The sequence below is a fragment of the Paenibacillus sp. Y412MC10 genome (assembly GCF_000024685.1).
GTDB lineage: Bacteria > Bacillota > Bacilli > Paenibacillales > Paenibacillaceae > Paenibacillus_AQ > Paenibacillus_AQ lautus_A.
Genome location: NC_013406.1, coordinates 2243700 through 2359042, shown reverse-complemented (window position 1 = coordinate 2359042; position 115343 = coordinate 2243700). Strand labels below are relative to the sequence as shown.

Below are 115343 nucleotides of genomic sequence, written 5' to 3'. Positions count from 1 at the left end.
CATGCGGATCCGACAACCGCTCGCCCAGCATTTGATATCCTCCGCAGATGCCAACCAGCTGCACATCCCGCGTCTGCGTCAACCTTAATATCGCATCCGCCAGGCCCCGATCCCGGATGAACCCCAAATCGCTGATCGTATCCTTCGTACCGGGCAAAATGATGACGTCCGGCGTGCCGAGCTCATCCACCGATTGGACGAAGCGAACGACGACATCCCGCTCCCAGCGAAGCGCATCAAAATCCGTAAAATTCGAAATGCGCGGATACCGGATAACGACAATATCAAGGTCGCGTTTTTCCTGTCTTTGATATTGAAGCTCATCCAGCACTACGGAATCCTCGGCCTCGATTCGCATGTCCTGAATGTAAGGAAGGACGCCAAGCACCGGTATGCCTGTCCGTTCTTCAAGCCAGTCCAGTCCCGGCTTCAACAGCGCCAAATCCCCGCGGAATTTGTTGATGATGAACCCTTTGACCCTGGCCGCCTCATGGGGCTCCAGGAGTTCGAGCGTTCCTACAATCGAGGCGAACACGCCACCGCGGTCGATATCCGCAACCAAAATGACCGGAGAATCCGCCCATCCTGCCAAATTCATGTTCACGATATCCCGATCCTTGAGATTGATCTCTGCCGGACTTCCCGCGCCTTCCATGACCACGATATCGTACTTCTCCCGGAGCCGGTCCAGCGCATCCAATACGATCCCCTTGGCCTTCGGCAGAAACTGCGTCCGGTAATCCATCGCGCTCATCTGCATTTCGGGCACGCCGTGGATCACGATTTGGGAATGCATATCTTTAATCGGCTTGATCAGGATCGGATTCATGTCCGTTGTTGCGGCTATGCCGCAGGCTTCGGCCTGCACGCCCTGCGCTCTGCCGATCTCCTTGCCATCGAGCGTCACGTAGGAGTTAAGCGCCATATTTTGCGACTTGTATGGAGCCGTGCGATAACCATCCTGCAGAAAAATACGGCACAGCGCGGTCGTTACGATGCTCTTGCCTACATCCGAAGCCGTGCCCTGCAGCATGAGCACCGCTCCTTGTCCTTTCCCGTTCTTCGCGGGTGTTTCCCTTATGTATTCCGTTTCATTCATCTTCTTCACCCTTTTCCCTTACTTAAGCCGTTTACTCCCATCATTATAGCAAACCGTTTGATGAAGGAGTTCGACCTCATGAAATCAGAGAAACCCCCTTGAACTTTATCAATCTGAAAATGCTAGCTGTATATTGAATAGTTGCATAACAAACAAGCCGATCCGGTAGGATCGGCTTGTTTGTTATGCCTGTAAAATCAGACGCTGCCCAGGTATGCTCGCTAAGGGATAATATTATCATTATCAGGGATATATTCATCCACCAATATACTTTTTTAGTTAAATATGTATTATCTTGGTTAGGTGACTAGAGTTGGTTAAGGGAGGAACTTATTGAATGGTAATGCATTTCTCCAAGATTAGCAACATCTATATTCATGTCAAATGGTTCACGGACAATTTCGAATGGGTCCCTCTGCCCTTTCCCCGTATCGTTACGCTGACGTTCCTATTTTGGTTAGCGTTTACATTGCTGATCTTGTTGCTCACATGCGCATTACACGATCCCTTGGGAAAGATGCGGCCCGTCGTGCGAATCCACGGATGGCTGCACAGGCTTGGGCCCCACACCGAGGTGATTCTGCGTATTGGGCTGGCAATCGGGCTTGTGCTGCAGCTTCTGAGCGGCTCGTACCTCGCCCCCGAATTCCGAACCAATTCCATGTGGATCATCCTCGGCCTGTCCGCAGCCGCAGCGTGCCTTCTCTATAAACGCACCTTGCCGGTGAGCGGCGCCATCCTATTCCTGCTCTATATTCAGGCGTCCTTATCCTACGGTCTTTTTCATTCCATCGATTATTTGCTTTATCTCGGCATTGTTTATTACCTGTTTGTGTGCGGCACTCCCATCAAAAGATCGGCAGCCCCGGTCTTGTATATATGCACAGGCATGTCCCTCGCTTGGCTTGCCATGGAAAAGCTGACCATTCCCGAGCTCGCTTGCACGGTTATGGGCAGCTATGGACTTCCTACCTTCGGTTTTACCATTGAGCATTTTGTCATGATTAGCGCTTTTGTTGAAATCGGACTGGCATGGGCATTCATCGTAGGCATCATGAACCGGTTCACGGCACTGCTGGTATCCGGCATTTTTATTATGACAAGCCTTGTATTCGGTTACAAAGAAGTGATCGGCCATATGATCATTCACACGGTGCTGATCCTGTTCCTGATCGAAGGCACGGGGGAACTGCGTACCCCTTTTCAGTTCCATCGCTCGCCCGTTAAACGCGGATTGTTTGTGGGCGTTAACTTCTGCCTGTTTCTGTTCAGTTTGATGGCGCTCTATATTTGGATGGGCAAGACGTTATGACAAACTCTGAATCCGTTGGCCGATGGATTTGCCCAGCTCAACCACCGTTTTGGTCTCGCTTGACCTGACGACTGCATCCAGCACTTCTTGATTCCGGTAGCCGTCCATGAACCCGGGCACTCCGTCGGCAGGCGCTCCCCGCAATATCGCGGCAAAATCGGCATACTGCTTGACTTTGCAATGCTGCGGCACTTCCATTGCCGTTCTGGCGAGCTGCCCGGGCTCTTCTTCGCGAATCCACACCACCCGCTCCGGATCCAATGTGCTCGCGTGGACCGTGCCGTGGTCGCCATAAATGGACACTTCATGCTGATTGCCTGAACCGAATGCATTGCGTGACGTCTGGAATACGCCCATAATATCACCCTCCATCCGGGCCTGGAAGCTGGCAAAATCATCGACCTCGATCTTGGCCATGGCTCCCGTCACCGGGTCCCGGCGTTCCGGGATGATGGTATGTAGCTGGGCCGTGATTTCTTCGAACTCTCCAAACAGAAAACGGGCCATATCAATCATATGCGAACCGAGATCTCCCAGCGTTCCCGTCCCCGTGATGGCTTTGTTGTATCTCCACATGTAGGGAACCTGCTGGTTCGGCACGCCAAACCCCTGCAAATACTGAATGGAGAAATGACGGATCGTACCCAGCTTGCCCGTACGGATAAGTTCCCTGGCATAACGAAAAGCGGGCGTATATCGGTACGTAAATCCGATCATGGCGGGAACGGGCTGTTTCTCATACAGCTCCAGCAAGGAGATGGCTTCTTCGAAGACTCGCGTGAATGGTTTTTCCGCCAAAAAAGGCTTGCCGGCTTGCAAGCATGCGCTGATGATATCAGCGTGCACGTTGTTGGGCGTGACCGAAATGACGGCATCGACGTCAGGATCATCAATTAAATCCTTGAAATCCGCATAGCGTTTCCCGTCCTCGATCCCCAGCTGATCGCCTACTCTGGCCACCGCTTCCCCGTTGACGTCGCTCACGGCCACAAACTGATAGACTTTCTCTGCATTCATCCAGCGGATGTGCTCCTGCGCCATCCCGCCCAAACCGATTAAGCCGATTCGAAATTTATTCATCGTTAGAACACTCCTCATATTAGGTCTCTCATTAGGATTGTGCGACAGGAGCGATGGGCGCCACCCGCCCGTAAGCCGTTTTAGCTCCTTCAACTGGAGCGGCCCAGAACACGCCATTGGTAATCACCTGCAGAATTTCGGGCTGGTGGTAGACCGGAAACATTTCGTGGCCCGGACGAAAATAAAACAGCTTCCCTCTGCCGCGCCTGTAACAACACCCGCTTCGAAACACTTCGCCGCCTTCAAACCAGGAGACGAACACAAGCTCATCCGGCGCCGGAATTTCGAACCGCTCTCCATACATTTCTTCCCGCGGAATCTCGATATATTCACTCAGCCCACGTGCAATCGGATGGCTCGGTTCAACGATCCATAAACGCTCGATCTCGCCGTCGTCGCGCCACTTCAGCATCCCGGTGTTCGTGCCAAGGAGCCTGGAGAAGATTTTGGATCCGTGACCGGAATGCAGAACGATCAATCCCATGCCGTCCAGCACCCGCTGCCGAACCTTCTCGACGATGTCGTCGCGGACCTCGTCATGTGCCAGATGGCCCCACCACAGCAGTACATCCGTGTTCGCCAATCGCTCATCGGTCAATCCGTGATCCGGCTCATCCAGTACGGCGGTGGCTACTTCCAAACCTTCCACCTGTTCGAGATGATCCGCTATCGCACGATGAATCCCATTCGGATATATGCCGGCTACCTGTTCATTATGTCTCTCATGCCGGTATTCATTCCATACCGTGACTTTGATGTTTCCCATGATTGCTGCCTCCTGAGTTCCCTAGAAGTCGATTCAATAAAAGCTTAATCATCACTTCGAATGCGGATCATACTTACGATCCCTGTTGCCCCCAGATTTTTTTGCGCTTTGTTATATGGTAAAAATCCGGGGACAAAGGGGACCGCTTCGCTTCTCCAATATGATTCCGCCTTCTCCGTTGAAGTCTGATACATGAATACTGATCACAATCCTTTTTCATCCCATGTCAAAATCACGCTGCCCCGCAGCATTTCGATCTGCGGGGCAGCTCATGACGCTTGCCGTCAATCCTTATTTGACGCTGATATACCGCTGATAGGCTTCCTTGCGGATCTGTACCAGCCGCTCCAGTCCCATATCGTTCAGCTTCTTGACGTACGCGTCCCATTCCGCATCGATATTGCCTTCGGATATCCATTTTGCGCGGGTCGTGCCGACAAAGCCATCGATATCCGTAGTCAACGTAGGCAGCTCCTGGAATTCTTCGGCGCTGTACATGACGTTCGGGAACGGCGTCGTCACGTAATCGCTGCCCAGCTTGTCGATGACCAGCTTCAACCCGTCGCCCGTGGTCTCATCCAATATGATGTTTTTCTCGAAGCTCGGGCTTACGTACTTGGGACCGAAATCCCTTACGGATTGCTCCCAGTACCAGGCATCCGCACTCGTTCCCTCCGGCGGACTCATGAGCGTAAACGTGCCGTCGTCGTTCTTCTGAATCACCGTGCCGATAGCTCCCCAGAAATTCTGGATGCTTGCTTCATTGGTGTAGAACTGATCCGCCCAGCGGGCCGAAATTTCCGGATGCTTGTTCGACGTGGTGATGAGAAACTCGTTTCTGCGCAGGCTCATGCCCTCAGGCTCGCCGCCCTGGTACCGTTTTCCGTCAGGACCGGCAATGGATGGAATCGCGATGTATTGATCCTTCCATTTTCCGAATACCGCGTCCGGTACCCATTGGTTGGAGAACCCGATCAGCGCCGCATCCGGGTTCTGATGTTTTGCCGTGGACATGGTGCTGTCCTGCGTGAAGATCTCTTGGTCTATGAGGCCTTCGGCGTACAGCTTATGGGCCCACTTGATCGCTTCTTTGTAGTTCTCCGTCACCGGATAGAACACGGGCTCGTTATCGATGACCATCATGCTGTTTCCGTTGATGTCGGTGATGCCGAACGGATTCAGCAAATCGATGCTGATGTTCCCCGATCCGCTGACCGGAATTTCGTCGGCCTTGCCGTTGCCGTTCGGATCCCCTTCTTTAAACGCCTTGAACACCTCATACAGCTCGTCTGTGTTGTCCGGGACGTCCAATCCGAGTGCATCGAGCCAGGTTTTGTTAATGATCGGCTGGATCGACGCTTTCGGCCTTGACGGCAGCCGCGCCGGCAAGGAATAGATTTTCCCGTCCGGGAAGGTGCTCATCTTTTTCATTTCGGGCGTTTCTTCCAGCGCCGCCTTCAGGTTCGGCATGTATTGATCGATGTAGTCGTCGAGCGGACGGAAATACGACAGGTTGTTGACGATGTCGGAATCGCTGAATACGATATCCCCGAAAATGATATCCGGCAGCGTACCGCTCGCCAGCATGATCGATTTTTGCTCGCCCCAATCATTGGAGGACATGATCTGCCAATTGATTTTGACGTTGGTCTCCTTCTCCAAATCCTTGAGCCACTGGTTCTGGAGGAACGTATCCCCCATGTTGCCCCAGCGAACGGTCAGCACGTCCAGCGTAATCGGTTCATTCACGATCGGCAGGCCTTCTTTGTTAAAAGCGGCTTCGGCATCCGACTTGGCGTCCTCCTTCTTGCCGCCGCTGCAGCCCGCCAGGTTCAACAGCAGGATTGCGGCCAACATGATGACGGCAGCCACCTTGAGGCGATGTCTCCTCTTTGCATGGTTTGTTCCCATTCCACCATTCCCCCAATACTTATTTTTCATCAATTCATCGCGGTGTTACGACTTGACGGCTCCGATCATCACCCCCTGATTGAAATACTTTTGCACAAACGGGTAGATGCACATGATCGGCACCGTGGCGACGATAATGACCGCATAACGCATAATATTGGCCAGACGCAGCGCAATGGCCGCGGCTTCCCCGGTACCCATGGCGGACTGCATCTGGTTGGTGACCAGAATATTGCGCAGTATGAGCTGCAGCGGGTACAGATTCGAATCTTTTAAATAGATCAGGGCGTTGAAATAAGAATTCCAATGACCCACGGCCGTCCATAAGGCGATGACCGAGATGACCGCTTTCGAAAGCGGAATCACGATGGTCACGAAATACCTGAGATTTCCGCAGCCATCCAGCTGTGCCGCCTCCCATAAATCCTCCGGGATGCTGCTCTGGAAAAAAGTCCGCGCCACGATGATGTTGAAGGCGGCAACCGAGAACGGCAGCACCATAACAAGAAACGTATCGTACAGCTGAAAATCGCGGATCGTCATAAAGGTCGGAATCAAACCGCCATTAAAAAACATCGTAAAAATAAAGAGGAGCGATATATACTTGCGGCCTACGAGGTCTTTTCGCGAGAGCGCGTAAGCTGCAGATATGTTAACCACCAAGCCGATGGCGGTACCCACGATCGTATACACAATCGTATTTCGGTACCCAATCCATATATTAGAGTGCTTCAGCAATTCTTGATAGCCTGCCAGCGTAAAATCCTTGGGCCACAGCCATACCTGTCCATTCGCGACCGCGGCCGGCTCGCTGAACGAAGCAATGATGATGAAGTACAGCGGGTAAATCAGCACGATCAGCATCAAGACAGCGAATACATACAGGCCGATCTCCAGCACTCTGTCGGAAGATCGGGTATTCCTCTGCCTTGGCGCTGTCTTCTCTCTTATTTCCACAACGCCCATAGAACCCTTCCTCTCTTGTGTTACCACAAACTGTTTTCGCTGTATTTTTTCGAAATCTGGTTAACCAGAATCAACAGAACAAAATTAATGATTGTATTAAACAGATTAATCGCCGACGAGAAGCTGTATTGGCTGCTCAGCATCCCGATTTTGTACACATAGGTGGAGATGACCTCGCTGGAGGTAATATTGAGACTGTTTTGCATAAGGTAAACCTTCTCGAAGCCGACGCCAAGCAAGCTGCCGATCCGCAGTATAAGCAAGGTCACGACCGTAGGCATCAGCATCGGGATATCGATAAACCGGATTTTTTGCCACCGGCTTGCCCCGTCCATTGTAGCCGCTTCGTACAAGCTGGGGCTCACCGCAGATAATGCCGCGATATAGATAATGCTGTCCCAGCCCGTATGCTGCCACACATCCGACCATACATACACGCTGCTGAACAAGCCGGCCGAGCCCATCAGGTTCGGCGCTTCGGCGCCGAAGAGCCGGAAGATATTCCCGATCAATCCCGAGCCCGGCGAGAACAGAATCAGCATGAGTCCCACCATCACGACCGTCGATATAAAATGCGGCATGTAGGTTACGGTCTGGAAGAAGCGCTTGAACCAATTCTGGCGCATTTGATTGACCATCAAGGCCAGCATGATCGGAATCGGGAACGTCGCAACGCTGTATAAGCTGATGACCAGCGTATTCGTTATGGTGGTCGAGAATTGATAGGAGTTAAAAAACTTCTCGAAATACTTCAGGCCGGCCCAGGGGCTGTCCATAATCCCGAGAGCGGGACTGTAGTCCTTGAATGCGATCAAAATGCCGTACATCGGCACGTAAGAAAACAACAAAACCAGCACTACCGCAGGCAGCAGCAGCAAATACAGGCCCCAATTCTTTCTGATCCGCCCGAGGGTTGGATGTGTGGTTCTATTCAGTTGGCCTGCTTTCAAATCGATTCCCCTTTCTGTTCGCGTCGTCGTGAATCCGGTATGTCACGTAAGCAATTTCAGTATACTGCGATCCGGCGTCATGATTTGGACCTCATGATGCGCTATCCGGACCTTTGCCTTGTCCATTTCGCCGCCGTCCCCGCGTCCTCCGCTCAAACATGCCGGTATTCGGACTTTCCGATGTGTTATCCGGACTTTATGGAAAATGCCCGAGCGTTCGCTCCTGTTTTTTTCGACGTTTCCATTTATAATATCCTTACCGATATAAAAACGCTTTCATAATATAAGCGAACTGAAAGGAATCACGGCATCCCTATGGTTAAAGCACTGAATAACAAGCCTTATCCCATCCGTCACTATGTGAAAATCATGCTCTTCATATCGATCTTTGCCCTGGTGGTGGATCTGGTGATCAGCTTCGCCTCCATCTTCATCGTGAAGCAGCAATCCACCCGCTATTTGCAGGATACGGCGAATCTGTACATCCGGCAGATCAATCATGACTTCTCGTATATCAACCATTATATGGGCTGGACGCTCGCGAACGACGAAAGCGTCAAGATCATGGATACCCCCGGCACCGATTACGTGGATTACATTAAGTCGAGCGAAAGAGTGCATAAACGGTTTAATGAGCTTCAAAAAAACTATGGGCAAGAATACAACTTCTTCTTCTATTTAAAAGATCAGGATTTCTTCCAGAACTATGCCCCCATGTCCCTGTCGTATACGGAGTTCCAGGAACTGAAGGAACAGATCGTCTCCCTCACGGATTCCAAAAACGTATACGAAACGTTCTACTCGAACTGGAACCCGATCCTTGTGCAGGACACGCACTACGTCATCAACATCGTGCCCTACCACAACCGTTACTTGATCTGCCTCATCTCTGCAGACGACCTGGTCCGGCCGCTCCAGGAACTGGATTTGGGCGAGGACGGGTTCGTCTCTCTGGTGGATGCCCAAGGAGCAGCCCTTACGAGCCCAGGTGCCGGCGAAGCGGGAGCCAAGCCGCTCGAAGGAGCCAAGGCTTCCTTGTTCAGCCTGTCACAGCCGCGGACTACGGTCACTGAGGGATTCTCGAATGCCTCCTTCAACGTGCAGCTGGTCATCCAGTTCGGCGTGTTCGAGACCATCATGATCGCCCAGCTGCTCATTATGCTGCTGTTCGTGCTGCTCACTTGCACGCTCAGCGTGGTCATGCTGTATTTCAAGAAGAAGGTGTTAAAGCCGATTCAGAATTTCTCGGAAAACGTAAGGCGCATCCACGAGGATAGCGAAAATCTGGATTTCATGAGCAGCGAGATCATCGAGCTCGAGCAGGTGAACTCCCAATTCAAACACCTGATCGAACAGATCAAGAAATTTAAAATCGATATTTACGAGCAGGAGCTCGAAAAGCAAAGAATCCAGCTCGATTATATGAAGCTGCAGATCAACCCCCATTTTTTCCTGAACTGCTTGACGAACATCTACAGCATGGCGCAAATGCAAATGTTTAAGGAAATCGAATATATGTCGCTGTCCACATCCAAATATTTTCGTTACATTTTTCAGAGCGGCGATAACCTCGTGCGGCTTGAGGACGAAATCGAGCACGTCCGGATTTATCTGGAGATTCAGAAGCACCGCTACCGCGATGCCTTTTCTTATCATATCGGGTATGAACAAGAGCTTGCCGGCCTCACGATTCCCCCCCTGGTGCTCCAGACCTTTATTGAAAACGCGGTGAAATACGCCGTATCCAGAGATCAGGTGCTGCAAATTCGCTTGACCGTCAGTTTGCGGGTGGAGGATGATAAGCCTTATGCGGTCATCCGGATCTCCGATACCGGTCCCGGCTTTCCGGAAGACGTATTGGATAAGCTGGCAAACGGCAAGCCGCTGGATCAAAGCGAAGGGAAACACATTGGGATCATGAACACCCTTCAGCGGCTGGAGCTGCTCTACCATCATCGGGCGCAGGTGGAATTTTCGAACCCGGAAGGCGGCGGTGCCAGCGTCGCACTAACGCTTCCCCAGCCATTGCAGGAAAGGAGAGGAGACATTCGATGAATGTATTGCTGGTTGATGACGATTATTTTGTCGTGGCCGCGCTGGAAAAGAAGATTGATTGGAAGGCACTCTTGATCGAACAAGTCCATACCGCATACAGCGTGGCGCAGGCAAGGGAGATTCTGCAGAGTCATTCCGTTCAGATCCTCATTTGCGACATCGAAATGCCGCAGGGCAGCGGACTGGAGCTTCTCGCCTGGATACGCGAGGAACAATACGGCATACAGACGATTTTCCTGACCAATTACGCCGATTTCAACTATGCGCAGAAAGCGATTGAGCTGCAAAGCTTCGACTATTTCCTGAAGCCGATTGAATTCGATAAGCTCAGCCTCATCATCTCCAAGGCCGTGTACAAAGCTAAGGAACAGCAAAGCGATCAGGAGGCGATACAGGACGGGCAGCTGTGGAAGAAAAACCAAAAAAAGCTGCAAGAGCACTTCTGGAGCAAGCTGATCAAGGAAAAAAAAGCTTCGTCGGACCGGGTGGCCATCGCCGGGTATATCGCGGAGCAGAATCTGTCCTATGCGTTGTCGGATCTGTTTCTCCCCCTGCTGATCACGATCTTTCCGTATGATCAAAGCTTGGGCAAAGAAGACAAGGACCTGTTTGATTACGCGTTTCTCAACGTGCTGTCCGAATTGTTCCAGGATCCGCTCTTTACGGTCGAGACCGTCATGGAGTATAGGGATTACGAATGGATGGTCGTGCTCAAATGGAATCATCCTCCGGATACCGCAGTCATTGAATCCATCTGCACGTCCTTCATCGAGAAAGCCAACCGGTTCCTTCGGAGCGATGCGTGCTGCAACGTATCGGTTTCGGCGGCTTTGGAGGGGATCAACAAATCCATACGGGACCTGCTGCAAATGAACGAGGACATGATCAAGAAGCGCAACCAGATCATGTTTCTGGAACGGCATTCGCTGCAAGAAGCCGCGTATACCCCTCCCCCGCTTCAAGACTGGGAGGCGCTGCTTGCCGAAAACAACCCGGCCGCCTTTCTCGAAGAAACTCGCCGGTACCTGCAGAATTTGGCCAAGAGCGGCGTCCACAGCGCTTCGGTGCTGCGTTTATTCCGCTTGGATATGGTGCAGCTCGTGTACTCCTACCTGAAGGGCAAAGAGATTCAGGCTCATAAGCTATATACCGGCAAAACCAATGATCAGTTATTTCTGCAGTCGTTAAACTCGATAGAAGACATGGAAAAATACATGGCGTATCTCGTCCGCACGGCAGCCGAATATCACGCTTACGCCGGCCATTCCCATACCGTGGTGGAGGAAATCAAGCATTATATCGGGTGCCATTACGGGGAGGAGCTGACGCGAACGACCCTGGCGGAAATCGTCTTTCTGAACCCGGATTATTTGGCCCGCGTCTTTAAGAAAGAAACGGGCGTATCTTTAGGCACTTATATCATTCAGGCCCGCATCCGGGCGGCCAAACATCTGTTGGAGTCGACTCCGTTGTCCGTGTATCAGATTGCGGCGAAGGTCGGATACGCCAATTATTCCTACTTCTCGAAGCTGTTCAAGCAGGATACGGGATGGGCGCCCAGCGACTATAGGCGGGTGCTGCAAGGCGGAGGCAGCGGGAAGGTGGATCACGCCAAATGACCGCAGCATGCACTGGCAATCCATGAAGAATGGGCGAATCAACGACGTCAACATAAAAAGTACCGCAGCCTCAAGCATAATCGCTTGGCGGCTGCGGTACTTTCTTTACGATATTCAATAAGTGCTGTCCTTCGTCAGGTCATGCAGGGTAAATGTCGAAATCCTTCAGCGTTTCGCCCGTTCTGGCCGATTCAAACACCGCTTCGATCAGGTTCAGGACGCGCAGCACTTCCTCGTTCTTGACGATCGGTTCTGCCTCGCCCCGGGTCACGGCCGCAAAGTTATCGAAGAAGCTGCTGGATTGACGGTATGGCTCCGGCAGGGCACCCGTAATGGTAGCTTCTTCGGAAGGAGGGGCCATCGTTTTGGTCAAGCCTACCCCGGCTTGAATCGGCTTCGGCTCCACTTTCGCGGCATCCTGGTTCCGGGTAACGACTCTTCCGTTTAACGACCAGTCCTCAATAATGCCGGTTCCCTCGGTTCCTTTGACGTACCAGCGTGGAAGCGTAATGAAATTCGTCGTTCCCACTTCGATCAGTACCGATACGCCGTTCTCGAATTCGATGACCGATTCAAAGCCGTCATCCACCTCATCGCCCAAAATAAAGCTCAAGCGGCTGCTCAGGCTGGTCATCCGGCTGTCCACCATGAACAGGATCTGGTCCAGCAAATGCACGCCCCAGTCCAGCAGCATGCCGCCGCCGTGGGCTTCCAGATGGCGCCAGTCGCCCGGAATGCCGTTCGCCCCGTGCACCCTGGATTCGATACGGAACAAATCGCCAATCGTCTTTTCGTTGTACATTTGCTTAATCGTCAGGAAGTCCTCGTCCCAGCGGCGGTTCTGGTGAACCATCAGCACCCGTCCGGCCGCATCGGCAGCGGAGACCATGTCCTTAAAGTCGCTTACGGACAAGGTTACCGGCTTCTCGCAGATGACATGCTTGCCGGCTTCAAAAGCCTGAAGCGCCAGCTCCTTATGCACGTCGTTCGGCGTGGCAATGAGCACCACGTCAACCGCGGCATCATTCAATACCTGCTCGTAGCTCTCGTAGGCAGAATACCCGTCCTCCCGGGACGCCTTCCGGCGCTCTTCCAGAATATCGTAGGTTCCGGTCACCTCAAGAAACGCGTTGTCCTTAATCAGCTTGGCATGGTAGCTGCCCATTCCGCCGTAGCCCACGATCACGATCGCTTGTTTTCTTATTTCCGTCGTCATAGATACATAGCTCCTTTTTTACATCTAAGCAGTAAACGCATACACAACCATTATACTATCATATGCGAAATAACTGTTCTCTTTTACGATATTGTATTCCTGCTGCCATCGCAAGGCTGTGAGTTACATCGCAGTCCGTAATGGAATGAACAGGATGGCAAAAAAAAGCGTTACCCTGCTGCTATCGCAGGGTAACGCTTCTTGATTTTCGCGAATTATTCCTTCACGACCAGCTTCAGCGGTGCCGCGATATTCGCTTCCACCTCTTTGCCCTGCAGCACGTCCTTGGCTGCGCCGACGGCGAGCTGACCGATCAGTTCGGGCTGCTGGGCTACCGTTGCCGTCAGATTGCCGGCTTCGATGGACTTCAGCGCATCGTCGTTGCCGTCAAAGCCGATGACCATGATGTCTTTGCCCGAGCTTTGAATCGCTTCGATTGCGCCCAGGGCCATTTCGTCATTGTGGGCAAATATCGCTTTGGCGTCCGGATTGCCCTGCAGCAGATTTTCCGTCACGGTAAGACCTTTGGTCCGGTCAAAATCCGCCGCTTGCTTCGCGACCACGTTCAGCTGCTCATCCGCAATATCATGGAAGCCCTTGCCCCGTTCGCGGGTCGCGGAAGCGCCCGGAACGCCTTCGAGTTCAATGACCTTCGTATCTTTGCCCAACTGCTCCACGATATATTCGGCCGCCATTTGTCCGCCCTTCACGTTATCCGAGGCGACCAGCGCAGCGACCTCGCCTTGATCCGCCGAACGGTCCAAAGTGATGACCGGTATGCCCAAACTGTTTGCCGTTTGAACCACGGTCGAGATCGCGGACGAATCCGTCGGGTTAATCAGCAGTGCATTGACGCCCTGCTGAATCAGGTCGTCGACGTCATTGCTCTGCTTGGCAGAGTCGTTCTGCGCGTCAACGACAACGACCTCCATTCCCTGCTTCGCCGCTTCGGCGACGACGCCATCCTTCAAGGAGACGAAGAACGGGTTATTCAAGGTGGAGATGGAAAGACCGATCTTGATGTCTTTGACGTCTCCGCCGGTTTTGGGCTTCGCCCATTCCGGCGGCTCCAAGGAACAGCCCGTGATGAAGATCAGCATGAGTGATACGAGCAGCAAAGTTGTTTTTTTCATCGTTCATTCTCCCCCTTAAGCCGATTTTCTACGGTCGAGCAGTACGGCAATCGCAATTACGACACCTTTGACAACCATTTGATAGAATGAGTTCACGCCGAGCAGGTTGAGCCCGTTGTTCAGAATTCCGATAATCAGCACCCCGATCAGCGTGCCGACAATCCGGCCGCGTCCCCCGGTCAGGCTTGTGCCGCCCAGCACGACGGCTGCGATGGCATCCAATTCATAGGAGGTACCCGCTGTCGGCTGCGCGGAATTCAAACGGGAGGTCAGAATCGCGCCTGCCAGCGCGGACAGCATCCCTGCCAAGGAGTAGATCATAATCTTCACGCGCGGTACCTTAATGCCGGATACAAGCGATGCTTTTTCGTTACCGCCGATGGCATACGTTTTGCGGCCAAACGACGTTTTATGCAGAATGACCCACAGCACGGCAAACGTGATGATCATCGTAATGGCCGGCACGGGAATGCCCAGCAAGTATCCGCGGCCGAACAATTGGAATACAAGGCTGTCGCCAAGCCCGGTAATCGGATTACCGTTCGTATAAACCAGCGTAAGTCCCCGGAATATCGTCATGGTAGCCAAGGTGGCGATAAACGGCGCCATTTTCCCCTTGGTGATCATGAGACCGTTGATCATGCCCATCACGCCGCCAAGCGCAACGCCGATGATGATCGAGAGAATCGGGTCAAAGCCGGCCACCATCATATTGGCGACAAATGCGCTGGATAGCGCGAGAATCGAACCGACCGACAGGTCAATGCCGCCCGTCAGGATAACAAACGTCATACCAAAGGCAATCAGTGCGTTAATCGATACCTGACGCAGCAGGTTCAGAATGTTAAGCGGTTCCAAGAAGCTTGGATTCAGGACGGAAACGATGACGATCAGAATGATCAGTCCGAGCAGCGGACCGAGCTTTTGCGTCAAACCTGAGACCTTGAACCCTTTTCCCGCCTTGGCATCGTTAATAGTTGTCATATTACTGTCCCCCTGTAGCTAGAGTCATGATGTGTTCCTGCGTGGCTTGTTCGCGGTCCAGTTCACCGGAAATCCTGCCCTCGTGAACGACGAGAATCCGGTCGCTCATCCCGAGGACCTCCGGCAGCTCCGACGAGACCATCAGAATCGCCACGCCGCGTTCGGTCAGCTCATTCATCAGCTGGTAAATTTCGCGCTTCGCCCCTACGTCCACGCCCCGGGTCGGCTCGTCCAGGATGAGCACGCTCGGCCCAATGCCGATCCATTTGGCGATAACCACCTTCTGCTGGTTACCCCCCGACAGATTGCGGGCGTGCGTTTCGGATGAATGGGTCTTGATCTGCAGCCGCTTCGTCAAGGTATCCACGAAATCCTGCTCCTTCTTCCCGGAGATGAATCCTCTGGAAGAGAAGCTGAACAGGTTGGGCAGCGCCATATTTTCACGGACCGAGAAATCCAGCACCAGTCCTTCATCCTTGCGGTCCTCCGTTATGAATCCAATGCCGTGTTTCACGGCATCATCCGGCTTCTTGATATGAACCTTCTTGCCGCGCACCCAGATTTCCCCGCTATCCAGCGGGTCCAGCCCGAAGATCGCTCGCATCATCTCGGTGCGCCCCGCGCCCATCAAACCGGATACGCCTACGATCTCGCCGGCTCGGACCGAGAAGCTCACATTCTCGAACCGGCCCTTGCCGGTAATATTTTTAACTTCCAGCACCGGTTCGCCCGGAGACGGATGCCGTGTGGGATATCGCTCGGTCAGCTCCCGGCCGACCATCTTTTTGACGACTTCGTCAAAGTTGGTTTCGGGAATCGGCTTGGTGTCCACGGATTTGCCATCCCTCATAACCGTGATCCGGTCGCAGATCGTGAAGATCTCCTCCATGCGGTGGGAAATGTAAACGATGGATACGCCCTGCTTTTTCAACGAGCGGATGACGCCGAACAGCTTCTCGATTTCCCTTTCGGTCAGTGCCGCCGTGGGCTCGTCCATAATGATGACTTTTGCTTTGGTCATGAGCGCCTTGGCGATTTCAATCATCTGCTGCTGGCCGACGGAGCATTCCCCCGCCTCCTGCGTCAACGGTATCGTCACTGCCAATTTGTCGAACTGTTCCTTCGCAAGCGCCTTCATTTGTTTCATGTTGAGGAATCCCAGTCCGGATGTCATCTCCTTGCCGATAAACAAGTTATCCAGAACCGTCATCTCCGGCCAGATATTAAGCTCCTGGTGGATGAAGGCAACGCCTCTCTCTTCGGCTTCCTTCGGGTTCGCGAAATAGGTTTCCTGACCGTCGATCAAGATCTTGCCTTCATCCCGGCTGTGAAGGCCGGTTAAAATATTCATCAGCGTCGATTTGCCCGCGCCGTTCTCTCCCATCAGGGCATGAACCTCTCCTTCCCGGAGATCAAAGTCCACGCCCGCCAGCACCCGGTTCGTGCCAAAGGATTTATGGATATTCGTCATCTCAATGTTCATGATGCTTCCTCCTCTTTAACCGAAATGAACGCCGGCCTGCAAAATGCAGTTCGCATAGGGCTTGGCTTCGCCTGTACGGATAACCGCCTTGGCGTTTTTCGTCCGTTCCTTGAACTGCTCGTGAGAGCAAGCCTCGATCTCGCAATCCTGAAATTGTTCCTCTATATAATGCAGTGTTTCCTTATTCTCCCGCTTCATTTCTTCAGCAATGACGATTTTTTCAACGACCATATCGTCGGCAATCGCCTCCACCACCTCCATAAAGCTCGGCGTCCCCAGCGTTAGCGCCAGGTCGATCTTCGGAACGCCTGGAGGAACCGGAAGGCCAACGTCCCCGACCACGATGGTATCGGTGTGCCCCAGATCCGCCAGCACTTTCGCGATGTGGCTGTTCAGCATGCCGTTCTTCTTCATGGTCAAAGGCTCCCTTCCACTTCGAGGCGCGACGGCATTCCGCCCTGCGCTCCGAACTTCATGACCGACAAGGAAGCGGCGCGATTCGCGAATCTGAGGCTGGCGGTCAGGCTCATCCCCTCGGCCAGCGCCACGGCGAATGCGCCGTTGAATGTATCGCCGGCACCCGTCGTATCCACGGCTTCAACCTTGTAGCCGGGAACCACGATCTCTTGCATACCATCAAAATAACGAACGCCCTTTTTCCCTTCCGTTACGATGAGTTTATTCGGATACCGGCGCAGCACGTCGCCCAGCGGCTCGTCATTGAACAGGATAGCGGCTTCATGTTCGTTTGGCGTAATGTATGCCGCCCGTTCAATAACGACGCTCGGCACCGGACGGGCAGGAGCGGGGTTCAGCATCAATGGCACCTGATACTTGGCGCATATCGCACTCACGTGCACCACCGTTTCTTCCGGAATCTCCTGCTGAATCAACACGATATCCGCCGCCTGGATTACCTTTTCCGCCTGATCTACGTATTCCGGAGTGATCCGATCATTAGCAGCCTTCACCACCACGATGCTGTTGTCTCCCTCTGCCAAAATGATGTGCGCCGTGCCGCTTTCCATACCTGTAACCGGTTCCACATAATCCGTAATAACACCATTCGACTGCAAATTGCTCAAAATCGTTTCGCCGAAGGAATCATCACCGACGCAGCCAACCATCGTCACCTCTGCACCCAGCCTTGCCGCCGCGACGGCCTGGTTGGCTCCCTTCCCTCCTGGCACCGTCTTAAAGCTGTCGCCCAGCACTGTCTCTCCCGCGCCGGGGCGCTTGGCGGAGGTCACCACCAAGTCCATCGACGCGCTTCCGATTACCACGATTTTTGCCATCACGATTCCACCTTTCTCGTTGTCTGCCGCTCTATGAATTCTACCGAGAATTCGATATTGCTTTTCTCTATGCGCTGCCCTTCGATAAGCCCGATAAGCAATCTGGCCGCTTCCCGGCCCATTTCGTACGCCGGCTGATGTATCGTTGACAGCGGCGGGGCCAGCAGCCTGCTGAGCAGAATATCGTCAAATCCAATAATTTGTACGTCTTCCGGCACCCTTTTCCCCAGCCGAAACGCTTCCTTCACCACGGCGGATGCCATAATATCGTTACTCGCGATTACGCCATCCGTGTCCGGATACTCGCTGAACACTTTCTGGGCGAATTCTTCGGCATCGGTTAAAGAAAACGATGTCGTCTTCAGCACTTGATACGCAGCCGCCTGCTGCTCCAGAACCTCGACGGCTCCTTCAAAACGTTCCTGAGCAGGCCGCACATCCGCCGGACCTTGAATGACCGTTACGGCTTTACTCCCTCGCCGCACGATTTCCTGGGCCGCTATTCTTCCTCCCTGACGGCCATCCGCATACACGGAAGGGCGGTCCGACGAGGTACGGTCCAGAAACACGACGGGAATGTTCAGTCCCGTATACATGTCGGCATCCGGATCGTTGGTCGATGATATGACGCCAACCACATTATTCTGGACAAACGTCTGAATGTACTCCATTTCCTTCTTCTTGCTCTCGTCGCTGTTTCCGAAGATCAATCGGTAATCATTCTCCTGCATCTCGTCCTCTACCCCGCGGGCAAGCTGCGGGAAATAGGGGTTCATGATGTCGGGAAGCAAAAGTCCTATCAATTTGGATTTCCTCTTGTATAAAGAACGCGCCACTTCATTCGGCGTGTAATTCAGCTCTCGAATGCTCTGTTCCACCTTGGACCTGGTGTCCTCATGCACGTAACCGTTTCCATTTAAAACCCGCGAAACCGTGGCTACGGATACGCCCGCCTGATTCGCCACATCCTTGATCGTTGCCATACCGTCATCACCTCATTCATGTGTAACCGGTTACAGGTATAAGATATCACATCTCTTTTCAACGTGCAAGCTTTTAGGGAATGGAATATTCTTGTACCGGCACTGGCAAGCTCGCCTTCAGCAACTGCCATGTCCGGCAATAAATTACGGTATTCTTACAAAACCCCTTACTGGATTTTACATCCGGCTCCTATACTCAATGCTGTAAGGCCAAGCTGGAAAGTGAGGTAAAACATGATGATGGAAAAAGAATTCACGCTTCCTTCTCCGGGGCACTCTCTATCGCCGAACGTCAACGAGCCGGAGGTATCAACCGCGGCGAAACCCGTCTCGATCAAGAGAACAAGGCGCAGAGAAATTCTGCTCGCTTATGCATGTTTAGCGCCTTCGCTGCTCATTTTCGGCCTGTTCTTATTCTACCCGCTGCTCAAGTCGGTTTATCTTAGCCTGTTCCTGACCGATCCGCAAGGCCGGGTAGCGGAATTCGTAGGATTCGACAACTTCAGGGAAATATTGGCCTCCGACATGTTCTATACAAGCTTTGGCAATACCCTGCTGTTCATCGTGCTGACGGTTCCGACCGGCATGGCGGCTGCGATTCTGCTGGCTGCCCTGACGCACAACAAACTCAAGGGCATGAAAATATTCCGCTTTATCTTCTCGCTGCCGATGGCCGTGTCCGTCGGTACCGGCTCGATGATCTGGATGATTCTATACCATCCGACCTTAGGCATACTGAATTATTTCCTGTCGCTGCTCGGCACGCAGCCCGTCCAATGGCTGACCGATCCGAAATGGGCCATGATCTCCGTCGCGCTTATGACTGTCTGGATGAATCTTGGATTCAACTATATCCTGATGCTGAGCGGCATGCAGGGCGTGTCCGAAGATATCTATGACAGCACCAAGATTGACGGCTCCGGTCCGCTGAGAACGTTCTTTCGGATTACGATGCCGCTGATCTCCCCTACGTTATTCTTCACGTCCGTTGTGTCGGTTATCGGTGCCTTCCAAGCATTCGGGCAAATCAACATCCTCACCAAAGGCGGTCCGATGAACAGCACCAACGTCATGGTATTCAACATCTACCAGGATGCCTTCGTCAATTTTCGCTTCGGCATCGGCAGCGCGCAGGCCCTCATCCTGTTTGCCATCATTCTGCTGCTGACCGTCTTTCAATTTAAATTCGTCGAGAAGAAGGTGCATTACCAATGAACATGCGCCTCATGCCAAAAAGCTTCATCTACACCGCGCTGCTTCTCGGTTCGTTGGTCGTTCTTTTCCCGCTCCTATATACCTTGTCGACATCGCTGATGAGCGAGGCCGAATCGGCCGTCTATCCGCCGCCTCTGCTTCCCGAAGCCGTCAATCTGTCCAACTTCGCCAAGGTGATCGATACGATTCCTGTCCTTACCTTTATCGGAAACAGCCTGGTTGTCTCCATTGCCATCATGCTCGGACAGATCGTGACCGCGAGTCTGGCAGCATACGCTTTCGCCTTCCTGCGATTCCCGGGAAAAACGCTGCTGTTCAGCCTCTTTCTCGCGACGATGATGATCCCGTGGGAGGTGATCATGATTCCGAATTACTTGACGGTCAAAAGCCTGAACTGGCTGGACACCTATCAAGGGCTCATCATTCCATTTCTGGCCACGGCCTTCGGAACCTTCCTGCTCAGGCAGACCTTCCTGCAGCTGCCGAAGGAGCTGTTTGAAGCGGCCCGCGTGGACGGCTGCGGACATGTCCGCATTTTCCTGAGCATGGTGCTGCCGTTATCCATCCCCGGAATCGCCACGCTGGGCGTGTACTCGTTCCTGAATAATTGGAACATGTACCTGTGGCCGCTTCTGACAACCAACCGGGTCGAGATGCGAACCGTCCAAATCGGGATCGGCATGCTGCAGTTCGAAGAGATGAACTCATGGAATCTGATACTCTCCGGCGTGCTCCTCCTGCTGCTGCCTTCCCTGCTGCTGCTTGCGCTCGGGTTGAAACCCCTTGTACGCGGCATCACCGCAGGTGCTTTGAAGGGCTAATGGACACGATGCCGACCCAGTAGACCATATTGGATCAGCCTTGCGTGCCGGTTATCGATATAAAACGGGCCCACGCAATTTCTGATAGATCAAACCATACTTTATTTTCAAAAACTATTTTCAAAAACTATTTTCAAAAAGGGAGAGATTAACCGATCATGAAACGTTTTGGTAAAAGGTCCTTCGCGCTGCTCCTGCTTTCCTGCTTCATGCTGATCAGCGCCGCTTGCAGCAATACGCCAGCCGCCGGAGAAACGACCGTTGCCGCCGGCAGCGAACCGGCCAAGGAACCTGTTAAGGTCGTTTGGTGGCATTCCATGAGCGGTGAGCTCGGAACCGTTGCGGACAAGCTGATTTCCGATTTTAACGCAGCCCACCAGGATATTCAGGTAGAGGGCGTGTTTCAAGGCACGTACGATGAAAGCTTGAACAAGCTGAAGGCTTCATTGGGATCGAACAGCGGACCGACCATGATTCAGGTGTACGAAATCGGCAGCCGTTTCATGATGGACACCAAGGCGATCCGTCCGGTTCAAGACTTCATGGATGCTGAAGCATACGACATTTCCTCCTTGGAACCGAATATCAAAAATTATTATACATTCGACAACAAATTGTATTCGATGCCGTTCAACTCCTCCAACCCGATCCTTTACTACAACAAAGATGCCTTTAAAGCGGCAGGTCTGGATCCGGAAAATCCTCCAAAAACCTACGAAGAGGTAGCGGAAGCGGCTAAAGCGCTAACGAAAGGCGGCCAAACCGGCGCATCCTTCGCAATTTACGGCTGGTTCATGGAGCAGTTCCTTGCGAACCAAGGCGTTGAGCTGCTGAACAACGGCAACGGCCGCACTTCTCCGGCAACCGCTTCGCATGTCAACAATGCCGCTGCCGTGAAAACGCTGGAATGGTGGAAGCAAATGCTGGACGATAAAGTCCTGCTGAACCTGGGACGTAAAACGGATGACACCAAAAAAGCCTTTGCAGCCGGCCAAGTCGCCATGACGCTGGACTCCACGGCTTCGCTCCGCGGTATCGTCAGCGCAGCGGAAGGCAAATTCGAAGTCGGCACGGCATTCCTGCCCAAACCGGCTGACGGCGGCGAAGGCGGCGTGATCATCGGCGGTGCAAGCCTGTGGCTGATGAACAACAAATCGGAAGAAGAGCAGCAGGCCGCCTGGGAATTCATGAAGTATTTGGCCGAGCCGCAAACCCAAGCCTACTGGCATGTCAACACGGGTTACTTCCCGGTCACGACCAAAGCTTACGAAGAGTCCCTGGTAAAGGAAAACCTGGAGAAATATCCTCAATTCCAGACCGCGGTGGATCAACTGCATCAAACGACCGCCAACCTGGCAACGCAGGGCGCTGTCATGGGCGTGTTCCCTGAGGCCCGCCAGCTGACGGAAACGGCCATCGAGGAAGTGCTGAACGGTCAGAAAACACCGCAGGAAGCATTGGATAAAGCTGCTCAGGAGATCAGCTCCAAGATCGAGACCTATAATAAAACGGTAAAATAAACGTCGTGCATGCCGCGTAAGCATGCGATGAAACCTAATTCGAATTGCACATCATTAACACCCTTCATGCTGTCTCATGGGGCTCTCTGCAGTCATTCCATGAATCATGCATAAAGGGTGTTTTTCTTTTTCTCGTTCAACCCAAAACCTTCCATATTTGCTCAGCTTGTATAGGGCTTTGCCCAAGTCACTCAGCCCGGCTCCGGAATACACTGTTACAAAGTGGAGGTGAGCAAAGTGATGAACAATCTTCCGTCCACCGTATCGATCATCCCGGTGCCCTTCGACCGGGGAGCTACCCGCCGCGGCGCCGGACAGGGACCGGACGCCATATTCGGAGCCGGTCTGAAACGCAAGCTTAACGCGCTCGGTGTAACCTACCAGGTCGATGATTTTGCTGCGCTCCCCGAGCGCAAGGATGAAGCGCACCATCCCCGATTAAAACATTTGACAGAAGTCGTGACGATGAACGAGCAGCTGGCAGCGCGCGTATCCGCCCTGGCAGTAGCGGGCACCTTCCCTCTTGTGCTCGGCGGCGACCATAGCATAGCAATCGGCACGCTCGCCGGACTTACCCGGCATTACCGCAACTTGGGCGTCATCTGGATCGATGCCCATTCCGATCTCAATACGCCGGATACTACCCCGACCGGCAATATCCATGGCATGTCCCTGGCTGTCAGCTTGGGAAAAGGCGACCGGCGGCTAACCTCGATCGGCGGCGTTAAATCAACCATTAAGCCGGAGCATGTCGTGCTCATCGGCGCGCGCTCACTTGATCAGGGCGAGCGGGACTTCATCCGCCGGGAAGGCATCGCCTGCTTCACGATGCAGGATATCGACCGCATGGGCATGTTCCGGGTCATGGAGGAAGCCATCCGCATATCGTCAGCGGGAACGGATGGCGTTCACCTCTCCTTTGATATCGACAGTGTCGACCCGAAGATCGCGCCGGGAACAGGAACGCCGGTTCAAGGCGGGCTCAGCTACCGGGAAGCGCACCTGGCCATGGAGATGCTGTCGGAATCCGGTATTCTGACGTCAGCCGAATTCGTGGAGAACAACCCGCTGCTGGACCGCGGACAGAAGACGTCCCGGCTGCTTGTCGGTTTAATCGCCTCCATGCTGGGCGAAAGCATCTTATGACATTTTAATGTCATGGCATCATGCTTGATTATGAGAAGCCTCTTGCGCGGGCATGCTGTATTTTCCGCGTTGCGGTTTCTTTAGACTCCCAAGGAGGTTACGCCATGGCCCCTTCCAATCCTCATATCGAGAAAGCCGAAAGGTACGGCGCAAAAAACTACCACCCTCTTCCCATCGTCATCGCTTCAGCTGAAGGCATTCATGTGACGGATACAGATGGCAAACGGTATATCGATATGTTAAGCGCCTACTCGGCGCTAAACGCAGGTCATTGTCATCCCCGCATCATCCGGGCCTTAAAGGAACAGGCGGATCGGGTGACCCTGACCTCGCGCGCATTTCATCATGATCACCTGGGCGATTTTTACGAGAAGCTGTCCGCTTTAACCGGCAAAGGGATGATTCTTCCCATGAATACGGGAGCCGAGGCGGTTGAGACCGCGCTTAAGGCAGCGCGTCGCTATGCTTACCGGAAGAAAGGCATCCCGGCAGATCAGGCCGAAATCATCGTCTGCGAGGGCAATTTCCACGGCCGAACGATCACGGTTACCTCCTTCTCCTCGTCCCGCGAATACCGCGAGGACTTCGGTCCGTTTACGCCGGGATTCAAAGTCATTCCCTATGGCGACCTTGAGGCGCTGGAGCAGGCGATATCACCGAATACGGCCGCTTTTCTCGTGGAGCCGATCCAAGGCGAATCCGGCATCGTCATTCCGCCTGACGGATACCTGAGCGGGGCACTGGAGCTGTGCAGGCAGCACAGCGTCCTCATGCTAGCGGACGAAATCCAGAGCGGCTTCGGCAGGACGGGCAAACGCTTTGCCTGCGACTGGGAGGACGTCGAGCCGGATATGTACATTCTTGGAAAAGCGCTGGGCGGCGGCGTCTTTCCCGTCTCCGCCGTGGCGGCGGACGCGGATATTCTGGATGTATTCGAGCCGGGTTCCCACGGCTCCACCTTCGGCGGAAATCCGCTCGGGTGCGCGGTGGCCATCGCCTCCATGGACGTGTTCATTGAGGAAGGGCTGGAGGTTCGCTCCCTGGAGCTCGGCGAATATTTTCTCCGGCTGCTTCGATCCATCCCGCATCCCGATATCCAGGAGGTGCGCGGCAGAGGTCTATTCATCGGCATGGAGCTCAAGGTCCCGGCCAGATCCTATTGCGAGAAACTGAAAGATCTCGGCCTGCTATGCAAAGAAACCCATGAAGCCATTATCCGCTTCGCCCCTCCGCTCATCATCACCAAAGTAGAACTGGACCAGGCTGCGGCGATCGTAAGGCAGGCGTTTGAGTGATAAATCGATACCGGTTTGCACTGCGCAAAAAACAGTTTGTTCACCCCTGGCTCCAAGGCATGGGGTGCGGCAAACTGTTTTTTTCGGTTTCTTTCCGCTCCTAACCAGGCAGAAGCTGAAGCGTTGACTGAAATATCATATAGCGGTGCCATGCCGCATTTCCTGTATAATGGGTTGTATAATATTGGATTTACGATTCTGACAAGAAACGTATCGTTATTCCCTTCTCGGCTCATTTCAGCGTATGACGGGTAATGATTCCCAGCCATGTTTTATCGGGGTTGATGATAACTTAACAAGGAGGTTCACTCATGAGAATAGCCATCTGCGGGGGTACCGGCTTCATTGGCCAAGCATTGTGCAAGCGCTGGCTGCGCGACGGACATGACATGATCATCGTCACCAGGTCAAAGCCGGAGATCCCCGCTGTGCAGCAGAACGGGTCATTATCCTACTTAACCTGGGATGAGATGAAATCCCATCCGGAGCGGTTCGAGGGCTTGGACGCACTCGTTAACCTTGCCGGCTCCTCCCTGAGCCAGCGCTGGACGCAAGCAGGCAAGACGAGAATTCTTCAGTCCCGGCAACGAACCGTAACTGCCGCAGCGGACTTGATGCGGCGCCTGGAGCACAAACCTCCGGTCATTCTTCAAGCATCGGCAATGGCCATATATGGTACATCCGAGTTTGAAGCGTTTGATGAGGACAGTCCGGCCACGATCATGGATTTCCCGTCCGAGGTTGTGCAGCAATGGGAGCAGGCAGCCGATTGCATCCCGGTCGACCGGTTAATCAAGCTGCGCATCAGCGTCGTGCTGGGCGATCAAGGCGGTGCCCTCCCCAAAATGCTGCTGCCGTATAAATTAGGGGTCGGCGGCAACATCGGCAGCGGCAAGCAATGGCTCTCCTGGATCCATATCGACGACATCGTGGAATTAATCGATTATTGCATCCGGCACGAAGACATTTCCGGAGCCGTGAACGCCGCTTCCCCGCACGCGGTCACGAACGAGGAATTTGGCCGTAGCGTCTCCAAGGTCTATCGCCGTCCGCATTGGCTGCCCCTGCCTGCATTCATGCTCCAAGCCATCCTGGGCGAAATGTCGCTTATTCTGTTAAAGGGCCAGCGGATCCTTCCGGCCAAAGCCCAGCGCCACGGCTTCAAGTTCCGGTATCCGGAAGTGACGGCCGCCTTGCAGCAGATCAAAGGAAGCTGAATCACCTTCCTTGAGCATAAAAAAACAATCGCTCTCTTGATCTCAAGGGAGCGATTGTTTTATTCGATGAACGTTATTGGACCGGAGATAACTCACTCTCCGTGACCCATTTGTGGTTCTTGACTTCCTCTCCGGATGTTGACGTGAAGTCCACCATATAGACCGTCGTTTGCTCGGCGGAATCGATAACGGCCGTCGCACCGTTCATCCCCTCCATATGATCCGCATTCACGACGGCTTTCGCTCCCGGCTCCAGGGGCTCCTTGCCCGCATCCTTCAGCTCTTCATGAATGACCCATTTATGATCCTTCACTTCGGGCCCGCCGTTCGTCGGCGTATACGATATCGTGTACACTGTCGTATCGTAAGCTCCGACTATCGTTGCTTGGGCCCCCTTCATCCCGGGCATGTGGTCGGATTCGATGATCGCTTGGGTCCCGGCCGCATAGGCCGGATTGTCCGCAGTCTTCAACCCTTCCGGAACCTCGCCCGATCCGGAATGGTTCATGCTGCCGTGATCCATGCCTTCCATGCCGCCGGTGGTATCCACGCTCTCCGCTTGATCCGGATTCGCGCCATCGGTATTTCCGCAGGCGCCCAGCACGAGGATGAGGGATGCAAAGGCAACCAGAATAAGCGGCTTTAATCGTTTTTTTGCTGACATATGACGAACTCCTCTCTTATATTGAATATTCATAGCATAACAGCGACTTGTGAAGAACTTATGTAGCTGTCTATGCATTACATCACTATACCCATTTTTTCTTTATATCTTATCTTGTGATATATAATAGAGAGACAATCCAAGATACATCCAACCTATATTAAAGGCAGGTGACATTGCCTTATGAACGAAGGAGAACCATCTCCCATGCATATCGATGACGATGCTTTCATCCCGTTATTCAAGCGGGCCAATTCCATATTAAATCGTACCTTGAGCCGTATTGAACAACAGGAGCTGAGCATCCGGATCCATTACTGGGGGTTCATGCCGCGCCACTACGACAATACGGAGCACAAGCATTCTTTTTTTGAAGCTTGTTACGTGTTAACAGGCAACGGAACCTATATCGAAGGCGAAAGAGAGTTTCATCTCTATCCGGGCACGCTGTTTCTCTCACGGCCGGGCGTCCAGCATCAAATAAGAAGCAAGGATGGCTTGGCCTTATGCTATGTCGCCTTTGAACCGGAAGAAACGGCAACCGGCGAGTTTTATGCGGCCGCGTTCCGGTTGCTGGCCAAACAAGGCAATCCGGTGGTTACAGAAGGTGCCCGGCAGGCGTCCGGATTATTGTGGCTTTCGCTGTTATCGCTGTTTCATACGGGTTCCGGCAAACAGCACCCGCCGCAAATGCTGAACAGTTTGGCCGCATCACTGATAGTATCCTTTCTGACCGTCCATGGCCCGGGCTTCCACCATGAGCCTTCCGGCGCCGAAGCAAACGATGAAGGAACCTCCATGTTTCATCAGGCCGAACTGTTTATCAAGGACAACCTCAACGAACCGCTCTCGCTGGAGCGCGTGGCGGGCCATCTCCACATCACGACCCGTCATTTAACCCGGCTGTTTCGCAAATACGGCCATCAATCCTTTGTCCATTATGTACAGGAGCAGCGCGTGCAGCAGGCAAAGCATATGCTCCTCCATACGGATCGGCAGATCAAGGAGATTGCCGTCTGCTGCGGATTCGAGTCCGTGCATTACTTCACCAGGGTATTTACGTCCAAACTTGGCGTAACCCCGGCCCGCTTCCGGCACTCGCAGTTTTCGGAAGGACGCTACGACTCCGAGGTTTAGCGTTAAGGGCTGCCGATGTCCTGATCGTACAAAAACACTTCCTCTTTTTATAAAGACGTATCCTCCCTTGCCTTCTACAATGAAGTCGTAACAGACATTCCGGAAGGGAGGATATATCCAATCCATGAAACCTGCAACTGCCTTTCAATCATATCCGATCAATCCTGTGGATTTTCGCCACGAGCCCTTGTTCATGAATCAGGGGATCGACTCCTGGTGCTCGTTCATCATGTCGACCCACAAACAAAAATCGCATCTTCATCCCCCCGAAAAGCGAGGCGTCTACATTACGCTTGACGGAACGCACGGTGCCGATTTCAATAAACTGCTGATCCAGCTTCAGCAAACCTGCGAACAAGAGGGCATCGCCTTCTTAAGCGATTCGACGTCCCATTACGTAAAACCCGAAGCCGAGCTCCGGGCCGAGATGGCTCCTTATCTGACCGATAACCGGGCATTCGGCTATAAAGCCTCGGATGTCCGTCCCATTCAATATTTTCTGCCGGACGCAAAGGCTGCCTTGCAAAAAAGCGCGCGTCAATTTGACGCGATGTGCGGCATTCACGTGCTGCACGGCCCGGGTGCATCGCTGCTGGAAGGCAGAACCCCCGATCTTCGCTTCTACGCCGATTACTCCCGCGAAAACCAGCAGCGGCGCCATGCCGAGCGTATGGGCAGCTTCGGCCTCGGCATCTCGAGCGATAAGGTTGAGACCTACAAGAACTGCCTGTTTCTCGAATGGCCCGTCTGGGAGACTTACCGCCGGGACTGGCTGGACCATCATGTCCAGCATTCGGTCAACCAAGCGTACTATATGGATTTGAATCGTTCGGAAGCTCCCGTCTGGCTGCCTGCAGCGAAATTGGCAAGCGTGCTGCATCAAGCGGCCCGGCAGCCGTTTCGGGTCAAGCCGTTTTTTGCCCCGGGGATATGGGGAGGGCAATACCTTAAGGAATTATGCGGCCTGCCCGAAGAATGGCCGAACTGCGCCTGGAGCTTTGAACCCATCGCTCCCGAGAACACGCTGCTGCTGCGCGTGCAGAATGTCACCTTCGAGGTTCCATTCACTTTGTTGATGGAGGCAGCCCCACAGGAAATTATGGGAACGCGTAATTTCGAGCTGTTCGGCGATTATTTTCCGATCCGGTTTGACTATCTGGATACGATGCAGGGCGGCGAGCTGTCGCTTCAGGTGCATCCGCTGCAGGAATATGCAGAGGCGCAGTTCAATGAACATATGACACAGCAAGAGTCGTACTACATCATGCGTAATGTCCCGGGAGCCAAAGTGTATTTGGGACTGAAGGAAGGGATCACCGGCGGACGGCTCCTTGAAGCCGTCGAGAATGCCCATCTTCAGGAAGAGCCGCTTGAGCTTTCCGACTACGTTAACGAGTACCACTCGCAAACAGGGGATCTCTACCTTATTCCACCGGGTACGGTCCACTGCTCCGGAAGGGATAATCTCGTGCTGGAAATCTCCTCGACCACTTGGTGGTTTACATTCAAGATTTATGATTATCTGCGGCTGGACGCCGATGGCAAGCCACGCCCGATGAACCCCGAGCATGCGCGCCACAATATCAATGACGCCATGAATACGCCGGTGGTAGAGGACGGGCTTATCGCCAGGCCAACCGTCGTAAGCCGTCAAGGCGGCAGCACGGAGGAACTGCTGGGGCAACGGGAAGATCTTCTGTTCCAGGTCAGAAGGCTGAATCTGCAGGATACGTGGAAAGCGGATACCCAAGGAGAGTTCGTTATGTACAATCTCGTGGAAGGCGACCGCGTCCGCCTTGTACCGGCAGCGAACGAGGGTGGGGCCGTTGAATGGGGCTACGCGGAATCCTACATCGTTCCGGCATGTATAGGCGAATACCGTTTGGAGAACCTGTCCGGATCCCCATGCACCTTGATTGCGGCCAGGGTCAATCCGGAATGGAATCTCCCGCTGCTTCCGCCTTCCCGGAGAGCGGCAAGCGGAGAGTTTTCATGAACCGCCCTGATTGGGACGATCCGGGAAGCCCGTCTCCCCCTGCCCCCATCACCATAACGCTTGATGCCGGGGGAACCGCTTTGAAGGGGGCGCTGCTCGTGAACGGGCAGCTTGTCCCCGGCTCGTTCCTCATCCGGCCTTCGGCATCGCAAGGAACGGCGGAGGAAGCGATCGCCAGCTTCGCCGGCGCCTGCCATGATTTGTTAAGCTTTTACGCCTCGGCCTTCCGGCCGGTGGACTATCGCGATTCGATCCGGATCGGCTTTGCCTTTCCGGGGCCCTTCGATTACGCAAAAGGCATTGCCCTTCTTCAAGGCATCGGCAAATATGATGGGCTGTACAAACTGTCGGTTCGGGATCTGCTCCGTTCGAAGTTCCAGAGCCTCAAACCATCCTTTCCGGGTGCCATGATGAATCGTTTGACCGCTGCCGATATCCGGTTCGGGAACGACGCCTTCATGTTCGGGCTTGGCGCCTCCATCCGGTTCAGGGCGGAACGTCTCGTATGCCTGACGCTCGGTACGGGCCTCGGTTCCGCCTTCGTGGAGAATGGCCGGATCGTAGCCGGCAAGGACGGTATCCCTGGCAGCGGCATGCTGTATGCGGAGCCTTACCGGGACCACATCGTGGACAGCTATTTCGGGAGAAGAGGCATTCTGAGGATGGCCTCGGAGCGGGGACTCCTGACGGACGGAATCGACGTAGCCGATCTGGCCGAAGCGGCAACGCGAGGTAATGGGCAGGCCCGCGATTTATTCCGGGAATACGGCAGCAATCTGGGAGGAATGCTGCGGCCCTACCTATCCGGATTCCGGCCGGACCGCTTGGTGCTGGGCGGACAGATCTCGGGCAGCTTGCCCTTATGGGAAAGGGATATGCAGCTGGCCTTGGGTACGCACAGCGTTCCAATCGACTGTCTCGAGGACGGTACGTCCGCTGTGTTTTACGGCATTGAGAAGCTGTTTGACGATACGGCGAACGATCGATCCGCTCCATATTATCATTAGGAGGTCCTATCATATGAACAAGAACATATCACGCCAAGGAAGCCATAGACCCGCCCGTCCCTGGACGATCTATGCCATCCATCATTCTCACACGGATATCGGTTACACCGAGCGCCAGGAGCGGATCGAGCAGTACCATGTCGATTTTATCCGCCAGGCTCTGGACATTACGGATGCCGCACACCGCGGAGAACGTCCGGAATGGAAATCGTTCCGCTGGACTTGCGAAACATTCTGGGCGGTTGAGAAATTCCTCGAATCGGCCACAACGGAAGAAAAGGAGGCTTTTCAGCAAGCGGTAATCCGCGGTGATATCGAACTGTCCGGAACCTATCTCAACATGACGGAGCTTCCGGACTTCGACCTCCTTCTGCGCAATCACGGCAAGGCGCAAAGGTATGCAAACACTTTCGGACATCGGATCGACAGCGCCATGACCGCCGACATCAACGGGTACAGCTGGGGTTATGCGGAAAGCCTGCTGCAAAATAACATCGAGCATCTGTTTTCCTGCATCCATACGCACCACGGCATGTATCCGCTGGGCCGCAAACAAACCCCGTTCTGGTGGGAAAGCCACAGCGGCGGCAGGCTGCTCGTATGGAACGGCGAGCATTACATGTTCGGCAACGAGCTCGGGTTCTGCCCTGACGCACTCGGCAAATACATCATCAAGGATGAGCTTCAGCATAATCTGATGGAGCCCGAAGAGCGGCACAACGACATTGCTGCCCTGCGGATTAACCGGTATTTATGGAATCTTGAGCAGGAGTCCTACCCGTATTCCTTCGTTCCCGTCATGGTCTCCGGCCTGGGCACGGACAATGCGTCCCCGAATGCCGACATTGCGGAGTGGATAAGCGCATGGAATGAACAATACGGCGACCAAATCACCATTAAAATGGCCACGCTCTCCGAATTTTTTGCCGTCTTGAAGCAGGAGGATCTGTCCGCGCTTCCGGTGCACCGCGGGGATTGGCCGGACTGGTGGACCGATGGGGTCGCCTCCACGGCGATGCATACCCAGATTTACCGGGATGCCCAGCGCACGCTTCGCAAAGTCAAGCGTCTCGATCCGGGCCATGCAGCGGCGAGCCTGGCCGAGATCGAGGAGGCCTCGCAGGCGCTGACCATGTACGCCGAGCATACCTGGGGCTACCATTCCTCCGTGTATGAGCCTTGGCATCCGCAGGTGCAGATGCTGGAGGTGCGAAAGCAAGCCTATGCGGCGGAAGCCAGCAAGCTGGCTTACCGGGCGCTGGATAAAACGCTCGTTGCCCGTCAGGGCGCACTGCTTGCCCCCCATCGTTCCTTACGCTACGAGGTGATCAACACGGAACCGGCCGCAGCTACGCTGCAGGTTGCCATACCGCTGGATGGCTGGGAACACGTGACCCTGAAGAAAAGGTTCGAGCTCATCGACGAAACGACCGGGAAGCCTCTACCGTACCAATTGACACATACGGGGGCACTCGTTACGGAGCTCGCGCTTGAACCGGGAGAATCCCGGATATTGTTTATTCATGCGCCCGAATCGTCAGATGTTCTCGCCGCTTCCGGGAATATGGCGACCGCGCGGAATACCGAACCGATTGCGTGCGAAGGCATCGCCGACATCTGGACCCAGTCCTTGACTCCCTATCCGATCGTGGTGGGCAAGAGTTCGCTCGAATCCGACTTCTTCCGGATCGAATGGGAAATGAACAAAGGCATTACGGCCTGGATCGATAAGACACGCTCGGCGGACCTGCTGGACGGCGAACGCGAGCACGGGGCATTCACTCCTGTCTACGAGGTAACGCCGGCACAGGATGAGTTTAATCCATCCGAAATATGCTCGACCCGCCGCCGCATGGGACGCAACCGGAAGGGCACCAACGTCCAGCGGGATGCCGGGCGCATAACCCGCGCGACCGTGCTGGACAACGGACCGCTGTTTGCCCTGGTCGAGCTGGTGTTCGACGTGAAGGGACTCAGCTACTATGCCCTCCACATCAAGATGTTTGCCAACCAGCCTCGTGTCGAGGTGTCCGTCCGCTTCCACAAGGACAGCGTTTGGCTGCCGGAAAATGTCTATGTTGCACTGCCGTTCTCGCTCGGGACGGAAGCCGAGTTATACGCCGAAAAAGCCGGATGCCATGTCCGGCCTTGGAAGGATCAAATTCCTGGAAGCTGCCTCGATTACACCAGCGTTCAGGAGGGAATATTCTGGCACTCGGCTAAAGACCGGGAAGCGTTGACCCTGTCCATGACAGACACGCCGCTCGTACAGCTCGGAACGCTGGAGCACGGGCCGCGCCAGCTTCACACCATGCAGCCGGCGGACAGCCGTCCTTCCACGTATGCCTGGATATTGACGAACTACTGGGAGACCAATTTCAAGGCTACGCTCGGCGGCTTCTACGAGTTCCGCTATGCGGTAGAACGCCATCGCCAGCTGGACCCCCAGCAAACGGCGAAGACGCTGCACGCCTCAACCGGACAATTCACGGTCCATCGGATCCATTGATTCATATGAAGAACAGCTGTCCTGGTAACCAGGGCAGCTGTTCTCATTATTACAAGGAGAACGGCCTGTCGATCCGGCCTCTCCCGTCTTTTGATTATTCGGTTATAGCGGGATTACGTCCATGCCCACATGAATCCGTCACGATCCCAAGCGATCCGTCCGCCATGCAGTTTGCGAAATGCCTTCTTCACGTCCTTGGAGAGCGAAGCATTTCCATTCTCGTTCACGAAAACAAATTCCTCCCCAAAGTTCTCGCGTACATAACGGATGGCCTCCGTCTGATACAAGTTACCCGTAAACCGGATTTCCTCCACCATCCATTCAGCCACCTGCTGCGCTGTATATGTCATATAAACATCGTTCCCTTCTGTATGCCTTCACTTATTATAACAGAATGGACGATGGAATCGATTTTTATGAAAACGGCAGACTACATCAACATCATGGACAGCAATAAAAACTGGACGGAACCTACAATCTCGATGATCCCGACCTTCATCGGTTTCATTGCTTTTCCGGAATACAGTAACGTCTTAATGAACGGAAATACGAATGGCAGACACATCCACGGATTCCCGAAGATGATCGGCAGAACCAACATAACGGCATGATATATTCTTGCGTATGTCGTCCAGCGCCTGTTTTTCCGCTCGCGGAAGACCGATTTCACAAAGAACACGGTGCCCGTGAAATAAAGGAAGTTATACACAATAACGGCGGCAAGCATCGGATCGAAACCACCGCCCCCCAGCATGTATGCAGCGGCGCCTCCGGTACAGAACAGCAGGATCGCACAAATATCGTTCAGCAGCGCACGCTCCGCTTTGCGGAGGACATGCCAGACATTAACCATGATCAGCACGAGGAGGACCGGCGCAAACCAGAGCATCGACGGCTTGAAGACAAGTACGGGAACCAGAAACACAGCGGCAACAAGGGCATAAACGGTCCCCCAGGATATCCAGGTTTTGCGTTTGGCCGGGGTCTTTAAGGATTGCAGAAACGGATAGGACGCCATATATAGAAACAACCACGCCAAAAACAGCGGAAGGTGCATAAGGGCCGGCTTGGCAGCCACCATTCCGATGAAATAAGGTACAGAGACCATGGCCCAGCCTCCATGCTCCCGCGGAATCACAATCCTCGTCTTTTTCATGCCTCTCTCCCTCTCCATCCATCAGCTCGCACCGACAACGATTCATCTCTTGTCAGCCACTCGAAGCATTGCCGGACGAATGGTATGTAATATCGCTAAAGGTACCCACATAATGAATGATGTCGCCGGATTCGTCCCTTACGGCATTAATGGTCAACAGCTCCAAATATTCCTCCCCGTTTTTCCTGCGGTTCCAAATCTCCCCCTGCCAGCTTCCGCGTTCCATGATTTCAGACCACATCGCGCGGTAAAACGCCGGCGATTGCCTTCCGGACTTCAGCACGCTCGGATTTTTGCCGAGCACTTCCTCCTCCGAGTATCCCGTTAACTTCGTGAATGCGGGATTGACCGCACTGATCCTTCCGCTTGGATCCGTTACCAGAATCCCTTGGCCGGTGGAGTTAAACACCTCGGATTGCACGGCAAGTTTGTCCTGGTAGTACATCCATACCACAACGACGAAGCTCGCAAGCGCAACCTGCGACAAAGCCATGAAGCCGATGGAATACTGCCCCGTAACCGAATGGATAAAGGAAAGCATCAGCGGCGGAAAGAAACCGCCAAGACCGCCCATCATGGACACGATGCCATTCACGATGCCGGCCTGCTTGTTGAAATAAAGGGGCACGAGTTTGAAAATGACCCCGTTTCCGAGACCCGCACCAACGGCTATGGTTAAGCAGCCGGCCGTATACAAGACGATGGACGGGGAGAATGCCAACAGGATAGCCGCAGCCGTCAGCCCCAGGAATACGCCCATTAATAAGAACAGCGGTTTAAATCGATCTGCAAGCCAGCCGCCGACGGGACGCAAAAAAGTCGCAATCATGATGAACCCGGCCGTCCGCATCCCGGCATCCACCTTGGCCAGCTCAAAATGAGAAACCAGGAAGTTCGGCAAGTACACCGTAAAGGCTACGAACGAACCGAAGGTAATGAAATAAAAAAGCGAGAAAAACCACAGTTTTTCATTCTTATATACACCCTTGATCTGTTCCATGACCGGTGTTTTCACCTTGATTTCTTTGCGGTCGCCTAAAAAAACATTGAATAATGCAAATATCAGCAGCAGGATCAAATACAGCTGGACGGTTTTGGACCATCCGATCTCCGTCGCGATGACCGGTGCCGCAAACGTCGTAATGGCTGTACCGATGTTGCCCATCCCGTAGATCCCATTGACCAGTCCCAGCTTCTCTTTTGCATAGTATTTCGGCAATGAGGTCACACCCACCGAGAACACGGCCCCACCGATCCCAAGGAACAAGCCGCCGATGACCAGATGCGTAAAGGATGAAGCCGAGCTGATAAAATAGACCGGAAACAGCAGCAGGATGAAGCTGGATATAAAAACAATTCGTGCTCCGACCACGTTGGCGTAATAGCCGAGCGGTATCCGCAGAACCGAGCCCAGGACCACCGGAATGGCCGTCAGAATGGCGATCCGGTCTGCCGGAATGGAGATATCTTCTCTTATGAATGGCAGCAGCGCGGAGATGATGACCCATACCATAAAACCAAGCACCAGATTCATTGTTTGCAGCGGAAGCTGCAGCTTTTTGATCATTCCCATCACCTTTTCCAAAGCGTAATGAATGGCATATTGATCCCCAGCTCCTATTGTACGTGCACCTATTCACAATGCGAATAGGGAAGTTCCCTGAATCTCTCCGGGGAACTTCCCTATTCCTTACCGCAATCACCCTGCTTATGCGTCACAATTAAAAATCCAGCAGTTTTTTCTTCAGCGCATATTCCACTAACTCCGGGCGGCTCTTCAATTTCAGCTTTTCCATGATTTTGGCCTTGTGCGCTTCCACCGTTTTGACCGATACAAATAGTTTTTCCGCGATTTCCTTGTTGCCATAGCCCTTCGCGATCAGCGGCAGGATTTCAATCTCCCGTTGGGACAGACTGTTGAACGGATCCTGCTCCGCACTCTCGCTGTCTTTCTTGATAAATTCCCGGACCAGGGACGTGGCCATCTGGGGGTGGATGTAGGTTCCTCCCTTATGGACCATGCGGATGGCCGAAATCAATTCATCATCCGGCGCATTTTTGAGCACGTAACCCGAAGCGCCGTTCTTCAAAACATGGAACAGGTAATCGTCATCGTCATACATGGTCAGGATCAAAATTTTCGTTTCCGGAAATTCGCTGCTGATCTTGCCTGTCGCAATCAATCCGCTCTCGCCGGGAGGCATGCTTAAATCCATCAACAGCACATGCGGCCGGTGCTTGGCCACCATGGCGTATGCCTCGATGCCGTCTGCCGCCGTAGCGACGACCTCCATATCCTCTTGGTAATTCAGAATCATGGAAAATCCGCTGCGGACCACGGCATGATCATCCGCGATCACAATTTTCATGTTCCCCTCACCTCCGCCTTGCCGCTGCTCGTAAGCGGGATCTTCAGTTGAACCGTCGCCCCCTCGCCGGGAGCGGAAACCAAAGTAAACTGGCCACCGACGAGCTCTGCGCGTTCGCGCATTCCGTACAGCCCGAGTCCGGTTCCCTTGGCTTCGTCAATGATCATGTTAAACCCGACGCCATCGTCCCGGACGGTTAACTGAAGGCAGCCGTTCTCCTCGCATAATCGGACATGAACCTCGTCCGTTCCCGAATATTTCAAGGCATTTAACACCGCTTCCTGGCAAACCCGGTACACCACCGTTTCAATCTCGCTGCCATAGCGGGCCGCCGCTAACTCGGCAGAGAATTCAACCAGCATGCCGTAATTCTTCCCGATCCATTTGAAATGGGAGCGGAAGGCAGCCTCGAGCCCCAAATCATCGAGGGAAGCGGGCCGGAGCTCGACCGACAAATGCCGGATATCATCCAGCAGCCTCGTTAAAGACGCCTCGGTCTGGTGCAGCTTCTTGAGCACATCCTCGCCCACATTCATATATTTAACGACGCGCAGGTCGACCAGCGAGCTTAAGAGCTCCTGAGCCACGCTATCGTGCAGCTCGCGCGAGATCCGCTTGCGCTCGTCCTCCTGTGCCTTGATGACGTATTTCAGCATATTCGTCCGCTGCAGCATTTCCTGCGTTTTCTGCTGCTTCGTCAGATCGAGGAGCATCATCACCCGGATGCCGCGGGCTTCATCGATGGTATGGTAACTGGCCGCATAAGGAACAATTCCTTCGGACCGCGTCTTCAGATAGACTTGGAACGACGAGAATTCTCCATCCGGATAATCCAGATAGCATTTGGAGCAGGAGATGAGATCCTGTTCGTCGGTGTACCCTTCGCAGGTCTGGCAGAAGGACCCGTCCAGTCCGGAGTGCATCCTCTCGATCACTTCAATGTCAAGGATATTCTCCGCAGCCGGATTCATCGCGACCACGCTGCCGTCCTCGTCCATAAAAAAAATGGCTTCCATGCTATTCTGATACATGTTTCTCAGCAATTCGCTCAGATGCTCATCCGTCATTTGAATCACGGCCGTGATACCTCCTTGGCATAAAAAGCGCCAAATTCCGTTCCTATACCTTCCTGAAAAGACGCAAAGGCCTTGTGATCCAGCATGTTCTCCTTACGATATCCCACAAGCAAAACCCCCATGACGCGCGTGCCTTCCCACAGCGGTATGGCACCGAGGCTCTTCAGCTGCTCTGCAACGATAATCGGATAATTATACAAGTCCCTTGATTCAATATCCGCATTCACATTCGGGATCAGCATCGGTTTCCCGGTCTTAAACACCATGCCGGCGATGCCCTTGCCGGAATGCAGCACGATGCGCTTGTACCTCTCGTTGATGTTTCCCGAGGCATATTGCCAGGTCAATACAAATCGGTCTTCAGCCGGCTGCACCAATGCCATGGACACGAAATCGAAATGAAACCGGGTCCGAAGCTTATCCATTTCACGTTGGTAATCATAGATCGGCTGATTCTTCATCCCCATTACTCCTCTGACGTAGAAAAGAAGGCTAAAGAAGCCTTCTCTCGTCCTACGACTCAAATTTGCGGTGCTTTCTATACAGGATATATCTTCTGCCCACATAATTCAACGGAACACTCCACACATGGACCAGACGGGTAAACGGCCACAAACCGAAAATACCAAATCCCGCAAGAATGTGAATTTTGAACGACAGCGGCACATCCTCCATCAGCGAAGCCTCCGGTCGGAACATAAACAGTCCGCGGAACCAGACCGAGACCGTTTCCCGATAATTGAATTCCGGCTGCACCGCGTTTGTGACCAGCGTGCCGTACATCCCCATGAAGACGATAAACAGCAGGAGGACATTGACCACCATATCGGAAGCGGTGCTGAGTTTTCGGACATTTCGGATGGCAAACCGTCTGGCGGTTAACAAGATCATTCCTCCCAGCGTTAAAAAGCCGAACGCGCTTCCGATATACACCGCGCCGATATGGTACATATGGTCGCTGACGCCGAGCGACTCCATCCAGGATTGGGGGATGGCCAGGCCGGCCACGTGTCCCAAGGTAACCGGAATGATGCCAAGATGGAACATGAGGCTGCCCAGCTTGAGATGTTTTTTCTCGATAAACTCGCTGGATTTTGCCGTCCAGTTAAACTGGTCCGTACGATAACGGTAAATATGACCGACGATAAATACAACGATGCATACATAGGGGAAAATGACCCACAAAAATTGATCAATCATGTTCATGAGCGGCAGCCTCCTGACTGAGACACGCCTTGAACGTGTCGCGGAGCCCTTGAACGAGATAAGCATACGGGCTGTTATACTTCTCCAAGGCTTTCAGCAGATGATAGGTGCCGTCTTCCATGACGGCCATCATCAAATTCAGGCTCTCCGCGGCTTCCTTCTCGCGGCCCTGCCAGGGCGCCGCGTACAAAAACTCGCACATCAGCGGAAGATAATCCGACAATTCCGAGCCTTCGATGCCAAGGCCAAACATCTCGTACGTCTCCTTAAGCCTGGCGAGCATCTGCCCGCGTTCCCGGCCGTCCTCGAATTTGTAATAGGTCATATACAACGTGGATTTCGCCTGAAAGTCGAAGGTCTGGACATACAGCTCTTCAATCTCCTCCATGCTGTATTCATGCATGATCGTCCAATACGTTCTGACGGATTCATAGGCCGGATCGGCGGAGTCAAGCAGCTCCTCCATGACGGACGGATGGAAATCCAGCTTTTCCGGATACGTGAGCTGCTGAGCAAAAAAACCGAAAACATGTTTACAATCATGCAGCTTTCCGAGATTAATCACGCCAGATCCCTCCATAGAAATTTTCTTCGTACAGCTCCTTGCCGGTTTTGCCCTGCAGGCCTTCCGGACCGCAGCCGCCGCAGCTCGCGCCGAATCCTTCAGAGCCCTGGGAACGGTAGACATCCATATGGCTTTCTTTATGGGAAGTCGGAACAACGAACCGGTCATCGTATTTTGCGATGGCAAGCAGCCGGTACATCTGCTTCATTTGATGGGCAGTCAGGCCGACCCGTGCCAGACGCGTCTCATCAAACTCGGCCCCCGACGATTGTGCGCGCATATAAGAACGCATCATCGCCATTCTTTGCAGGGCTTCCTTCACCGTGACCGTGTCGCCTGCCGTGAGCAGATTCGCGAGGTACTGGATCGGCGTGCGCATCTCCTCGATCGCCGGGAAAATCATGTCCGGATTCTCGATGGAATCCCTGCCTTCAAAATAGTTCATGATCGGGCTGAGCGGCGGCACGTACCATACCATCGGCAGCGTCCGGTACTCCGGATGAAGCGGGAAGGCCAGCTTGTATTCGATCGCAAGCTTATAGACCGGCGAGTTCTGGGCAGCTTCGATCCATTCTTCCGACAAGCCGTCTTTGCGCGCCTGCTCGATGACCCCAGGATCGTTAGGATCCAGGAACAGATCGAGCTGCGCCTGATACAGATCCTTCTCATCCGGCGTGGAGGCTGCTTCCTGTACGCGGTCCGCGTCATAGAGCAGCACGCCCAAGTAACGGATACGTCCTGTGCAGGTTTCGGAGCATACCGTTGGCAGCCCTGCTTCGATTCTCGGGAAACAGAAGGTGCATTTCTCGGCCTTGTTCGTTTTCCAGTTGAAGTACACCTTTTTGTAAGGACAGCCGGTCATGCAGTACCGCCAGCCGCGGCAGGCCTCCTGGTCCACCAGCACGATGCCGTCCTCGTCCCGCTTATACATGGCACCGGAGGGGCAGGAGGCGACGCAGCTCGGGTTCAGGCAGTGCTCACACAGGCGGGGCAAATACATCATGAACGCCTGCTCAAAGTTGAATTTGATCTCTTCCTCGATCTTTTCGATATTCGGATCCTTCGGACCGGTCACGTGGGCGCCCGCCAGATCGTCTTCCCAGTTCGGGCCCCATTCCAGATTCATCGTTTCGCCGGTCACGGCCGATTTCGGACGGGCCACCGGCTGATGTTTCTTCTCCCCGGCATTCGTCAGATGTTCATAGTTATACGTCCAGGGCTCATAGTAATCTTTCATTTCCGGCATATCCGGATTGTAGAAAATTTTGCCGAGCGCGATTTTGGACAGCTTACTGCCGGATTTCAGCTGCAGCTTGCCCTTTTTCAGCGTCCAGCCTCCCTTGTATTTCTCCTGGTCTTCCCAGCGGATCGGGTAGCCGACGCCCGGCTTCGTTTCCACGTTGTTGAACCACATGTATTCCGCGCCCGGCCGGTTCGTCCAGGTGCTCTTGCAGGTGACGCTGCACGTATGGCAGCCGATGCATTTATCCAAATTCATGACCATGGCGACCTGCGCTTTAATCTTCAAGCCAATCCACCTCTTTCATTTTGCGGACAGCCACGTACACATCCCGCTGGTTGCCGATCGGTCCGTAGTAGTTGAATCCATAGCTGAGCTGGGCGTAGCCCCCGACCATCTGGGTCGGCTTCACATGGATTCTCGTCGGCGCGTTGTGGCTGCCACCGCGATCCTTCGTGATTTCCGAGCCCGGCACGTTGATGTGTTTGTCCTGCGCGTGATACATGTACATCGTGCCTTTCGGCATCCGGTGGCTGACGACGGCGCGGGCGGTGACGACCCCGTTGCGGTTGTATACTTCCAGCCAGTCGTTGTCCTGGATGTCGTTTGCCGCCGCGTCGTCATTGTTGATCCATACCGTCGGGCCGCCGCGGAACAGCGTCAGCATGTGCAGGTTATCCTGATACGTGCTGTGAATGTTCCATTTGCCGTGCGGAGTCAAATAGCGGAGCACCAGCGTATCCTTGCCCCCTGTAATCTGCTTGTCGCGCGGGCCGAACACCATCGGCGGAAGCGTCGGTTTATACACCGGCAGCGCTTCGCCGAACTGCAGGAAGATTTCGTGGTCGATATAAAAATGCTGCCTGCCGGTCAGCGTGCGGAACGGCACGAGCCGCTCGATGTTCGTCGTGAACGGGGAGTATCTTCTTCCCATTTTGTTCGAGCCGCTGAACACCGGCGTCGGAATGACTTCCCGCGGCTGGGCCGTGATGCTCTGGAACGTGATGCGCTCCGCCGCGCGGTCCGCGGAAATATCCTTCAGCTGCACGCCGGTATCCTGCTCCGCCGATTCCCATGCCCGCTGCGCTACTCTTCCATTCGTAGCCGAAGACAGATTCAGAATGGCATCCGCCGCATGTCTTGCGGTATGAAGCTTCGGCAGGCCATTTTTGATGGAGTCGTCATAATAAGTTCCGTTCAAGCGCTTCAGCTCTTCATACTCCTCGGCGACCGAGAAGCTGACGCCGTGCGCTCCGACTTTGCCTGTGGCCAGATTCGGCCCGAGCGTCACATATTTATCGTAAATTTTCGTATAATCGCGTTCGACCACCGTCAGGTTCGGCATCGTTTTGCCCGGAACCGCTTCGACCTCGCCCTTGCGCCAATCCTTCACCTCACCGTACGGCTGGGCGATCTCGCTTGCCGAGTCATGGGCCAGCGGGCTTGTCACAAGATCCTTGTATACGCCGGGCAGATGCGTTTTGGCCATGTCCGAGAAGACTTCAGCGATCGTTCTGTAAATATCCCAGTCCGAACGCGATTCCCAGAGCGGATCCACCGCCGGGTTGAACGGATGGACGAAGGGGTGCATGTCGGTGGAGGATAAGTCGGTTTTCTCGTACCAGGTCGCTGCCGGCAGCACCACATCGGCATACATCGGCGTCGAGGTCATCCGGAAATCGAGCGCGACCAGCAGATCCAGCTTACCTTCCACGTCCTCGCGCCACACCATTTCCTCCGGCTTATCCTCTTCGTTCGGCGTCGAGAGCAGGCTGTCCGAAGCGCCAAGCAAATGCTTCATGAAGTATTCCTGCCCTTTGGCCGAGCTCGAGATCAGGTTCGAGCGCCATACGAACAGCGATCGCGGGAAGTTTTCCGGCGCACCCGGATCTTCGGCCGCAAATTTGGTATCCCCTGACACGATTTGTTCAAGCGTGTGCTTCACGATGTCTTCATTGCTCGTTTTCCCCTGCAGCGCCGCTTCCTCCGCAAACGTCAGGCTGTTCTTGTTGAACTGCGGATAGGACGGAAGCCAGCCGAGCCTGGCGGCAAGAACGTTGTAATCTGCCGGATGCCGGTACCGGATCTCCCCGCCCGTCGGCGATTTCAGGGAATCGGCCCCCATTTCTTCGTATTTCCACTGGTCGGTCGCAAAATAGAAGAATGAAGTGGCATTTTGCTGCCGCGGCGGTCCCTGCCAGTCTTTGGCGAAGGCAACCGTGGACCAGCCCTCGATCGGACGGCATTTCTCCTGCCCCACGTAATGTGCCCAGCCGCCGCCGTTCACGCCCTGGGAGGCCGTCAGAATGACCAGGTTCAGAATGGAGCGGTAGATCGTGTCGCTGTTGAACCAGTGGTTAATGCCCGCACCCATGATGATCATGGAGCGGCCGCCGGTATCCAGCGAATTCTGCGCGAATTCTCGGGCGATTTGAACGACGACCGAAGCCTTCACGCCGGTAATGTTCTCCTGCCAGGCCGGGGTGTAATCGAATTCGGCATCTTCATACCCTGAAGCCGCAAGCCCGCTCTCCGCTTGCCCTATCCCATATTGGCTCAGCATCAGATCGTATACCGTTGCGGCGAGACGCTCGGTTCCGTCGGCCAGCTGAATTTTCTTCGCCGGAATTTGGCGTTTGAAGGTGCCGTTGGCCCGGTTATCAAAGAACGGGAAACGGATCGTCTGCCGCTCCGCTCCCTGGGACTCCACGGAAAGCGCCGGTGCAATGACCGACCCGTCTTCGCGTTCCAGAATCAGGTTCCATTTCTTGTCCTGCTCCCAGCGCTGGCCCATCGTACCGTTCGGAACGATGATTTCATTCGTGTTCTCGTCGATAATCACCGGCTTCCACTCGGCATGCTGCGAGGCATCGCCCAAATCGCTTGCCCGCAGGAAGCGGCCGGCCTTGTACCCCCCCTCATACTCATCCAGGAGAATCAGGAAAGGCATATCCGTATATTGTTTCGCATAATTCAGGAACATCGGCTCCTGACGCTCATGATAGAACTCCTTCAAAATGACATGCGTCATGGCCTGTGCAATCGCCGCATCGGTCCCGGGGTTCGGGGCCAGCCAGTTGTCGGCGAATTTGACATTCTCGGCGTAGTCCGGCGCGACCGACACGACCTTGGTCCCTTTGTATCGCACTTCCGTCATGAAATGGGCGTCCGGCGTACGCGTTAACGGCACGTTCGAGCCCCACATGATCAGGTAGCCCGCATTGTACCAGTCGCTCGATTCCGGCACGTCGGTCTGCTCTCCCCAAATTTGCGGGGAAGCCGGCGGCAGGTCGGCATACCAGTCGTAAAAACTCAGCATTTCGCCGCCCAGCAGGGAGATGAACCTTGCCCCCGAAGCGTAGCTGATCATGGACATCGCTGGAATCGGCGTGAAGCCGGCGATGCGGTCCGGGCCGTATTTGCGGATCGTATAGATTAACTGGGCGGCGATCAGCTTCGTGGCTTCCTGCCAAGATACACGAACGTGACCGCCCTTTCCCCGTGCTTGTTTATAGGATTTGGATTTCGCCGGATCTTCGACGATGCTGGCCCAAGCGGCGATCGGATCGCCGTGCTCGTTCAACGCCTCTTTCCACATATGCCACAGCCGGCCGCGCATATAAGGGTATTTCACCCGCAGCGGACTGTATTCATACCAGGAGAATGACGCCCCGCGCGGACATCCCCGCGGTTCGAATTCCGGCATATCCGGCCCGCAGGACGGATAATCGATCTGCTGGTTTTCCCAGGTGATGATCCCGTTCTTTACGAACACCTTCCAGCTGCAGGAGCCTGTACAGTTCACGCCGTGAGTGGTCCGCACCACTTTGTCGTGCGACCAGCGCTTGCGGTACATATCCTCCCATTCCCTGCTTTTTTCCTCCAGAACGGACCAATTGCCAGAGTAGCTTTCCATCCTCTTGAAGAACTTCAGCCCCGACTTTCGTCTCATAGGACACTTCAACTCCTTCTGCTTGAATGACAATGATTGGGGAATCAATGTGCCGTTCTTCGTATAGCTTCATTATGAGCGGCCTCACCCTCGGTTCCTATTAGGGAAACTCCTATATTCCTTCGAGAATTCCCTTGGTTAACGTCAGGCGGCGATTCGCGCATGGATCGTCTTGCGAAACGAAAAAAAAGGTGTCCCGCAAGATCTGATGATCTTGCGGGACACCTTGGGATTCTGTTGCGACCACTGGATGTTTAGGATCATTCCCCGATCTTCACCGGGACCCCCGTTTCGGCCGACTGCAAAGCAGCAAAGGTAATTTCCATGGTTTTAAACGCATCCTCGTAGGAGGATAAGATTCCGGAGGCATCGCCGGTGCGAACCGCGTGGATGAACGCTTCACTCTCCCGAAGATACGGATTAGCCCTATTCCGGTATTCCGTCGTTCGTCCTTTTTCCTTGACGATGAGTTTATCGGATTGAATGCCGATGATCCCCTGCTCCGTATAAATATCCAAGCCAGCCCGATCCGACTCTGGCAGCATGCAGGTATTGGAGATCGTTGCCACGGCGCCGGATTTTAATTTCAGCGTCGCAGTGCCCACGTCGTGTACCGTTACCCCCTCATGAACATCCTTCATCGCGCGATGGGCAAAAGCCGCATACACTTCATCCGCTTCACCCAGCAGGCAGCGAAGCAGGTCAACCATATGGGTGGTTTGCTCAATGAATTGCCCTCCCGAGCCTTCCTGCTGTCTCCACCAGTACACCTGCGGCATGTCTCCCAACCAGTAGCCAAGCGCCATCCCGATCTTCCGGCCTTCCAGCAGCTCGGCAGCCTTGATGGCCGCATCCGTATAACGGAAATGATACCCTGCAGACGTAATTAAACCGGCCTTCTTCACCTCATGCAGAATCTGCCGTGGCGTATCCAGGTTCGTGCCCAGCGGCTTCTCGACCAGAAAAGGAATGCCCCGCTCCGCCACCTGGGCTTCGATCTCTCCATGCGCAAACGGCGGAACGAGGATATAAACCGCATCGGGCTTGGTTGCATCCAGCATCTGCTCAACGTTGCTGTACGCCTTGGCGCCAGCATAGCCCCGCACCGCTTGTTCCGCTTTTTCCTGACTCGTCCCGACAAAGGCGGCAACGTTCACTCCGTCCATGTTGGACAAAATATCTGCATGCACTCTGCTGAACCAGCCTGTACCGATCATGCCTATGTTGAATGCCATCTGATCCTAAAACCTCCCCTTCCATTAGAGACGATGCCCTTTTCTTCTTCGTTATCATAGTACCGGAAAAGCCCGGCAAGCATCATGTTTCGTCGGCCTTGTCCTCAATTCCTTTATTTGAATAAAAAAAGCCCGCTCTTCGGTCATGGACCGGGAGCGAACTCAGCCTATCTGAAAATCATCCATATCACAATAAACGCTATTAACGAAACAAGATAAATGATGAGCAGCTTCGTGAGATTGGTTCTCGTTTTCCGCTCATAGTTCGGGTTTGCCTTCTTATTCTCCTGAGATAATCCTACTAGAAGCGTTGATATTCCTCCAATTAATGCCAGCGCGATGACGATAATATACATAACCAACCACAAACAACCCCATTCGATTATTCATTATATACAATCTATTATAGAACCTGAGGCTTCAGGATCAACCTATATCATCATGAAATGGTCGTTTCTGCCTCATTATAATGAACAATCGGCCGATGTACACCATCCAATTGCGCGACAGTTGTGACCATCCAATTGGATGGCGGGTCACCCTCCATTTCGGCTTTCAACCTTCGCGCGCCGTCCATTGATGCAGCCGTTCCAGTGCCTCTTCGGCTTCAGGCATCGGAAACAGGGGCCACACATGCATCATGTTCTCGTATTCCCAGTACTCGGTATCGACGCCTTCCCGGGCCATCTTATCGCGCAGCAGGCGAGCATCCGGCAGCAGGGAGTCGTCGGTTCCTGCGAGAATGACCGTGCGGGGAAGGCTTCCCATCTCGCCAAACAAAGGACTGACCGCAGGATCGTCCATCGGAAGGCCTCCTGCATACATCCTTCCTACCGCTCCGAGCCCGGCGGGCTGGAGAAAGACGTCGCGCTGCGGGATGCCGAGCGCGGATATCTGCGGATTGTCCGTGGCTGCATCCACCCATGGCGAGATCAGAATCAGCCCCTGTGCCTGCATCGGCGTCTCCTTGACCGACTGGGCCATGTCGAGAGCCAGCGCGCCGCCGGCCGAATCGCCCATAAGAAGTACCGGGCTCCCGGCCTGGGCACATACGTGCACGTAAAACTCGCGCATCAGCCCCGTCAGCTTTTTCGCATCGGCAGCCGGAACGGTGGGGTAATTGGGTAGGATGACGGTGAAACCGGTTCGTTTCGTCCACTGTCTGGCAAACGCGAAGTGGGGCGGCAGAATCTCTTCGATATAGGCTCCGCCGTGCAAATAAACGACAGTCCCCCGTTCCTTCGTGCCATGCGATACATAATAATTCATGCTTACGCCCGATCCGCTATGGAAACGGCGGGTCTCAAACCCTTCCTGTTCCTCGGACAACGCAGGATATGGAGGCAATGTTTCGATATACTGCCGAATCGTTCCGGCATGTTCCCATTTATGATGAAATCCCTCGGCGGTCAGCTGCTCTTTTACAGCCGTACTCTCTTTACTCGGCATATGGTTTTCTCCCCTTTGCTGGACGTTATCGATATAGGGCAGGCTGGTGTATGTCCTGCTTCAATATATCACCGCACGCGGCACGACCGCTGTGGCAATTGATACAGAAGCGTTAACCAATGGGGTTGTCCGAGACTAAGCTGCTTTAGGCTCTGAGCCGGCAAAACGATGATATCTTATGTAAAAGCCCCGCATTCTACCGGGCTGAATCGCTCAGTAATTGATCCGCGCTGCGCTGCAGAAGAAGGCAGAAGGACCGGTTATGTCCGATAAAAAACGACGATACGTCATAGCGATGACGGGCTGGCTCATAAGTAATCAGAGCCCGATGCTTCATATTTTCGATAAGTATGTCAGCGAACCGCTCTGCAGGACCCTTTGCGAAAAAGGTTAGGTAGGCGTACAGGGAATGATCCACGGGCTCATCGAGAGGGCTTACGCCCGCGCAGGAAAACTCGGTCTCCAAGCCCGCCTGCTGCAGCGAAATCAATATCGGATACAATTGCTCGTCGACAGGGGCATTGCCGAACAGCCGCGTGCGTTTGGGCTGTTTGCGTACCTTGGGTCTGTTGATCCACTCGTTTAGCTCCTGCCTTCTCCGTCTCCACTGTTCCGGGGTATGTGCGCTCAGGAGCATCTCTCCGCCGGAATCCTGTCGTTCCTGGTTCATCCCGTCCATCCCCCTCATTGACATGGTCTCTTGCTGTTACTTTTAGTGTAGTCCCATTTCGTTTGAAGTCAAATAAGCCGGACGGCTGGTCCGGCTTGCGTTAAAGCATGCGCTAACGGGTTTCCCGATGCAGCGTCACCCGCTTCAAACGCGGACAATATTTGCGCAATTCCATCCGCTCCGGGTGATTTCGTTTATTTTTGGTCGTTGTATAGTTACGGTCCCCTGTTTCCGTGCATGCCAATGTTATGGTCACTCGCATATTCAGCACCTCCTGCCTTTTGTTTAAATCGTAATAATTACGATTAACTAAAATATACTTTATTCCCGTTTTTATGTTTTGTCAAGAAATCGGAGCGACTTACAGCCGCATTTCGGGAAGTCGGTCATGTTGCCCCCGTCCAACTCGCAGTCCGATATCCCGTCCATATTGAAGGGATGGCTCAAGATTTGTCATCGTAATGATGAAATTATGAAAAGCCTTTATTTATGCTAAATGATATGATTAAGGTTACAGACAGAAACCACCTGAATATGTCACGAAAGGATGAGGAAGGTGTGGAAGCCGGATCGTAACAGCACACGACCTCTATATCAGCAAATTGCCGATGATCTGGAGCAAAGAATATCTTATGGTGAGTTTCCACCGGGCAGCTTACTCCCATCCGAACGAAAGCTCGCGGAGCAGTTAGGGGTTAATCGAAGCACCGTGGTTCTGGCTTACTCGGAGCTTCGGGCGCTTGGAATCATAGAGAGCCGTTCCGGAAGCGGAACGCGGGTCAGCAACTCCAAATGGGGAGCCACGCCCAAGCATACGCCGAACTGGCGCCGCTATGCGGAGGGAGGGAATTTCCTGCCGAATCTCCCTTTTCTTCGCCGGATTCGGGAAGCGCTGGCGCATGATCCCTCATTGATCGATTTTGCCAGCGGAGAGCTTGCCGGCGATTTGGCGCCGATCCAAGAAATGAATACGTTAATGAGTCAAAAATCGAACACGTCCTATTTCGGATATGACAACCCGCAGGGATATGGTCCGCTCCGGCAGGCTTTGGTTACGTATCTGAAAAAATATCGGGGGATCCAGACCACCGAATCCTCCATATTGATCACGTCGGGGTCTCAGCAGTCGCTGTATCTCATTACGCAGTGCTTGTTGTCGCCAGGCGATGCGGTGGCCATTGAAGATCCGTCGTACTGCTATTCGCTGCCGATGTTTCAATCGGCCGGCCTTCGCCTGTTCAGACTCCCTGTCGATGAACGAGGGGTGCGGCCGGAGGACATCCGCTCCCTGTACAAGAAACACCGGATCAAGATGATCTTCATTAATCCGAATTTTCAGAATCCGACCGGCACCGTCATGGCTCAGGAGCGAAGGTCGCAGCTGCTGGATGCAGCCAGTGAACTTGGACTTCCCATCGTGGAGGACGATCCCTTCAGTTTGACCGCCTACCAGTGCCCGCCGCCGGCTCCTTTGAAATCCGTGGATTCCATCGGGTCGGTGCTTTACATCGGGTCACTCTCGAAAATAGCCGCGTCCGGCCTTCGCGTAGGCTGGATGGTCGCCCCGAATTCCATCGTGGAGCGGCTCGCAGACGCCAGGCAGCAGATGGATTTCGGGCTGAGCGTGGTGCCCCAAAGCCTTGCCGTCCAGTTTATCGACTCTTCCTATTTTGCTCCCCACCTGGACAGGCTGCGAGCGAGCTTGCTGTACAAGCGGGATTTACTGATCGAAGCCCTGCAGAAAGAGCTGCAAGGCCTGGTTCATTTCCATGTGCCGAAGGGCGGCCTGCATCTCTGGTGCAAGATCGTGCCGGAAGTGAATGACAGCAAGCTGCTGGAGGCCGCCATTCAAAAAGGCGTTATTTTCGCGCCGGGAAGCGTGTACGGTTCGGCTTCCGGATACGTGCGATTCACTTACGCCCGTGCCAGGGCCGAGGATATCCCTTCCGGAATCTCCAAGTTCGCCCAAGCCCTGCACGCCGCCATTTAATAGGGCAGCACCGGGAGCGGTGCCCCCTGCCCTTTAGCAGGAAAAAGGTTAGCTTTCGGAAAGCTAACCTTTTTTCATGTTTTCTTCCTAATGAAAAAAAGCCGGGAATGCTCCCGGCTGTAACGATTTGTATTATTCGCCGGTTTTGGCGAATTGTTGGATGCGCTCCCCGATTTGGTCGCGAACGCGCTGGAAAACCGCCCATTTCTCCTCGTCGGTTCCCTGAGCCTTGGCAGGATCGTCAAATCCCCAGTGTTCACGGCGAACATGCGGAGGCGTCATGGGGCAACGATCAGCAGCATCGCCGCACAAGGTGACCACCAGGTCGGATTGATTTAACAACGTCGGATCTATGATATCCGACGTTTGCTTCGAAATATCGATGCCCGCTTCGTTCATAGCTTTGACCGCATTCGGGTTTAGGCCATGAGCTTCGATCCCGGCGCTGTAGACATTCCAATCATCACCCAGATGCTTTTTAGCCCATCCTTCAGCCATCTGGCTGCGGCAAGAGTTGCCTGTGCACAAGAAGTATAGCGTCTTTTTCCCCATCTTCGTCCTCTCCTCTTATCCTGATCATTTACAATATGGTCAACCAGATATATAAACCCAAGAGGGTTATGAATAACGTCGGGATGGTCAATATGATCCCTGTTTTGAAATAGGTTCCCCAGCTGATTTTCACGCCCTTGGCAGAAAGGACATGCAGCCAAAGCAAGGTTGCCAGCGAGCCGATCGGCGTAATTTTGGGACCTAAATCGGAACCGATCACGTTCGCATAAATTAAGGCCTCTTTAATGGCTGCCGACGTATGGGTTGCATCGATTGCGAGTGCATCGATCATCACCGTCGGCAAATTGTTCATAATGGACGAAATCATGGCGGCAATAAAACCCATGGCCATGGTAGCGGCAAACAACCCTTGATCCGCTGCGCTCTGTATGACGCCGGCCAGAAGATCCGTAAGGCCTGCATTGCGCAAGCCATATACGACGACATACATGCCAATCGAGAAAAACACGATCGCCCATGGCGCCCCTTTAAGCACTTCCTTGGTTTGCACAGCTGGACTTTTTCTCGCCATCAGCAGGAACAATATCGCGATAACGCCGGCGACGATCGATACGGGTATAGCTGCAAATTCACACACAAAGTAACCAATCAGCAGCATGCTCAATACGATCCATGATAAACGGAACATGGCAGGATCCTGAATTGCCGTGGATGGCTGCTTCAGCTGGGTACCGTCATAATTCCGCGGGATGCTTTTGCGGAAAAACAAGTAAAGCACCAGAACGCTAGCTGCCAAAGAAAACAGATTCGGAACCAGCATGCGACTGGCGTATTCGATGAACGTGATGCCGAAGAAATCGGCAGATACGATGTTCACCAGATTGCTGACGACAAGCGGAAGCGAGGTGGTGTCCGCAATAAAGCCGCTTGCGATAATAAACGGAAATACCTTTCGTTCATCGAAATTCAGTGCCCGTACCATGGCAAGTACGATCGGTGTCAAGATGAGAGCCGCTCCGTCATTCGCGAAGAATGCGGAAACAACCGCTCCAAGCAAGGAGACGTACACAAACATCCGGATGCCGTTTCCCCGGGCGGCATTGGCCATATGCAGCGCAGCCCATTCGAATAACCCGATTTTATCCAATATCAACGAAATAATGATGATTGCAACAAACGCGAGCGTTGCGTTCCATACGATCAAGGTGACGTCCCACACATCCTGGAAGTCCACGACTCCAACGAGAAGCGCCAGCAAAGCGCCTCCGCAAGCCGACCATCCAATGGATAGATTTTTAGGCTGCCAAATGACAAAAATTAATGTGACAATAAATATGATGCTGGCCAGGACAACAGAAACCAATGTTCAAACCTCCAATGACGTGTTGAGCCGGAATACAATTATGTTTCACGGTGAATCAATATATAACTATATCCTTATATAATGAACAACAATCCTACTTTATGCGAATGCCGGCTGACTCTCGGTTAGTTACAAGTACAGTTAACCTCCTTATTCATGGATGACAATACTTCTTGCGAGCCTGGCATCTCATTTAATACGGCTTGGATATACGGCTTGTCATCCACATTCAATGAATAATAAACCCATTGCCCTCGCCTGGCTTCATTGACGATTCCCTGAGACTTCAGCTTTCTCAGATGCTGGCTGATCGCCGGCTGCGACATATCGAAAATATCCACGAACTCGCAAACGCACCATTCTCTTTCCTTAAGGAGCGTCAACATCGTAAGCCTTGTTTTATCCCCAAGCAATTTGAGTTTCTCGGCTATTTCGTTCATGGGCTCCATTAAGATTCATCCCTTTCCTCCGGCATAAAATGACGATTCTGTCCCATATAAGTCAATGCTTATATGTTAATGGAAAGTGTGCCTGATTTCAATCGTTTAGGCGATTTATTTGCAGCCCGAAGCAGATGAGGCCGGCAAACAGCAATCGTTGGCATTCGGTGCGCTGCTGATGCCACATACGCCGGTCTCCGGCAGCTCCAACTCAACCTTTAACGCCGCCTCCAGATCGCCGTCCAAATAGGCTGCAATGGATCTGACCTGCTCATACCCTGTAGCCATGAGGAAAGTCGGAGCCCGGCCATAACTCTTCATCCCGACAAGATAAAAGTTCTTATCCAAATGACGAAGTTCCTTCTCGCCATGAGGTCTTACGGTGCCGCAGCTGTGTACATTCGGATCAATTAGCGGAGCCAGCGCCTCGACGCTCTCCGTGGCAGGATCCATGCTAAGTCTGATCTCGCTCAGAAATGAAAAATCAGGTCGGCTCCCTGTATTCACGATTACTTCATCAATACCTTGGATTTCCTTGCCTTCGCCATTGGCAGTCCCCTTGATGCCAATCTTCCCATCTTGTTGGGAAACCCCCTCAATCATCAATGGAGTAACCACTTGGATTTGGCCTGCATCAATCAACTGGTGAATACGGCTTCCAAGCGCCCCGCGAGCCTCGAGTTGATCGTTCTCTTCCCCGCCATAGGCTTCTTGCACCGATTTCTTTCTCATCACCCAAATAATTTCCGTATTCGAATCCGTTTCTTTGAGCTGGGCCAGATCCAATAGAGTGTTGATCGCCGAGTGTCCGCCTCCTACCACTGCAACGCGTTTCCCTGCGTATTTCTGCCTTTGTTCTGCTGATAAATCCGGAATCCCATAATAAATACGATCTTTCAAATCACGCTCTTCCCGTGTCCATATTCCGTCAGCATGCAGCGGATTCGGATGTCCCCAGGTTCCGGACGCATCGATCACGGCCCTAGCTTCAAAACGTTGCGTGGAGTTATTTGTATCAACATAAAGCACGAATGGTGCAGCTTCGCGATGAGCCGATTTCATTTTATCTGTATTCTTTTTCGATATGGAGACTACTCTGGAATTTAACATGATATTGGGCGCAAGTTCAGGCAACTGCGCTAAAGGTTTTAAATATTGATGGACAATCTCTTGACCGAAAGGCAGTTCCGTTAATACAGGAGGCTTCCATCCTTGTTTGCGCAAAAGACGCTCGGCGGCTTTATCAATGTTGTACTGCCATGGCGAGAATAGTCGTACATGTCCCCATTGGAGGATGTTTTGACCAATGCTGGATCCGGCTTCAAAAAGGATGAAATTTTGTCCTCTCTCTGCCAAGTGCGCTGCTGCTGCCAAACCGATCGGTCCGGCACCGATTATCGCCACGGGCAGGTTATCGTTATAGGAAGCATACTCCTCCTTGACGGTTTCCTTGGTGTTTGACGGTACTCGGGGTGTGCAGCAGGAAGATGAGGTTACCTTAAACTCAATGTTTTTCATAGGGAAATCCTCCTTATTTTTAAATGCATCAATTTTTTTTGATGCATCGATCAAAAAAATTATGCTTTGGAATTCGGATAAAACACGCAGCACAGCTTCTCGGATAGCAGTCCCTTGACTTCATCATCGTTAAGCTCGTAATAGTTCCATTTTCCGATGCGCTCCATCAAAATAATGTTTGCATCCAGCAGCATTTTCAGATGGTAAGACAGTTTCGATTGAGGGAGATCCAGCATGTCCGTTAGGTCACATACGCATACTTTACCTCGTTGGTTCAATTCATAAATGATTCTCAACCGATTCTTATCGGACAATGCTTTGAATTTCTGTTCATACAGGCTTAATACGTCTTCATGTATGGTAGAGACCTTCATGTTGTCACCTCATTTTCCATCAAATTATTTTGATGTGATGATTGTAGCAATCGATCCGCAGCACGTCAAGCATCAATTTTTTTTGATTTGTATAGGAGTGTGCTCGGAATTACACCCCTATATACAAAAAAAGATATCCGGTTCACCAAAGCGGCCAGGATGTCTCTCATGCCGATAATCCCGCCGCCACCGTGCGGTTGCGTCCTTCCCCCTTCGCCCGGTACAACGCCATATCCGCCGCTTGAAATACATCCTCCCGGTTTCCCCCGTGCTCCGGATACAACGATACGCCGATCGATACGGTGAGCGTTCCGGAATAAGGGGTCGGGGAAACCAGGATCGCCCTGCGTATCCGTTCAGCCATACGGTATGCCGTATCCAGGCTGCGTTCGCGAAGAAGAATGACAAACTCTTCCCCGCCAAAACGGGAGCATACCGCATCCGCGGGAGCGCAATGCACCATGACGGCCGCCACGAGCTTCAGGATCTGATCGCCGGTTTGGTGGCCGTATGTATCGTTTATCGCTTTGAAATGGTCGATGTCCAGGAGAATAACGGCATACGGCTCCCCGAGCGCATCCCAAGACTCCAGGCAGCGTTCCAGCTCCCGGCGATTGGACAGCCCCGTCAATGGATCCGTGATCGCTTCCTGCTGCAGCGACTGGGTCTGCTTGGCCATCGTTTCCGCGGCGGCTCCCATGATCCGGTTCAACTGGCCGGCTTCCCGGTTCCAATGCGGCCGGAATTCCTGGGAAGACACCGTTTGGCCGGCTGCTACCGATTTCGTTAATTTATAGAGCCGGGTAAACGGGGCGGCAATTCTTGCGGCCGTATATACGGCAATGAACAGCATGAGCGCAATGGGAAAGAGCATGCTTCTCAGCTGGTCCTGCAAATTTCGATTGACATCGGCCAGGATGGAGCTTACCGACGTCTGCATGACGATCCCCCAGCCATTCATCGTCACGCTGGCATAACCCGTCAAGTAATCGTCGCCCTGCGTATTCGTCACGCGTTGCATGCCGCTCTCGCCATCCATGAGCCGTCTCACGACCACGTTAGAACTCACGTCCTCCCCGACCCGGCTTTCCTCCAGATGATAGAGCACCTTCCCGCCGGAATCCACGATATAAGAATAGGAGTCCTCTTCATTTCCAGCACCGGATCCGAAGATCCGATGCAATATATTGTTTTCTTCCAGATAAATCGTGCCTGCTATCATGCCGCAGTACTTGCCGGATCCGTCAAAAATCGGCTCGCTCGCAAACACGATCCAGCGGCCGGTCGGACTCCTATACGGTACCGAAAGATAGGATTTTCTCTCGTTTAATGCTTGAATGGCCCCCTCCGTTATTAATCGGGCATGGTTTGCCTGATTTCCCGCAGGAGAGACGACCCGAATGCTCCCCCTTTCGTCGGCCCATAATACGGAATTGAAGTAAGGGCTGCTCTGGAGCATAAGATCAAAGATAACCTGCAGCTCCTTTTCGTCGGATGCCGCTCTTGCCTCAATGGCCGGGTTGCTTGCGGCGGCGCGCAGACTTTGGCGCATCCCCGAGAAAAGCGCTTCTATGGTAACCGCCATTTTTTGCGCGGATGATAAATTCAGCGACATGGTCGTGTCGTACAGGGATCGTTTCTCGTTTTTATACTGGATGTAGACCATGATCGACATCGTCATCAGGATGGATAATGAAACCAATGCAGGCATGACCATCGCAAGACTGATTTTGAGGCGTCGTTTGGGTATGTTCATGGAGGCTGTACCCCTACTCTTATGAAATTTTTTCCGGATGAATACACGATCTTTTCATATTACTTCACAAACGTTTTGGAGTCCATATATGGAATGCCGCATCATGCTCTGTATTTACCAGTTGCATAACGAACGTATGTTCGTTATATAATAGTGAGGAGCATATGAAGAACGATGAGGAGGCATCAGGTATGTCTGCGTCTCCGCTGCAAACCGAGGAAGAGCTGCTGTCCGTCAAGGACTGCGTCATTCTGCCGATTTTGCTGGACGTGCTGGAACGGGATATCCGCAGCATGAAGCATACCGGCATTAGCGACTATTACGTGTTCCATCTGCAGACCATTCAGAAGTTGACGTTCGCGAAGCTCGCCGAGCTCAAGAGAAGCTGCCGCACACGCGGCATCGCCATTCTGGAAACCCGGCGCCAGAAGCACTCCGTCACCATCCGCTACCGATGTCGCGGCTACCAGCATGACATGGAGCTGATGTGGGATTTTGTGAGGGCCGATATTCAAATGCGTCTGGCTGAAACATTTCACATTCGTCTCGAATAGGAGGAATCATCATGCATAAACGCAAGCAGCGCGTCGTTTTTCTGGCGGACTGCCAGTCCTTTTATGCCTCTGTTGAAAAAGCGGCGAATCCCGCATACCAACACAGACCCCTGGTCGTCTCCGGCGACCCTGCCCGGCGAAGCGGCATCATTCTCGCGGCATGCCCGCTTGCGAAGGATCACGGGGTCACCACGGCGGAGCCCCTGTGGCAGGCCCAGCAGAAATGCCCCGATCTGGTCGTGATGAAACCGCGCATGAGCGCCTATATCCGGGTATCCCTGCAGATCATGAGCATTCTCGAATCCTATTCCGATCTCGTGGAGCCGTTCAGCATTGATGAGCAATTCATCGATGTGACGGCAAGCTTGGCGCACTTTGGCTGCACGCCGAAGGAGCTCGCCCGGCATATTCAGATGCGGGTGCGGCGCGAGACCGGCGTTTATACCCGAGTCGGCATTGGGCGCAACAAGGTTCTTGCCAAGCTGGCCTGCGACAATTTCGCCAAGAAGAATGAGGACGGCATCTTTGAGCTGAACGAGGCCACCATGGATGCGCTCTGGGCCTGCCCCACCCATAAAATGTTCGGCGTGGGCTCGCGGACCACGAAGCATCTGGCACGGCTCGGCATCCAGACCATCGGGGAGCTGGCCCATACGCCGCTTCCCGATCTCAAATTCAAAATGAAGCGCTACATGAAAAAAAACTGCGACATCTGGAGCGAAGTGCTGTGGCGAACCGCCAATGGTTATGATGATTCCCCAGTGACGCCCGATGCATTCGACGGGCAAAAAGGAATCGGCCGGCAGACCACGCTTCCCGTCGATTATCATGACCAGCAGGACATCGATGTCGTGCTGAACGAGCTCTCCATGCTCATCTGCCAGCGGGCGCGGGCCAAAGGCTACATGGGCAACGTGGTCCACGCCGGCGCCCAGGGCGCCGATTTCGACCGGCCGGTGGGGTTCTCCCGCCAAATGAAGATTGCCGAGCCCACGCATCTGTCCCGCGAAGTGTATGCGGCTGCCAAGGAGCTGTTCCGCAAGCACTGGGACGGCGGCCCTGTCCGCAAAATCTGGGTCTCCCTCGGAGAACTGCAGAGTGACGCCGTTTACCAGCTGTCTCTCTTCGGCGACCGGGAGCGGCTCATGTATTTGGAACATACCATGGACGATATCAACAACCAATATGGTCCCTCCTCCGTTTACTTCGGCTCATCGCTAACCAAAACCAGCCAGCTGAAATTTCTGAACGCCAAGATCGGAGGACACTACAAATGAAAAAACTAACGGGAAACGGTCTATGGGAATCCAGCCGCATGATGCTGTTTGAGCATCGCGACGCCATTTTGGAGAAGCAGGGCGAGAAGCATAAGCAGACCCACCCTCTTCTGGATGAGCAGCAGATGCAGTGGATTATAGAAAAGATCAGCACGGCTTACCGGAGCAAGGAAACCATACAGCTGCAAGTATACGGGGAGTACGGAAATTACGCGGTAAACGGAAGGATCTCCCGAATCAATACCCTGAACGAGCGGTTGCTTGTCGGGGATACATGGATTAATCTGGTAGATATACTGGAGGTTGAAACGGCGGAGACGTGTGATTGACTGCCGCGCGCATCCATATCCGCGCCGTGGCCGCGCCGCCGTCTTGCCCATGCCGGATCCCCTGCCTGCTGCCATCTCGGATCATCGGAGCCAGGGGATACGGCCAATTCGCTACATTATGGATCAAGGAGGGGATCACGTTTGAACAACAATATGCACGCTGAACAAGACCTGCAGTCCATCGGACAAAAAAACGCAAGCTCCGGCCAGTCCGGCCAGCTTCTGCAATCGCTGCTATGGAACCGGCACGATCTTCCTTCGCTGGAGCATGGCCGGCTCTATCGGCATGACGATGGATTTACGCTCACCGGAACGGTCGTAGCCAGCCTGGAAGGCCGGACTCTCCACTGTTCCTACGAGGTCGAAACCACAAGCAGCTGGGAGACCCGGAAGGTCCGGATTACGCTCTCAAGCGGCACGGAAGAACAGTCCCTTCACCTGGAACGGGATGATGAGGGCTGCTGGTGGAACGGCGATACCGAGCTCACGGCCTTTGCCGGCATGACCGACATCGATCTCGGGATCACCCCGTCCACCAACACGCTCCCGATCCGCCGCCTGCAGCTGGAGCCCGGGGAGAGCGCAACCATGACGGCCGTATGGATTCAATTCCCGAGTCTAACCGTCGCTCCCCTCCCCCAACGATACACGCGGACGGGCGAATTCGCCTACTGTTACGAGAGCAACCACGGAGCGTATCAAGCGGATTTGGAGGTTGACGAACACGGCCTTGTCACAACGTACGCGGACGTATGGAGCCGGACTCGCTGAGCCCCGTCCATCCCCCCGCTGTCAGTGTTCCCCTTGCTGCGGCAGCATCAGCCGGGAAACCGTTATAATGTCGCCTGATCCGCAACAAGGGATCCACCCGCCATACGGTCGTCCGCCATGCCAAAAAATCCCCTGCCGGGTCTGCTCTAAAGACCTTGCAGGGGATTTCCGCGCTCCTTATCAATGCGGAACAAAGACGAGCTGCAGCACGAACAGCACGGCAAAAATATACATCAGCGGGTGAACCGCCTTCCACTTGCCCTTCACGATTTTCATGAGCGGGTATGAAATAAAACCGAGCGCAATCCCAGTTGCGATGCTGGACGTAAGCGGCATGGTCAAAATCACGAGAAACGCAGGGAACGCTTCATCAAAATCATTCCACCGGATGTGCTGAACGTTGCTCAGCATCAGACAGCCCACCACGATAAGCGAAGGTGCCGTGATGGCGGACAATCCGGCCACCGCCCCGATCAGCGGGCTAAAGAAGGCCGCAACCACGAACAGCCCGGCAACGACCACCGAGGTTAAGCCTGTGCGGCCGCCTGCGCCGACACCGGCTGCGGATTCGATATACGCCGTGGTCGGGCTTGTGCCGACCATGGAACCGGCCACGGTTGCCACCGAATCGGAGAACATGGCACGTTCCGCGCGGGGCAGCTTGTTATCCTTCATCAGCCCCGCCTGCTCTGCCACGCCAACGACCGTGCCCGTGGTATCGAACAGCGTGACAAGCAGGAACGAGAACACCACGGCATAGAGCCCGTGCCTGATTACATCCGAGGCGGCGGTAATCGGGTTCCATACCAGAATGCCTTCCGGCAGCGTGGGAACGGACATAATCCCGCCGGTAAAGGACAGCATATCGGCAAAATAAGCGATAATGCCGGTGAAAATCATGCCGATGAACAAGGCGCCCTTCACATCGTGGGACAGTAGCACGAGCGTAACCGCCAAGCCCACCAAGGCGAGCACGACCGATGGTTGGTGCAGATCGCCGAGCGCTACCAGATTATCCGGATGCGCGGTGATAATGCCGCTCATCCGCAGGCCGATAAAAGCAATGAACAGGCCGATCCCGACCGTGATCGCATGCTTCAGGTTCGCCGGGATCATCTCAATCAACCTGCGCCGCAGGGAAGTCATCGATAACAGCAGAAACAGAATACCGGCGATAAAAACGGCGGAAAAGGCTTCAATATAACCAAGTCCGGCATGCCCTTGGACAACGGAATACGTAAAATAAGCATTCAGCCCCATCCCCGGCGCCACGGCAATCGGGTAACGGGCTACGAGCCCCATGAGCAGCGTACCGATGACGGCGGCAATAATCGTAGCCGTGAAGCTTTGTTCAAACGGCACGCCCGCTTGCGACAGTATCAGCGGATTCACCACGGTCACATAAGCCATCGTAAAAAATGTCGTGGTCCCGGCAACAACTTCGGTCTTGACCGAGGTGCCGTTAGCTTTTAAATCAAACACGAAAAATCCTCCATTCATGATGCTCGACCCGGCTGAGCGCCGGACCCTTTTGGTAAGTTGTGCAATATTTGATATACTCAAACACAAACGAGCCGTCATCCTTATATGGCCATTCCGTCGGGAATGCCAGCATAAGTCGATGTTCTGATCTAAAGCGGCTCGAATGAGAGGAGGCCTTGAAACGATGTGCGGACGTTTTACGCTCACCGTTACTTGGGAAGAGCTGATGACCAGGTATCTCATTGATCCCGAATCGGTCTCTCCCTTTCACGTTCCCAGGTACAACATCGCGCCTACGCAGATGGTCACGGCCATTATCCATGACGGGAGCACCAACCGGATCGGGCAGCTGCAATGGGGGCTTGTCCCTTCCTGGGCCAAAGATTCCTCGGGCGGAGCCAAAATGATCAATGCCCGCAGTGAAACGCTGGAAGACAAGCCTGCCTATAGGATGCCCTTTTATCGGAAAAGATGCCTAATTCCTGCAGACGGTTTTTACGAATGGCAGAAAAGCGGCAATGGCAAGCAGCCCTTTCGCATTGGATTGAAGAACGGCGAAATATTCAGCATGGCCGGCCTGTACGACACCTGGATCACCCCAGGGGGCGAGAAGCTGAGCACCTGTACCGTCATTACGACCGAGCCCAACAGGCTCATGGAGCCGATCCATAACCGGATGCCGGTCATTCTAAGACCCGCTGACGAAGCGCTATGGCTTGAACGGCAGCCGTCCTCCCATACCCATGGGAACCACCCTTCCCACCTGCAATCGCTCAAAGAGCTGTTGAGACCCTATCCTGCGGAAGAAATGCAGGCAGTGCCGGTAAGCACAACCGTAAACTCCGTCAAGAACGACACGGAAGATTGCATCCGCTCCATTACGGGCAGCTAGATATTCCGAAAAAGTTGGGATTTCTCTTCAACTGTCGCGCTTTTTCACAGCATACCGGCTTCGCCGCTGCCGGTTAGACCACAATAGCGAGGGACTCCTCTAAACGGGAATCCGCCTAAGATCGCCTCATCCCTGTTCAAGCCATGTCAAAAGCCCCTGCTCATTAGGAGAAAACACTCCCGAGAGGGGCTTCTTCTATGCTTGTCATTCCTTGATGTCATCCAGTTGTTAACGAAACATTCCCCACAGCTTGATCAAATGGAAGGTGTTGTTCGGATCGATGCGCTGTGCAAGCACGAATTGAACCATTTGCTGCTCCTGTGCGGAGCTCAGCTTTTCATTCAAGATGCCGCTGGCCGTCCGGATCAATTGATGTACTTTTGCGCTATTTTGAAGATCCGCTTTGGTCAAGCCCTGAGTCAGTCCCTTGATTCTTTCCTTGATGGCCGGGTTTTTCATTTTCAGCTTGATACGCTCCACCAGCTGCGGACTAATGCCATACTGCTGATAACCCAATGTTGAAGCACCTCCAGTCATAAATGCTGCTACCCTTTTTGAGTATATGACGAAGGTCTGTCCATTGTGCCAACCAATTCATGCCATTAATCCATGATATCGCCCTGGAAGATCTTCTCCTGCTGCAAAAAGTCGCGCAGCGGCTCATATTCCGGCGACGTCCAGAAGGAGCTGTCGCTAACGAGAGCGGCCGCGTCGCCCCGGGCCTCTTCGACTACCTTGAAATCGGCGACCATGTCGGCCAGCCGGAACTCCGGCAGCCCGCTCTGCTTCGTACCGAAAAAGTCGCCCGGTCCCCGAAGCTCCAGATCCCGCCGGGATACCTCGAAGCCGTCTTCGGTTTCCGTCATGACCTGCATCCGCTCCTGACCCACTTCCGACTTCGGATCAGCCACCAGGACACAATAGGAAGCATGCTGTCCACGGCCTACTCGGCCCCGAAGCTGGTGCAGCTGGGACAGGCCGAAGCGATCGGCGTCCATAATGATCATCAGGGTTGCGTTCGGCACGTCAACGCCAACCTCAACAACCGTCGTGGAGATCAGCAGCTGAACCTCATTGCTGTAGAATTGGCGCATGACCTCATCCTTCTCGGCCGGCGTCATGCGGCCGTGCAGAAGTCCGACGGAATATGCGGGGAACGCCTGCTGCATCTGAACATGCAGGTCAATCGCATTCTGGACGTCCAGCTTGTCCGATTCCTCAATCAACGGGGCGATCAGATATGCCTGGCGTCCCTGATTTACTTCCCGGGAAATAAATCCGAGCACGCGGTCCATCAGTTCATGTTTGACCCAATAGGTCGTAATGGGAATACGCCCTTTCGGACGCTCCGACAGCGTGGACACGTCCATGTCGCCGAAGGCGGTAATGGCCAGCGTCCGCGGGATCGGCGTCGCCGTCATCGTGAGCACGTCCGGGTTATACCCTTTACGCCTTAGAACGCTTCGCTGATTCACGCCAAAGCGGTGCTGCTCGTCCGTCACGACGAGCCCCAGTTCCCGGAAGTAGACGTCATCCTGGATAAGGGCATGGGTGCCCACAACGATGTCCGTCAGTCCCATCTGCAAGGAAGCCAGCAGGTCCTTCCGCTTCTTCCCCGTTACGCTGCCTGTCAGCAATCCGACCGTAATGCCGAAGGGTTCAAACAGCTTCTGCAGGGAACGCATATGCTGTTCGGCAAGAATCTCCGTCGGCACCATCAATGCGCCTTGGAAGCCCGAGCGGACCGTCGTAAACAACGCGATGGCGGCAACAATCGTTTTACCCGAGCCGACATCCCCTTGCAGCAAACGGTTCATGCAGTAAGGGGATCGCATATCATGCAAAATCTCCAGCTCCACCTTCTTCTGCGCATCGGTAAGCTCAAACGGGAAGCTGCGCACGAACTCCCGGATGGTTGCATTGTCGGCCGTATGTACCACCCCGTCCATCCGTCCCCGGTTCAGTGCCCGGAATGCCTGCATTTTTAACTGGAACAGGAAGAGCTCCTCGTACACCATGCGGCGCCGCCCTTCCTGACCTTCCCTGGAGTCGACAGGCTGATGGATCGTCATAATCGCCGCTTTACGGGGCATCAGATCATATTTTCGGAGCAGGGATTGCGGCAAAATCTCGGGAATCATCTCCCCGTATTGCTCCAATGCCTGTCCCATCGTTTTTCGGATCCAGGATTGCGTAATCTTTCCGCCGATGGAATACACCGGCTGCAGCGTTCCGCTGCGGAAGGTTCCTTTATCCGGGAATTCGGATTCAGACACCGTAAGCTGCATTCTGCGCTGGTCCCACTTGCCCGTCAGCACGATCTCCCGCCCAGCCGTAAGCTGGTCCTTCAGAAAATGCCGGTTAAACCAAGTCGCGGTGAACATCCAGTTTTCGGCCAGCATTTTGCAGGTTAATCGGGATTTGCGCCCGTAACGCTGCAGAACCGGCACGCTCGCAATCTTGGCTTGAATGGTGATTTTGTCCCCGTCCTTAACTTCGCTTAAGGACCGAAGCCGGTAATCCTCGTACCGGAAAGGGTAATACTCCAAAAGATCCTTGACCGTAGAGACGCCAAAGGCGTGAAGCTCCCCCTCTTTCAGGGCGCTCACGCCGTTGATCTGTCTGACGGATATTTGATCGAGTTTGAGACTCATATCATCTACCTCACTTAAGCAGGCCATATATATGCTGCAATGGTTCCCGGTCCGACGTGCGTACCGATAACCGGACCGATCTCGGAGAACACGGTTTCCTCGATCGTGAACACAGCGGACAGCTGCTGCAGAAAATCCTCAACCAGAGCAGGGTCAGCTGTATGACCCACAGCCACTTTAATATTTTTCACGCCGGATAGATCCTGTTGAAACAGCTCAATGATTTTGGCTGTCGCTTTCTTCCGACCCCGGACCTTGTCTACCGGAAAGATAATCCCTTCGCCGTCAATGGACAAAATCGGCTTAATGTTAAGCAGCGTACCGAGCACGGCCGACGCCTTGCCGATTCGTCCACCCTTCTGCAAATATTCCAGCGTGTCTACCAAGAAATAGAGGCGGCGCTTGGAACGAAGGTCCTCAAGCGATGAAAGAATATCCGAAACAGCGGCCCCTTCTTGCGCGAGCTTCGCTGCATGAACCACGAATAACCCGAAACCGTAGGAGGCCGATTTGGAATCCCATACGGTAATATCCGCTTCTCCTTCAATAAGAGAGGTTGCTAGCAATGCGGACTGATACGTTCCGCTCAGGCCGGATGAGATGTGAATGGACACAATGGAGCAGCCTGGGTGCTGTTCCAGAATGGACTCATACACAGCCACAAAATCTGCGGGCGAAGGCTGGGAGGTCGTCGGAAGCTGAGGTGATTGCACCAGCTTTTTGTAGAACTCTCCCGGCGTGATTTCCACTCCGTCCAAAAACGTATCTTCCCCGAACATAAGTCTCAGCGGCACAATATGAATGTTGTGTTGCTTCGCCAGGTCTGCCGGAATATCCGCTGTGCTGTCTGTCACAATAACGGTCTTATTCACCGGAACCCCTCCTAAAAATGTACCATGCATAATATCAAAGCGTTATGAAAAAAACTCTATCGACGTACTTTCTCCGAAGACAGGCCGCATGCAGCGTAAGTTTTTCTACCGAGATAGGAAGGAAAGCCTCTTGAGGTACCTGCCTATCTCTTATATCAAGACTCCACGGAGAACAGATAGGAATAGATCGGCTGTCCGCCGTAGTGTACTTCAACCTCCGCGTTAGGGTACTGCTCGCCCAACCACTCCGTGAGTGCGCTGGTCGATTCCTCGGTTGCGTCAGCGCCGGTAAGCAGCGTTACGATTTCATCGCCGGATTCCAGCATTTTACCCAGCAAATCCTGGGATGCCGTAATCAGATCCTCGTTTGCTGCCACGATGTTGGAATTGCGGATACCGATGAACTGGCCAGCCTTGATCTCGAGATCATCAATTGTTGTGTCCCGCACGGCATAAGTGACCTGCCCCGATTGCACGCGAGTGATGGCATCCAGCATGTTGTCGGTATTCACATCCGCATTCTCGTCTTCCTGGAAAGCAAATGCTGCCGCGATTCCCTGCGGGATCGTCTTGCTCGGGATGACCGTTACGCTGCGCTCGCCTTCGAGAAGCTCTCTGGCCTGCTGGGCAGCAAGCACGATGTTGGAGTTGTTTGGCAGAATATAAATCTGCTGGGCCGAGATCGAAGAAATCGCATTGACGAAATCCTCGGTGCTCGGGTTCATCGTCTGTCCTCCGGAGAGAACGACGTCGACGCCCAGGCTCTTGAATATATCGGAAATGCCTTCCCCTGACGAAACCGCAATGAACCCGTACGGCGCGATCTCGTCTGCAGGAGGAACAGCCGGTGCTTCCGGCGTCACGGTCTCTGCCGGAATATCCGCAAACAGCTCGGGCATCGGCGCGATATCCATTCCCGTTGTCAGCAAGTCGCGGTGCTGCTCGCGCATATTCAAAATGTGAATCTGGGTGATCTCTCCATACATGAGGGCCAAATTCAACACTTCGCCCGGCGCCTTGGAATGGACATGCACTTTGATCGTCTCGTCATCGGCAATGACAATGATGGAATCACCGTTCACTGCAAGCGCTTTCCGGAACTTATCTTCATCAAAGTCCGCACTCGTTCCCTCTCCAAGCTGCCTATTAATAAAGAATTCCATGTCGTATAAAAATTCAATGTCCTCCGTGGACAGTCGGGATTGGGCCGAAGCCGGAGCTTGAACCGCCGAGAAATCAGGAACCGCATGATAGGCTGGTGCCGCGCTGCTCTGTTCTGCTTGTCCTTCCGCAGAAGCGAAGGATCCGGACGCGCCGTCTTTCTTCAACGCTTGCAAGAAACCTTCGTAGATGTACACCAGGCCTTGCCCGCCCGAGTCCACAACGCCAACCTGCTTCAGCACGGGAAGCATATCCGGCGTCTGGGACAGCGTTTCTTTGGCTTTGGCCAGCACCTGCTCCATCAGCTCCACGATATCGTTGCTGCGGCGCGAGAAATAAACGGCATGTTTGGCCGCTTCTTTAGCTACGGTCAGGATGGTGCCTTCCACAGGCTTTACGACAGCTTTATACGCAGCTTCCACGCCTGTCTGCAGCGCTGCGGCGAATTGATGAGAATTAAGTTCTGTATAAGGTGCCGCATACCGGCTGAAACCACGGAACAACTGGGACAGGATCACCCCCGAGTTCCCTCTGGCTCCCATCAGAAGCCCCTTGGACAGCACACCGGCACTTTGCCCGACGGACTCCGAGTACTTACTCTTCAGTTCTGCTACGCCTGCCGTCATCGTCAAATTCATGTTGGTCCCCGTGTCGCCGTCCGGCACCGGGAACACATTCAGGGAATTGACGTGTTCTGCATGCTGCTGCAGCTGCTCCGCTCCGGCAAGGACCATAGCGGTAAATTCTGTTCCATTCAAAGAACGCTTACTCAATGAGAATTCCCCTTCCTGGCTTGATACCCATAACACTTCTTGTCGTAAACTTCATATCTATTTCATAGCTTATAGCTGACGAAATGCCCAACCAGTAAATAATAGACTTGCATGATTAAATGGATCATACCATCTTGATGGGCTGCCCTCTCGTCCTCTACGTCATTCGGCAGCTCCAAACCTCCTCGAAACATGCCGACCAGCCCACAATATACAGATCTTCCGAAATATTATGGACTAATCAACATTGTACTATAATGAGAAAGAGAAATAAATGTTTTTAGGACAGTTGACGGAGCAATTTTTACTGTGATATTATATTTAAGTATTGTTTCATGCAGGGTTAGGAACAAGGAGGTGTAATGAATGGCTCGCAAATGTTATGTAACAGGCAAGAAACCAAGCAGTGGTAACCATGTTTCTCACGCTAACAACCACAACAAGCGTTCTTGGGGTGTCAACGTTCAAAAGGTTCGCATTTTGGTGGATGGCAAGCCAAAACGTGTATACGTCAGCACTCGCGCTTTGAAATCCGGTAAAGTGACTCGCGTATAATCATCTCGTTATATGAAGAAAAACTTCTAAATCTCCAGGCACCATTTGTGGGCGATCCGGGACAAGGAAGTTTTTCTTGCGTTTAGATACATATTCTTCACCTAAACAAAAAGCACCCTGAGCAGATAACAGGTGCTTTTTTTATTTAGATATAAGAAAATTGAAAGAGCCGAACTCCCGCTTTCTTATATCGCAAGAAAAACTTCCGGTCGAACGCGGTCTGTCTTCGATAAGTACGTCGCTAGACACTCTTCTTATGATACAAGAAAGCGGCAGAGGCCATGCGCGCATTGGCTTTCTTATACCGCAAGAAAAACCTCCGCATACAAGATGCGGTATGTCCTCCATGCGCTCTATCGGAGTGCTCTTCTCTTGCCTCATCCCCCGTAAACCGGCTGGCGGCGTCGGTCCCAGGCGGAGGTTTTGTTACGCCGGGACAAGCTGTCAGCTCTTGTGAAACGTATTTAAGATGGCCTTCACAAAACCTCCCAAAAACTTCGGCAGCTTGAACGTATAGAATTTCATGTCTCACCCTCCCCATCATTCTCATGCCTTCCTAGATTATGTTATGCACCAAGCCCTTAGATGTGAACACAGACAAAAAAGGCTACATGAGAACCCAGCTCATGTAACCATATTTATGCGGGAATCCCCCGCCCTATGCATCCCGAGCTCACGTTCTGCGGTCAAGATGTTACGCTGTCTCGGATTTGGGCAATGGCCGCCGCCCGATCCGGCTTGCCGAAGACCGCGCTGCCCGCAACCAGGACATCCGCTCCCGCTTCCACCACGAGCGGCGCCGTCTCCGCCGTAATGCCGCCATCCACTTCGATATGGATATTCGGATTGTCGGAGTTTGAAATCCATTCACGCAGCTGCGCAATCTTGTTTACGGTCCGCTCGATAAAAGCCTGTCCTCCGAAGCCGGGATTCACGGTCATAACCAGCACCAAATCCACATCAGGAAGCACTTCCTGAAGGACATGGGCCGGCGTGGCCGGATTAATCGCCACGCCAGCTTTCACGCCATGCTCTTTAATGAGATGGATGACGCGGTGAAGATGCGGGCAGGTCTCGGCATGAACCGTGATCAAGTCTGCTCCTGCCTTGACGAAGTCGGCAATATACAACTCCGGCTGTTCGATCATCAGATGCACGTCGAGCGTCAGGCCCGTATGCGGTCTGATCGCTTGGACGATCGGCGGCCCCAGAGTAATATTCGGCACGAAATGCCCGTCCATGACGTCCACATGAATCCAGTCGGCCCCGCTCGCTTCGGCTTCCTTAATTTCCTGCCCCAGCTTTGCAAAGTCCGCCGACAATATGGATGGCGCAATTTTTATCATGATTCAGTACCTCCGCTTCTTGTCTTTCATCTCGGTATAAAACTCCACGTAATGCTCATAACGGCTTGCCAGGATGATTCCATCCTCTTTGGCTTGAATCACCCGGCAGCCAGGCTCCTGCATGTGACTGCAGCCTCTGAATTTGCATTCAGCCGCATAAGGAGCAAACTCCTTGAAGCAGGTCGACAGCTCCTCGACACCAAGCTCCAGAAAATCCAGCTGGCTAAAGCCGGGCGTATCGGCAACATAGCCTCCGTTATCAAGCTCAATCAGCTCCACGTGGCGCGTCGTATGCCGGCCGCGGCCAAGGCGCAGGCTGATTTCGCTGGTCTCCAGCGAGAGGCCCGGCATCAACGCATTGAGCAGGGACGACTTGCCGACGCCGGATTGACCGGAGAATACGCTGATTCGAGCGGCCAGGCGGTCCTTCACCTCTTCGGTACCGATGCCTTGCAAGGAGCTGGTTATAAGCACTTCATACCCGATTTCTTCGTACTGGCGCTTGACCTGCTCCAATACATCGTCCGAGTCGTCTGCAAGGTCCTGCTTCGTCAGGCAGATCAACGCCTCAAGTCCCGAATGCTCGATATGTACCAGGAACTTGTCCAGCAGATGCAGGCTCAAGTCCGGTTCCTTGACCGAAAACAACAGAACCGCCAAGTCGACGTTCGCGACCGGCGGGCGAATTAATTGGGAAGACCGTGGAAGTATTTCATCCACGGTCCCCTCCCCATTCTCAGTCAATGAATACTTCACGCGATCTCCAACGAGCGGAGAGATGCCTTTCTTTTTGAAAATGCCGCGGGCTCTGCATTGAACCGCTGGGTCCTCCCCGGATATAATGTTGCCATCCTGCAGTGGTTTGACATAGTAATATCCGCTTAGTGCCTTCACGATCAGTCCCTCTAGCATATAATAGGCCTCACCTTTCTTGTTGAAATTAGTGTTCTCATGACTTGTTTCTAATCGTTGTCTTTGCCTTTGCCCTTACCCTTGCCGTTTCCTTCGCTGCCGTTATCCCAGTGATAAGCAGCATCATCTTCCTCATTCGAACCGTCCTCGCCATTTCCCTCATCCGGGTTGGTGTCCACCGGTACATCAGGTTGCTCAGGCGGCTGCTCAAAGGTCGGCTGCGGCACGGTACCGTTCTTGACGTCGGTGTAGCTTACGCTGTACGTATCCACCTGGCGGCCGTCACGGAATATCATGACCGTCGCGTGTTTGTCGGGAGCAAGCAGCAGCTTAACGGGTACCATTTCGGAAGTCGTAATGGTCTTGTTTACGGCTTCCTGGTTGTCTCCCAGCGCGTCGCTGAAGACCACCCGGATTTTGCTTTCTTGTCCTTCGGCGCTCGGCGACACCGGTACGCTGTAATTATACTCGAGCGCGTCCGAAGGATAGCCGGAGCTGACGAACAGCGTGATATCGGAGCCTGGTGCAACTTGTTGATTGGCCTCATGCGGCCATTGCTCTATTACGATGCCCTTTTTCACTTCAAAACTAGATCTCTCTTTGATTGCTGCAATCTTAAAGCCATTTGACTCCAAAATATTGACGGCATTCTCCTGCTCTAAGCCAACCACGCCCGGCATAGGGACCAAATTCTTGCCCTCGCTCACCGTTACGCTGATTACTTCAGTTTCTGGATCGATTTTTGTACTGGCTTCCGGGCTTTGTTTAAAGATCTTGCCCTGAGGTACTTCATCATTTTTTTCAGACGATCGCTTGATGGAGGTTTCCTTGACTCCAATCTCTTTTAATGCAGCAACTGCCTCATCAAACGTCATCCCATTAAGATCCGGCATTTCCGGAAGCGGCTTCGCATCCCCGACCGATAACTGAACCGGTGAGCCCTTCTTCAGCATGGTCTCTGGTTCCTTGTCCTGTGCAAACACGACGCCTTCATCCACATTCGGTTTATATTCGCGAATGACTTCCTCATTCACCGTCAAACCTTGGGCCTCTAGCTCGCGGATCGCTTCCTCCTCCGTCATGCCTACCACTGGCGGCACCTTAACCTCCGGCACCTCCAGCATATTGTTCACATACATGACGACGCCTAACATAAGGCCGAGGAACAGGAGCACCGAGCCGATAATGATGGTCGGCTTGACCCACTTTTTCTTCGGCTTGCCGGTTGGCTTTTCCTCAAACTCATCGTCATCCGAGTCGTCATCTTGGTCATGATGATGCTGGCTGCTGCGCTGCATCGTTTTGAGCGCCGGCATGACCAGGGTAGAATCGGCATCGTCCTCGAACTCCATCTTCGGCTCATTGAGGCGCATCGGCATCAAACACGTCTCGAGGTCGTCCATCATTTCTTCCGCGGACTGGTAACGCTCCTCCGGATTTTTGCGCATGGACTTCAGGATGATGTTCTCCACGCTTTGAGGAATGAGCGGGTTCACTTCCCTAGGCTCGTCAAATTCCTCCTGCAGGTGCTTCAGTGCAACACTGATCGGGCTCTCGCCCAGAAAAGGAAGACGGGCCGTGAGCATTTGATATAACACGATACCAAGTGAGTATAAATCCGATTTCTCGCCCGTTACGACGCCCTTGGCGTGCTCCGGCGAGAAATAATGCACAGAACCCACGACGGAGCCTGTCTGCGTAATGGTTGTCGACGTGACCGCCCTGGCAATGCCAAAGTCGGTTACTTTGACCCTCCCGTTACGGCCAATCAGAATGTTATGCGGTTTAATATCTCGGTGAATAATCTGGTTATGATGGGCATGCCCCAATGCGTCGCAGATCTGGGTCGCAATCCGCACGGCTTCTTCGACCTGCAGCGGCGCCCGTTCTTTGATGATTTCATTCAAATTCTGACCTTCGATATATTCCATGACGATGTAATGCACATCTTCCTCTTGGCCCACATCGTAGATGCTGACCACGTTGGAATGCGACAATGAAGCCGCCGATTGTGCCTCACGCCGGAAACGGCGAATAAATTCCTCGTCGTGCACAAACTGCTGGCGCAGCACTTTGATCGCTACGTTCCGGTTCAGCAAAATATCCTGAGCCTTGTAGACCAGCGCCATGCCGCCGCCGCCGATGCGTTCAATAATCTTATAACGACCAGCCAATTCATGTCCGATCATGAATCCCACCCCTTTATACGTTGCCCGACAACCTCTTCTTGATGTTCAAACATTGCGACTGTGATGTTGTCCTCACCGCCAGCGAGAAGTGCCAGTTGAAGCAGGCGATCCGCTCTTTCTTCCAGAGGAAGGTCAAGTGAACCGGAAATTTGTCCGATCAGCTCGCGGCTGACCCGGTTGCTGAGTCCGTCACTGCATAGCAGCAGCACCTCGCCTTCCCCGAGCGTAACCGGCGTAAGCTCAACCGTCACGTCCACATCCGTTCCAAGTGCCCGGCTTAATACGTTTTTCCGGGGATGGGTTTCCAGTTGATCTTCCGTAATCTGACCACTCTTAAAAAGCTCATTAACCAATGTGTGATCATCCGTGAGCCGAATGACTTGTCCGGGAACGACTTTGTAAGCCCGGCTGTCCCCGATATGACCGATATAACCTTCGGAGCCTCGCAGCAGCACCGCTACGATCGTCGTGCCCATATTGTGAAGCCGCTCATCTGCCGAGGCTTCCTGATAGATAACTGCATTGGCGTGCAATATGGCATCGCCAAGCGCAGCCCGAACGCCGTCCATGGACATGTCCTGCTCCAAAGAGGACAAATCCGCAGCCACGGTATCTACCGCAAGCCTGCTGGCGGTGTCGCCCGCAAGGTGGCCGCCCATGCCGTCGGCAACCACACCCAAGGTATAGCCATGCTCCAATGTGCTAACAAATACCGAATCCTCATTAACAGGACGAACGCGTCCCACATGGCTTACATGAACCGTCTTGATCAAATCTTCTCACCTCAACTCCATATGCTTGGCCCGCAGCTGGCCGCAAGCGGCAGCGATATCATGGCCTTGTTCACGACGGATGGTCACATTGACCCCCTTGTCTGCTAACGCACGTTGAAATTTGAAAATATCGTTACGCGATGTGCGAACATATTTCCGTTCCGGCACATGGTTAACCGGAATCAGATTGACGAAGCAGTTCATATCCTTGATGACGTCCGCAAGCTCTTCGGCATGCTCCACCTGATCATTCACTCCGCCGATCAAGGCGTATTCAAACGTAATGCGGCGTCCGGTTTTAGCCTGGTAATAACGAAGCGATTCAATCACGTCGTCAAACGGGAACCGGCGGTTCACGGGCATCAGCTTGGAGCGCAGCTTATCGTTCGGCGCATGAATGGAGATGGCCAGATTAATCTGGGTATCCTCTTCGGTGAATTTATAGATGTTAGGCACAATGCCGCTCGTGGATACGGTAATGTGGCGTTGGCCGATATTCAATCCTTTTTCATGGATCATCGTGCGCAGGAATTTCATGGTCGCCTCATAGTTCTCAAACGGTTCGCCTGAACCCATGATCACGATGCTGCTGACGCGTTCTCCCGTTTTATCGAGAATCTTCTGTGCCTGAACCACCTGGGCAACGATTTCGCCGGAGGTCAGGTTTCGCTTCAAGCCTCCCAGCGTGGATGCGCAGAACGTACATCCGATACGGCAGCCGACCTGCGTCGTAACGCAGATGCTGTTGCCGTAGTTATGCCGCATGATGACGGTCTCGATGGCATGGTCATCATGAAGGCCGAACAGAAACTTGACCGTTCCGTCCTTGGATTCCAGCTTGGTGATCTCCGTCAGGGTCACGAAGCTGAATTCCTGCTCCAGCTTGGCCCGAAGCTCTTTGGACAGATTCGTCATTTCCGCGAAGTCGTTCACCCGCTTCACGTACAGCCAGTCATAAATCTGGGTTCCCCGAAACGCGGGCTCCCCGTTCTCTTGAGCCCAGGCTTGAAGCTCTTCCAGTGAATAATCATATATAAAAGGTTTCATTCTCACCACACCTGTCTAGTTTAAAGGATGTCCGGCCAGCATTCTTCCGAACGCTCCCTATTTCATTCATATGCATCTCTTTTTTCATTCTTCCTATTCTAACATAAATAAAAGAGACGGTAAAAGAGGAAAACCCGCCGGCATAGGCGGGATACGACTATAGTCATGGCGGCAAGCGCCCTTAAGAGGAACGTCTGCCGAGTCTGGCAATGTAAAAGCCGTCGCTGTGATAGTGCTGGGGCAGGATTTGAATGCCGCCGCCTCGCGCAAGCGAATTCTCGCCCAGCCGGCTTAAGGCTCCAAGGCCGTCTTCAGCAATGGCAAATTCGGAATGGCCTTCCAGAAAAGCAGATACCACGCCTTCATTCTCCCTCGGTTCAATCGTGCACGTGCTGTATACCAAGATCCCTCCGGGACGCAGCAAGGTCGAGACCGACTCCAGCAGCCTGAGCTGCAGCGCCGCAATCTCATGGATGTCCTCCTGGGACTTGCCCCACTTCAGATCCGGCTTGCGCCGGATCACGCCAAGGCCGGAGCAGGGAGCATCCAGCAAAATTCGGTCGAAAGACGCAGGCTCGAAGCGGTCTGCCAAATCCAGCGCATCCCCCGTCACGATCGAAATGCTGTCCAGTCCCAAACGGCTGGCTTGATCCGATATCAGCTTCCCTTTATGAGCATGAATATCGTTGGCGACGATGCTGCCCTCGTCATTCATCAGCTCGCCCATATGGGCGCTCTTTCCGCCTGGGGCCGCGCAGCAATCGAGCACGCGCATGCCCGGCTCGGGCTGAACGGCCTCGGCCACGAGCATCGAGCTTTCGTCCTGGATCGAGATCATCCCTTCACGATACCAATCGGTCAAGGCCATATTGCCCGCGCCCTTAACGACAATCCCGTAAGGACTAACCGACGATGGGGAAGCATCCAGGCCATGGTTGCCCATTAATTTCAGCATGTCATCGCGGCTGATCATCGTGGTGTTCACCCTCACGCTGACAGCCGGCGGTTCATTGTTTGCGGCACAGATCGCCTCTGTTGCCTCCGTACCGTACTGGGAAATCCAGCGCTCCACCAGCCACTGCGGATGGGAATGCAGAAGGGAAATGCGCTGGGCGTCCGTCATATCCTCCGGAATGGCCAGGGTTTCCTTCTGACGCAGAATATTCCGAAGCACCCCGTTCACCATGCCGGAGATCCCTTGATGCCCGCGGCGCTTCGCCAGATTAACGGCTTCGCTGACAACCGCATGGTCCGGGATCCGATCCAGGTACACGATCTGATAAAGGCTGATGCGAAGCAGCGCCCTTACCCAAGGCTGAAGCTTCCGCACCCCTTTGTTGACAAACTTGTCCAAAAAATAATCAAGCGTGTTCAGCCGCGAGATCGTGCCGTAGATCAGCTCCGTGGCTAGTCCCGCGTCGCTCTTGGCAAGCGAGGACTTCTGCAGAGCGGAGTTGAGCAGGAGGTTGCTGTACGCCCCCTCCTGCTCAACCTGAGTCAATACATTCATCGCCAGCTCCCGGGGAGAGTCCAGGCGTCCCTTCGGGCTGCGGTTTCCGCTCACGACAGCACCGTCCCGGCCGTCAGGCTCGTCCCGCGGACGAATTGTGCCGCATCCATTGCCTTCTTGCCGCTAGGCTGAACCGTAAGCAGCGTCAGCGTACCGTCGCCTGTTTTCACGACGATCCCTGTCTCATGCAGCTCAAGCACGGTCCCGGGCTGCGCATCGCCAGATGGTTTCTGGGCGCTGTCTGGCTTAGCCGCTGCCCATACTTTAAACACTTCGCCGTTCCACAGCGTGAACCCGCCGGAATAAGGAACCAGACCGCGAATCTGATCGTAGATTTCGCGGGAAGTGCGGCTCCAGTCGATCTTCTCGTCATCCCGGGTCAGATTCGGAGCATACGTTGCCTTCGAATCATCCTGAGGCTCAGCCTCCACTCTGCCCTTCACGAGCCGGGGCAGCTCCCGCCGAAGCAGCTCCGCGCCGGCTTGGCTCAGCTTCTCGAACATGGTTCCAGCCGTATCATCGTCTTCAATTGGGACCTCGGTGCGGGCGATCATGTCCCCGGTGTCGAGTCCCTCCGCCATATACATCAGCGTGATGCCTGTGACGGGCTCTCCATTAATGATGCTCCGCTGAATCGGCGCTCCTCCCCGATAAGCGGGGAGCAGCGAGCCGTGGACGTTCAGGCAGCCAAGCGCCGGCATATCCAGCACCGATTTCGGCAGGATTTGGCCGTACGCGGCCGTGACGATCAGATCGGGTTTATATTCGGCCAGTTCGGCCACGGCTTCCGGATTCCGCAGTCGCTGCGGCTGCAGGACAGGGATGCCGTGACGAAGGGCGGCTTCCTTGACCGGCGTCGGGGTCAGCACTTTTTTGCGCCCCTGCGGACGGTCCGGCTGCGTAACGACGGCGGCTATCGTGTATCCTTCGGCAATCAGCATTTCCAGACTGGGTACTGCAAAGGCGGGGGTGCCCATAAATACGATATTCATCGGTTCTCCAACTCATTTCTCGGCTGTTCCGGAACATACTCATACACCCGGTCGGCGATTTCCGTAAACAGCACCCCGTTCAAATGATCGATTTCATGCTGAAATGCTCGCGCAAGCAGCCCTGTACCCGTAATGACAAGCTCATTGCCTTCGCGATCAAGCCCCTTAACCGTTACTTTCTCCGCACGTCGAACATCCCCGTTCCATCCTGGAATACTCAGGCAGCCTTCCGGCCCGAATTGCTCGCCCTCGCTCTCCACGATCTCCGGATTGATCATCTTGATCAAGCCGTGCTCATCGCCCGCATCGATAACGATCAGGCGCTTCAGTATGCCGACCTGCGGCGCGGCCAGCCCGACGCCTTCCGCATCGTACATGGTATCGGCCATATCATCCAGGAGCTTTTGAACGTTCGGCGTAATTTTGGTAACTTCCTTTGCCTTTTTATGAAGAACCTCATCCGGTTCTTTAACGATAATACGAATCGCCATGTCTACGACACCATCCTTGTGCTTTTCATCATTATATGCGCTATTACATTAACATTTGCGGATCAACGTCAATACTGATTTGGAGCTTGCCGTCCCGCGCCGAATCCTGAAGCTTCTCGGCAACCGAACGCACCAGCGAGACAGCATCCATCGTTCCCCGCCATTTTATCATACATTGAAATCTGTATCTATTTTTTAACCGCGGAATGGGGGAAGCCACCGGACCCAGGATATCGAGCGCGCTTGCGTCGAACCGGTCCAGGCTTCCGAACCATCCCCGGCGGTCGGATTCGCTTTTGATGGCGGCGGCAAAATTCTCTGCCAGTCGTACGAGCAGCGGCAGCTGTTCATGCGACAGCGTCACCAGAATCAGCCTGCAGTACGGCGGATAATGGAGCGCTTTGCGGTGCTTCAGCTCATCCTTGACGAAGGATAAATAATCATGGCTGCTTGCATGAATAATCGAATAATGCTCGGGCGTGTAGGATTGGATGACCACTTCACCCGGCAGCTGATGGCGTCCCGCTCTTCCGGCCACCTGGGTCAGCAGCTGAAACGTCTTCTCGGCCGCCCGGAAGTCGGGCAGGTTCAGCGCCGAATCGGCCGTAATGACGCCGACCAGGGTGACATCCGGGAAATCCAGGCCTTTGGCGACCATTTGGGTTCCAAGCAGCACGTCGCCCTTTTTGTCCCGAAACTGCTTCAGCAGCTTCTCGTGAGAGCCCTTTTCCGTCGTGGTGTCCACATCCATCCGTATGACGCGAATCCCGGGAAAGAGCTTGGCTAACTCTTCTTCGACACGCTGCGTACCTGTACCGAAATAGCGGATATGCTCGCTGCCGCAATCCGGGCAAACCTCCGGTGCCTGGGCGGCATAGCCACAGTAGTGACAGCGCAAGTTATTCGATTTCTGATGATAGGTCAGCGAGATGTCGCATTCCGGACAGCCAGCCACATATCCGCAGCTCCGGCACATCACGAAAGTGGAATACCCCCGCCGATTCAGCAGCAGCACCGTCTGTTCTCCGCGTTCCAGCCGCGCCGAAATCGCGGCATGCAGGGAGCGGCTGAACATGGAGCGATTCCCTTCCCGGAGCTCCTCCCGCATATCCACGACCTGAACAGCCGGCAGCTGGTTGCCCAGCGCACGGCTCGGCATCTCCAGCAGATGCGGAGCAAAATCATCCTGAGCCTGCGATCTCGCCGCATGGTAGCTTTCAAGCGAAGGCGTTGCCGAGCCCAGAATGACGGCTGCGCCTGTCAGCGAGGCACGGTGAATCGCCACGTCCCTGGCATGGTACTTCGGCGTTTCTTCCTGCTTATATGAACTTTCATGCTCTTCATCCATAATAATAAGGCCAAGTCGGTCAAACGGCGCAAACACCGCCGATCGTGCTCCCACGACAACCGAAGCCCGGCCTTCCCTAATTTTGCGCCATTCATCGTAGCGCTCACCATCCGAAAGCCGGCTGTGCATGACGGCCACGCGGTCGCCGAAGCGGGCTTTGAACCGCTCCACCATTTGGGGTGTGAGCGATATTTCGGGCACCAGGACAATCGCCTGACGCTCCTGATCCATGCAGCGCTGAATGGTCTGCAGGTAGATCTCGGTCTTGCCGCTGCCCGTTACCCCGTGCAGGAGAAACGCGCCATGCTTGCGTTCATCCAGCTTGCGCACGATGCTCCGGTACACCGCCTGCTGCTCCGGCGTGAGCGCCAGCGGGGCGCTGGGCGTAAAGTGCCGTCCCCGGTACGGGTCGCGGAACACTTCGACATCCTCAAGGGTAATCAGTCCCTTGTCGGCCAGCGCCTTCACGGTGCCTGCGGTGACGCCGAGCGTCTGCAGCAGATCCTTCTGCGATATCGGCAGGAAGTCCTCCATCTCTACGATATATTGGAGCACTTCCTTCTGCCGCTGAGCCTTAACCGGAAACGAAGCCAGCGCCACATGCGCTTCCTCGCTCGAAACGGCAAGCTCTACCGCTTTCATCGTTTTTTTCTGCAGTTTGTCCTTGATTTGCTGGAATTCGCTTAACCGCCCCCGGCCGATCAGCGCTTTTACGGTGGCTGCCGCATCCGGAAACGCTCGCGTTAACTGCTGGAGCGACACCTCGCCTCGCTGACTGACAAACCGGATGATCTCCTGCTCCAATTCGCTTTCCGGGAGGAGCGCGAATAATCCGCCGCTTTCATCCGACAAGCCTGCATCCGGCTCGCCAAGGGAAATATACCGCTCGGCTTTTCCCTTCAGCGCCGTTGGCAGCATCGATTGAAGAGCGGATATATAACGGCATGCATACCGCTCTTTCATCCATTCTCCAAGCTCAATCAGCTCAGGCGAGAGCGGAGGCATCACATCGAGGACTTCCTGAATCGGCTTCATTTTGGCCGTATCCATCTCGGGCCGGGGATGCAGCGAAACCACGAATCCCTGAAGCGTACGGTGACCGAACGGCACGCCGACCCGGCTGCCTACCTCGACCCATGGCCGGAGCTCCTCCGGAATCAGATAATCAAATGGACGGTCCGTATCCTTGGACGGCACGTCCACAATCACACGGGCCATTTCCATCAGGATAACCTCCCGGTCAACCGTTCGGCCGCCAGCGTTAACAGCCTCATGGCCACTTCCTCCTTGGACATCACGGGCAGCTGCAGGACGAGCCCTTCTGCATCGAATATATGAACGCTGTTCGTGTCCGTGCCAAAGCCGGCGCCTTCCTGCGTAACATCATTGGCAACGATCAGGTCGCAATTTTTGCGTTTCAGCTTTTCCCTGGCGAACTGCTCCACCGTATCCGTCTCGGCGGCAAAACCGATCAAGAACTGGGAGGTCTTTTGGCGTCCCAGGCTTTCCAGGATATCTGTGGTCTTGACAAGATCCAGCGTCATCGTTTCCCCGCGCTTCTTGATCTTTGACGTCGCCGCCTCCGCAGGACGATAATCGGCGACCGCTGCCGCCTTAACCACGATATCGCTCGTATCGAACACGCGCTGCACCGCTTCGTACATATCCTGGGCCGACTCCACTCTCTCGGCAGGAATCCCCTCTGGCGGGGCTTCATCGGTATGAGCCGCAATGAGGTGGACGTCCGCTCCCAGCTGCTTGGCGGCTTTAGCAATCGCAAACCCCATTTTTCCGGAGGAATCATTCGTGATATAACGGACCGGATCAATGCGCTCGATCGTACCGCCGGCCGTGACAACCACTTTTTTGCCGTGCAATATGCCTGTCGATCCGCTTTCCACGTCCTGATTCGACGACGCCGCGGACTCGGCTGCGCGCCCTTGGAAAAACCGTTCAACCACATCCACGATCGTATCGGGCTCCTCCATCCGTCCCTTTCCGACGTATCCGCATGCCAGAAGTCCCTCTCCGGGTTCAATCATGGACACCCCGCGGGAAACCAGCGTCTCCATGTTGGCCATGACGGCCGGATGCGTGTACATATGCACGTTCATCGCCGGCGAGATCATGACAGGAGCCGTGGTCGCAAGCAGCGTCGTGGTCAGCATGTCATCCGCCAGGCCATGTGCCATCTTGCCGATGATATTGGCCGTCGCCGGAGCAATCAGCACCAGATCGGCCAGGTCGGCCAAGTGGATATGCGAGACGACCGAGGGGTCCCTTTCGTCAAAAGTATCGCTATAAACCGGGTTTTTGGTCAGCGTCTGCAGCGTTAATTCCGGAATGAACTGCTTGGCGGATTCCGTCATGATAACATGCACATCCGCTCCCCTCTGGACAAGCCTGCTGCATAAAGTCGCTGCTTTATACGCGGCAATGCCACCTGTAACGCCAAGTACGACGACTTTTCCGTTCAACATGACAATCCCCCGCTTTCCATTTGTATGAAGGCTGTACTTTCATATCTTCTCAAAAAAATAACAACCTTTCGGTTGTCACATTTTCGCGCGCTAACGCATGGTATTCGAATGTTGAAAAAAAGCCTTAGTCCTCTCCACGCTCGATCTTCACGTAATCGCCATAGATTTCTTCCAGAGCGACACCGACGAACTTATGGGATTTCGGATGTTTCAACTCGCTGACTTCTCCTTCACGCAATTGGCGTGCACGGCGGGAAGCCGCAACCACAAGAGAATATTTACTGTCCACTTTATTCATCATTTCATCAATGGATGGATATAACACAGTCGAAGCACCTCTTCTTTATTTACTTGAAAGTTTTACGCCGTCTATGAAAAGACAGCTTACTTTCTCACCTTACAATGTTCGGCTATAATGATAGATTGTATTCTCTCGCAAGCAAGATTGATTTCATCGTTCACTACGGCATAATCATAATGCTGCAGCAGATTGATTTCGTCAACAGCTACGGACATGCGGTGGTCGATCGTGGCCTGACTTTCTGTCCCCCGGCCCTGGATCCGATCTTTCAGTTCGTCCAGCGACGGCGGCATCAGAAACACAAAGATACCGTCCGGAAACTTCTCCTTGACCTTCAGCGCCCCCTGCACTTCGATCTCCAGTATAATATCCTTGCCGGTGGCTAATGTTTCTTCCACAAAATCACGCGGGGTTCCATAATAGTTCCCGACGTATTCCGCATATTCGAGAAGCTGGTCGTTCTCAATCATATCCATGAATTGTTCCCGACTTTTGAAAAAATAGTTTACGCCGTTTACCTCGCCGAGCCGCGGCGAACGCGTCGTAGCCGACACCGAATACACCAGTTCCGGAACCCGGCTGCGAAGTGCCGTACAGACGGTTCCCTTTCCAACGCCGGAAGGACCGGACAATACAATCAATAATCCTTTAGACATAGTACTCCTCATCTTATTCGTCGTTGTCGTCATCTTTGCTGGACAGACGGTGAGCCACCGTTTCCGGCTGTACAGCCGATAAAATCACGTGGTCGCTATCGGTAATGATAACAGCCCTCGTCCTTCGGCCATATGTAGCATCAATCAGCATATGACGGTCCCGTGCTTCTTGAATGATCCGCTTGATCGGAGCCGATTCAGGACTCACGATTGAGATGATCCGATTGGCCGATACGATGTTTCCGAAGCCAATATTAATAAGTTTGATTGCCATAGTGCGGTTGCTCCCCCTATACATTTGACTCTTACTTGCCGATGAAACTGCGGTTATTCCACATTGGCGGCTTGTTCACGAATCTTCTCCAGTTCCGCTTTCATTTCGACAACACGGTTTACCAGAGTCAGATGATTGGCTTTCGATCCAATCGTATTGACTTCTCTGTTCATTTCCTGAATCAGAAAATCCAGTTTACGGCCTACAGGGCTTTTCTGAAGTAGCAGCTCCCTGCATTGTTCCAAATGGCTGTGAAGTCGAATCAACTCCTCGTCCACATTGGAACGTTCAGCAAACAGAGCGACTTCCATTCCGAATATATGTTCATCAACAGCAAGCGATCCGTCATCAAGAGATTCAATGCGCTGCCGCAGGCGCTTCCGGTATTCGGCCGGAACCTCCGGAGCAAGCTCGGTCATCTCCCGGTGCAGCTGCTGCAAGCGGTCAAGCCTCTGCCCGATATCCTTCGCGAGAAAAGCGCCTTCCCTGCTGCGCATCTGGACCAGACCCTCAAGCGCTTGTTCCAGACCTTGAAGAAGCGCATCATTCCATAACCTCTGCTGCGCTTCATCCATGGAAAGTCCGCTCGGAGTTACAAGAACATCTGGCAGCGTCAAAATATCCCGCACCGCCAGATCTCCCGTGATTCCGTATGACTTCAAATCCTCGGCTGCCTGTAAATACGCTTGAACCATGGCATGGTTCAGCACGGCACCCTGAGACTCGCCGTTGTTTTCCTTGTTAATATAAACATCAATCCGTCCGCGTCCGATCCGGCTCTGTACCGCCCGTCGAAGCGTATCCTCGAAGAGTGCCCATTCACGGGGCATGCGAAAGACGATCTCGCAGTACCGGTGATTAACTGACTTCACTTCGAAAGAGATACTGTAGCCTTGAAAATCGACAACGGATTGCCCATATCCGGTCATGCTCAATGACATCGGAATCACATCCATTACACTATTGTAATTGATAATTATTAATGAAACAAGGGGGTCAATCGGCGGCCCGATTTCTCCCAGACGTACTCCATTAATTGTACGCTCATTTCATAGAACATAAACGGCGTCATCAAATAGATGCCGTTAAAATGCTCTGTCGCAACATCCAGCAGCTCCTTGCCGATCTTGACGCCCATCGCCCGGCCCGCTTCGCCTTCAAGTCCCGCCATGCGGCTGCGGACTTCGTCCGACAGCTGAATGCCCGGCACCTCATTGTGCAAATACTCGGCATTGCGCCCGCTTGCCAGCGGCATGATGCCGATGAAGATTGGAATATCCAGATGCGCCGTCGCTTCCCGAAGCCTAACCATTAACTCGGGATCGTAAACGGGCTGCGTCATGACGTAATCGGCGCCCGAAGCAATCTTCTTCTCCAAGCGGGCAACCGCTTTGTCCAGATGCCTTACATTTGGATTGAACGCTGCCCCGACAACGAATTTGGCTTTTTGTTTCAGCGGCTTTCCGGAGAAAGCAATGCCGTCGTTCAGCTGCTTGATCATCCGAATGATTTCAAACGAGGTCATGTCGTAAACCGAGCTGGAATCCGGCAAATCCCCAAAACGGGCCGGATCCCCCGTCACCGCAAGCACATGGTCGATGCCGAGCGCGTCGAAGCCCATCATGTGCGACTGCGTCCCGATCAGGTTCCGGTCGCGGCAAGCAATGTGGATCAGCGGCCGCAGTCCCGTGCGTGCTTGTACCAGATGGCCGAGAGCCATGTTGCTCATGCGGGTTACGGCCAGCGAGTTATCCGCAAGGGTCAGCGCATCGGCTCCCGCTTTTTTCAAAGCTTCCGCGCCTTTCATGAACTTGGTGATATCCAAATCCCTCGGAGGGTCCAGCTCCACGATAACCGTATGCCGTTCCTTTACGATATCGACAATCGTCGGCTCCCCGCTGCGCTCGTAGAATTGCTCCTGGGCGGTTTCGTGAATCACGATCCGGTTGATCTCCGCCTCTTCGACGGCAGGGAGCGGCGAAGGAACGTAGCCGGATAGCGCCGAGGAAATTTCCGCGATATGCTCCGGCGTCGTCCCGCAGCAGCCGCCGATAATGCGGGCGCCGCGATCCGCAAACTCCAGGGCCGTTTTCCCGAAATACTCGGGACTCGCGCCATACCGGTATTCCCCGTCCACATAATCGGCGATTCCCGCATTCGGGTAGACCGAAGCCGGAAGATTCATGATGCCGTTCAGGGTTTCCAGCGCGCGCATGATGCCGTTCGGCCCCGTCCGGCAGTTAAACCCGATCACGTCCGCGCCTTCATGGCTCAATATGCGGTATGCATCCGGCATCGTGAAGCCGTCCAGCGTGCGGGCAATATCCTCCACCGCGAACTGGCAGATCACCGGCAGGTCGCTCAGCATCCGTGCCTGCGCCAAAGCCAATTGCATTTCATCCACGTCGTAGAACGTCTCGAGCAGGATGCCGTCAACGCCTTCGGAGATGAGTACGGACAGCTGCTCTTCGAAGTAACGCTTGAGCTCGCTCGTGGAAATATTGCTTCTTTTGCCTGCCCGAATGGAGCCGACCGCTCCAACCACATATCCTTGATCGCCGGCGGCTTCACGCGCAATTCTCACGCCTGCGCGGTTGATCTCTCCTACCCTCGCCTCCAAGCCGTATTTGGACAGCTTGTCATAATTGGCTGAGAACGTGTTGGTCTCGATGACCTGTGCACCAGCCTCAACATACTGGCGATGAACGTTCCCGATGACCTCCGGAGAGGTTAAATTCAGTTCTTCATATGAAATGCCTACAGGAAATCCTTTTTGATATAAATAAGTACCCATCGCGCCGTCACCGACCAGTACCTGATTCTCCCATGCCTGCCGAAGATTCGGTTTCATCGCGTTTTCTCCTCCACCCGACGTTTATTTTCAACTAATGTATCATAAAACCTCTGCAAAGATAAAGAGACAAAAGGGAGGCCTTCGAAGGCCTCCCTACCGTGTCCGTCCCTGCAGGACAAACTTATGAACATGCTGTTTTTTTCAACTGCCGGAGTAAGAGAAGCGGCCAGCGGATGCCCTAAATTGCCAACTTCCCTTTGTATACAACCTCGGCCGGTCCCGTCATGTACACATGGTTATCAAGCTCATCCCACTCGATGAACAGGTCCCCGCCCTTAAGCGAGATCGTCGCGCTGCGGTCTGTGGCCCCGTTCAGCACGGAGGATACCAGCGTCGCGCAGGCGCCGGTGCCGCAGGCCAGGGTCGGCCCCGCGCCGCGCTCCCATACCCGCATGTCCACTTGACCGCGTGAATTCACCGTTGCAAACTCCACGTTGATCTTTCTCGGAAAGAGCGGGTGCACCTCAAGCTTAGGACCCCATACGCCGAGATCAAAGTTCACCGCATCGTCCACATAAATGACGCAGTGCGGATTGCCCATGGAAACGGCAGTGAATCGGAATTCCCGGCCGTCCACTTCAACGGGATGATTCACCACCGGATTGAGATCGACCAAGGTCGGCACGCTAAGTCCATTCAGGACCGGTTCGCCCATATCGACCCTTACGCTGCTTACTTGACCGTCCTGCACCGTAAGACGCACTTGCTGCACGCCGGCTCCGATGGTTTCTATGGTAATCTCCTCGCGGTCGATATGGCCATGATCGTACACATATTTCGCGACGCAGCGGATGGCGTTGCCGCACTGCTCCGCTTCGGAACCGTCCGAATTCATAATCCGCATCATGAAATCAGCCTTCGCGGAAGGCAAAATATATACAAGTCCGTCAGCACCGATGCCGAAGAAGCGATTGCACAGCTTCACGGCCAATTCGGATGCATCGGATGGAAGTTCCCGTTCGCCGTATACGACAACGAAGTCGTTGCCCAATCCATGCATTTTCGTAAATTCCATCATCAAAACCCATCTCCTCTGCAATTGCTACGCTTGTGCTTAGCATATCGCAGAGGTGATGGGCTATCCATTCATTTTACGCCGAAATATTTGCACTCTTCGTCATCATGCTGCGGCGGTTCCGGTTGCGGTTCCGTCTGCCGCCCCACACGCTTCCGGCCCCCATCAGGAAGGTAGGAATGCCGGCGGCGACGAGTGTCAATGCCCACTCTTTCAGGCCAAGCGGAACCGTCTTGAAGATCGGCTGGAACGCCTCGATGTACATGACGCCGAGCATCAGCAATACCGAGGACAGCACGGCCAGAACCAATGCTTTGTTCTGAAGCGGGTTCCGATGGAAAATCGAGCGCGAGCTGCGACAGTCGAACACATGGATCAGCTGAGCCATGACGAGGGTAGCAAAGGCAACGGACTGCGCCTTGGCCAGCTGCGCCGGATCATTCGGCGCGATGCGCAGCGTGACCCAAAATGCGCCGAGCGTGCACAGGCCGATCAAGATGCCGCGGCTGATGATTTTCCAGCCTAGGCGTCTGGCGAAAATATTTTCCTTGGCCCCCCGCGGCTTGTGCTCCATCAGGTCCTTCTCCGGCTGGTCCACCCCGAGCGCCATGGCAGGGAGCCCGTCGGTGACAAGGTTTACCCATAAAATCTGGATCGGAACGAGCGGTAACGGCAGTCCCATCATCATCGCAAAAAACATCGTCAGAATCTCGCCGACATTGGAGGCCAGCAAATAGCGGATGAATTTGCGGATATTTTCATAAATGCTGCGCCCCTCCTCAATCGCCGAAACAATCGTGGAGAAATTATCGTCACTGAGCACCAGCGACGACGCTTCCTTCGTTACGTCCGTGCCGGTAATGCCCATGGCAATCCCGATATCCGAGGCTTTGATGGCCGGTGCATCGTTCACGCCGTCCCCCGTCATGGCAACCACATGCCCCTTCCGCTGGAGCGATTTCACGATGCGAAGCTTGTGCTCGGGAGAGACGCGGGCATAAACGAAGGTTTGATCCACCCTCGCATCCAGCTCCTTGTCGTCCATTCGGGATAACTCCTGTCCCGATAGCGACAGACCGTTCCTTGGCAGGATCCCGAGCTGGGCCGCGATCGCTTCCGCCGTTGTCCGATGGTCGCCCGTGATCATGACGGTCTTGATTCCGGCGCGGCGGCAAGTCGCAATCGCGTCGCGCACTTCACGGCGCGGCGGATCGATCATTCCGGCCAGCCCCACAAAGATAAGCTGGCTCTCGGCCTCTTTCTCCGTTTCCGGCTTATCATAGGAACGCAAATCCCGATAAGCCAAACCAAGCACGCGCAGCGCGTTGGAAGCCATGCCTTCATTGGCGGCCAGCACCTTCTGGCGGAGCGTGGAGGTCAGCGGCACGACGTTCCCGTCCCACATGATATAAGCACAGGCGTCCAGCAGGACGTCCGGTGCGCCCTTCGTGCAGAGCAATCGTCCGCCCTGATGGCTGACGATGACGGACATCAGCTTCCGCTCCGAATCGAAAGGAAACTCTTTGTCTCTTTGGTAGATGGAGTTCAGGCTGCCCTTCGTCAATCCCATTTTGGACGACAGCGTCAGCAGCGCTCCTTCTGTCGGGTCCCCTTTTAACTCCCAAGCAGCTGCTGCCGGCTCCTCCTTGCCCTTGCGCTTGCTCCGGGCTTCCTCCTGCACATTCTCATAGATCTCCGCATTGTTGCACAGCCCGCTGATTTGCAGCAGTCTGCGAAGCCCCTGATCGGATCTCAGCTCGACAGGCTTGCCTCTGTGGAGGATCTGACCCGTCGGGTCATACCCGTGCCCGGTCACTTCCAGCGTACGTCCTCCCAGCCAAACCTGGGTCACGGTCATTTTATTCTGCGTGAGCGTCCCCGTTTTATCCGAACAGATCACGGATGCGCAGCCCAGCGTCTCCACGGATGGCAGCTTGCGCACGATCGCTTTGCGCTTGATCATGCGCTGCACGCCGAGGGATAGCGCAATCGTGACGATGGCCGGCAGCCCTTCGGGAATGGCCGCTACGGCGAGGCTGACCCCTGCGAAGAACATCCCTGCTGCAGGCTGTCCATGCAGAATGCCTGCGACTACGACCAAGACCGTCAGCCCCAACGACACGGCGATCAGAATTTTGCCCAGCTGCTCCAGGCGATGCTGCAGCGGCGTCTCCTGGGATTCCGTGTTTTGGATCAAATCGGCGATTTTGCCCATCTCCGTATCCATTCCGGTCCGGATGACAACGCCTTTACCCGTGCCGCGGGCCACCATCGTTCCCATGAACCCGATGTTCTTCTGGTCGCCCAGCGGAACTTCCGCATCGTGGATCGGCTCAGCATGCTTATTTACCGGCAGGGACTCGCCGGTCAAGGCGGACTCCTCGACGCTGCAGCTGTTGATCTCCAGCCAGCGAACGTCGGCCGGGATACGGTCTCCGCTCTCGACGAGAATGACATCGCCAGGTACGAGTTCTCTGGCCGTTAGCTGCACCACCTTGCCGTCCCGGATGACCTTGGAGGTCGGCGCGGACAGCTGCTTCAAGGCCCGAAGCGACCGCTCCGCCTTAAATTCCTGGATGAAACCAAGGATCCCGTTGATCAGGATGATGGCGACGATCGTGACGGCATCCAGATACTCGCCCAGCAGGCCGGATACCAGGGTGGCTCCAAGAAGCACCAGCATCATGAAATCCTTAAATTGATTCAAGAACAGAACAAATGGAGAAATTTTAACGCCCTCGGAGAGCTCGTTGTAGCCACTTTTTTTTCGTCTCTCCCCGGCTTCCTCTTCCGTGAGGCCCTGCTCCGGATGCATCTGCAGTACTTGCTGCAATTCATCCGTGTCCATCTGGTGCCATTGCTTTTGTTCCATGCTTCCTTTCCCTCCCGGTTGGTTTTGCAAGTTCCGGCGGATGACAGCTTTTCCACCCTTTCTACGTAAATGTATTCGGACAGGTCCTGAATTATCACAGAAGGGGCCTTAAGTTTTTAAGGGAAATATGGCATCATAGAGAAGTACGATTAGGAAGGGTAACAGACAGATAGGAGAATGAAGGATGGCACTAGACGGCATTGTCACGCGCGCGATCGTGCATGAGCTTCAAGCCTGCCGGGGCGCACGAATCAATAAAATATATCAACCGAACGATCGGGACATCGTGTTTCACATACGCACCCAGCAAGGAAACGCCAAGCTGCTGCTCTCCGCAAACCCCACATATCCCAGGGTGCATCTGACGCAGGAAACGTTTCTCAATCCGGCCGAAGCGCCGATGTTTTGCATGATTCTGCGCAAGCATTGCGAAAGCGGCATCATCGAGGACATCCAGCAGGTGGGCATGGAGCGGATCATCCATATGACGATTCGCCAGCGCGACGAGCTCGGGGATGTTTCCTCCAAGAAAATCATCGTGGAGCTGATGGGCAGACACAGCAACATCATTCTGCTTGATCCCGCGAGCGATACCATACTGGACGGCATCAACCATGTGACGCCCGCCATCAGCAGCTACCGCGTGGTCATGCCGGGATTTTCCTACACGGATCCGCCGGAGCAGCATAAGCGGAGCCCGCTCGAAACTGGGCAGGAAGCTTTCCGGGAGTCCTGCCTGGTGAACGAGGAGCCGGCCGTCCCATGGCTGGTCGGTACATTCAGCGGCCTGAGCCCGCTGGCAGCGCAGGAAATAGCCCACCGTGCAGGAGAAGGCCATCCTGGCGGAAACGAAGGGGAAAAAGATTGCGGCAGCCTGTGGCGTGCATTCGATGAGGTGATGGGGCAAGTCCGCAGCCATCAATATACGCCTATTACAGGCGTCAATGCCAAGGGCAAATCGGTGTTCTCCGTCATACCGCTGACATTGCTTGCGGACGAGACCAGAACCTACGAATCCGTCAGCCAATGCATGGAGGATTATTACGGGGATAAGGCGCAGCGGGACACGGTTAAACAGAAGGTCAGCGACCTCCTCCGATTCCTGCAGAATGAACGGACCAAAAACATCAAGAAGCTGGATAATCTGAACAAAGATTTGGAGGAAGCCGGCGATGCCGATCGGTACCGGATTTTTGGCGAGCTTCTCTTCGCCTCGCTCCATCAGATTCAGAAGGGCGACCGCGAAGTCCAGCTGATCAACTTCTACGATGAAGAGCAGGCGACCGTCACCATACCGCTGGATCCGCTACTGACACCATCGGACAATGCCCAGCGTTATTTCAAAAAGTACAACAAGTATAAGAACAGCCTTGCGGTCATCAATGAACAGTTAATCAAAACCCGTGAAGAGATCAACTATATCGAGAATCTTCTGCAGCAGCTGTCGCATGCTTCCTTGAACGACATCGATGAAATCAGGGACGAATTGGTCCAGCAGGGATATTTAAGAGACCGCAGCCGCAAAACGAAGAAAAAGAAGAAAAACGACAAGCCGACGCTGCATGTCTATACTTCATCCGAAGGCGTCGAGCTCTATGTGGGCAAAAACAACCTTCAAAACGAATACGTGACCAACCGTCTCGCTTCCTCGAACGACACATGGCTGCACACCAAGGATATCCCAGGTTCCCATGTGGTCATCCGCAGCAGCGAGTACGGGGACGCGACGCTCCAGGAAGCGGCGCAGCTGGCGGCTTATTACAGTCAGGCCAAAGAATCAAGCAGCGTGCCCGTCGACTATACGCTCATTCGCCACGTCCGCAAGCCGAATGGAGCCAAACCCGGCTTCGTCATCTACGACAATCAGAAAACGCTGTTCGTGACGCCGGACGAGCAGCTGATCAAGGCCATGCCCAATTCGGTAAAAAACAATCGCAATTAAAATGAACGGAAGACGCGGATAGATCTTCATTCAGCCAAAAAAACGGGTACCCCGCAAGGTCAAAATGACCATCCGGGATACCCGTTTTTCTTACCGTTCCGTCCGTCTTAGGTCCTTGCCCGCGCCTGTTGGAGCTGGTCCAGCACCTGGGTGGATACCTGGCGGCTGCCGATATCCCCATGGAATACCTGGCCTTGCCTCTGTCCATGGTAATCCGATCCGGCGGTCACGATGAAGCCGTACTCCTCGGCCATCGCCAAGTAACGTTCCTCCTCCGATACCCCATGGTCCGAATGATAGACTTCGATCCCCTTGAACCCTGACTCTTCAATGACCGTTCTGACCAACGCATCATCGCCGTAGAGTCCGGGGTGCGCAAGCACCGGCACGCCGCCGGCTTCACGGATCCATTCGCAGGCTTCCTTGGGATGGATCCGCGGCTGCGGTACATAGGCAGCAGCGCCCTGGGCGAGATACCGGTCGAAGGCATCCCGCAGATCCAGGGCATGTCCTTTATGGACCAGCGCATCCGCAATATGCGGGCGTCCGATGCTCTCATCTGGCTCCAGCGGCCGCCCCAATACCGCAATGACTTCCTCCATCGTAAGCTCGATGCCAAGCTCGCGAAGCTTAGCCAAGATCTTCTCATTGCGCTTCTCCCTGGTGCGGCGAAGCGCTGCCAGCCGCTCCAGAAACACGGGGTCCCGGTGATCGACGTAATAGCCCAGGACGTGAATATCCGTCCCGCCTGCCATGGTGCTGATTTCTACGCCGGGGACCACGATGATGTTCAAGCGCTCTCCCGCTTGCAGCGCTTCCTCGATGCCGGCTACGGTATCATGATCCGTAATGGCCAAAGCCCCCAGCCCCCGCTCATAGGCAAGCTGCACGTTCTCCGAAGGCGTATTCATTCCATCCGAAGCCTGGGTGTGCGAATGAAGATCGCAGCCCTTTCGAGACGCAAGTTTATCCATGGCGTTCAATCTCCTTTCGTTGTATATACGGGTATGCTTGCATTAACGCCGTCGCTCTCTTAAATAGGCCAAAAACGTCATCGCCGACATCGGCAAGAGCGCCGACCGCAAATGAATGGAATAGAAATTCCGTTTAAATGACGCATCCGCGATATCGATCATTTTGACTAACCCGAGCGCCGTCTCGTGCTTAACCGTAGAGGTTGACAGCATCGTGATGCCGAGTCCTTCCTCTACCGCCGATTTGACAGCTCCCGTGCTCCCCAGCTCCATCACCGTCTGGATGCTCTCGGGATCGTGCCCCCGCTCCAGCAGCACGTCCTCCATGACCTTCCGGGTGCCGGAACCTTTCTCGCGCAGCACAAACGGATACGTCAGCACATCCTTCAAATATATCGCATCTTCCCTTTGCGCTAAAGGATGGCTGGAAGGAACGATCAGTTTTAGCTCATCTTCCATGACCGCATCCAGCACCATGTCCGGATGTTCCACCGGAGCCTCGATCAATCCGAAGTTCAGTTGATGGCTTGCGATTTCCTCGAGAATCTGCGTAGTGTTCATCACTTTGAGCATTATCGATATGTCCGGGTACTCCCGGCCGAAGGGCCCCAGCAATCGCGGCAGCACATACTCCCCGATCGTCAGGCTTGCCCCGAGCTGCAGCCTTCCCTGAAGTTTGTTCGAGAAAGCCGCCATGGCCGCGTCCGTGGCCTGCGACAGCTCCAGGCTCCTGCGGGCAAAGGGGAGCAGCGTCCTCCCGGCCTCGGATAACTCCATGCGCTTGGTGGAACGGATGAGCAGCTTTGTCCCAAAGTACTCCTCCAGCGCCTGCACCTGCATCGTCACAGCCGGCTGGCTCATATGAAGCGCTTGCGCAGCAGCGGAAAAACTCCCCCGCTCGGCCACCGTGTAAAAGATATGTAGCTGGTGAAAATTCATCGTTTCGGTTCCCCTCTCGCTGCCGCTCTTGTTTTATATTGTAACGGATCGCGGCAGCGCATACAAAAAAAGACATCCGCGCTTACGCTCGCATGCCATTTCATGACTTTATTTCTTTATTTACGCTTGCGGCTGTTCTTGATCAGCGTCATGCGGCGCGAATGACGAAGCCATGAGTAATAAGACTTCAGGTCCCGAAGCTCAATGGTTTCGGACATACGCCCCAAAAATGTTACAATGATCATCCGATGCAGTGGGTTGCCGATCAGATCGCGTTCGTGCTCCAGCTCCGAGAACTCCGCCACAACCACCAGGTCGTCGTCGATCAGATAGACATCCTGTTCGTTGCGGTAATACGGCACGATCCGGTCCTGCTTCAAGCACTCCCACATCCAAGTACCGATTTCCTCGTGGGAGGTGTCATGGCCTTCCACCCGGTCCGTATAACGGCTCTTTGCATGATTGGTAATCACGATATCGGCTACCTTTTTATCATTTAACGTAATATAAAACGGCTCATAGGTGCTCCACCGCTCAGTCCCTTTGTCGCGCATGGAATATCACTCTCCACCAAATGGGTCTTTGTATCTATGTATATATACCCAACATATTACATCATTCCACTGTCATTCACAAGATTGAAACCTCGCTTCTTGTGAACAATCACCGAAAATTTAGAAATAGCTCTAATTGCATCCTGGTGCGGAAGGTGCAAATCCGGATGGAATGATGGGTCCCATTAAAATGTAAATTGTACCTTACTTATACTATTTTATCAAATGCCTTCCGATTTATGCCAATCTATCGCCGCAAATCGAAATAATCTTTGGAAGTTCATGCGTGACTTGCGAGGCTAATACTTTCCAAGGCTTTAAAAAAAGCGGCCCCAGGAGGGGCCGCTTTACGCTTTTCTCGTATTCTTACAAGATACGTGATATGCGATTTACACAGATTCTCGAGCAGGCACATCCTGCTAGGGACCGTAAAACTTGGCTTTATCCGGCCCCTTGCTGCTGTACTCTGTCTTAATCTCGTTCCGGTAGGAGCGCTCGATCTTACGAACGTAGGACAATCTCCGGATGTTCTTCATTGTCTCTTCGGCACGGTCAGCGTTGACGTACATGACAACGTAATGCATGCGGCGCGATATATAATGGACGCTGCCGTATTTCTCCAAATTCCTTGCTGCCTTAACATCGCTGACCCATATAATAAAACCCGTCCGTTCAGCCAACATCCTAAGCTCCTCGCCTCACTTTCGTCTCTATCTCTAATGTATGCCCCTTATCCGCACGAGCAGGCTCCTCCGCTGCCGCACCCCTTCTTCGGAAGAGGGTCATTGCCGGGAACCTTGATGCTCTCCGAAACCGAAAAAGCAATCCTCTCCGACATGGAATGCAGCAGATCGTCCAGATTCTTCTCCGCCTGCTTGAACCGGGCTACGGGCTCAAAAGCCTCCAGTTCCGCTTCCACCGCGGCTACTTCATCCTTGGCCGAATGATAATTCGGGTGAAAGTGGCCGAACCGCTGCGTCTCTTCGAACAACTCCTTCTTCGAGTCAAGCTTTCTGACCAAAGCCTGAATCATGGGGTCATTCTCAACTGCCTGCTTCCAATATAGATAATCCGCCACTTCGACGGAAGCATTAATCATGTCGCCTATTTCGTAGGCATAGGTGAGCACCTCGGCCATATCGACCGTGTTTATTTCCGATACGCTCATGAACTCATCCCGCTTTTCTATTAAATTTGGCCCGCGTGTTGATCGTGGACTCTTTCATCATAGCATAACGCTCGTATCTTAAGAAGGGGGAATTCAAACGCTTTTACGGAATCACAAGCCGCATTTCCCTCCATTCCCCTTCGCCTAACTCCACGATGGCTCCCGTCTTATCCGAATCCGGATCGTATAACGCACCCGAAATTTTCCACGGCTGACGCAGGATTTGAAATGGAATGAATTCCATGCGGCTGCCATCCACGGCAATCTCCAATTTGGCCGACAGCTCCAGCGCCTGCTCCATCATTTGTTTGGCCGTCGAGCCGTGGTAAGAGCGCCAATCCCGTGTCCACATGACAGGAATCCGGTTCAAATCGGGAATGATCGACGATGGATCCGGCAGGGTGTCATCAGGTTCAAGTACAAGCTCGCTTCGTGCCGGGCGGATCAATCCGCAGGAGGGACGGCTACGACTCCCCCACTGCATAGGGTAACGGTCATTTCCATCAGTACCCGCAAGTTCCGTATCCTCTTCCGGAAAAGCCTCTTCATAGCGAGGCGACTCGTTCAGGCCCGCCCTGTCCATCTCCTTGCCCCATTGGTATAAAGCAGATTGCACGTTCTCCGGCATTCCGGCGGCTGCATGTTTCGAGAAAAAGGCCGCGATTCTGTCCGGCTCCATTCCGGCTTTTGCCGCCTGAATCACCGAATCCCTTGTCAGGCGATAGACCGTCATCACATCATCCAAAATCCGCTCCGTGTAGCAAGCAGCTTGAAACTTAACGGAATTCGGCACATTGGGCGGTATCAAAATGTCAAAATCCGGCTGAATGAACAGACCCGATGATCCGGTATCAGCCCCTTCGCTTCCATCCAGCAAGGAGGAGGGGGCCACACGCCAGCGGAACAGGAATTGACCATCGTCATCGGCGCCCAAATCGGTGTAACCGCAGCCGGTTAATAACCGGAGCCATGAAGCGGCTTCCTCCGGCAATAATTCTTTTCCGGTGGATGCACCTCCTTCCAAAGGCTCAGAGACTGCAGCGGGCATCTGCCAGGCGCGGTACCACACCCCGCCGGACAACGACGAGTGACATATCCGCCAAGTCCAATGCTGAAACTCGGCCGAGTTCGGAATGTAACGTTCCATCATGTGAAGAAGGACGGACCGGTCCATCGCTTCCCGGGAGAGCATAAGCCAACGCCGCAATGAGGTACGGTTCAGCTTGAGTTCCCCCTGCTCTGCAACCACCAGCTCAAACGTAAACAGCAGATCCAACACCATCGCGACATGTGGAGGGTACGCATCCGAATGATCATAGTGAAGGGCGAGCCCTTCGACATCGTATGGCGTTAAGGCGATCTCGCCCCCCAGTTTCTGAATGCATTTCTTATGCAAAATCCCCTTTACGGTCAACGATACGCGGTTCTTGGCCATATATACGAGAACATTGAACATATCGATCGCTATGCCGCTTCTTGCTTCCTGCTGAAGCCTCACGGATACAGAAGGCAGGGAGCCTGTTTCATGAGCCTCTACAGGACCACAGCCTTCTAGGAGGATCTGCAGCTTGTCAAAAGGAATGAAATACAGCCTCTCGCCCCAACCCCGCTTGACCGCTCGCACCCATCCCTGTTGTCTCAAGGAGATGAAGGCAAGCTGCGCCTCCACGCCGCTCAAGCGGGGAAATCGCAATGAGCGCAGCTTGTCGTCATCGAAACCCTGCCCGGCAAAGCGGCGCCAGATATGATAGAGGACCGATCGCTCCTTCGGAAGGAGCCGTTCCAGGCTCATCGTGTCCGCCATGTCCTGCTGCCTCGTCATCTCCACGAGACCTCCTTCCCGTCGGGATGCTGATAAGAACGGGGATTTCGCATCGCGATCAGATCCAGGGAGGCCGCCGGCTGCTTTGCATGTATCGCGTGATATTCGTACCCCTGCTCAATCAGAAACAGCTGTCGCCGGATCGCAAAGATCTCCTCCCGGCTGTCCTCCGTTACCAATGCATAAAAATAAGCCCGATTCTCCCCTGACTTCGGCCGCAGCAAACGTCCAAGCCGCTGCGCTTCCTCCTGCCGAGAGCCGTAACTGCCCGAAACCTCGATCGCTACGGAAGCATCGGGGAGATCGACCGCGAAGTTTGCCACTTTCGATACGACAAGCACGCGTATGTTTCCTTCCCTGAAGGCGTTATACCATTCGTTGCGCTGATCCTGGGTCATTTGTCCCGTGATGAGCGGGGCCTGCAGCTCCCTGGAAATGGCATGGAGCTGATCCAGGTATTGTCCAATGATGAGCGTCTGCGCATCCTTGTGGACATCCACGAGCTGCCGAATCACATCAAGTTTGGAGGGATTCTCGGCAGCCAGCCGATATTGCTCCCTTTTGTTTGCCGTTTCGCAGGCTTCTCTGATCTCGTCCGGCAGCGGCACCTTAATCTCCGTGCAGGTCACCGAAGCAATCCACCCTTGTGCCTCCAGCCTTTTCCACGGCATTTCATATCGTTTGGGACCGATCAGGGAGAACACGTCGCTCTCCCTTCCATCCTCGCGAACCAAAGTGGCGGTCAGGCCAAGCCTGCGGGTCGCCTGGATGTCGGCCGTCGCGCGGAATACCGGTGCGGGAAGAAGATGAACCTCGTCATAAATGATCAAGCCCCAGCGCCGTTCATTAAACAGCTTCATATGCTGCTGCTCCTCCCCCTTGCCCTGCCGGTGGGTCAAGATGTGGTAGGTAGCGACCGTCACCGGCCTGACCTGTTTGCGTTGACCGGAGTATTCGCCGATTTCATCCACGGACAGCGTCGTTTTCTGCATCAGCTCGGCGATCCACTGCCTTACCGACGTAGTATTGGAAGTGAGGATCAGCGTCTCGCATTGCAGCTCGCGCATGGCGGCGATGCCAATGACCGTTTTCCCGGCCCCGCATGGCAGGACCAGCACTCCGTTGCCGCCTTCGCCGCCAATATCCCTGAAGGATTCGGCAGCCTTCTGCTGATAGTCGCGAAGCACGAAGCGCTGATCGTTGGATCCGCCGTTCGAATCTTCAAGGCGCCAGCTGCCCGATTTTTCTCCCCGCCAAAGAATGTTCAGGTATTGCCCGTCCATATATCCCGCGTGGTCCAGCACAGGATAGCCGAGCCGGGTCATCTCCTGCTTTAACACGCCGCGGCGGTCCGAAGGCACCTCTGCTTCCTTCGGTGAAATCAACCGGATGCCGATTTCCCTCAGGGAGCGATGGGACGTCAGCTCCTGCATCAGGGCTTCCTCATTGCTGGATAACAGCAATGCACGTTCAAGCGTTGGATGCGGGAGCAGCGACAGCTGCCCGTAACGCCCAACGAGCTGGCGAACCTCTTCCAGCAGGGCGGCCGGCACGTCCCAACGCGACAACGACTGAAGGCTCGAGCAAATCGCTTCAGCCGACATGCCCCCTGCAGCGGCGTTCCATAAAGATAAAGGGGTCAGGCGATATGTATGAAAAGACGCGGGACTTTTGATCAAATCCGCATATTGGGCTAGCTGCTCGCGCGCAGCCTCCGCATCCGCATGGGCGGTTTCAAGAAGTATGGTCCGATCGCGCTGGACGATGCAAGGCTTGTTGTGCACCCTTATTCCTCCTCGTGACATTCGGTCATCTTAAAAAAAAGAAGTCCACATCCATGTCCTGGATCTGAACTTCCCCTATGATCAATAGGATTTCCAAATAACGAGCGTTCATGCGCGAAGATTGCGATTTTGTGAAAGTCTATTCCCCGTTCTGATAGCTCGACACCATCTCGACCAGCAGCTTCGCCCCGTAGCGCATCGCATCTTCATCAAAGTCGAACATTGGATGATGATGCGGATAAATCGCCCCTTTGTCGGGGTTGCCGGCTCCAACGAAAATGAAGCAGCCCGGAATTTCCTTCAAGTAATAAGCGAAATCCTCCGCCGGCATCAGTTTGGGCGAGACGATGACCTGATCCGCATCGAACACTTTGGGTGCCGTACGGAAAAATCGTGCGGTTTCGGCTTCATCGTTCACCACGGGAGGGTAGCCGACGAGATATCGAACCGCCGCCTTTGTGCCGTAGGTTTCGGAAACCGTCCGGGTCATATGCTCGATCCGCTCCCGGATCAACGCCCGGGTAGGTTCGTCAAACGTGCGCACCGTCCCCGTGATCCGGCAGGAGGAGGCTATGACGTTTTGCGCCGTTCCGGCTTGCATCGTCCCTACCGTAACGACGGAAGGCTGCAGCGGATCCACGGTGCGGCTTACGATGGTTTGAAGCTGCATGACAAGCGCAGCCCCCGCAACCAGGGCATCGGCCGTCACATGCGGCATGCCGCCATGCCCCCCGCGCCCCGTAATGTCAATGAAAAACTCATCCGCCGCCGCCATCAGCGGACCCGGCGCGCTCGCTGCGGTGCCTACAGGTAACGGCGTCCACAGGTGCAGACCATAGACGACGTCGGCCCCTTCGAGCGCTCCGTCCTTGATCATCTCCACCGCGCCGCCGGGGCATACTTCCTCCGCCGGCTGGAACATAAAACGAATCTCCCCCTGAATTTCTTCCGGGAACGTGCTGTAATATGCGGCGGCTCCAAGCAGCATGGAGGCATGCCCGTCATGCCCGCAAGCGTGCATCACTCCCTGCACCCTGGATTTGTATTCGCAGCTCTTGCCGTCCTCGATCGGCAGCGCATCCATGTCGGACCGCAGCACAACCGTCCTGCCGGGTTTATCCCCTTTTAATGTCCCTATAACTCCATGCCCGCCAACACCGGTCTTGACCGCAAGACCGAGCTCCTGCAGCCGGGCTGCTATAAATGCCGAAGTTTCCTTCTCCTGGAACGAAAGCTCCGGGTGCATATGTAAATGACGCCGCCACTCCACCATCCGTGGATACCATTGATCCCAAAATGCTTCCTTCATCAAGTTCATCATCCTTCCCCCGCTATTGGCGGCTCAATCGATCGCAAGAAAGCCGTGGAGTTTGCTCAGCAGCAGTCCGTGCCCAACCATGGCATCCATCCGGCCGCCCTCCTTGATCTTGCGATATACATCCCTGAGCGGGACCCACACCGCTTTAACGTCTTCGTCTTCCTCTTGATTCGACTCCCGGCTCCCGGACACCTTCAAATCGTCGGTGAAATAAAAATAAACGTTCCGGTTGGCCAGAGAAGCCATCGGATAAGCACTGCCCATGTAGGACAGGTCCTTGCACTGCACGCCTGCCTCTTCCTCAAGCTCCCGCTTAACGGCAAACGCGCGTTCCTCGCCGGGCTTCACCGTTCCGCCGGGAAGCTCCCAGGTGATCTCATTCACCGCTTCCCGATGCTGGCATACCAGTAGCAGGCACCCTTGATGGACGGCCACAACCGCTGCCGAATCCGGAATCCGGTCGATCACGACGATTTCCTTCTGCCCGTTTTCTTCCACTGCATAATACTCCGTGCGGTAAACGACGCGGTTCATAGGCCGTATCCACCCTTCGCTTGAATTGAAGTCCTATGAATATATAACCACCAGGATGGAAAGCGTACATTTCACAGCGTTTTCACTTGCATTTATTTTAACAGAAAAGAAGAATGCTTGCCGTTATCAAAATCTTATCTGGATAAATGGTCTCAATTGAAGCGTGACGGGCGGTACAGGCTTGCACAAGTTCTTGAAACATACTATCATATTAAAGAACTTTGCAAGGACTATTAAGGGGGTTACGACCACATGATTTTCGAAAATACAGGCTTGGACGGATTGCACAGCGATTTAGCTTACCTCGATGAATGTGCCGAGAAAGTAGGCTTCATTCGTTGGCAGTGGGAATACTACCGCGCTACATACGACTTGAAAATCGAAGATAAAAAAAATCAGGCTGAATACTTCCTGCGCATTAACACCCGCGCTGTTGAAGGCAAGCTGGAGAAACCCGACACCATCCTCAAAATCGAAGCGGTATACCTGGGTAAAGCCACGTTCCCGCACGGTCTCGAGTATGAATCCATGGCTCCGCAGCCTGTCATGAATGTGGCCACCAAGAAGCTTCAAGAGCTCAAAGCTCTTCTGGAAGCGTAAGGTCGAACACGATGAATACGACCAAACCTCAGCCGAAGAGAGGGACGCCTGATTTCCAACTGCTGATCCTTACCTTGCTGTTGGTGGGATTCGGACTGATCATGGTGTTCAGTTCCAGCTCCAGCTTGGCCGTTTTCAATGAAAAATTCAATAACGATCCGCTGCACTTCACGAAGCGGCAAGCCGCGTTTGCGGTTCTGGGCACGTTTGTCATGTTTGTGGCCATGAACATCAACTATAAGAAATACAAGAAGCTATTCATACCGGTGTTTTTTCTAACCTTGATGCTGCTGATTCTTGTGGTGATTATCGGTTCCGCAACCAACGGCGCCACAAGCTGGTTTAATTTGGGGAAATTCGGCATCCAGCCGACCGAACTGGCCAAAATCGCGACCATCGTCTATCTGGCAGCGCTGATCACCAAAAAAGGGGAACGAATCCGTCAATGGAAGGGCGGTTTCTTCCCCGTACTCATTATTGTAGGGATCGTAGCTGGCCTGATCATGCTTCAGCCCGACCTGGGCTCCTGCTTCATCCTCGTGGCTACCAGCGGGCTGTTGATCTATGCGGGGGGCGCCAGCCTTAAGCATATTCTCGGCTGTATCTCGCTTGTTGCGCTTGGCCTGGTGCTCACGCTCGGCGTCGGATCGCTCTTCAACTCCGGCGGAGATCAGGAGCAGGCCTCCAAGAACTACAAGATGGGACGAATCGAGGCATTCATGGACCCGTTCCATGACGAATCGGACACGGGCTACAATCTGGTCCAATCGCTGATTGCCATCGGCCAGGGCGGCGTTACCGGAGCGGGTTACGGGGAGAGCGTGCAGAAGCTGCATTATCTGCCGAATCCTTACAACGATTTCATCTTCTCGGTCATCGGCGAAGAATTCGGTTTTATCGGAACCGCGATATTCCTGCTGCTCTATTTATACTTCATCCTGCGGGGGATCATCGTGTCGCTTCGCTGCTCGGATCCGTTCGGAACCTTGACCGGCGTCGGCATCATGGGACTTATCGCCATTCAGGCCTTCATCAACATCGGCGGGGTGACCAATACCATTCCGATTACGGGCGTTACCCTCCCGTTCATCAGTTACGGCGGTTCCTCGCTGCTGGTCATGATGCTGAGCATGGGCATCGTGCTTAGCATATCCAGGGACAGCAACCGTCCGATGAAAGAGGAGCAGGTTAAATCCGTAATTAAAAAAGACTACCGGGCAACCGTGTAGTCTTTTTTGTTCATTTTTTTCATCATTAGCGGGGGCTGATCCCCCAAGGTTCGTCTTATTTGGCTCGAAGCTGAATATCGTCGATTTCGTCGTCTTTGAAAGCTACGCCTTCGACCTTCACGTTGACCTCAACCACGCGAAGCCCTGTCATGCTCTCGACAGCTTCGCGGACATTCTGTTGAAGCATGCGGCACACTTCATGTATAGGCGTCTCGTAAAGCACGATAATCCGCAGGTCGATCGCTGCCTCCAGCTGCCCTACTTCTACCGTAACACCCTTTTGCACATTTTTGCCGCTCAGCCGCTTCGCCCAGCCCTCGGACAATCCACCGGACATGGCTGCAATACCTGGGGTTTCCAAGGCAGCCAATCCGGCAATTTTCGAGACGACATCATCCGATATTCGAATCAAACCGTTATCCAGTTGAAGTTGTTCCGTCATGCCATTTCCTCCTTCACCTCATTATCCGTTATTGTAAATGGTAACGGGCCTAAAAAGCAAATGCTCGCTTCTGAAAAGAACGATAATTTTTCGAAAAATTTGGGTATATTGTAAAAAGCGATACGAGAATCGTCGTTTTCGCTCGCAAGTACTCATCAGTACATAAACCATAAGGTAGGTGTCGGTTATGAAGAAATGGCTCAATCCCGCGCTTCTGATCTTTACCTTTTTGCTTAGTGCGCTGGGACATTTTGCGAATTGGAACTTCACGCTCCAATTCATTCTGTCTGCCATCGCGGTTATTTTTGTCGCCGGTTTTCTCGGCAAAGCAACGGAAAGCGTCGCGCATTACGCCGGCCAACGGCTCGGGGGATTCCTGAACGCTACCTTCGGCAACGCGGCAGAGCTGATCATCGCCATCCTGCTGATTAAGGAAGGTTTGTACGACATGGTGAAAGCCAGCATCACCGGCTCCATTATCGGCAACCTGCTGCTCGTCCTCGGGCTAAGCCTGTTTGCAGGGGGCCTCAAATTTAAAATCCAGAAATACAATGTGACGCTGGCTGGTCTGAACGGATCCCTGATGACGCTGGCCATTATCGCCCTGTTCATCCCTGCGGTCTTTCTGAATACCCACTCCATTACGGAGGGTGAAACCAAGACGCTCAGCCTCATTGTGGCGGGAATTCTGATCGTGGCCTACATCGCATGGCTTGGATTCTCGATGATCACCCATAAAAATTATTTGGCGGATGTCAGCGACGATCACGACCAGGATGCGCTCCCGCACGAGCACGGTCCCACTTGGTCCAAGAAGCGCTCGATTCTGTACCTTGTCATTGCCACCGTGATGGTTGCGTTTGTCAGCGAATGGCTTGTCGGGGTGCTTGAGCCCATCAGTCACGAATATGGCCTCAGCGAGCTGTTCATCGGGGCCTTCCTGGTAGCGATTATCGGCAACGCCGCAGAGCATAGTGCTGCCATCATGCTTGCGATGAAGAACAAAATCGGCGCGGCCGTAGAAATTGCCGTCGGCAGCAGCCTGCAGATCGCCCTGTTCGTTGCTCCCGTGCTTGTGTTCATCAGCTTCTTCCTTGGGGATACGATGGATCTCGTCTTTACCACGCTGGAGCTGGTCGCCATCGGCGTCGCCGTATTCATAGCCAGGTCCATTACGCAGGACGGCGCCTCCAACTGGTATGAAGGCCTACTGCTGCTCGCCGTATACGTCATACTGGGCGTCTCCTTCTTCCTCGTATAAACCTTGGAAGCGGTGATTGCCACGGATTCAAATCTAATCGAAAAGCTAGAAAAAAACGCATGTCGCGGGAGCGCGACATGCGTTTCTCTATGTATGCGCCTGTACGAGTACAGGCTATTTGGATTGATTCATGGCTTCGTACAGGACCGCCAGATTGCGTTCAAGCTTGCTGATCAGCTGCTTTCCCGTACTTTCCGGAAGAAGCCCGGCCCGCACCGCGAAATCAACCTCTTTTGAAAAACCGTACATTTGGGTATCCAGCACTTCCTCATAGAGAGGGCAATAACGGGTCGCCAGATTCTCCATCTGTACTTCAATAAGCTTTAGGATTTTATCTGCATCTTCATGAAGAAGACTGATCGCTTTGAGATTCAGCTGTTCCTGTAAATCAGATGAAGTCATGATCTTCCCCCCTATGTCAAAAATCACAGCACAGTTACTATCTTTAATATTAGTCGAAATCGTTTCTCAATACAAGGACCTGAACAAAATAGACCCCTTCTCTACGAAAAAACACCCTTCCATGGATTGAAAGGGTGTTTTTGGCGAATGTTATTCAGCCACGACGGATACGTTCAAGCCATGCTTGGTGAATACGTCGATCATTGCTTTTTTGGCTTCATCGGCATCAGGACCATGTACATGCAGTTCATAGCTTTGGCTGTTGACAAGCGTTGTGAACAGACCCAGGATGCTCTTAACATCAATGTACTTGTTCTCCGCCTGCAAAACGATGGAGGATGTGAACTGGCTGGCTGTTTGCGAAATTTCTACGATAGATTGATTGTTATTGGACATACGAATCCCTCCGTAACTTTAGGATCTGAATAAAGCTCATCACTGCACCTTCATGATACATTGAATCCGTTTTCTTATGCAACATTTTTTCCAATCTATTTAAGATTTTCCGGATTTAATGCTTCCAGTTCTGGAATAACGAATAGGCCATCCTTGCGGATCAGGCGATCATCAAAGTAGATTTCCCCGCCGCCGTACTCCGGACGCTGGATCAAAACGAGATCCCAGTGAATGGAGGATCGGTTGCCGTTGTCTGTTACATCATATGCTTGGCCAGGCGTAAAATGCAGGCTTCCTGCAATTTTCTCATCGAAGAGAATATCCTTCATCGGTGTCAAAATGTACGGGTTGAAGCCGATGGCAAATTCGCCGATGTACCGCGCACCCTCATCCGAATCCAGGATCTCGTTCAGCCGCTTCGTGTCGCTCCCTGTTGCTTCGACGATTTTCCCGTTTTCAAAGCGGAATTTAATATTTTCGAAGGTGACTCCATTGTAAAGAGTCGGGGTGTTGTAAGCGATCGTCCCGTTAACCGAGTCACGAACGGGCGCGGTGTACACCTCGCCATCCGGAATGTTCTTCTGGCCGGAGCACTTTTCCGCGCCGATGTTTTTGATCGAGAAGCTGAGGTCCGTTCCCGGTCCCACGATGCGAACCTTGTCGGTATTCCTCATCAGCTCGGCCAAAGGATCCTGGGCGCGGTCCATTTTGGAGTAATCCAGATTGCACACATCGAAGTAGAAATCCTCAAAGGCCTCCGTGCTGGTGTTGGCAAGCTGCGCCATGCTGGCGTTCGGGTAACGGAGAACCACCCATTTGGTGCGCTTCACGCGCTCTTCGCTATGTACGGGATGCGAGTAAAGGGCATTGTACAGCTTCATGTTCTCTTCGGGCACGTCAGCCATATCGTTGACGTTCTCGCCTGCGCGGATGCCGATGTAACAATCCATTTTTTTCATGCGTTCAAGATCCAGCTCTGCCCACAGCTCAAGCTGCTCCTTATTTGCGTTCTTCAACATCGCGCGCTGGACCGTACGATCCGTCAATTGCACGAACGGGCGGCCGCCTCCCTTCGAGACCTCCTCGATAATGGCATTCAGCAGATCGCGCTCCGATCCGATCATTTCGATGAGCACATTTTCCCCTGGCTGCATATCCACGGAGTAGTTCACGAGATTCTGAGCCAATTTTTGAATTCTGGGATCACGCATATGTCTTATCCTCCTTATGATGACTGTTCCCTATTGTATAAATTGAACAGCGGTAAATTTATATTATTGTAGCACGCCGGGCAGCCTCGCGTCAGCGCTCATCGTGAAAAAATTTTTAATGGCTCAATAACCGGTAAACGTAACATCCGACAGCAGTGTTTCGGTACGTGCTTTGCCTTGTTCGTCCACAAAGGATAACCTGCGCTCCATGGTCATCTTGGTAGGCAACTGGCTTTTTCTGTTAATGGTTACATGACAGACCGAAACGGCATCCGCCTCATTCAGCATGTTTTTCATTTCATGGTAGTCCCTTTCCCAGATTTCCTTCAGCCGCTTGCGAACCTTCGGATCGTCGCTGTATAACGGGTCGCCTTTGCGTTCAATCCGCTCAGCCAACGCCTTCATCTGCTCATCCAGCGACTCGTCCACCATATGGGCAGCCGCCTCGGGCGACAGCTCGACACGCAGCACCTTCGTTCCTCTTGCGGCCCCCAGTTCCTGGGTTACGGTCTTCTCCGACTTGCCCATGTACTCCAGCAATTCCAGCGGATTTAACCGGTTCATCCACATTCCCCCGGCATGCTCCGACGAAAGCGTCCTCCACTTGCCATCCTTTCGCTTGAGCGTCACGGTAAGTTCATTCGATTTATATGCCGATTCGGCGGACATCTTGTCATTCTTTATGACGGTGCTTCTCTCTTTTGAAGATAAGGTCAGGTCGGAATGATGCCGCAGATTCCCTTCAAACGCTAGGCTTTCCTCAAACGGTCCTGTTTCTCCGCTCCGAATCGCCGTTTCTCCTCGAAAAGAGAAATTATCGATGCCCGACAGCCCCGACAAAGCACGGTTAAACGCTTCTTCGGCAGTCAGCTGATCCTGCCAGGCGCATCCGGTTAAGCCAAAAATGAATACCATCATTGCGATGACGCTTCCTAACCTTCTGTTTCGCATAATCATCAGCCTCTCGTTGATCTTGCTATTAGGCTATCCGCGGCCCCTTACATTATGCAGATTACAGAAAAAACCCTGCAGCCTCTCTTAGCTGCAGGGTATCTAATCCATTCCGATCTCGGCTTCGGCCCTCTCCACGACGATCCGGTTGCGGCCGCCATTCTTCGCTTCGTAGAGCGCCATATCCGCCCGATAGAAGAGCGACTCCACGCTGATCTTGTCATTGGTCCAGTTCCACTCGGAAATCCCGCAGGACACCGTTACGCGCGGATCGGTCTCTTCGGCCACCCGTAAGCGAATCCGTTCGGCCACCTGCACCGCCTGCTGAATGCCGAGTCCCGGCAAATACACCGCAAGCTCCTCACCGCCCCAACGGGCCGGAATATCGCTGTGACGAATGGTTGTTTTTACGATGCTGCTGACCTGCTTCAGAATCTTGTCACCACGCTGGTGCCCGAACGTGTCGTTGACCTGCTTGAATTCGTCGATGTCCACCACGATGAGCGAGCCGCAAAAATCACGGTTCTGGCATTCATGGATTATTTCATCCAGATAATGTCTGGCGTACAGTTCGGTCAGCATATCCCGGTTAGCCATTCTTCTCACTTCCGCATGCAGGAAGGCATTCCCGATCGCCAAGCCGATATGGCTTGTCAAGGCTTGAAGCAGCCGATAGCTGTCGTACGAGAAATAATGCCGCTTCGCATGGGTGAGCAGGACGACGCCCCTCACCTCGCCGTTAACCATTAGCGGAGTAGCAATCATCGAGCTGGACCGCGTGCTCTCCATCAGCCTGGATTCTGCCGGACGCTCTTCCTGATAGTCTGACAGAATGAGCGGCTCCTTCGAATGATAGACGAGGCCCCCCAAGCCGTAGTCCTTCTCGAAGACCTCCTTGGCCAGCCACTCGGCGTTGCAGGATACCACCTCTAGACCGCCAAGCTCCTCATTATGGATCAGAATGCAGCAGTAATCCGCCTCAAGGATCTTGAGCAGCTCATGATTGGCGAATTGAAATATCTCCGCCAAATGCAAGCTTTTGTTCAGCCGCTGGGTCAGCTCATTAATCATGCGGAGCTCATGAATCATCAGGTTGGATTGCTCGTACAGTTTGGCGTTCTCGAAGGCGGTGCCTGCGGCATCGGCCATCATCCCCAGCAGCTCCAGATCCATATCGGGCAGTTCCGACTTGTCCACTTCAACGTGAAGCACCCCATAGACGCCCTGCTTGCCTCCCATGGGAATCCCGATCTCCACCAGCGTGTCGGGTTCTTCATGCTCATGAATCGTTAGGGAACCTTCCATAAAGGTGCGAACATAAACCTCTTCCTGCCAATGATGGAGCAGCAGCGGGCGCACGAGCGGATGAACGCTTTCATGGTCCTGTGACATAAATAATTCGACTTTCGCCTTGGGATACAGGGCCAGGACGCTATCAATAGCCTCCACCAGCACGCTGTCCACATTGATCTGCACATGCATCCGCTTCACGTACTGAAACAAGATGGAACGCCTCTGCACTTCACGTTCGGCTTGGCGGTGGACCTTCTCCAGGTCATCCGCAAAGATGTACTCCATCTGGCGGTAGAAGCAGGAACGGAACAGCAATGCGTAAGTTTCCGTCAGCATGAGCGACTGCTCCGGCTCCATCCTCCCCGAGGCAACGCTGACCATCACCGCAAAAAAATCGCCATGGACGCGCGTGAACAGCGGGACAGCGCACAGCACCCTTCCCTCAAGCGAACCCTTGCCCATGCCTTGGGCGGCTTCTTTCGAACGGAGCGTATGCGCCAGCGTCTCGTCCTCGCTTGCATGAACGTATTCCGTTATTTCGGGTGCCCCTGTCAGCCAAGCTCCCTCATGAGAAAGAAGGGCCCAGCTGAATTTCCGCATCGCCTGCGTGCCAGCGCTTTCTCTTAGCCACTCCAGATAGCTGTCTGATATGAGAGGCTGAATATAAGGGAAATCATGAGGTGTAATATCCAAGCCCTGAAGCCATAGACGAGGCTCGTTTCCAGGAATTGGCCCGGCATCATTGAACATGACCGCAGAACCGGGAGAGCTTTCATACACTTTCCGTTGTTCTTCTGACATATTGGGCGCTCCTTTGCACCATTATAAAAGGCCTATCCAAGACTGGCGTTCCGATTCATAATGTAAGGATCCATTCGGCTGCCGCATGGCGGCAACCCGGCTGTTCAACATGTTGGGGAATGATAATAACCAAAAAACACTACGATATGTAACTAGATAATTGCTACTACTTATTCCAATATCATATTACTCTTTTCTACCCATTTTTGCATCAGAATTTATGCGTTTTTCACAATAATTTTAGGTCCATGGTCCTATCGACAAAATTAGACAAAAACCAAGTTATAGTAAGTTGCAGGTTGAACTTGACTTTATATCATTACTTCATATAATATTTATTGTTGAGTAAGAATGCAATGCATTCGATGAATTTGGGCGGGTTGTGTCACCCTCACGTTATTTGTTACTGACAGGACAGCGGCTGAACTTTCCTGGCAGATCTTCCGGAAGATGACGGATAGAGCAAACAAATACGGCGCAAATAGAGCCCTAATGAAACTTTAATTAAAAAGGAGTCTATATAACATGGCACGTTACACCGGTCCTAAATTTAAATTAAGCCGTCGTCTGGGAATCTCCCTGAGCGGTACAGGTAAAGAATTGGCAAAACGCCCTTTCCCTCCAGGTCAGCATGGTCCTAACCAACGGAGAAAAGTAAGCAACTACGGTATGCAGCTTCAAGAAAAGCAAAAGCTGCGTCACATGTACGGCTTGGGCGAGAAGCAATTCCGCACCCTGTTTAACAAAGCTACCAGCATGAAAGGTATCGCGGGTGAGAACTTCATGTTCCTGCTTGAGAGCCGTCTGGACAACCTGGTATACCGTCTTGGCTTCAGCAACTCCCGTGCGGGCGCTCGTCAATTGGTAGCTCACGGTCACGTGACTGTGAACGGCAAGAAAGTCGATATCGCTTCTTACGCTGTAAGCACTGGCGATGTAATCGGCCTTCGTGAAAGAAGCCGCAGCCTTTCTTCCATCAAGGAAGCTTTGGCTAACCGCGTGCATCTTCCAGCTTACCTCGAGTTTGATGAAGCAGCAATGGAAGGGAAATACATCCGTCTTCCAGAACGTTCCGAGCTTTCCCAAGACATCGACGAGAAACAAATCGTCGAATTCTACAACCGTTAAGATTCATTCGGAACCCAAAAAACCTGAAGGCCTCGGCCTTCAGGTTTTTTTTGTGTGGCACGGCTCTCTCCGAAACGAAAAGCTCCTCCTTAAATCAAGGGCCTTCAAAGCTTTTTTCCCGTATGAACTTGGCGGCATATGTATTGCACCCTTCCCAAAAAAGTCATTCTTCCTCAAAAAAGGACACGCTATATAGGTACACATGATTCAAAACCTTCGATTTATGCTATAATAGGTGCGTTAAAAGGAGGAGTATACATTCATGGTTGAGGAGAAAAAACAAGAGCCTGAACAACAGAAAAAACCGCGAAAACGGTCCTTTCTGCGGGTGCTGGGATCCGTCATCGGATGGCTCTTTGTGGTAGGTCTGATGGGCGTTTTGTTCGCCGGAGGAGCCGTAGCCGGTTATGTAACCTCTATTGTTGAGAATGAGCCGGTAAGATCGCGTGCCCTCATTGAGAACACGGTGAACGATAATGCCATAACGGGCTTTGCCTACTTCGCGGATGGCTCACCGATCGGACAGCTTAGAACCGAAGAAGACAGACGACCTGTGGAGTTCAAGGAGATTCCCCAGCTTGTTAAAGATGCCGTCGTATCCATAGAAGACAACCGTTTTTATACACATAAGGGTGTTGACATAAAAGGTACCGCTCGCGCCGTGAAGGAACGCGTGTTGAATGAGTCGGTTCAAACCGGCGGCAGCACATTGACGCAGCAGCTGGCCAGGCTTACTTTTTTAAGTCGTGACAAAACGGATAACCGTAAGGTAAAAGAAATGCTGCTGGCGATGCGGATGGAGCGCTTCTTAAGTAAAGACCAGATTTTGACGGCCTACTTGAACAAGGTTCCATACGGCAACGGCTCCAGCGGATATCAGCTGTTCGGGATCAAGGCGGCGGCAAGAGGAATATTCAACATCAACAATCTGAATGATCTGAATGTGGCCCAAGCTGCATACTTGGCAGGTCTTCCGCAGCTGCCATCCTCCTACTCGGCCTTCAACGGCAAAGGAGAATTTGATGAGAAATCGTTCAACCGGGCGATAAACCGCCAGCACCGCGTGCTGGCAAGCATGCTGGAAGAAGGTAAAATAACGCAAGCCGAATACGATGAGGCCAAAGCATTCGATATCAAAGAATCGCTGGCTCCTCGGACGCAGAAAGCCTATGTGACTTATCCTTATCTCATGATGGAAGTCGAACGTCAAGCATCGAACATTCTGATGCAGCTAAGCCAGGAAGCTGAAGAGAACGCAAAAGGCACGCAAGCGAACTCCGATCTGATGGACGCTTCCCGTGCTCAGCTGAGCACCGGCGGTTACCGTGTGTACACCACCATCGACCGGACGCTCTACAAGACCATGCGTTCCATTGCAGAGGATGACAGCAACTACTTGCCTGACAGCGCCGAAAAAGGAATGGAGCAAACCGCCGCGATGATGATCGACAACAAAACCGGCGCCATTCTCGGCATGATTGAGGGCAGGGATTTCAACACGGAACAAATGAATTATGCTACGCAAATGAAACGGCAGCCCGGATCTGCCATGAAACCTATTGCCGCCTACTTACCGGCACTTGATACGGGGGCGATTCAGCCTGCCAGCGTGGTGGACGATTCACCGATCATCTTAAAGGACTACAGCAAAGTATTCCATATCCCTAAAAACTCGTACACCGGGTACAGAGGATTGATGACGGCAAGACAGGCGCTGAACGATTCGACCAATACGGTGGCACTCAAGCTGTTTAACAACACGGTCGGCATTGAGAAGGCCTGGGAGTTTTCCAAGAAGCTGGGCATCACTACCTTGGAGGAAGACGATTATAATGCTTCAACCGGCGTACTGGGCGGATTGCATTACGGCGTGACCGTGGAAGAGCTGACGAATGCCTACAGTTCCATCGGCAATCAAGGCAAATTCACGGATGCATTCATGATCGAGAAAATCGTGGACTCCAAAGGCAATATTGTTTATAAACACGAAGTAAAACCGGAGCAGGTATTCTCCGAGCAGACAGCGTATCTCATGACGGATATGCTGCGTACCGTCATTACGAACGGAACCGCCAGCAAGGTCCGGGATACGTACAAGAAATTCAATGAGGTTCCCGTCGTGGGTAAAACCGGCTCCACCCAGAACTACGGGGATGTTTGGTTCATGGGATACTCGCCGGATGTTACGCTTGGCGTATGGGTCGGATACAAGGAGCAAAAAAATACGCTTGTCGGCGACCAGCGCAAGCACGCCCAGGCCATCTGGGCCAGAATCATGAACGAAGCGACGGACGTTAAGCCGGAGCTGTTCCCAACCAAAACGTTTGAAAAGCCGGAAGGCATAACGTCCAAGACGGTCTCCGCTTACAGCGGCAAACTGCCGACTTCCTTAACGGACAAATTCGTAACGGATCTGTTCAACGCGAAGTTCGTGCCTACCGAAAGCGATGACGGCATCGCCAAAGCAAAATACATTACCTATCGGGGCGTAAATTATATTCCACAGGAAGCAACGCCTTTGGATATGTTGAGAGAACAAATCGTAATCAAGCGTGAAAAGCCGATTGACGAGCTGATTGTGGAACTCCAGAACGCCTTGAAGGTTATGAAAGGTGAAAAGAAAGCGCTGGAATCCTATCTCCCGCAGGATGCGAAAAAAGGAATGCCGAGCAAGGTCGATCCGAGAACGGACGACGGCAAGGCCCCTACTCCACCGAAAAACGTACATTATTCGGTGGGCAGCGGTTCCATCAGCTTTAATGCCAGCGGATCGCCTGATGTTGTCGGATACCGGCTCTTTAAGTCCGTGAACGGCAGCCCGTACACTCATCAAGGCCAGGTCATTCTTGGCGACGAGAGCCTTGTCTTCTCAGGTCTTGGAGCTGACGGCGTATTTACGACCTATTACGTCGTCGCCGTTGACGTAGCCGGCAAGACGTCTGAGCCAAGCGCTATTGTGGGCGGCACAACATCGGGATTCCCATTACCGGGCGACACTGAAACGAACCCGGATGACACCATCGATCAGCCTGATGACGGCATCACCGAGGAAGAGCCCGATATCGATCCCGGATTTGGGAATGAAGGCGCCACGACTGTACCGTCTGCACCAGGCCAGCCGACACTCACAGCTACTCCGGAGGGTTTCCAGGCCACTTGGAGCGGAAACGCTCCGGAAGAAGAGGTCATGGTCTACAATATCTATATCAGTCCGAACAGTGACGGGAACTACCAGATTCTAGGCTCAAGCAAGAGCACGGAGTTCTACTATACCTCGGGCAACCCGATTGGCGGCACCTTTAGAATTACTGCCGTCAATCCGATTGGTGAATCTGCAGCTTCGCCAGCCGTATATTTTGAGAAGAAATAGATCGTTTACGTAAAAACCAGCCGTTCTACAGACATTACTCTGTGGATGGGCTGGTTTTATTTTTAACTGGAGACAACTGCCTGAAATAAAAAAAGAGCCGGCCATGAACATGGCGGTTAGCCATCTTCATACCAGCTCTGTTATGATCTGCTTATTAATCTTCAATCGTGGATAGATCGCCAGTCGGCAGATCCAGTTCCCAGGCTTTCAATACGCGCCGCATGATCTTACCGGAGCGCGTCTTCGGAAGTTTATCCTTAAACTCGATTTCACGCGGGGCAGCATGGGCGGAAAGGCCTTCCTTCACGAAACGATAGATTTCATCCTTGAGCTCCTGAGAAGGCGTATAGCCCTCACGCAGGGAGATAAAGGCCTTAATGATCTCGCCGCGTGTTACATCAGGCTTACCGATAACGCCGGCTTCGGCTACGGCCGGATGCTCAACGAGCTTGCTCTCCACCTCGAATGGCCCGATTCGCTCCCCTGACGAATTGATCACATCGTCGATTCTGCCCTGGAACCAGAAGTATCCATCCTCGTCCATATAGGCCGAGTCGCCGGAAATGTACCAGCCCGGAATACGGAAATACTCTTGATACTTCGCTTCGTTATTCCAGATGGTTCTCATCATGGACGGCCAAGGTGTCTTGATGGCCAGGTTCCCCATCGTATATGGAGCAACTTCTTTCCCGTGATCGTCCAGGATCGCCGCCGTAATGCCCGGCAGCGGACGCCCCATGGATCCCGGCTTGATCGCCATCCCCGGATAGTTACAGATCAGCTGCCCCCCGGTCTCCGTCATCCACCATGTATCATGGATACGCTGCTTGTAAGCCTTGTGTCCCCAACGCACCACCTCGGGGTTGAGCGGCTCGCCAACGGACAGTACATGCCGTACATGGCTCAAATCATATTGGTCGATGAGATCGGAACCTGCCCCCATCAACATCCGGAAGGCAGTCGGCGCGCTGTACCATACCGTTACTTTGTTGTTTACCAATGTGCTGTACCAGTCCTGCGGGCTAAAGCGGCCTCCGCGAATGACATTGGTCACGCCGTTCAACCATGGCGCAAAAATACCGTATGACGTACCGGTTACCCAACCCGGGTCCGCCGTACACCAATATATATCGTCTTCCCTTAAATCCAAAACAACCTTGCCTGTATAATAATGCTGCACCATCGCGTTCTGAACGTGATACACGCCCTTCGGTTTCCCGGTTGAGCCTGATGTATAGTGCATGATCAATCCGTCTTCCCGCTCGAGCCATTCAATCTCCAGCTCGCTGGATGCGGCTTCAACTTCCTCATGATAGTTTACTAGACGCGGATCCTCTTCTTCCACTTCGCCAACGACAAAGATATGCTTCAGTTCGGGGAGCTCATCCCGTTTCACGCGCGACAACAGCGCAGGCGTCGTAATCAGCGCAACCGCTCCGCTATCCTCCAAGCGATCCTTTACCGCCGTCTCCATGAACGCCTCGAACAATGGGCCTACCACGGCACCAACCTTCAAAATACCAAGCAAACCGGCATAGAGCTCAGGGCCGCGCGGCATAAAGATAAATACCCGATCGCCTTTGCCCACGCCATATTTGCGCAGCACATTGCCGAACTTGTCGGATTTCTCTTTCAATTGCGCAAAAGTAAGAGTCTCCTCGCGGGCGGCGTCACTGTACAAGAGTGCTACCTTGTCTCCTCGTCCCTCCGCTACATGACGGTCGATTGCCTCGTACGCCATGTTTACTTTACCCGTCTCATACCAAGTAAAATGTCTCTCGATTTCGTCCCATGAAAACTCGGAGCGTGCCTGCTCGTAACTCTTCATATTGGAATGTGATACTTCACTTGGCAATATTTCGCTATGCGTTTGATTCATGATAACATCCTCCTCATTCTCAAATCGGTCTCCTCATAGTGGACAGCGCTTACAAAATGATTGAATGAAACATCCATTTTACACATTGCGGCGGGTTATCACGTTGTCACAGTCATCGAGTCATTAACCCTTGGAATTCGCAAGGAAACATATCGTTAAGTACGATACAATTGTGAAGGTTTTATGTCGAAAAGATTATATCATAGCTTTTGTTTGCCTGTCATTGCTTTTCATTTTTTTATTTTTTTGCTATAAGTAGGGTATGGAATTGAAAGGAGCGTAACGGATGGAACACTGCAAGGTATACCAGTCTCATGTTTTGTTCCCTGAAGACCGCCGCCTGATCATCGAAGGACCTGTACCTCCCGAGCAGCTATCCGAACTGACCATGCACCCTGATCTCAAGGCTTTTCGTCGTCCTGCGGAGCAGCATGAGGCTTTGGTGGAAATTGCAGGCCTGCCCGAAGGCAGAATCATCATCACGAGGGACCGAGATATGATCGTAGGATACGTAACGTTTCATCACCCGGATGAGCAGGAGCGCTGGTCTGAAGGCAATATGGAAGATTTGATCGAGCTTGGTGCCATCGAGGTTGCGAAAGACTACCGTTCCCTAGGCCTTGGGCAGCGGATGATCAAAACCGCATTCGAGGAAGGCCAGATGGAGCGCTACATCGTGTTTACGACCGAATACTACTGGCATTGGGACCTAAA

At 53.6% G+C, this 115343-nt stretch carries 100 protein-coding genes (2 of these 100 cut by a window edge); 27 read left to right on the top strand and 73 right to left on the bottom strand.

The features are described from left to right. Positions 1 to 1099, bottom strand: the 5' portion of a protein-coding gene (locus GYMC10_RS10105; RefSeq protein ID WP_041621963.1) for a cobyric acid synthase. The gene continues 542 nt to the left of window position 1, outside the view; 1099 of the gene's 1641 nt are visible here — the first part of the coding sequence; it begins with the start codon at positions 1097 to 1099; the stop codon falls past the left edge of the window. A gap of 337 nt (positions 1100 to 1436) precedes the next feature. Here GYMC10_RS10105 and GYMC10_RS10100 point away from each other — a divergent pair, with 337 nt between their 5' ends. Further along, on the top strand, positions 1437 to 2411 hold the full coding sequence (locus GYMC10_RS10100) for a hypothetical protein (protein WP_015734389.1): 975 nt from the start codon (positions 1437 to 1439) through the stop codon (positions 2409 to 2411). On the opposite strand, the gene GYMC10_RS10095 is transcribed toward GYMC10_RS10100, so the two are convergent. From GYMC10_RS10095 to GYMC10_RS10075, 5 genes are all read right to left on the bottom strand, one after another. Further along, positions 2406 to 3491 carry a Gfo/Idh/MocA family protein gene (locus GYMC10_RS10095; RefSeq protein ID WP_015734388.1) on the bottom strand — a complete coding sequence of 362 codons (1086 nt, stop codon included), beginning with the start codon at positions 3489 to 3491 and terminating at the stop codon, positions 2406 to 2408. The two genes, GYMC10_RS10100 and GYMC10_RS10095, sit on opposite strands and share 6 nt — an antisense overlap. A gap of 31 nt (positions 3492 to 3522) precedes the next feature. After that, positions 3523 to 4257, bottom strand: coding sequence for a ThuA domain-containing protein (locus GYMC10_RS10090; protein ID WP_015734387.1), 735 nt, complete (start codon positions 4255 to 4257; stop codon positions 3523 to 3525). A 291-nt stretch (positions 4258 to 4548) separates the two neighbouring features. Continuing rightward, on the bottom strand, positions 4549 to 6168 hold the full coding sequence (locus GYMC10_RS10085) for an extracellular solute-binding protein (protein WP_015734386.1): 1620 nt from the start codon (positions 6166 to 6168) through the stop codon (positions 4549 to 4551). Positions 6169 to 6213: 45 nt separating this feature from the next. Continuing rightward, positions 6214 to 7134, bottom strand: a complete 921-nt coding sequence (locus GYMC10_RS10080; RefSeq protein ID WP_015734385.1) for a carbohydrate ABC transporter permease — start codon at positions 7132 to 7134, stop codon at positions 6214 to 6216. A gap of 20 nt (positions 7135 to 7154) precedes the next feature. After that, a complete protein-coding gene (locus GYMC10_RS10075) occupies positions 7155 to 8084 on the bottom strand; it encodes an ABC transporter permease (RefSeq protein WP_015734384.1) in 930 nt (309 codons plus the stop codon). Positions 8085 to 8399: 315 nt separating this feature from the next. Between GYMC10_RS10075 and GYMC10_RS10070 the strand changes: the two genes are divergently transcribed. After that, positions 8400 to 10139 carry a sensor histidine kinase gene (locus tag GYMC10_RS10070; RefSeq protein WP_015734383.1) on the top strand — a complete coding sequence of 580 codons (1740 nt, stop codon included), beginning with the start codon at positions 8400 to 8402 and terminating at the stop codon, positions 10137 to 10139. Beyond that, positions 10136 to 11758, top strand: a complete 1623-nt coding sequence (locus GYMC10_RS10065) for a response regulator (RefSeq protein WP_015734382.1) — start codon at positions 10136 to 10138, stop codon at positions 11756 to 11758. Before GYMC10_RS10070 ends, GYMC10_RS10065 begins: the two co-directional genes overlap by 4 nt. A gap of 139 nt (positions 11759 to 11897) precedes the next feature. Here the strand turns inward: GYMC10_RS10065 and GYMC10_RS10060 are convergent, their stop codons facing one another. From GYMC10_RS10060 to GYMC10_RS10030, 7 genes are all read right to left on the bottom strand, one after another. Further along, positions 11898 to 12962 carry a Gfo/Idh/MocA family protein gene (locus GYMC10_RS10060; protein WP_235201906.1) on the bottom strand — a complete coding sequence of 355 codons (1065 nt, stop codon included), beginning with the start codon at positions 12960 to 12962 and terminating at the stop codon, positions 11898 to 11900. A gap of 227 nt (positions 12963 to 13189) precedes the next feature. After that, positions 13190 to 14107, bottom strand: a complete 918-nt coding sequence (gene rbsB, locus GYMC10_RS10055; RefSeq protein ID WP_009592597.1) for a ribose ABC transporter substrate-binding protein RbsB — start codon at positions 14105 to 14107, stop codon at positions 13190 to 13192. A gap of 15 nt (positions 14108 to 14122) precedes the next feature. After that, entirely contained in the window at positions 14123 to 15091 is a 969-nt protein-coding gene (gene rbsC, locus GYMC10_RS10050; protein ID WP_015734380.1) for a ribose ABC transporter permease RbsC, read from the bottom strand. A 1-nt stretch (position 15092) separates the two neighbouring features. Further along, positions 15093 to 16574, bottom strand: a complete 1482-nt coding sequence (locus GYMC10_RS10045; RefSeq protein WP_015734379.1) for a sugar ABC transporter ATP-binding protein — start codon at positions 16572 to 16574, stop codon at positions 15093 to 15095. Between the two features lie 15 nt (positions 16575 to 16589). Beyond that, positions 16590 to 16988 (bottom strand): D-ribose pyranase, encoded by a 399-nt coding sequence (gene rbsD, locus GYMC10_RS10040; protein ID WP_015734378.1) that lies wholly within the window; start codon positions 16986 to 16988, stop codon positions 16590 to 16592. 2 nt (positions 16989 to 16990) lie between these two features. Next, positions 16991 to 17869 (bottom strand): ribokinase, encoded by an 879-nt coding sequence (gene rbsK / locus GYMC10_RS10035; protein WP_015734377.1) that lies wholly within the window; start codon positions 17867 to 17869, stop codon positions 16991 to 16993. Continuing rightward, the gene (locus GYMC10_RS10030; protein ID WP_015734376.1) at positions 17869 to 18852 is read right to left on the bottom strand and encodes a LacI family DNA-binding transcriptional regulator; all 984 of its coding nucleotides are present in this window, start codon (positions 18850 to 18852) and stop codon (positions 17869 to 17871) included. Before GYMC10_RS10030 ends, rbsK begins: the two co-directional genes overlap by 1 nt. Positions 18853 to 19086: 234 nt before the next feature. Between GYMC10_RS10030 and GYMC10_RS10025 the strand changes: the two genes are divergently transcribed. From GYMC10_RS10025 to GYMC10_RS10000, 6 genes are all read left to right on the top strand, one after another. Then, the gene (locus GYMC10_RS10025) at positions 19087 to 20067 is read left to right on the top strand and encodes a carbohydrate ABC transporter permease (protein WP_009592563.1); all 981 of its coding nucleotides are present in this window, start codon (positions 19087 to 19089) and stop codon (positions 20065 to 20067) included. Then, positions 20064 to 20888 carry a carbohydrate ABC transporter permease gene (locus tag GYMC10_RS10020; protein ID WP_015734375.1) on the top strand — a complete coding sequence of 275 codons (825 nt, stop codon included), beginning with the start codon at positions 20064 to 20066 and terminating at the stop codon, positions 20886 to 20888. The genes GYMC10_RS10025 and GYMC10_RS10020 overlap by 4 nt, the downstream gene beginning before the upstream one ends. Positions 20889 to 21046: 158 nt before the next feature. Next, on the top strand, positions 21047 to 22408 hold the full coding sequence (locus GYMC10_RS10015; protein WP_015734374.1) for an ABC transporter substrate-binding protein: 1362 nt from the start codon (positions 21047 to 21049) through the stop codon (positions 22406 to 22408). Between the two features lie 240 nt (positions 22409 to 22648). Further along, positions 22649 to 23554, top strand: a complete 906-nt coding sequence (gene rocF / locus GYMC10_RS10010) for an arginase (RefSeq protein WP_015734373.1) — start codon at positions 22649 to 22651, stop codon at positions 23552 to 23554. 104 nt (positions 23555 to 23658) lie between these two features. Continuing rightward, positions 23659 to 24849, top strand: coding sequence for an ornithine--oxo-acid transaminase (locus GYMC10_RS10005; protein ID WP_015734372.1), 1191 nt, complete (start codon positions 23659 to 23661; stop codon positions 24847 to 24849). A gap of 311 nt (positions 24850 to 25160) precedes the next feature. Then, entirely contained in the window at positions 25161 to 26066 is a 906-nt protein-coding gene (locus GYMC10_RS10000; RefSeq protein WP_015734371.1) for a TIGR01777 family oxidoreductase, read from the top strand. A 73-nt stretch (positions 26067 to 26139) separates the two neighbouring features. On the opposite strand, the gene GYMC10_RS09995 is transcribed toward GYMC10_RS10000, so the two are convergent. Continuing rightward, positions 26140 to 26730: a YdhK family protein gene (locus GYMC10_RS09995; RefSeq protein WP_015734370.1), complete on the bottom strand. Its 591-nt coding sequence runs from the start codon at positions 26728 to 26730 to the stop codon at positions 26140 to 26142. A 207-nt stretch (positions 26731 to 26937) separates the two neighbouring features. Here GYMC10_RS09995 and GYMC10_RS09990 point away from each other — a divergent pair, with 207 nt between their 5' ends. The 4 genes from GYMC10_RS09990 to GYMC10_RS09975 all read left to right on the top strand — a co-directional run bounded on the left by GYMC10_RS09990 (position 26938) and on the right by GYMC10_RS09975 (position 33379). Beyond that, a complete protein-coding gene (locus GYMC10_RS09990) occupies positions 26938 to 27867 on the top strand; it encodes an AraC family transcriptional regulator (protein WP_015734369.1) in 930 nt (309 codons plus the stop codon). Between the two features lie 124 nt (positions 27868 to 27991). Further along, entirely contained in the window at positions 27992 to 29863 is a 1872-nt protein-coding gene (locus GYMC10_RS09985) for a class I mannose-6-phosphate isomerase (protein WP_015734368.1), read from the top strand. Continuing rightward, positions 29860 to 30870 (top strand): ROK family protein, encoded by a 1011-nt coding sequence (locus GYMC10_RS09980; RefSeq protein ID WP_015734367.1) that lies wholly within the window; start codon positions 29860 to 29862, stop codon positions 30868 to 30870. The genes GYMC10_RS09985 and GYMC10_RS09980 overlap by 4 nt, the downstream gene beginning before the upstream one ends. A 13-nt stretch (positions 30871 to 30883) precedes the next feature. Continuing rightward, positions 30884 to 33379, top strand: a complete 2496-nt coding sequence (locus GYMC10_RS09975; RefSeq protein WP_015734366.1) for a glycoside hydrolase — start codon at positions 30884 to 30886, stop codon at positions 33377 to 33379. A 113-nt stretch (positions 33380 to 33492) separates the two neighbouring features. Here GYMC10_RS09975 and GYMC10_RS09970 read toward each other — a convergent pair whose 3' ends face one another. From GYMC10_RS09970 to rpmG, 14 genes are all read right to left on the bottom strand, one after another. Next, positions 33493 to 33729 carry a DUF6953 family protein gene (locus GYMC10_RS09970; RefSeq protein WP_041621962.1) on the bottom strand — a complete coding sequence of 79 codons (237 nt, stop codon included), beginning with the start codon at positions 33727 to 33729 and terminating at the stop codon, positions 33493 to 33495. Between the two features lie 80 nt (positions 33730 to 33809). Further along, positions 33810 to 34535 (bottom strand): YwiC-like family protein, encoded by a 726-nt coding sequence (locus tag GYMC10_RS09965; protein WP_015734364.1) that lies wholly within the window; start codon positions 34533 to 34535, stop codon positions 33810 to 33812. Positions 34536 to 34587: 52 nt separating this feature from the next. Further along, complete coding sequence (locus tag GYMC10_RS09960; protein ID WP_041621961.1) at positions 34588 to 36102, bottom strand: MFS transporter; 1515 nt, start codon at positions 36100 to 36102, stop codon at positions 34588 to 34590. A 154-nt stretch (positions 36103 to 36256) separates the two neighbouring features. Continuing rightward, entirely contained in the window at positions 36257 to 36904 is a 648-nt protein-coding gene (locus GYMC10_RS09955) for a response regulator transcription factor (RefSeq protein WP_009592555.1), read from the bottom strand. Next, positions 36901 to 37980 carry an ATP-binding protein gene (locus tag GYMC10_RS09950; RefSeq protein ID WP_015734362.1) on the bottom strand — a complete coding sequence of 360 codons (1080 nt, stop codon included), beginning with the start codon at positions 37978 to 37980 and terminating at the stop codon, positions 36901 to 36903. The genes GYMC10_RS09955 and GYMC10_RS09950 overlap by 4 nt, the downstream gene beginning before the upstream one ends. Next, positions 37977 to 38441, bottom strand: a complete 465-nt coding sequence (locus GYMC10_RS09945; RefSeq protein WP_015734361.1) for a GAF domain-containing protein — start codon at positions 38439 to 38441, stop codon at positions 37977 to 37979. The genes GYMC10_RS09950 and GYMC10_RS09945 overlap by 4 nt, the downstream gene beginning before the upstream one ends. Before the next feature lie 52 nt (positions 38442 to 38493). Continuing rightward, positions 38494 to 39186 carry a respiratory nitrate reductase subunit gamma gene (narI, locus tag GYMC10_RS09940; RefSeq protein WP_015734360.1) on the bottom strand — a complete coding sequence of 231 codons (693 nt, stop codon included), beginning with the start codon at positions 39184 to 39186 and terminating at the stop codon, positions 38494 to 38496. After that, positions 39173 to 39751 (bottom strand): nitrate reductase molybdenum cofactor assembly chaperone, encoded by a 579-nt coding sequence (gene narJ / locus GYMC10_RS09935; protein WP_015734359.1) that lies wholly within the window; start codon positions 39749 to 39751, stop codon positions 39173 to 39175. The genes narI and narJ overlap by 14 nt, the downstream gene beginning before the upstream one ends. Beyond that, complete coding sequence (narH, locus tag GYMC10_RS09930; RefSeq protein ID WP_015734358.1) at positions 39744 to 41279, bottom strand: nitrate reductase subunit beta; 1536 nt, start codon at positions 41277 to 41279, stop codon at positions 39744 to 39746. The genes narJ and narH overlap by 8 nt, the downstream gene beginning before the upstream one ends. Beyond that, positions 41269 to 44943 (bottom strand): nitrate reductase subunit alpha, encoded by a 3675-nt coding sequence (locus GYMC10_RS09925; RefSeq protein ID WP_015734357.1) that lies wholly within the window; start codon positions 44941 to 44943, stop codon positions 41269 to 41271. The genes narH and GYMC10_RS09925 overlap by 11 nt, the downstream gene beginning before the upstream one ends. A 260-nt stretch (positions 44944 to 45203) precedes the next feature. After that, the gene (locus GYMC10_RS09920) at positions 45204 to 46178 is read right to left on the bottom strand and encodes a Gfo/Idh/MocA family protein (RefSeq protein WP_015734356.1); all 975 of its coding nucleotides are present in this window, start codon (positions 46176 to 46178) and stop codon (positions 45204 to 45206) included. 555 nt (positions 46179 to 46733) lie between these two features. Further along, a complete protein-coding gene (locus GYMC10_RS09910; protein ID WP_015734355.1) occupies positions 46734 to 47627 on the bottom strand; it encodes an alpha/beta hydrolase fold domain-containing protein in 894 nt (297 codons plus the stop codon). 196 nt (positions 47628 to 47823) lie between these two features. Further along, positions 47824 to 48297, bottom strand: a complete 474-nt coding sequence (locus GYMC10_RS09905) for a hypothetical protein (protein WP_015734354.1) — start codon at positions 48295 to 48297, stop codon at positions 47824 to 47826. A 112-nt stretch (positions 48298 to 48409) separates the two neighbouring features. Beyond that, positions 48410 to 48559 (bottom strand): 50S ribosomal protein L33, encoded by a 150-nt coding sequence (gene rpmG / locus GYMC10_RS09900; RefSeq protein ID WP_009592608.1) that lies wholly within the window; start codon positions 48557 to 48559, stop codon positions 48410 to 48412. A 294-nt stretch (positions 48560 to 48853) separates the two neighbouring features. On the opposite strand from rpmG, the gene GYMC10_RS09895 reads away from it, so the two are divergent. Continuing rightward, entirely contained in the window at positions 48854 to 50287 is a 1434-nt protein-coding gene (locus tag GYMC10_RS09895) for a PLP-dependent aminotransferase family protein (RefSeq protein WP_015734353.1), read from the top strand. 132 nt (positions 50288 to 50419) lie between these two features. Here GYMC10_RS09895 and arsC read toward each other — a convergent pair whose 3' ends face one another. The 6 genes from arsC to GYMC10_RS09865 all read right to left on the bottom strand — a co-directional run bounded on the left by arsC (position 50420) and on the right by GYMC10_RS09865 (position 56251). After that, a complete protein-coding gene (gene arsC, locus GYMC10_RS09890; protein WP_015734352.1) occupies positions 50420 to 50839 on the bottom strand; it encodes an arsenate reductase (thioredoxin) in 420 nt (139 codons plus the stop codon). A 28-nt stretch (positions 50840 to 50867) separates the two neighbouring features. Continuing rightward, positions 50868 to 52163, bottom strand: coding sequence for an arsenical efflux pump membrane protein ArsB (locus GYMC10_RS09885; protein ID WP_015734351.1), 1296 nt, complete (start codon positions 52161 to 52163; stop codon positions 50868 to 50870). Between the two features lie 125 nt (positions 52164 to 52288). Further along, on the bottom strand, positions 52289 to 52612 hold the full coding sequence (locus tag GYMC10_RS09880; protein WP_015734350.1) for an ArsR/SmtB family transcription factor: 324 nt from the start codon (positions 52610 to 52612) through the stop codon (positions 52289 to 52291). A gap of 105 nt (positions 52613 to 52717) precedes the next feature. Further along, positions 52718 to 54121, bottom strand: a complete 1404-nt coding sequence (locus tag GYMC10_RS09875) for an FAD-dependent oxidoreductase (protein WP_015734349.1) — start codon at positions 54119 to 54121, stop codon at positions 52718 to 52720. Positions 54122 to 54180: 59 nt separating this feature from the next. Beyond that, positions 54181 to 54495, bottom strand: a complete 315-nt coding sequence (locus tag GYMC10_RS09870; RefSeq protein ID WP_015734348.1) for an ArsR/SmtB family transcription factor — start codon at positions 54493 to 54495, stop codon at positions 54181 to 54183. A gap of 166 nt (positions 54496 to 54661) precedes the next feature. Then, positions 54662 to 56251, bottom strand: coding sequence for a sensor domain-containing diguanylate cyclase (locus GYMC10_RS09865; RefSeq protein ID WP_015734347.1), 1590 nt, complete (start codon positions 56249 to 56251; stop codon positions 54662 to 54664). 191 nt (positions 56252 to 56442) lie between these two features. Between GYMC10_RS09865 and GYMC10_RS09860 the strand changes: the two genes are divergently transcribed. The 4 genes from GYMC10_RS09860 (at position 56443) to GYMC10_RS09845 (ending at position 59182) form a co-directional block, all read left to right on the top strand. Next, on the top strand, positions 56443 to 56805 hold the full coding sequence (locus GYMC10_RS09860; RefSeq protein WP_015734346.1) for a hypothetical protein: 363 nt from the start codon (positions 56443 to 56445) through the stop codon (positions 56803 to 56805). An 11-nt stretch (positions 56806 to 56816) separates the two neighbouring features. Next, entirely contained in the window at positions 56817 to 58082 is a 1266-nt protein-coding gene (locus GYMC10_RS09855) for a DNA polymerase IV (protein ID WP_015734345.1), read from the top strand. Further along, entirely contained in the window at positions 58079 to 58411 is a 333-nt protein-coding gene (locus tag GYMC10_RS09850; protein WP_015734344.1) for a YolD-like family protein, read from the top strand. Before GYMC10_RS09855 ends, GYMC10_RS09850 begins: the two co-directional genes overlap by 4 nt. 141 nt (positions 58412 to 58552) lie before the next feature. Next, a complete protein-coding gene (locus tag GYMC10_RS09845; RefSeq protein WP_015734343.1) occupies positions 58553 to 59182 on the top strand; it encodes a putative glycolipid-binding domain-containing protein in 630 nt (209 codons plus the stop codon). 180 nt (positions 59183 to 59362) lie between these two features. Here the strand turns inward: GYMC10_RS09845 and GYMC10_RS09840 are convergent, their stop codons facing one another. After that, the gene (locus GYMC10_RS09840) at positions 59363 to 60664 is read right to left on the bottom strand and encodes an NCS2 family permease (RefSeq protein ID WP_015734342.1); all 1302 of its coding nucleotides are present in this window, start codon (positions 60662 to 60664) and stop codon (positions 59363 to 59365) included. Positions 60665 to 60848: 184 nt separating this feature from the next. Here GYMC10_RS09840 and GYMC10_RS09835 point away from each other — a divergent pair, with 184 nt between their 5' ends. Continuing rightward, positions 60849 to 61556, top strand: a complete 708-nt coding sequence (locus GYMC10_RS09835; RefSeq protein WP_015734341.1) for an SOS response-associated peptidase — start codon at positions 60849 to 60851, stop codon at positions 61554 to 61556. 228 nt (positions 61557 to 61784) lie between these two features. On the opposite strand, the gene GYMC10_RS09830 is transcribed toward GYMC10_RS09835, so the two are convergent. From GYMC10_RS09830 to GYMC10_RS09815, 4 genes are all read right to left on the bottom strand, one after another. Then, positions 61785 to 62072: a stage VI sporulation protein F gene (locus GYMC10_RS09830; RefSeq protein ID WP_009592565.1), complete on the bottom strand. Its 288-nt coding sequence runs from the start codon at positions 62070 to 62072 to the stop codon at positions 61785 to 61787. A gap of 86 nt (positions 62073 to 62158) precedes the next feature. After that, a complete protein-coding gene (gene recG, locus GYMC10_RS09825) occupies positions 62159 to 64210 on the bottom strand; it encodes an ATP-dependent DNA helicase RecG (RefSeq protein WP_015734340.1) in 2052 nt (683 codons plus the stop codon). 14 nt (positions 64211 to 64224) lie between these two features. Continuing rightward, the gene (locus GYMC10_RS09820; protein WP_015734339.1) at positions 64225 to 65082 is read right to left on the bottom strand and encodes a DegV family protein; all 858 of its coding nucleotides are present in this window, start codon (positions 65080 to 65082) and stop codon (positions 64225 to 64227) included. A 155-nt stretch (positions 65083 to 65237) separates the two neighbouring features. Beyond that, the gene (locus GYMC10_RS09815) at positions 65238 to 67016 is read right to left on the bottom strand and encodes a DAK2 domain-containing protein (protein WP_041621960.1); all 1779 of its coding nucleotides are present in this window, start codon (positions 67014 to 67016) and stop codon (positions 65238 to 65240) included. 366 nt (positions 67017 to 67382) lie between these two features. Here GYMC10_RS09815 and rpmB point away from each other — a divergent pair, with 366 nt between their 5' ends. Continuing rightward, the gene (rpmB, locus tag GYMC10_RS09810; protein ID WP_006209230.1) at positions 67383 to 67571 is read left to right on the top strand and encodes a 50S ribosomal protein L28; all 189 of its coding nucleotides are present in this window, start codon (positions 67383 to 67385) and stop codon (positions 67569 to 67571) included. 444 nt (positions 67572 to 68015) lie between these two features. Here the strand turns inward: rpmB and spoVM are convergent, their stop codons facing one another. The 18 genes from spoVM to GYMC10_RS09720 form a co-directional block, all read right to left on the bottom strand. Further along, the gene (gene spoVM, locus GYMC10_RS31815) at positions 68016 to 68096 is read right to left on the bottom strand and encodes a stage V sporulation protein SpoVM (protein WP_034273235.1); all 81 of its coding nucleotides are present in this window, start codon (positions 68094 to 68096) and stop codon (positions 68016 to 68018) included. Positions 68097 to 68257: 161 nt separating this feature from the next. After that, positions 68258 to 68917, bottom strand: coding sequence for a ribulose-phosphate 3-epimerase (gene rpe, locus GYMC10_RS09800; RefSeq protein WP_015734337.1), 660 nt, complete (start codon positions 68915 to 68917; stop codon positions 68258 to 68260). A 3-nt stretch (positions 68918 to 68920) separates the two neighbouring features. After that, positions 68921 to 69829, bottom strand: a complete 909-nt coding sequence (gene rsgA / locus GYMC10_RS09795) for a ribosome small subunit-dependent GTPase A (protein ID WP_015734336.1) — start codon at positions 69827 to 69829, stop codon at positions 68921 to 68923. 50 nt (positions 69830 to 69879) lie between these two features. Next, positions 69880 to 72018: a Stk1 family PASTA domain-containing Ser/Thr kinase gene (pknB, locus tag GYMC10_RS09790; protein ID WP_015734335.1), complete on the bottom strand. Its 2139-nt coding sequence runs from the start codon at positions 72016 to 72018 to the stop codon at positions 69880 to 69882. Beyond that, positions 72015 to 72791 (bottom strand): Stp1/IreP family PP2C-type Ser/Thr phosphatase, encoded by a 777-nt coding sequence (locus GYMC10_RS09785; protein WP_009592617.1) that lies wholly within the window; start codon positions 72789 to 72791, stop codon positions 72015 to 72017. The genes pknB and GYMC10_RS09785 overlap by 4 nt, the downstream gene beginning before the upstream one ends. Before the next feature lie 6 nt (positions 72792 to 72797). Next, on the bottom strand, positions 72798 to 73838 hold the full coding sequence (gene rlmN, locus GYMC10_RS09780; protein WP_009592630.1) for a 23S rRNA (adenine(2503)-C(2))-methyltransferase RlmN: 1041 nt from the start codon (positions 73836 to 73838) through the stop codon (positions 72798 to 72800). A gap of 181 nt (positions 73839 to 74019) precedes the next feature. Then, positions 74020 to 75348: a 16S rRNA (cytosine(967)-C(5))-methyltransferase RsmB gene (gene rsmB, locus GYMC10_RS09775; RefSeq protein ID WP_015734334.1), complete on the bottom strand. Its 1329-nt coding sequence runs from the start codon at positions 75346 to 75348 to the stop codon at positions 74020 to 74022. A gap of 50 nt (positions 75349 to 75398) precedes the next feature. Further along, on the bottom strand, positions 75399 to 76340 hold the full coding sequence (gene fmt, locus GYMC10_RS09770) for a methionyl-tRNA formyltransferase (protein WP_015734333.1): 942 nt from the start codon (positions 76338 to 76340) through the stop codon (positions 75399 to 75401). Beyond that, positions 76337 to 76831 (bottom strand): peptide deformylase, encoded by a 495-nt coding sequence (gene def, locus GYMC10_RS09765; RefSeq protein WP_015734332.1) that lies wholly within the window; start codon positions 76829 to 76831, stop codon positions 76337 to 76339. Before def ends, fmt begins: the two co-directional genes overlap by 4 nt. 43 nt (positions 76832 to 76874) lie before the next feature. Then, complete coding sequence (priA, locus tag GYMC10_RS09760; RefSeq protein WP_015734331.1) at positions 76875 to 79403, bottom strand: primosomal protein N'; 2529 nt, start codon at positions 79401 to 79403, stop codon at positions 76875 to 76877. After that, entirely contained in the window at positions 79403 to 80659 is a 1257-nt protein-coding gene (coaBC, locus tag GYMC10_RS09755; protein ID WP_015734330.1) for a bifunctional phosphopantothenoylcysteine decarboxylase/phosphopantothenate--cysteine ligase CoaBC, read from the bottom strand. The genes priA and coaBC overlap by 1 nt, the downstream gene beginning before the upstream one ends. A gap of 124 nt (positions 80660 to 80783) precedes the next feature. Next, positions 80784 to 80984, bottom strand: a complete 201-nt coding sequence (gene rpoZ, locus GYMC10_RS09750; protein WP_009592612.1) for a DNA-directed RNA polymerase subunit omega — start codon at positions 80982 to 80984, stop codon at positions 80784 to 80786. Positions 80985 to 81043: 59 nt separating this feature from the next. Continuing rightward, positions 81044 to 81616 (bottom strand): guanylate kinase, encoded by a 573-nt coding sequence (gmk, locus tag GYMC10_RS09745; RefSeq protein WP_009592584.1) that lies wholly within the window; start codon positions 81614 to 81616, stop codon positions 81044 to 81046. A 13-nt stretch (positions 81617 to 81629) separates the two neighbouring features. Beyond that, positions 81630 to 81890, bottom strand: coding sequence for an extracellular matrix/biofilm regulator RemA (gene remA, locus GYMC10_RS09740; RefSeq protein WP_006209218.1), 261 nt, complete (start codon positions 81888 to 81890; stop codon positions 81630 to 81632). A 53-nt stretch (positions 81891 to 81943) separates the two neighbouring features. Beyond that, positions 81944 to 82831 (bottom strand): YicC/YloC family endoribonuclease, encoded by an 888-nt coding sequence (locus GYMC10_RS09735; protein WP_015734329.1) that lies wholly within the window; start codon positions 82829 to 82831, stop codon positions 81944 to 81946. A 38-nt stretch (positions 82832 to 82869) separates the two neighbouring features. Then, positions 82870 to 84741 (bottom strand): bifunctional homocysteine S-methyltransferase/methylenetetrahydrofolate reductase, encoded by a 1872-nt coding sequence (locus GYMC10_RS09730; RefSeq protein WP_015734328.1) that lies wholly within the window; start codon positions 84739 to 84741, stop codon positions 82870 to 82872. A gap of 181 nt (positions 84742 to 84922) precedes the next feature. Continuing rightward, positions 84923 to 85759 (bottom strand): diaminopimelate epimerase, encoded by an 837-nt coding sequence (gene dapF, locus GYMC10_RS09725; RefSeq protein ID WP_036666168.1) that lies wholly within the window; start codon positions 85757 to 85759, stop codon positions 84923 to 84925. A gap of 76 nt (positions 85760 to 85835) precedes the next feature. Beyond that, positions 85836 to 88631, bottom strand: a complete 2796-nt coding sequence (locus GYMC10_RS09720) for a calcium-translocating P-type ATPase, SERCA-type (protein ID WP_015734326.1) — start codon at positions 88629 to 88631, stop codon at positions 85836 to 85838. A gap of 184 nt (positions 88632 to 88815) precedes the next feature. On the opposite strand from GYMC10_RS09720, the gene GYMC10_RS09715 reads away from it, so the two are divergent. Beyond that, positions 88816 to 90573, top strand: a complete 1758-nt coding sequence (locus GYMC10_RS09715; RefSeq protein ID WP_015734325.1) for an NFACT family protein — start codon at positions 88816 to 88818, stop codon at positions 90571 to 90573. A 107-nt stretch (positions 90574 to 90680) separates the two neighbouring features. On the opposite strand, the gene GYMC10_RS09710 is transcribed toward GYMC10_RS09715, so the two are convergent. The 9 genes from GYMC10_RS09710 to GYMC10_RS09670 form a co-directional block, all read right to left on the bottom strand. Then, positions 90681 to 91547 carry a PHP domain-containing protein gene (locus GYMC10_RS09710; RefSeq protein WP_015734324.1) on the bottom strand — a complete coding sequence of 289 codons (867 nt, stop codon included), beginning with the start codon at positions 91545 to 91547 and terminating at the stop codon, positions 90681 to 90683. Positions 91548 to 91589: 42 nt separating this feature from the next. Beyond that, positions 91590 to 92486 carry a selenium metabolism-associated LysR family transcriptional regulator gene (locus tag GYMC10_RS09705; RefSeq protein WP_015734323.1) on the bottom strand — a complete coding sequence of 299 codons (897 nt, stop codon included), beginning with the start codon at positions 92484 to 92486 and terminating at the stop codon, positions 91590 to 91592. A gap of 116 nt (positions 92487 to 92602) precedes the next feature. Then, positions 92603 to 93040, bottom strand: coding sequence for a hypothetical protein (locus GYMC10_RS09700; RefSeq protein WP_009589660.1), 438 nt, complete (start codon positions 93038 to 93040; stop codon positions 92603 to 92605). 419 nt (positions 93041 to 93459) lie between these two features. Next, positions 93460 to 93723 carry a YlbG family protein gene (locus tag GYMC10_RS09695; protein ID WP_006209210.1) on the bottom strand — a complete coding sequence of 88 codons (264 nt, stop codon included), beginning with the start codon at positions 93721 to 93723 and terminating at the stop codon, positions 93460 to 93462. A gap of 47 nt (positions 93724 to 93770) precedes the next feature. After that, on the bottom strand, positions 93771 to 94208 hold the full coding sequence (locus GYMC10_RS09690; protein WP_015734322.1) for a YlbF family regulator: 438 nt from the start codon (positions 94206 to 94208) through the stop codon (positions 93771 to 93773). Between the two features lie 103 nt (positions 94209 to 94311). After that, positions 94312 to 96030 (bottom strand): helicase-associated domain-containing protein, encoded by a 1719-nt coding sequence (locus GYMC10_RS09685; protein ID WP_015734321.1) that lies wholly within the window; start codon positions 96028 to 96030, stop codon positions 94312 to 94314. Next, the gene (locus tag GYMC10_RS09680) at positions 96027 to 97835 is read right to left on the bottom strand and encodes a DNA repair helicase XPB (protein WP_261979654.1); all 1809 of its coding nucleotides are present in this window, start codon (positions 97833 to 97835) and stop codon (positions 96027 to 96029) included. The genes GYMC10_RS09685 and GYMC10_RS09680 overlap by 4 nt, the downstream gene beginning before the upstream one ends. Before the next feature lie 118 nt (positions 97836 to 97953). Next, positions 97954 to 99132 (bottom strand): M20 family metallopeptidase, encoded by a 1179-nt coding sequence (locus GYMC10_RS09675; protein ID WP_015734319.1) that lies wholly within the window; start codon positions 99130 to 99132, stop codon positions 97954 to 97956. 24 nt (positions 99133 to 99156) lie between these two features. Continuing rightward, positions 99157 to 99666: an NUDIX hydrolase gene (locus GYMC10_RS09670; RefSeq protein WP_015734318.1), complete on the bottom strand. Its 510-nt coding sequence runs from the start codon at positions 99664 to 99666 to the stop codon at positions 99157 to 99159. Between the two features lie 252 nt (positions 99667 to 99918). On the opposite strand from GYMC10_RS09670, the gene GYMC10_RS09665 reads away from it, so the two are divergent. Both GYMC10_RS09665 and ftsW read left to right on the top strand, forming a co-directional pair. Then, entirely contained in the window at positions 99919 to 100266 is a 348-nt protein-coding gene (locus GYMC10_RS09665) for a YugN family protein (protein ID WP_009589628.1), read from the top strand. Positions 100267 to 100277: 11 nt separating this feature from the next. After that, entirely contained in the window at positions 100278 to 101495 is a 1218-nt protein-coding gene (ftsW, locus tag GYMC10_RS09660) for a putative lipid II flippase FtsW (RefSeq protein ID WP_009589615.1), read from the top strand. 55 nt (positions 101496 to 101550) lie between these two features. On the opposite strand, the gene GYMC10_RS09655 is transcribed toward ftsW, so the two are convergent. After that, a complete protein-coding gene (locus GYMC10_RS09655) occupies positions 101551 to 101937 on the bottom strand; it encodes an Asp23/Gls24 family envelope stress response protein (protein WP_009589611.1) in 387 nt (128 codons plus the stop codon). A gap of 187 nt (positions 101938 to 102124) precedes the next feature. Between GYMC10_RS09655 and cax the strand changes: the two genes are divergently transcribed. Further along, positions 102125 to 103198: a calcium/proton exchanger gene (cax, locus tag GYMC10_RS09650; protein ID WP_015734317.1), complete on the top strand. Its 1074-nt coding sequence runs from the start codon at positions 102125 to 102127 to the stop codon at positions 103196 to 103198. A 114-nt stretch (positions 103199 to 103312) separates the two neighbouring features. Here the strand turns inward: cax and GYMC10_RS09645 are convergent, their stop codons facing one another. From GYMC10_RS09645 to GYMC10_RS09625, 5 genes are all read right to left on the bottom strand, one after another. Next, the gene (locus GYMC10_RS09645) at positions 103313 to 103600 is read right to left on the bottom strand and encodes a YlaN family protein (protein WP_009589686.1); all 288 of its coding nucleotides are present in this window, start codon (positions 103598 to 103600) and stop codon (positions 103313 to 103315) included. Between the two features lie 150 nt (positions 103601 to 103750). Beyond that, the gene (locus GYMC10_RS09640) at positions 103751 to 103996 is read right to left on the bottom strand and encodes an HPr family phosphocarrier protein (RefSeq protein WP_009589671.1); all 246 of its coding nucleotides are present in this window, start codon (positions 103994 to 103996) and stop codon (positions 103751 to 103753) included. Positions 103997 to 104091: 95 nt separating this feature from the next. Continuing rightward, positions 104092 to 105207 (bottom strand): aminopeptidase, encoded by a 1116-nt coding sequence (locus tag GYMC10_RS09635; protein ID WP_015734316.1) that lies wholly within the window; start codon positions 105205 to 105207, stop codon positions 104092 to 104094. A gap of 123 nt (positions 105208 to 105330) precedes the next feature. Continuing rightward, a complete protein-coding gene (locus tag GYMC10_RS09630; protein ID WP_261979650.1) occupies positions 105331 to 106125 on the bottom strand; it encodes a hypothetical protein in 795 nt (264 codons plus the stop codon). 135 nt (positions 106126 to 106260) lie between these two features. Beyond that, on the bottom strand, positions 106261 to 108252 hold the full coding sequence (locus GYMC10_RS09625; protein WP_015734314.1) for a sensor domain-containing diguanylate cyclase: 1992 nt from the start codon (positions 108250 to 108252) through the stop codon (positions 106261 to 106263). A gap of 525 nt (positions 108253 to 108777) precedes the next feature. On the opposite strand from GYMC10_RS09625, the gene rpsD reads away from it, so the two are divergent. After that, entirely contained in the window at positions 108778 to 109380 is a 603-nt protein-coding gene (rpsD, locus tag GYMC10_RS09620; RefSeq protein ID WP_009589567.1) for a 30S ribosomal protein S4, read from the top strand. A gap of 262 nt (positions 109381 to 109642) precedes the next feature. Further along, a complete protein-coding gene (locus GYMC10_RS09615) occupies positions 109643 to 112750 on the top strand; it encodes a transglycosylase domain-containing protein (protein ID WP_015734313.1) in 3108 nt (1035 codons plus the stop codon). Positions 112751 to 112904: 154 nt separating this feature from the next. On the opposite strand, the gene acsA is transcribed toward GYMC10_RS09615, so the two are convergent. After that, positions 112905 to 114629, bottom strand: a complete 1725-nt coding sequence (gene acsA, locus GYMC10_RS09610; protein ID WP_015734312.1) for an acetate--CoA ligase — start codon at positions 114627 to 114629, stop codon at positions 112905 to 112907. 286 nt (positions 114630 to 114915) lie between these two features. Here acsA and GYMC10_RS09605 point away from each other — a divergent pair, with 286 nt between their 5' ends. After that, positions 114916 to 115343, top strand: partial view of a GNAT family N-acetyltransferase gene (locus GYMC10_RS09605; protein WP_009589652.1) — the 5' portion only. 205 nt of this gene lie beyond the right edge of the window; 428 of the gene's 633 nt are visible here — the first part of the coding sequence; the start codon lies at positions 114916 to 114918; the stop codon falls past the right edge of the window.

Excerpts from the sequence above, each read along its gene's own strand:
- GYMC10_RS10100 (WP_015734389.1), top strand. The coding sequence starts at position 1,437 with ATGGTAATGCATTTCTCCAAGATTAGCAACATCTATATTCATGTCAAA.
- GYMC10_RS10095 (WP_015734388.1), bottom strand. The coding sequence starts at position 3,491 with ATGAATAAATTTCGAATCGGCTTAATCGGTTTGGGCGGGATGGCGCAG.
- GYMC10_RS10090 (WP_015734387.1), bottom strand. The coding sequence starts at position 4,257 with ATGGGAAACATCAAAGTCACGGTATGGAATGAATACCGGCATGAGAGA.
- GYMC10_RS10085 (WP_015734386.1), bottom strand. The coding sequence starts at position 6,168 with ATGGGAACAAACCATGCAAAGAGGAGACATCGCCTCAAGGTGGCTGCC.
- GYMC10_RS10080 (WP_015734385.1), bottom strand. The coding sequence starts at position 7,134 with ATGGGCGTTGTGGAAATAAGAGAGAAGACAGCGCCAAGGCAGAGGAAT.
- GYMC10_RS10070 (WP_015734383.1), top strand. The coding sequence starts at position 8,400 with ATGGTTAAAGCACTGAATAACAAGCCTTATCCCATCCGTCACTATGTG.
- GYMC10_RS10065 (WP_015734382.1), top strand. The coding sequence starts at position 10,136 with ATGAATGTATTGCTGGTTGATGACGATTATTTTGTCGTGGCCGCGCTG.
- rbsB (WP_009592597.1), bottom strand. The coding sequence starts at position 14,107 with ATGAAAAAAACAACTTTGCTGCTCGTATCACTCATGCTGATCTTCATC.
- rbsC (WP_015734380.1), bottom strand. The coding sequence starts at position 15,091 with ATGACAACTATTAACGATGCCAAGGCGGGAAAAGGGTTCAAGGTCTCA.
- GYMC10_RS10045 (WP_015734379.1), bottom strand. The coding sequence starts at position 16,574 with ATGAACATTGAGATGACGAATATCCATAAATCCTTTGGCACGAACCGG.
- rbsD (WP_015734378.1), bottom strand. The coding sequence starts at position 16,988 with ATGAAGAAGAACGGCATGCTGAACAGCCACATCGCGAAAGTGCTGGCG.
- rbsK (WP_015734377.1), bottom strand. The coding sequence starts at position 17,869 with ATGGCAAAAATCGTGGTAATCGGAAGCGCGTCGATGGACTTGGTGGTG.
- GYMC10_RS10030 (WP_015734376.1), bottom strand. The coding sequence starts at position 18,852 with ATGGCAACGATCAAGGATGTGGCGAATCAGGCGGGCGTATCCGTAGCC.
- GYMC10_RS10025 (WP_009592563.1), top strand. The coding sequence starts at position 19,087 with ATGATGATGGAAAAAGAATTCACGCTTCCTTCTCCGGGGCACTCTCTA.
- GYMC10_RS10020 (WP_015734375.1), top strand. The coding sequence starts at position 20,064 with ATGAACATGCGCCTCATGCCAAAAAGCTTCATCTACACCGCGCTGCTT.
- GYMC10_RS10015 (WP_015734374.1), top strand. The coding sequence starts at position 21,047 with ATGAAACGTTTTGGTAAAAGGTCCTTCGCGCTGCTCCTGCTTTCCTGC.
- rocF (WP_015734373.1), top strand. The coding sequence starts at position 22,649 with ATGAACAATCTTCCGTCCACCGTATCGATCATCCCGGTGCCCTTCGAC.
- GYMC10_RS10005 (WP_015734372.1), top strand. The coding sequence starts at position 23,659 with ATGGCCCCTTCCAATCCTCATATCGAGAAAGCCGAAAGGTACGGCGCA.
- GYMC10_RS10000 (WP_015734371.1), top strand. The coding sequence starts at position 25,161 with ATGAGAATAGCCATCTGCGGGGGTACCGGCTTCATTGGCCAAGCATTG.
- GYMC10_RS09995 (WP_015734370.1), bottom strand. The coding sequence starts at position 26,730 with ATGTCAGCAAAAAAACGATTAAAGCCGCTTATTCTGGTTGCCTTTGCA.
- GYMC10_RS09990 (WP_015734369.1), top strand. The coding sequence starts at position 26,938 with ATGCATATCGATGACGATGCTTTCATCCCGTTATTCAAGCGGGCCAAT.
- GYMC10_RS09985 (WP_015734368.1), top strand. The coding sequence starts at position 27,992 with ATGAAACCTGCAACTGCCTTTCAATCATATCCGATCAATCCTGTGGAT.
- GYMC10_RS09980 (WP_015734367.1), top strand. The coding sequence starts at position 29,860 with ATGAACCGCCCTGATTGGGACGATCCGGGAAGCCCGTCTCCCCCTGCC.
- GYMC10_RS09975 (WP_015734366.1), top strand. The coding sequence starts at position 30,884 with ATGAACAAGAACATATCACGCCAAGGAAGCCATAGACCCGCCCGTCCC.
- GYMC10_RS09970 (WP_041621962.1), bottom strand. The coding sequence starts at position 33,729 with ATGACATATACAGCGCAGCAGGTGGCTGAATGGATGGTGGAGGAAATC.
- GYMC10_RS09965 (WP_015734364.1), bottom strand. The coding sequence starts at position 34,535 with ATGAAAAAGACGAGGATTGTGATTCCGCGGGAGCATGGAGGCTGGGCC.
- GYMC10_RS09960 (WP_041621961.1), bottom strand. The coding sequence starts at position 36,102 with ATGATCAAAAAGCTGCAGCTTCCGCTGCAAACAATGAATCTGGTGCTT.
- GYMC10_RS09955 (WP_009592555.1), bottom strand. The coding sequence starts at position 36,904 with ATGAAAATTGTGATCGCGGATGATCATGCCGTGGTCCGCAGCGGATTT.
- GYMC10_RS09945 (WP_015734361.1), bottom strand. The coding sequence starts at position 38,441 with ATGAAGAATCAGCCGATCTATGATTACCAACGTGAAATGGATAAGCTT.
- narI (WP_015734360.1), bottom strand. The coding sequence starts at position 39,186 with ATGAACATGATTGATCAATTTTTGTGGGTCATTTTCCCCTATGTATGC.
- GYMC10_RS09925 (WP_015734357.1), bottom strand. The coding sequence starts at position 44,943 with ATGAGACGAAAGTCGGGGCTGAAGTTCTTCAAGAGGATGGAAAGCTAC.
- GYMC10_RS09920 (WP_015734356.1), bottom strand. The coding sequence starts at position 46,178 with ATGGCATTCAACATAGGCATGATCGGTACAGGCTGGTTCAGCAGAGTG.
- GYMC10_RS09910 (WP_015734355.1), bottom strand. The coding sequence starts at position 47,627 with ATGCCGAGTAAAGAGAGTACGGCTGTAAAAGAGCAGCTGACCGCCGAG.
- GYMC10_RS09905 (WP_015734354.1), bottom strand. The coding sequence starts at position 48,297 with ATGAACCAGGAACGACAGGATTCCGGCGGAGAGATGCTCCTGAGCGCA.
- rpmG (WP_009592608.1), bottom strand. The coding sequence starts at position 48,559 with ATGCGAGTGACCATAACATTGGCATGCACGGAAACAGGGGACCGTAAC.
- arsC (WP_015734352.1), bottom strand. The coding sequence starts at position 50,839 with ATGGGGAAAAAGACGCTATACTTCTTGTGCACAGGCAACTCTTGCCGC.
- GYMC10_RS09880 (WP_015734350.1), bottom strand. The coding sequence starts at position 52,612 with ATGGAGCCCATGAACGAAATAGCCGAGAAACTCAAATTGCTTGGGGAT.
- GYMC10_RS09875 (WP_015734349.1), bottom strand. The coding sequence starts at position 54,121 with ATGAAAAACATTGAGTTTAAGGTAACCTCATCTTCCTGCTGCACACCC.
- GYMC10_RS09870 (WP_015734348.1), bottom strand. The coding sequence starts at position 54,495 with ATGAAGGTCTCTACCATACATGAAGACGTATTAAGCCTGTATGAACAG.
- GYMC10_RS09865 (WP_015734347.1), bottom strand. The coding sequence starts at position 56,251 with ATGAACATACCCAAACGACGCCTCAAAATCAGTCTTGCGATGGTCATG.
- GYMC10_RS09860 (WP_015734346.1), top strand. The coding sequence starts at position 56,443 with ATGTCTGCGTCTCCGCTGCAAACCGAGGAAGAGCTGCTGTCCGTCAAG.
- GYMC10_RS09855 (WP_015734345.1), top strand. The coding sequence starts at position 56,817 with ATGCATAAACGCAAGCAGCGCGTCGTTTTTCTGGCGGACTGCCAGTCC.
- GYMC10_RS09850 (WP_015734344.1), top strand. The coding sequence starts at position 58,079 with ATGAAAAAACTAACGGGAAACGGTCTATGGGAATCCAGCCGCATGATG.
- GYMC10_RS09835 (WP_015734341.1), top strand. The coding sequence starts at position 60,849 with ATGTGCGGACGTTTTACGCTCACCGTTACTTGGGAAGAGCTGATGACC.
- recG (WP_015734340.1), bottom strand. The coding sequence starts at position 64,210 with ATGAGTCTCAAACTCGATCAAATATCCGTCAGACAGATCAACGGCGTG.
- rpmB (WP_006209230.1), top strand. The coding sequence starts at position 67,383 with ATGGCTCGCAAATGTTATGTAACAGGCAAGAAACCAAGCAGTGGTAAC.
- spoVM (WP_034273235.1), bottom strand. The coding sequence starts at position 68,096 with ATGAAATTCTATACGTTCAAGCTGCCGAAGTTTTTGGGAGGTTTTGTG.
- rpe (WP_015734337.1), bottom strand. The coding sequence starts at position 68,917 with ATGATAAAAATTGCGCCATCCATATTGTCGGCGGACTTTGCAAAGCTG.
- rsgA (WP_015734336.1), bottom strand. The coding sequence starts at position 69,829 with ATGCTAGAGGGACTGATCGTGAAGGCACTAAGCGGATATTACTATGTC.
- pknB (WP_015734335.1), bottom strand. The coding sequence starts at position 72,018 with ATGATCGGACATGAATTGGCTGGTCGTTATAAGATTATTGAACGCATC.
- rlmN (WP_009592630.1), bottom strand. The coding sequence starts at position 73,838 with ATGAAACCTTTTATATATGATTATTCACTGGAAGAGCTTCAAGCCTGG.
- rsmB (WP_015734334.1), bottom strand. The coding sequence starts at position 75,348 with ATGAATGTATTGACTCAGGTTGAGCAGGAGGGGGCGTACAGCAACCTC.
- fmt (WP_015734333.1), bottom strand. The coding sequence starts at position 76,340 with ATGAATATCGTATTTATGGGCACCCCCGCCTTTGCAGTACCCAGTCTG.
- def (WP_015734332.1), bottom strand. The coding sequence starts at position 76,831 with ATGGCGATTCGTATTATCGTTAAAGAACCGGATGAGGTTCTTCATAAA.
- priA (WP_015734331.1), bottom strand. The coding sequence starts at position 79,403 with ATGGAAATGGCCCGTGTGATTGTGGACGTGCCGTCCAAGGATACGGAC.
- coaBC (WP_015734330.1), bottom strand. The coding sequence starts at position 80,659 with ATGTTGAACGGAAAAGTCGTCGTACTTGGCGTTACAGGTGGCATTGCC.
- gmk (WP_009592584.1), bottom strand. The coding sequence starts at position 81,616 with ATGTCTAAAGGATTATTGATTGTATTGTCCGGTCCTTCCGGCGTTGGA.
- remA (WP_006209218.1), bottom strand. The coding sequence starts at position 81,890 with ATGGCAATCAAACTTATTAATATTGGCTTCGGAAACATCGTATCGGCC.
- GYMC10_RS09735 (WP_015734329.1), bottom strand. The coding sequence starts at position 82,831 with ATGTCATTGAGCATGACCGGATATGGGCAATCCGTTGTCGATTTTCAA.
- GYMC10_RS09730 (WP_015734328.1), bottom strand. The coding sequence starts at position 84,741 with ATGAAACCGAATCTTCGGCAGGCATGGGAGAATCAGGTACTGGTCGGT.
- dapF (WP_036666168.1), bottom strand. The coding sequence starts at position 85,759 with ATGGAATTTACGAAAATGCATGGATTGGGCAACGACTTCGTTGTCGTA.
- GYMC10_RS09720 (WP_015734326.1), bottom strand. The coding sequence starts at position 88,631 with ATGGAACAAAAGCAATGGCACCAGATGGACACGGATGAATTGCAGCAA.
- GYMC10_RS09715 (WP_015734325.1), top strand. The coding sequence starts at position 88,816 with ATGGCACTAGACGGCATTGTCACGCGCGCGATCGTGCATGAGCTTCAA.
- GYMC10_RS09710 (WP_015734324.1), bottom strand. The coding sequence starts at position 91,547 with ATGGATAAACTTGCGTCTCGAAAGGGCTGCGATCTTCATTCGCACACC.
- GYMC10_RS09705 (WP_015734323.1), bottom strand. The coding sequence starts at position 92,486 with ATGAATTTTCACCAGCTACATATCTTTTACACGGTGGCCGAGCGGGGG.
- GYMC10_RS09700 (WP_009589660.1), bottom strand. The coding sequence starts at position 93,040 with ATGCGCGACAAAGGGACTGAGCGGTGGAGCACCTATGAGCCGTTTTAT.
- GYMC10_RS09695 (WP_006209210.1), bottom strand. The coding sequence starts at position 93,723 with ATGTTGGCTGAACGGACGGGTTTTATTATATGGGTCAGCGATGTTAAG.
- GYMC10_RS09690 (WP_015734322.1), bottom strand. The coding sequence starts at position 94,208 with ATGAGCGTATCGGAAATAAACACGGTCGATATGGCCGAGGTGCTCACC.
- GYMC10_RS09685 (WP_015734321.1), bottom strand. The coding sequence starts at position 96,030 with ATGACGAGGCAGCAGGACATGGCGGACACGATGAGCCTGGAACGGCTC.
- GYMC10_RS09680 (WP_261979654.1), bottom strand. The coding sequence starts at position 97,835 with ATGTCACGAGGAGGAATAAGGGTGCACAACAAGCCTTGCATCGTCCAG.
- GYMC10_RS09675 (WP_015734319.1), bottom strand. The coding sequence starts at position 99,132 with ATGAACTTGATGAAGGAAGCATTTTGGGATCAATGGTATCCACGGATG.
- GYMC10_RS09670 (WP_015734318.1), bottom strand. The coding sequence starts at position 99,666 with ATGAACCGCGTCGTTTACCGCACGGAGTATTATGCAGTGGAAGAAAAC.
- GYMC10_RS09665 (WP_009589628.1), top strand. The coding sequence starts at position 99,919 with ATGATTTTCGAAAATACAGGCTTGGACGGATTGCACAGCGATTTAGCT.
- ftsW (WP_009589615.1), top strand. The coding sequence starts at position 100,278 with ATGAATACGACCAAACCTCAGCCGAAGAGAGGGACGCCTGATTTCCAA.
- GYMC10_RS09655 (WP_009589611.1), bottom strand. The coding sequence starts at position 101,937 with ATGACGGAACAACTTCAACTGGATAACGGTTTGATTCGAATATCGGAT.
- cax (WP_015734317.1), top strand. The coding sequence starts at position 102,125 with ATGAAGAAATGGCTCAATCCCGCGCTTCTGATCTTTACCTTTTTGCTT.
- GYMC10_RS09645 (WP_009589686.1), bottom strand. The coding sequence starts at position 103,600 with ATGACTTCATCTGATTTACAGGAACAGCTGAATCTCAAAGCGATCAGT.
- GYMC10_RS09640 (WP_009589671.1), bottom strand. The coding sequence starts at position 103,996 with ATGTCCAATAACAATCAATCTATCGTAGAAATTTCGCAAACAGCCAGC.
- GYMC10_RS09635 (WP_015734316.1), bottom strand. The coding sequence starts at position 105,207 with ATGCGTGATCCCAGAATTCAAAAATTGGCTCAGAATCTCGTGAACTAC.
- GYMC10_RS09630 (WP_261979650.1), bottom strand. The coding sequence starts at position 106,125 with ATGATGGTATTCATTTTTGGCTTAACCGGATGCGCCTGGCAGGATCAG.
- GYMC10_RS09625 (WP_015734314.1), bottom strand. The coding sequence starts at position 108,252 with ATGTCAGAAGAACAACGGAAAGTGTATGAAAGCTCTCCCGGTTCTGCG.
- rpsD (WP_009589567.1), top strand. The coding sequence starts at position 108,778 with ATGGCACGTTACACCGGTCCTAAATTTAAATTAAGCCGTCGTCTGGGA.
- GYMC10_RS09615 (WP_015734313.1), top strand. The coding sequence starts at position 109,643 with ATGGTTGAGGAGAAAAAACAAGAGCCTGAACAACAGAAAAAACCGCGA.
- acsA (WP_015734312.1), bottom strand. The coding sequence starts at position 114,629 with ATGAATCAAACGCATAGCGAAATATTGCCAAGTGAAGTATCACATTCC.